A 113,251-nucleotide genomic window follows, 5' to 3' on the forward strand; every position below is an offset into this window, starting at 1 on the left:
GCCATCGCGTTCTGCGGCCGGTTGTCCTTGGGGTAGACGCTCGCGTCGGCCCGGACCGGAGTGAAGATCTCCTTGTTGAAGCCGAACTTCTCGGTCTGCTCGATCATCTTCTCGTTGCCGAGATCGTCGCTCATCTTGCCGAAGACCGTGTTGCACGACCAGCGGAGCGCTTCCCGCAGGGAGGCGTTCTCACACGGGATGCTGCCCTCGTTCTTCAACGGGACGACCGTCTGCGGCAGCTTCCAGGGAAGGGGGGACTCGGTCTTCGCGTCGATGTCGTCGTAGAGGCCGTTCTCCAGCGCCGCGGCGGCGGTGACGACCTTGAACGTCGAGCCGGGCGGGTAGGTCTCCCGCAGGGCCCGGTTGAGCATCGGCTTGTCCTTGTCCTCAAGGAGCTTCTGACGGGCGTCGGAGTCCTTGAGGGAGTTGCCCGCGAAGACCGAGGGGTCGTACGAAGGCGTGCTGGCCAGAGCCAGGATGGCGCCGGTCTGCGGGTCGATCGCGGCGACGGCGCCCTTCTTGTCACCGAGGCCCTTGAAGGCGGCCCTCTGGGCGGCGCCATTCAGCGTCGTCACGACGTTGCCGCCGGTCTTCTTCTCGCCGGTGAACATCGTCAGGGTCCGGTCGAAGAAGAGCTGGTCGTCGTTGCCGGTGAGGATGCCGTCCTCGATGCTCTCCAGCTGGGAGGCGTCGAACGCCTGGGAGGAGTAACCGGTGACGGGCGCCCACATGGGCCCGTCCTGCCAGACCCTCTTGTACGTGAAGTCGCTTCCGGACGTCTTGACGGAGCCGGTGACCGGGCTGCCGTCCACGATGATGTCGCCGCGCTCGTGTGCGTACCGCTCGATCTGGACGCGGCGGTTGTGCTTGTGGTTGTTCAGCTCGTCGGCGCGGACGTACTGCAGCCAGTTGTCCCGGATCAGCAGGGCGAGGACGAGCACCCCGCAGAAGATCGCGATCCGGCGCAGAGGCTTGTTCACGGCCGGACCACCTGGGTCATCTCGGCATCAGGGGAGGGCGCGGGCGCGGGCGCCGGGCGCCGGGCGGTGTCGCTGATCCTGATCAGGATGCCGATCAGCGCCCAGTTGGCGATCACGGACGAACCGCCGGCCGCGAGGAACGGCATGGTCATACCGGTCAGCGGGATGAGTCCCATGACGCCGCCGGCGACGACGAAGACCTGGATGGCGAACGAGCCGGAGAGGCCGACGGCGAGGAGCTTGCCGAAGGGGTCGCGGGCGGCGAGGGCGGTACGGACACCGCGCTCGACGATCAGACCGTAGACGAGCAGGACGGCCATCATTCCGGCGAGGCCGAGTTCCTCACCGACGGTGGCGAGGATGAAGTCGGAGTTGGCGGCGAAGCCGATCAGGTCCGAGTTGCCCTGGCCGAGCCCCGTGCCGAGGGTTCCGCCCGAGCCGAACGCCATCAGGGACTTGGCCATCTGCTCACTCGCGGCCAGCGTGCCCCAGCCTGCGAACGGGTCGAGCCATGCCTCGACGCGCCCCTGGACGTGGGGTTCGAACGAGGCGACGCTGACCGCACCGGCCGCCGACATCAGCAGGCCGAAGACGATCCAGCTGGTGCGCTCGGTCGCGACGTACAGCATGACGACGAACATGCCGAAGAACAGCAGGGAGGAACCGAGGTCGGTCTCGAAGACGAGGATCAGGATCGAGAACGCCCAGACCATCAGGATCGGTCCGAGGTCACGGCCTCGTGGCAGGTAGAGCCCCATGAAGCGGCGGCTGGCCAGCGCGAGGGCGTCCCTCTTGACCATCAGGTAGCCGGCGAAGAAGACGGTGATGATGATCTTGGCGAACTCGCCCGGCTGGATGGTTCCGACGCCGGGGATCTTGATCCAGATCTTGGCGCCGTTCACGGCGGGGAAGAACATCGGCAGGATCAGCAGGAACAGCGCCACGACCATGGAGATGTACGTGTAGCGCTGGAGGAGCCGGTGGTCCTTCAGCGCCACCAGGACGACGACCAGCAGCCCCACGCCGACCGCCGAGAAAAGCAGCTGCTTGGAGGCGGCGGGGACGAAGGTGCTCTCGGCCTGGAAGCGTACGGACTGGTCGAGGCGCCAGATGAGCGCCAGACCCAGACCGTTCAGCAACGTGGCCAGCGGCAGGAGCAGCGGGTCCGAGTACGGGGCGAACTTGCGGACCGCCAAGTGGGCCACGCCGCCGAGCAGGGCGAGCCCGATCCCGTACCCGAGCATTCCGGAAGGCAGCTCGCCGTTGATCGCGAGGCCCACGTTGGCGTAGGCGAACACCGAGATGAAGACGGCGAAGACGACAAGCGCCAGCTCGGTGTTGCGGCGGCTCGGCGCGTCGATCGCGCCGATGGTGGTCGTGTTGGTGACAACGCTCATGTGCTGGGGCCCCCTACGGCTTACTGCTTACCGCACTGCGGGACCAGCTTTTTCTCTTCCTCCGAGAGGCTGGGGCCGGGAGTGGGAGTCGCTGCGGTCGGCTTGGTCCCCTTGGCGGAGGCCGTTGCGGAAGTCTTGTCTGCGGGAGCACCGGCGGTGCCCCCTGCCTGGCCCTCGCCGGTGCGTGCGTCGGCCTCGGCCTCGGCTGCGCGGCGCTGGGCGTCCTTCTTGCAGGCGGATGCCTGGGCGGCGAGTTCGCCGACCTTCTTGCGGGCGTCGGCGAGGCTGCCCTCGGCGATGGTCGCCTCGACCTGCTTGCGCTGGTAGGGCGGGAGGTACTTGAGTTCGATCTCGGGGTGGTCCTTCTCGACCTTCGAGAGCGAGATCCAGGCGAGGTCCTGGCTGATGCCGCGGTACAGCGCGACGTTCTCGTCCTTCGCGCCCACGAAGTACTGCGTCTGCGTCCAGCGGTAGCCGCCGTACAGACCGCCGCCGATGACGGCGAGCGCGAGGATGAGGTACAGGGAGCGCTTCAGCCACCTGCGGCCGCTGCGCGGCTTGGTGAAGTCGTCGTCGGAGTACGAGCCGAAGGCGCCGTCGGGCGACCCGCCGTAGCCGTTGTCGTCTCCGCTGCCGGGAGGGCCGAAGCCGCCCGCGGGCGGCGGGACAGGGCGGCCGAGTCCGGCCGCGCGTCCCGCCGGGGTCTGCATGGCCCCGCCGTCGTTGTGCTGGGCGGCCTGGTTCTCGGCGACCGCTCCGACGATGACCGGGGTGTCGTTGAGCTGACCGGCCAGGGTGTCGTTGCTGTCGACGTCCAGGACGTCGGCCACGATGCAGGTGATGTTGTCGGGGCCGCCGCCGCGCAGAGCCAGCTGGATGAGGTCCTGGATGGTCTCCTGGGGACCCTGGTAGCTGGCCAGGGTCTCTTCCATCGTCTGGTGGGAGACGACGCCGGAGAGTCCGTCGGAACAGATCAGGTAGCGGTCGCCGGCCCGGACCTCACGGATGGAGAGGTCGGGTTCGACGTGGTCACCGCTGCCCAGGGCCCGCATCAGCAGGGAGCGCTGCGGGTGGGTGGTGGCCTCTTCCTCGGTGATCCGGCCCTCGTCGACGAGACGCTGCACCCAGGTGTGGTCCTGGGTGATCTGCGTCAGCACGCCGTCGCGCAGAAGATAGGCGCGGGAGTCGCCGACGTGGACGAGGCCCAGGCGCTGTCCCGTCCAGAGCAGGGCGGTGAGCGTGGTGCCCATGCCCTCCAGCTGGGGGTCCTCCTCGACCATCAGGCGGAGCTGGTCGTTGGCCCGCTGGACCGCCGTACCGAGCGAGGTCAGGATGTCGGAGCCCGGCACGTCGTCGTCGAGCTGGACGAGCGTGGAGATCACCTCTGAGCTGGCGACCTCTCCGGCCGCCTGGCCGCCCATGCCGTCGGCGATGGCGAGAAGGCGGGGGCCGGCGTAGCCGGAGTCCTCGTTGCCTTCCCGGATCATGCCCTTGTGCGATCCGGCGGCGAAGCGCAGGGACAAGCTCATGCGCACCTCGCCCGTCGGTTCGGGGTACAGCCGGTCTCGAGCCACACTGCCCACCCTCCGGTCGGGAGCCGGGCCGGGTCCGTCGTAAGGACCGCCGCGGCTCGCTCGCTCCGCTCGCTCATTGTCGTACTACTTCCGCAGCTCGATGACGGTCTTGCCGATGCGGATCGGCGCGCCCAGCGGAACTGGCGTCGGGGTGGTGAGCCGGGTCCGGTCGAGATACGTGCCATTGGTGGACCCGAGATCCTCGACGATCCACTGGCCGTCACGGTCCGGGTAGATCCTGGCATGGCGGCTGGACGCGTAGTCGTCGTCCAGCACGATGGTTGAGTCGTGCGCCCGGCCAAGCGTGATGGTCTGGCCCTGGAGCGCCACCGTAGTACCGGTGAGGGTGCCTTCGGAGACGACCAGTTTGGTGGGTGCCCCGCGGCGCTGGCGCCCGGGCTGCTGGCGCTGCTGCGGTGGAGCCGCGGCAGCTGATGGTTGGCGCGCCTGTTGAGGGCGCGTGTCAGCGGCAGTGCGGCGTGAGCCGCGCTGCGTGACGCGCGTTCCGAACAGGTCGCTTCTGATGACCTGGACGGCCACGATCACGAACAGCCACAGAACGGCTAGGAAACCTAGCCGCATGACCGTCAGGGTCAGCTCTGACATTGCCCCCGCTTCACCCTTCGGCTTGCCGGTAAACGATGGTGGTGCTGCCCACGACGATCCGCGAGCCGTCGCGGAGCGTAGCGCGGGTGGTGTGCTGCCCGTCTACCACGATGCCGTTGGTAGACCCGAGATCCTGGATCGTCGAGGGCGTTCCGGTCCGGATCTCACAGTGCCGGCGCGATACGCCGGGATCGTCGATCCGCACGTCGGCGTCGGTGCTTCGTCCCATCACCAACGTCGGGCGGGAGATCTGATGGCGGGTGCCATTGATCTCGATCCAGCGCCGTACCTGTGCGTCCGGCAGGGGGCCGGGCGTGCTCGGAGGGCGCCGGTCGGTCGAGGGACCACCGGGGCGCCCCGCGCCCGGCGGCGGGGCCGCGGGCATGGGCGGAGCGGCGGTCGGGGGGTAGCCGTAACCGCCGGGCGCCTGCGGGGCGGCGGGCCGCCCGGGGCCGGGCCGGTTCGGCTGTGCGTGCGGGGAATGGCCGGCCTGGGGTGCGGGCGGGCCCTGCTGTGAGGAACTCGACGCGAGCGTCCGGCTGCGGACACGGTAGAGCCCGGTGTCGAGGTCGTCGGCCTTCTCCAGGTGGACCTTGATCGGGCCCATGAAGGTGTAGCGCTGCTGCTTGGCGTAGTCCCGTACGAGACCGGACAGCTCGTCGCCGAGCTGGCCGGAGTACGGGCTGAGCCGCTCGAAGTCGGGTGTGCTCAGCTCGACGATGAAGTCGTTGGGGACGACGGTGCGCTCGCGGTTCCAGATCGTGGCGTTGTTGTCGCACTCGCGCTGGAGCGCGCCGGCGATCTCGACCGGCTGCACCTCGGACTTGAAGACCTTGGCGAAGGTGCCATTGACCAGACCTTCGAGACGCTGCTCGAAACGCTTCATGACTCCCATGGGGCACCTCCTCCGGTGTCGTCGTCCCTGTACTGCTTACTGATCGTATCCACGCGTCGGGAAATCGGCTGGTTCCCCTTGTCTGCCCAGTGGATGAGTGTCACCCCTCACACGGATCGTAGAGGTGGCCTCCTCACAGTGTCCCGCACGCGGGGTGCGTTCAGGAGGAGTGGGGGGCGGGGCTCCGCGTTCCCGCTTCCCCCCATGTGTTCGCCAAAACAACGGATGTGAATCCACCCAGTCCATCGTGCTAATCTTCCGGATGTCGCCAGGCGCTCACACCGAACGGTGAGAGAGTCTCAAAACAACACTCATGCGCGAGTGGCGGAACGGCAGACGCGCTGGCTTCAGGTGCCAGTGTCCTTAGGGACGTGGGGGTTCAAATCCCCCCTCGCGCACAACGGAGCACCGATGGTTGGTGCTCGGTAGTAACGCAAGAACGGTCGTCATCGGAATTCCGATGGCGGCCGTTTCGCGTTGTGCGGGCGTTTCGCGTTGTGCGGGAGTGGCCCGTCCCGGTGGTTCGGGGGAGCGGTGTCTCGCGGCGGTTCGCGTCAGTTCTCTCGTCAGTTCCTTGCGTCAGTGGTGTGCGACAGCGGTGGGGATCACCCGTCTGCTGGCCAGCTGGCTGGACCAGCTGTTCGGGCAGTGGCGTGTTTCACGTGAAACGACCGTTTTGGTCCTGGTCCTACTCGGACGCTGCCTCGCCGGCGGAGTTGTAGCGCAACAGGTACTGCGCGAACCGGGAGAGGTCGTCCTCCGTCCAGTCGCCGAGTCGTTTCCGGTAGGCCGCCCGACGGCTGGCCTTCGTCGCCGCGAGTGCCTGGGTTCCGGCCTCGGTGGGGCGCAGCACCTGGATGCGGTGATCGTCGGGGTCCGCGTGGCGCTCGACCAGGCCCAGTTTCTCCAGGGATCCCACCTGCCTGCTGACGGTCGACTTGTCGAGCATGTAGTGCGCGGCCAGATCGGCGGCGCGACAGCCGTGCTGTTCGTCGATATGGGCCAGCAGTGTGTACGAGACCAGTGGTAGTTCCGGATGTAGGCGCGCGGCCGCCGACCGTGCGCGGCGTGCGAAGGCGGTCAGTTCGCGCTGGATGACGTCCAGCGACTCTTCGCGTTCCCCGGGCGTGCTGGCCACCGGTCCACCTCTCTCGGATCTTCGCTGCCGATTCATCTCTTCGAATTCAGTTGTATAGTACAACGGAACTTGAGTTGTAAAAGCCAACCATTGGAGCTGCCCGATGTCCGCAGGCCCCGCCAACGCCTCCGGCTCCCCCGCCGCCGTACTGCGCCATGTCCTCAGCCACCTCCTCACGCCCCTGCTGATGTGTGTGGGCATGGGCTTCGCCTATCTGGGGGCCTTCCACGCGCCGGCACCGCATGACATGAGGGTGGATGTCGTCGGCTCCGGACCGAGCGCCCAGGTGCTCGCGCAGACGCTTCAGGACAAGGGCGACGGTGCGCTGAGCGTGCGTACGGTGGCTGACCGGGCGACCGCGGTCGACCACCTGAGCACCCAGGCGAGTTACGGGGCGTACCTGCCGGGGAAGAGCCCCGAACTTCTCGTGGCCTCCGCCTCGTCGGACACCAGTGCCATGGTGGTGGAGAAGGTCTTCACCGAGGTGGCCGCCGAGCAGGGTGCGCCGCTCACGGTGACGGACACGGCGCCGTCGGCGGAGGGGGATCCGACAGGGCAGGGCATCTTCTTCCTGCTGGTCGTGCTGAGCATCGGCTCGTACGCGTCGGTCGCGGTGATCGGGGGCGCGGGAGCGGCGCTGGCGCTGTGGATCAGGGCCGCGCTGGCGGTCGGCGCCTCGCTCGTGGTGAGCGTGGTCGGCATGGCGTTCGCCGGGCCGGTCTTCGGCCTCGTGGAGCACGGACTGGCCGGGCTCTGGGCCATGGCATGGCTCTACTCGGCGGGCATCCTGCTCATCGGCGTCGGACTGCACACCTTCCTCAAGCGCTGGACGACGCTCGGCCTGATGGTGCTGTTCGTCATGCTCAACTTCACCACCTCCGGCGGCATCTTCCGGCCCGAGGTCCAGCCCGGGTTCTTCGGCGCCCTGCACTCGTTCTGGAACGGCGCGGGCTTCGTCGAGGGCGTGCGCAGCCACGTGTACTTCGGTGGCCACGCGCTGGGCGGTCACCTGCTGGTGCTCGCGCTGTGGTTCGTGGCGGGTCTGGTGCTGGTGGGTGTGGCCGGGTGGGCCGAGGTGCGGCGGCGCCAGGTCGCGACAGCGGCGGAGCCCACCGGCTGCGCGGCCGGAACCGGTGCCGGGGCCGAGGAGGAGATGGAGGAAGCCGTCGGCGTCTGATCAGATTCCGACCGTCGACGACCGGCGACTGACCAGCTCCGACCGGCGCCATGCCGACGGTGTCCGAGGCTCTTGTGGCCGTTGTCCACAGGGTGATCGAATGTCTGTCCACAGGTCCGGACGGCTGCCGGTGGACGGCGGTACCGTCATCGAGAATTGATGACAGACGGCCGGCAGGCGGGGGAGGCGGCATTCCATGGGTGAGATCGACAGGACTGCACCGGAGCAGCGGACCGGGACGGACGGCGTGCGCATTCCGGTCGTACCCGGATTCGCGCGGCGAGCGGCGCTGGGCTCGTCGGCCGGGGCGGGTGCCAACGGTTCGCCGAAGGCGGCAGGCAAGGCGCTGAGGGCCGAGGTGGCGCGGTCCGCGCACAGCTCACTGACCCTGCCCCCCGGCCGCCCCGACGCCGTCCAGGCGGTCGAGGAGTCGAACCGGGGCCGGGTGCCGGGGCTGACGCCGATGCGGGTGGGGCGGATGGCGGCCACGCCGTTCGCGTTCATGCGAGGCTCGGCGGGTCTGATGGCACACGACCTCATGGGTACGCCGGTCACCGGGGTGGGCGCGCAGATCTGCGGGGACGCCCACGCCGCCAACTTCGGTCTGTACGGCGATGCGCGCGGCAACCTCGTCATCGATCTCAACGACTTCGACGAGACGGTCTTCGGCCCGTGGGAGTGGGACCTCAAGCGGCTCGCCACCTCGCTGGTGCTCGCCGGCCGCGAAGTCGGTGCCGGCGAGGACACCTGCCGCAAGGGTGCGTACGACGCCGTGGGCGCGTACCGGCGGACCATGCGGCTGCTGGCCGGGCTGCCGGCGCTCGACGCGTGGAACGCGATCGCGGACGAGGAGCTCGTCTCGCACGCGGACGCGCGGGACCTCGTCGGAACGCTCGAGAAGGTCTCGGAGAAGGCGCGCAACAACACGAGCGCCCGGTTCGCGGCCAGGTCCACGGAGGACTCGGCGGACGGCGGGCGCCGCTTCATCGACGCTCCGCCGGTGCTTCGCCGGGTACCGGACGGGGAGGCGGCGGCGGTCGCCGCGGGTCTCGGCGGCTACCTGGGCACGGTCTCGGAGGACCGGGTGCCGCTGCTGGCCCGGTACGCCATCCACGACGTGGCGTTCCGCGTGGTGGGCACGGGAAGCGTAGGGACGCGGTCCTACGTGGTGCTGCTGCTGGACCACCGGGGCGAGCCGCTGGTCCTCCAGGTGAAGGAGGCCAGGCCCTCCGCGCTGGCGCCCTACCTTCCGCAGGCCGGTTTCGAGGTGGCCGAGGTCGCGCACGAGGGCCGCCGTGTGGTGCTCGGGCAGAAGCGGATGCAGGTCGTCAGCGACATGCTGCTCGGCTGGGCCGAGGTCGACGGGCGGCCGTTCCAGGTGCGCCAGTTCCGGAACCGCAAGGGCAGCGTGGACCCGGCGGCGCTCACGGCCGACCAGGTGGACGACTACGGCCGGATGACCGGTGCGCTGCTGGCCCGCGCCCACGCGCACAGCGCGGACCCCCGTCTGCTGGCGGCCTACTGCGGCAAGAACACCGAGCTGGACGAGGCGATCGCCTCCTTCGCCGTGACGTATGCCGACCGGACGGAAGCGGATCACGCCGAGCTGGTGCGGGCGGTCGCATCGGGACGAATAGCCGCCGAGCTCGGCGTCTGACCGGGAGATCGGCGGCCTGGCGTCCTCGGGGTGCCGGTCCTGGCCATACGCTGGACGGGTGACCGACGAAGCCGCCGGGGTGCCGACCACCCGGAACGACGATGACCGGCAGGACCACGACCGGCAGGACGCACCGTCCGCTGCCCCGGCAGAGCCGCAGGGTGAGCGGCCCGACGTCGCGGCACCGCGTCCCGAGGAGCGGCTCGCCAAAGCCGTGCGGGTGGCCGAGCAGGCCTTGATCGAGTTCGAGATCGCGGTGGAGACCTTCCGGGTCGAGGTCGAGAACTTCTCCCGGCTGCACCACCAGAAGCTCGGCCCGATGTACACCCGGCTCGACGAGCTGGACGCGCTGATCGCCGAAGCACGTGCGGCCCGTACCGGAGACCCGGAGGACGTGCGCAAGGCCGAGGAGGCGCGGGCGATCGTCATGCCGATGCCCGGGGTCGAGGAGCTGTTCCACGACTGGATGGACTCCGACGGACTGTCCCCCGAGGCTGCCGCGATGCTCACCGAGCAGCCCGTCAGGCCCCCCAAGCGGGTCCGCCCGAGCGAGGAGGCCCGCAAGCTCTACCGCGAGCTGGCACGCAAGGCTCACCCGGACCTGGCACCTGACGAGAACGAGCGGCAGCGCCGCGACGAGTTCATCACCCGGGTCAACGCCGCCTACGGGCGCGGGGACGAGGCTCTGCTGCGGGAGCTGGTCCGGGAATGGGAGGCCGGGCCGGTCGCGCCCGAGGCCCGTTTCAGTGAGAGTGAGGAGCTCTACGCGCGGCTGGAGTGGCTCAGCCGGCGCAAGGAACTGCTGACGGTGCTGGCCCAGGAGCTGGAGCAGGGCGCGATCGGGTCGATGCTGCGCATGGCGCCGGACGATCCGGACCGTCTGCTTGAGGACATCGGCGAGAAGCTGCTGGCCGAGGTGTCGCAGCGAGAGGCTGAGCTGGCGGACCTGGTGCAGTAGCGTTCCAGGTGTCCCCGCCGCGTTCGTACGAGAGAAGGCATGACCCATGAATTTCGCCCCGCTGCCCTCGGTCGATGTCGCGGCGGTTCCGTCGGACGGCTTCGTTCTTGACGTCCGGGAGGACGACGAGTGGGCGGCCGGGCACGTCGAGGGCGCCCTGCACATTCCCATGAGTGACTTCGTGGGCCGCTTCGGTGAGCTGACCGAGGCGGCGGAGGACGGACGGCGTGTCCACGTGATGTGCCGGGTCGGCGGCCGGTCGGCCCAGGTGACGCAGTACCTGGTCCAGCAGGGCATCGACGCGGTGAACATCGACGGCGGTATGCAGGCCTGGGACGGTGCCGGGCGGCCGATGGTCGCGGAGGGCCAGAGCCCGGCCTTCGTCCTCTGAGGGAGACCGGCCGGGGCCGGGATCAGCCGAGGGGGTGGGCGGCCAGCAGGTCGCCCAGTGCCTCCTCGTGGGCCGCTGCCGGTCCGAGCGAGAGCTCGATCTGCTTGGCCCAGGCGTGGAAGCGGTGCAGGGGGTAGTCGGTGTCGGCGCCCATGCCTCCGTGCAGGTGCTGCGCCGTCTGCACGACGCGGCGTACTCCCTCCGATGCCCAGATCTTCGCCACGGCGATGTCCCCGGCCACGGGCAGGGCTCCGTCGGCCCCGGTGGTGAGCCGCCACGCCGCCTGCCAGAGGGTCACTTCCATGGCGCGCAGATCGATGTACCGGTCGGCGGTCTGTACGGCGACGGCCTGGAACGTGGCGACGGGAAAGCCGAACTGTTCCCGCTTGCCCGTGTACGCGCTCGTCATGGCCAGCACGCTCTCGCCCAGGCCGAGTGCCAGGGCGCAGGTCCCGGTGGTGAGCAGGTCGCGCAGCCACTCCCAGGCGCCTTCGGCTTCGATCAGCTCATGGTCCTCGACGCGGACCGCGTCGAGGACGACCTCGGCGAGACGCTCGCCGCTGGTGGACACCTGCTCGGCGAGACGGACGCCTTCGTGCGTGCGGGGGACCAGGGCGAGGACGGCCCGGCCGTCGGGTGTGTGGGCGGGTACCGCGATCCGGTCAGCGCACTGGGCCCATGGCACCGCCGACTGCACCCCGTCGAGCACCCAGCCGGCCCCGGACGCGGACCGGGACGCTGCGGCTGTGCTGCCGTCCGTGCCGTGCGACGGGACCTGGAGGGCCGTGACGGAGAGCTCGGCCGGGTCATGGCCGGTACGGCCGTTGGCGCCGACGGTGAGGACCAGTTCGCCCCGGCCGAAGCTCGGCAGCAGCTCCGCCGCCAGAGTGGCATGGCCGAACCGCTGTACGGCCATGGCGACCGCGCAGGCCTCCAGCAGGGGTACCCGGGCCAGCACCCTGGCCGACTCGCGCAGCACCAGGCAGAGGGCGACCAGGTCGAGCCCCGCCCCGCCGTGCTCCGGGGCCAGGGTGAGGCTCAGCAGGTCGGCGCGGGCGAGCTCGGCCCAGAGCGGCCGGTCCATGTCCTCGGCCACCGCTCCTGGCGTCAGGGCCGGGCTGGGGACGGCGTCCGGGGCGACGCCGGAGAAGACCGACGTCGCCGCCTCGACGGCTGCCTGCTGCTCCTCGGTGAAGGTGAAGTCCACTGTCCCGGCCTCCCGCGAACACTGTGTCCCTGAACCCCGGGTCCGCACCTGAACCCCGGGGCCGCACACGGACCTGACGAGCCGTCAAGATAGAACAGGTTCTAGGAGAAGGGAACAGTGCGGTGCTCACCCGCGGCCGGCACTCAGCGGTCGAAGTCGAGCTCCACCTCCGGGGTGACCGGATGCGACTGGCAGGCCAGGACGAAACCGGCGTCGGTCTCCTCGGGCTCCAGCGCGAAGTTGCGGTCCATCCGAACCTCACCCGATACGAGGAACGCACGGCACGTGCCGCACACACCGCCCTTGCACGCGTACGGGGCGTCGGACCGGCTGCGGAGCACCGTTTCCAGAAGCGATTCCGCGCCTTGCACGGGCCAGCTCCCGGAGCGGCCGTGAAGGGTCGCGGTGAGGGTGCTGTCGGCAGGTGCGTCTATGCGCGCGGCGGGTGCGGGGCCGTCCTCGACGTGGAAGATCTCCTGGTGGATGCGGGCGCGGTCGACGTCCAGCTCCCGCAGCGCCTTGTCCGCCCCCTGCACCAGGCCGAGCGGCCCGCAGAGGAACCAGCCGTCCACGTCCGTGACGGAGAGCAGCGCCGGAAGCAGGCCGGTGAGCCGCTCCTTGTCCAGGCGGCCCGAAGGCAGACCGGCCGCCTGCTCCTCCCGGGAGAGGGCGGTGACCAGCTGGAAGCGGCCCGGGAAACGGTCCTTGAGGTCGGCCACCTCGTCGAGGAACATCGTCGAGGCCGCCGTCCGGTCGCTGCGGATCAGGCAGAACCGGGCAGCGGGTTCGCGGGCCAGCAGCGTCGCCGCGATCGACAGCACCGGCGTGATGCCGCTGCCGCCGACGATCGCGGCGAAGAAGCCGGGCCGCGGGCGGAGCACGAAGCGGCCCATCGGGGGCATGGCCTCCACCTGGTCACCGACGGCCAGTTCCTTGAGGGCGTACGTGGAGAACGCCCCGCCGTCGACCATGCGGATGCCCACGCGCAGCACCGGGTCGGCCGGTGCCTCGACGGCGGGCGCGCAGATCGAGTACGACCGGCGGATCTCCTGGCCGTCGAGGGTGTAGCGCACGTTGAGGTGCTGGCCCGGCAGGTGGCGGAAGGTCTCGCGCAGCTCGTCCGGCACGGCGAAGGTGACGGCCACCGCATCGTCCGTGATCCGTTCGATCGCGCTGACCCGGAGCGGATGGAACATCTACAACTCCTTGAAGTGGTCGAACGGCTCGCGGCAGGCCACGCAGCGGCGCAGCGCCTTGCACGCGGTGGAGGAGAAGCGGCTCAGAAGCTCGGTGTCGGTCGACCCGCAGTGCGGGCAGCGCACCGCCAGGGTCAGCGGCACCGGCCCGTCCGTGCCGCTGCCCTGGTGGCGCGGGGGCGCGATACCGAACTCCGAGAGCTTGCGCCGCCCCTCGTCGCTGATGTCGTCCGTCGACCAGGCGGGGGCGAGGACGGTCACCACGGAGACGTCCTTCATCCCGTGGTCGTGCAGAACCCGCTCGATGTCCGCGGACATGGCCTCGATCGCCGGGCAGCCCGTGTACGTCGGGGTGAGCTCCACCGTGACGCTGTCCGGGCCGTCCACGCGGACTCCGCGGAGCACGCCGAGCTCCTGCAGGGTCAGCACGGGAAGCTCCGGATCCGGAACGGAGCCCGCCAGCCTGTGCAGTTCCGCCTCCAGCAGGGTCTCGGTCACCATGACGCCCCCGGGTGACTGCGGTGCAGGTGCTGCATCTCGGCGATCATCCTGCCGAAGGACTCGGTGTGCAGTCCCTGTCGGCCGGCCCCGGCCTGCCAGGCTCCCGACTGCGGTCCTGCCGGCACGGTGAGGGTGGCCCGGACCAGCACGTCCGTCACCGCCGCTAGCCAGTCGGCCCGCAGCGCCTGCCATTCGACCCCGACGCCCTCGACGGGCTGGAAGAGCTCGCCGGTGAAGCGCCACAGGGCGTCGAGTCCGCTCTGCATCCGCTCGTGGCTCTCCGCCGTCCCGTCACCGAGGCGCAGGGTCCACTGCTCGGCGTGGTCGCGGTGGTAGGCGACCTCCTTGACGGCCTTCGCCGCGAGGTCGGCGAACTCGCCGCCGCCGGACGCCAGACGCTCGTACAGCAGGTGCTGGTAGACGGAGAAGTAGAGCTGTCTGGCGATGGTGTGCGCGAAGTCGCCGTTCGGCTGCTCGACCAGCTGGAGGTTGCGGAAGGCACGCTCCTCGCGGAGATAGGCCAGTTCGTCCTCGTCGCCGACGAGGGAGAGCAGCACCCGCGCCTGTCCCAGCAGGTCCAGGGCGATGTTGGCGAGCGCCACCTCCTCCTCCAGGACGGGGGCGTGGCCTGCCCACTCGCCCAGCCGGTGCGAGAGCACCAGCGCGTCGTCGCCGAGGGCGAGGGCCGCGGTCACAGGTGCTTCACCCCTTCCGGGATCTCGTAGAACGTGGGGTGGCGGTAGGGCTTGTCGCCGGAAGGCTCGAAGAACGAGTCCTTCTCGTCCGGGGAGGAGGCCGTGATCGCCGTCGACGGCACCACCCAGAGGGAGACGCCTTCGGAGCGGCGGGTGTAGAGGTCGCGTGCGTTCCGCAGGGCCATTTCGGCGTCCGGGGCGTGCAGGCTGCCTGCGTGGGTGTGGGACAGTCCGCGCCGTGAGCGCACGAACACCTCCCACAGCGGCCAGTCGGTGGAACTGCTCATGCCGTCGCCTCCCCGGGCTGTGTGGTCGTTCCGGTGGGCCCGGGCCGTCCAGTGGTGTGTTTCGCGGCGTAGGCCGCCGCCGCGTCGCGGACCCAGGCGCCCATCTCGTGGGCTGTGCGGCGCTGGGTGATGCGCTGCTCGTTGCAGGGCCCGTTGCCCTTGAGGACCTCCTGGAACTCCGTCCAGTCGATGGCCCCGAAGTCATGCCGGCCCAGCTCCTCGTTCCACCGGATGTCCGGGTCCGGGAGCGTGAGCCCGAGCGCCTCGGCCTGGGGGACGCAGATGTCCACGAAGCGGCGGCGCAGCTCGTCGTTGGAATGCCGCTTGATCTTCCAGGCCATCGACTGCTCGGAGTGCGCCGACGCGTCGTCCGGCGGGCCGAACATCATCAGGGACGGCCACCACCAGCGGTTCACCGCGTCCTGTGCCATCTCGTGCTGGGCGTCCGTCCCGCGGCTGAGGGCGAGCAGCAGCTCGTACCCCTGTCGCTGGTGGAAGGACTCCTCCTTGCAGATCCGGACCATCGCGCGGGCGTACGGACCGTAGGAGCAGCGGCAGAGCGGCACCTGGTTGGTGATCGCGGCGCCGTCCACCAGCCAGCCGATCGCGCCGACGTCCGCCCAGGTCAGCGTCGGATAGTTGAAGATCGAGGAATACCGCTGACGTCCGGCGTGGAGCTTGTCGAGCAGCTCCTCGCGGCTCGTGCCCAGGGTCTCGGCGGCGCTGTAGAGGTACAGCCCGTGTCCCGCCTCGTCCTGGACCTTGGCCATCAGGATCGCCTTGCGGCGCAGCGAGGGCGCGCGCGTGATCCAGTTCGCCTCGGGCTGCATGCCGATGATCTCCGAGTGGGCGTGCTGGGCCATCTGACGGACCAGCGAGGCCCGGTACGCCTCCGGCATCCAGTCGCGCGGCTCGATTCGGTCGTCCGCCGCCACCGTCGCGTCGAACACCGCGGTGCGGGTCGCGTCCTCTGCCGTGCCCTGCGCCGTCCGCGCCGTGCCTGCCGCGCTGTGCTTCTGCTGGTCCGCAGTCACTGCCGCCATCCCGGACTCCCTACCGACCGATCGTTCGGTTCAATGACTTCAATGGTGAGTCGGCGGCCCGTAGGGTGTCAACCCTGTGGATAACTGAGTGGTGATCGACGGCGATCGGGGCGGGATGGATGCGGACCACGGCGGGGGCGCCGAGAGGGAGCGGAAGGCCGCCTGGCCGGAAGCGGTGAGTCACCGGGCCGAGGGGTCTGCCGACGGTCCGGACGCGGGTCGTGGCGTGGGTAGGGACGCCGGTGCGAACGCCGGTACGGGCCGGATTCCCCGGCAGGACACAGGGCAGGACGCAGATCGCGGTACAGGGCAGGGCGCGGGGCAGGAGGACGCAGACCGCGACGAGTCGGCCTACGCCCGTACGGACGGTGAGGACGACGTCCTCCCCGAAGCGGTACCGGCCCGCCCGGGCGGGATAGCAGGGCTCTCGCTCCCGTACCAGGTGGTCGCCGCACTGGCTCTGGCCGTGATCGGGGCGCTCGGCGCCGTACACCTGGCCATGGTCTTTCTGCACGTCGCGCCGTCCAACACCCTGACGAAGCAGCACGGCGAGTCGATAGACGACTGGATCTACCCGGAGTTCGAGCAGAACTGGAAGCTCTTCGCTCCCAACCCGCTGCAACAGAACATCGCCGTACACGTGCGCGCCGAGGTCGCAGGCGCCGACGGCCGTCGCACCACCCCCTGGATGAGCCTGTCCGGTGAGGACGGCGAGGCCATTCGCGGCAACCTCCTCCCGAGCCACGTCGATCAGAACGAACTGCGTCGCGGCTGGGACTTCTACCTGAACTCCCACGACAGCGAGAACCGTTCCAACGGCCTGCGCGGAGACCTCTCCGAGCGCTACATCCGCCGCATCGTGATGCTGCGCCTCGACGCGCACGACTACGGCGGCACGGTCGAGCGCATCCAGGTGCGCTCCGCCGTACGGTCCGTCCCGGCACCGTCGTGGAGCGAGGAAAAGATCAACACCAGGCCCACCTACCGGGTGCTCCCGTGGTGGACCGTGGATCCCACCGATCTTCCCGGGGACGGCGCGGCGGCGCGGGCGTCGCAGGGTGAGGAGACGGACAAGTGAGCACTCCCACCGATATGCGGGACGGCGGCCGGGTTCCCGCCAGCGGTCCTGCCGGCAAGCTCGCCCGCGGAATCCAGCGCGTGACCTCGACGGCCCTGGGGCCCTATCAGAGCGCTGTCATCCGGATCGGCTTCTCCGCCACGTACCTGCTGTTCCTGCTGCGCGAATATCCGCACCGTCACGAGATGTACGGGCCCGACGGCCCGTGGCAGTGGGGGATGGCGGAGCAGCTCATAGGCAACAACGGCGCTTTCACGGTGCTCATGTGGTCGGACAGCACGGTGTGGTTCGAGTGCGTGTACGCGCTCGCCGTACTGTCAGCAGCCCTCCTGATGGTCGGCTGGCGCAGCCGGACCATGTCCGTCCTCTTCATGGTCGGCGTGCTGTCCATGCAGAACCGCAGCATCTTCATGGGGGACGGCGGCGACAACGTCATCCACCTGATGGCGATCTACCTCGTGCTGACCCGCTGCGCACAGGTGTGGTCGCTGGACGCGCGGCGTGCGGCGCGCAACGCCGCACGGGCGGCGGACGGGCCCCGTGCGGTCCGTGACGTCGTGGGGCCGGTCCTGTGGGCCGTGCTCGGCTCCGTACTGCTGGTGGCCACCTTCATGGACGGCCTCGGCGGAACGTGGTGGATGCCGATCCTCCTCTGGTCGGTGTGGGCGGGCACCGGTGCGTGGTGGGCCGCGAACCGCTTCAGGCCGGACGGGGAGCCGCGCACGCTGCTCGACGTGCTGGCCAACCTCGCCCACAACGCCACGCTCGTCGTGATCATGGCCGAGGTCTGTCTGATCTACGCGACGGCCGGCTGGTACAAGATCCAGGGCTCGCGATGGCAGGACGGCACGGCGCTCTACTACCCGCTCAAGCTGGACTACTTCACCCCGTGGCCGGGACTCTCGGGCCTCTTCGCGTCCAGCGCCCTGGTGGTGATGGTGCTGACGTACGGCACGGTTCTCGTGCAGGTCGCCTTCCCGTTCACGTTGTTCAACCGGCGCGTCAAGAACGTGCTGCTGGTCGCCATGATCGGGGAGCACGCCGGGATCGCCCTGCTGCTCGGGCTGCCGTTCTTCTCCATGGCGATGATCGCCGCTGACGCGGTGTTCCTGCCCACGGTCTTCCTGGTGTGGCTGGGCGGCCGGGTCACGCTCGCCCGGCAGCGGCTCTTCTCCCGCAGTGCGCCCGAGGCCCCGGTGGCCGGCCGGGAGCCGGCCGGGGAGGACGAGGGGGAGGCCCCGAAGCACCACGACGGCGCGGGCCATACGCTCGTCGGGTGAGCAGCGAGAACGGCAGTACAGAGTCCCCTTCGACCGGGGCACCCGATCCGGCGGCGGAACCGGTCCAGTACGACGAGGGATACGGGCCGGAGATCGGTGTCGGTCCGCACCCCCTGCCGTGGCCCGAGGGTGAGCGGTACGACCCCGAGCTGCTCGCCCACGGGGACCGGCGCAACGTCGGCGACGCGTACCGGTACTGGACGCGGGAGGCGATCGTCGCCGACCTGGACCTGCGTCGGCACGATTTCCACGTGGCGGTGGAGAACTGGGGCCACGACTTCAACATCGGGTCGGTGGTGCGCACCGCGAACGCGTTCCTCGCGAAGGAGATCCACATCGTGGGGCGCCGGCGGTGGAACCGCCGGGGGGCGATGGTCACCGACCGCTACCAGCACGTACGGCACCACCCCGACACGGCGGACCTGACCGCATGGGCGGCGGCCGAAGGGCTGCCGATCATCGGGATCGACAACCTTCCCGGTGCGGTGCCGCTGGAGCGGACCGAGCTGCCGCGGCGCTGTGTGCTGCTCTTCGGGCAGGAGGGGCCGGGGCTCACGGAGGAGGCGCGCGAACACGCGTCGATGGTGTGCTCGATCGCGCAGTTCGGGTCGACGCGGTCGATCAATGCGGGGGCCGCGGCGGCGATCGCGATGCACGCGTGGGTGCAGCGGTACGCGGACGTTCCCGCGCCGGAGGGTCCGGCAGCCGGCCCGTAGCCGTGGTTCCGTCCCCGGATCCCGCTCCTGGAACGCCGGAGGGCCGGACGGGTCGGGGACGGGGACGGGGCTGAGCGTGCGGTCCGGCGGGACGGGGGAGCCGGCGGTGTCCGTCGGCTCCCCCGGCTCCGGCTATGCCTGGCGGCGGACCTCCACGACCCGGAAGCGGTTGGAGACGAACGCGCCGTCGCACAGGGCCGCGTTCGCCGCCGGGTTGCCGCCGGAACCGTGGAAGTCGGAGAACGCAGCCGTCTGGTTGACGTACACCCCGCCGGTCAGGTTCAGCGAGAGCTGGGCCGACTCCTCGAAGCAGACGGACTCCACCTCGCGCTCGACCTCCGGTGACGTGGTGTACGCGCCGACCGTCATCGCTCCCTTTTCGCGGATCGTGCGCCGCAGGAGCGCCAGAGCGTCCGCCGTCGAGTCGACCGCGACCGCGAACGAGACCGGGCCGAAGCACTCCGACAGATAGGCCGCGCCGTCATCCGGCTTCGCGCCGTCGAACTTGACGATGACCGGCGTACGGACCACCGCGTCGGGGAAGTCGGGGTTGGACACCGAGCGGGACGGCAGAGCCACCTCGCCGAGCTCCGCGGCGCCTTCCACCCTGGCCTTCACGTCCGGGTTGACCAGGGCGCCGAGCAGGGCCCCGGCCCGGGCGTCGTCGCCGAGGAGGCCGGTGACCGCGGCGGCGATGTCGGCGACCACGTCGTCGTACGACTTGTCGCCCGCGTCCGTCGCGATGCCCCCGCGCGGGATCACCAGGTTCTGCGGGGTGGTGCACATCTGGCCGCTGTAGAGCGAGAGCGAGAAGGCCAGGTTGGCGAGCATCCCGCGGTAGTCGTCGGTGGAGTCGATGACGATCGTGTTGACCCCCGCCTTCTCCGTGTAGACCTGTGCCTGGCGGGCGTTCGCCTCCAGCCAGTCACCGAAGGCGGTCGACCCCGTGTAGTCGATGATCTTGATCTCGGGGCGCAGGGCCAGGGTCTTGGCGATGCCCTCGCCCGGCCGCTCGGCCGCCAGGGCGATCAGGTTCGGGTCGAAGCCGGCCTCGGTGAGGACCTCGCGCGCCAGCTGCACCGTGAGCGCCAGCGGAAGCACCGCGCGCGGGTGCGGCTTGACCAGCACCGGGTTGCCGGTGGCCAGGGAGGCGAAGAGGCCCGGGTAGCTGTTCCAGGTGGGGAAGGTGTTGCAGCCGATGAGCAGCGAGATACCGCGGCCCACCGCGGTGAAGGTCTTGGTCAGCTGGAGCGGGTCGCGCTTGCCCTGGGGCTTGGACCAGTCGGCGGTCTCGGGCGTGCGGATCTGCTCCGCGTACGCGTACGCCACCGCTTCCATGCCGCGGTCCTGGGCGTGCGGTCCGCCTGCCTGGAACGCCATCATGAACGCCTGCCCGCTGGTGTGCATCACAGCGAGGGCGAGCTCGTGGGTGCGGGCGCTGATCCGGGACAGGATCTCCAGGCACACCAGGGCCCTGGTCTCCGGTCCGGCCTCGCGCCAGGCGCCCACGCCCGCGCTCATGGCGGGCAGCAGGACGTCCAGGTCGGCGTGGGGGTACTCGACGCCGAGCTCCAGCCCGTACGGCGAGGTCTCGCCGCCCGTCCAGCCGTCGGTACCGGGCTGGCCGAGGTCGAGCCGGGTGTTCAGAACGGCGTCGAACGCGGCCTTGCCCTCGGCCGGGCCCAGGCTGCCGGGGGCGCCGCCCTCGCCGTACGCCTTGGGGTGCTCGGGGTGCGGGGACCAGTAGGCGCGCGTACGCATGGCGTCGAGAGCCTGGTCGAGCGTCGGTCGGTGGGTCTCGGACAGCTGCTGGGGGGAGAGCTCGGCGGCCATGACGGACCAACTCCTCATCGAGCTGGGCAGGGACGGGCGGACGGAGTTAGAGTAACCGAACGATCGGTCGGGGCAAGGGCCCCCGAGAAACCTGTGGACAACTCATGGGGGAGGATCGCGGGCATGACTACGGCCAAGCGGGACACGTACACGCCTGAGACGCTCCTCACCGTGGCCGTTCGTGTCTTCAACGAGCGCGGCTACGACGGCACCTCCATGGAGCACCTCTCCAAGGCGGCCGGCATCTCCAAGTCGTCCATCTACCACCATGTGAGTGGCAAGGAAGAGCTGCTGAGGCGTGCCGTCAGCCGGGCGCTCGACGGGCTCTTCGCCGTGCTCGACGAGCCCGGCGCGACGCGCGGGCGCACCATCGAGCGGGTCGAGTACGTGACGCGCCGCACCGTCGAGGTGCTGATGACCGAGCTTCCCTACGTCACGCTGCTGCTGCGCGTACGGGGCAACACGAAGGCCGAGCGCTGGGCCCTGGAGCGTCGGCGCGAGTTCGACCAGCGGGTGTCGGAGCTGCTCAAGGCGGCGGTGGCGGACGGCGATCTGCGCGCCGACGTGGACATACGCCTGGCCACTCGGCTGCTCTTCGGGATGGTGAACTCCCTGGTCGAGTGGTACCGCCCGCAGCCCGGTGGCTCCGCGGAGGCGGAGCAGCTGGCGGACACGGTGGTGCAGCTGGCCTTCGAGGGAATGCGGGTCACTCGCTGACGAAGCCCTGGGCGGTGTCCGCGAGGCGCTCCTGGCCCGGGCCCAGGTCCGTCTCCTCGAACACCAGCAGGGTGCGGGTGGAGAGCACCTCGGGGATGGACTGGATCCTGGTCAGGACCAGTTCGCGCAGCGCCCGGTTGTCCGGCGTGTGCACCAGGAGCAGTACGTCGAAGTCTCCGCTGACCAGCGCGATGTGAGTGGCTCCCGGGAGTGCCTGGAGCTGTTCGCGCACCGTCCGCCAAGAGTTCTGCACGATCTTGAGCGTGATGTAGGCGGAGGCGCCCTGCCCCGCCCGCTCGTGGTCCACCCGCGCGCTGAAGCCGCGGATCACGCCGTCCTCCACGAGCCGGTTGATGCGCGCGTACGCGTTGGCACGCGAGACGTGGACGCGGTCCGCGACCGAACGTATCGAGGCGCGGCCGTCCGAACGCAGGATGCGGAGGATGTCGCGGTCGATGGCATCGAGCGGCCTGGCAGGGGGAACGGGGGCCGGGTCCTCGCCCCTCTCGGCCATTTGTTCAGACGCCATCTCTCCGTGCCTCCCTGTTGTGGACGACCTGCACCTATCCCAGGCTGTGAAGAACCGTTTGTCCACAGGCTGGCGGTGCCTGTAGCCAAACTGCCGCCGCGACCGAACAATCGGTAGGTGAGGCACACCACACCCGTGTCTCGTCTCCCCCGCGACATCTCGACATATTTCGACACCCCTCGATCTACCTCGATGCCAGGAGGTGCTTGTCATGACGGTCCAAGAGCTGCCCGGCGCGGCTGCCTACCGGCCCACGCCGCCCCCGGCCTGGAAGCCGCTCACCGACCCGGCGCCGCTGCTCCCGGATCCCGAGCCGTACCGCGTGCTCGGTACGGACGCGGCGGCCGACGCGGACCCCGGCCTGCTGCTGCGGCTCTACACCGAGCTGGTGCGCGGCCGTCGCTACAACGCGCAGGCCACGGCCCTCACCAAGCAGGGCCGGCTCGCCGTCTACCCGTCGAGCACCGGGCAGGAGGCATGCGAGGTCGCTGCCGCGCTCGTGCTGGAGGAGCAGGACTGGCTCTTCCCCAGCTACCGCGACACCCTCGCGGCCGTGGCACGCGGACTCGACCCGGTCGAGGCACTGACTCTCCTGCGCGGCGACCGGCACACCGGGTACGACCCGCGAGAGCACCGCATCGCCCCGCTCTGCACCCCGCTCGCCACCCAGCTGCCGCACGCCGTGGGCCTGGCCCACGCCGCGCGCCTCAAGGGCGACGACGTGGTGGCACTCGCCATGGTCGGCGACGGCGGGACCAGCGAGGGCGACTTCCACGAGGCGCTGAACTTCGCGGCCGTCTGGCGGGCCCCGGTCGTCTTCTTCGTGCAGAACAACGGCTTCGCGATCTCCGTCCCGCTGGCCAAGCAGACCGCGGCACCCTCCCTGGCCCACAAGGCCATCGGGTACGGGATGCCCGGCCGCCTGGTCGACGGCAACGACGCGGCGGCCGTGCACCAGGTGCTCGGCGAGGCGGTGGCCCGTGCCCGGCGCGGTGAGGGACCGACGCTCGTCGAGGCCGTCACCTACCGGATGGAAGCCCACACGAACGCCGACGACGCCACGCGGTACCGCGTGGACAGTGAGGTCGAGGCATGGCGGGCGCACGACCCCATCCGGCTCCTGGAGCGGGAGCTGACCGGGCGCGGACTGCTGGACGAGGATGGCATCGTGGCGGCGAAGGAAGCGGCGGACGTGATGGCTGCCGGACTGCGTGAGCGGATGAACGCCGACCCGGTGCTCGACCCGATGAGCCTGTTCACCCACGTCTACGCGGAGCAGACGGAGCAGCTGCGTGAGCAGGCTGCCCGCCTGCGTGTCGAGCTGGATGCCGAGCAGGACCAGCACGACGACGCGGAGGAACGGCGATGACGACCGCAGCGGCGGTTCCCGGCACACAGGCGGGGAAGCCCAAGCCGGCCACCATGGCGCAGGCCCTCGGGCGTGCGCTGCGCGACTCGATGGCGCAGGACCCTTCGGTACACGTCCTCGGTGAGGACGTCGGCACGCTCGGCGGGGTCTTCCGGATCACCGACGGACTGGCCAAGGAGTTCGGCGACGACCGGTGCACGGACACGCCGCTCGCCGAGGCGGGAATCCTGGGCGCTGCCGTGGGCATGGCGATGTACGGGCTGCGGCCCGTCGTCGAGATGCAGTTCGACGCCTTCGCCTATCCGGCGTTCGAGCAGCTGATCAGCCATGTCGCGAAGATGCGCAACAGGACCCGGGGCGCGATGCCGCTGCCGATCACGGTGCGGGTGCCGTACGGCGGGGGGATCGGCGGGGTCGAGCACCACAGCGACTCCTCCGAGGCCTACTACATGGCCACACCCGGTCTGCACGTCGTCACCCCGGCCACGGTCGACGACGCGTACGGACTGCTGAGGGCCTCGATCGCCTCGGACGATCCGGTCATCTTCCTGGAGCCGAAGCGGCTGTACTGGTCGAAGGCGGCCTGGTCGCCGGAGGCACCGGCCCCGGTCGAGCCGATCGGGCGGGCTGTCGTACGCCGTCCCGGGCGCAGCGCGACGCTCATCACGTACGGGCCTTCCCTGCCGGTGTGCCTGGAGGCGGCGGAGGCCGCGGTGGCCGAGGGCTGGGACCTCGAAGTCGTGGACCTGCGCTCGCTGGTGCCGTTCGACGACGAGACCGTCGCCGCGTCCGTGCGGCGTACTGGGCGGGCCGTTGTCGTCCACGAGTCCTCCGGCTTCGGTGGCCCCGGTGGGGAGATCGCCGCGCGGGTCACCGAGCGGTGCTTCCACCATCTGGAGGCTCCGGTGCTGAGAGTCGCCGGATTCGACATCCCGTATCCGGCTCCGATGCTGGAACGGCACCATTTGCCGGGAGTGGACCGGGTGCTCGACGCGGTGGCCCGTCTGCAGTGGGAGGCGGACAGCTGATGGCTCAGGTGCTGGAATTCAAGCTGCCGGACCTCGGTGAAGGACTGACCGAGGCGGAGATCGTGCGCTGGCTGGTGGAGGTCGGCGATGTCGTCGCCATCGACCAGCCGGTCGTCGAGGTCGAGACGGCCAAGGCGATGGTGGAGGTGCCGTGTCCCTACGGGGGCGTGGTGACGGCGCGGTACGGCGAGGAGGGTACGGAACTCCCGGTCGGCGCACCGCTGCTGACCGTGGCGGTCGGATCCTCGGAGTCCGGGGCGGGGGCAGAAACGAGGCCCGGAACCGGGCCTTCGGCGAACGGTTCCGGACCTGCCGAGGCCGAGTCGTCCGGCAACGTGCTGGTGGGATACGGCACGGGGGCGCCGGCGGCGCGGCGTCGGCGGGTCCGGCCCGAGTCGGTGGCTGCCCGGCCCGTGGCGCCCGAGCGGAAGCCCGAACCGGCGCCCGCCGTCGCCGTCGAAGAGGCGCGGGGGCCGGTGGCCGTCGTCTCGCCCCTCGTCCGGAAGCTGGCCCGGCAGCACGAGGTCGATCTGCTTCAGCTGACGGGGTCGGGCCGTGACGGGCTGATTCTGCGCGCAGACGTCGAGGCCGCGATCAAGGCCGCGACGGAGCGGACGGCCGCGGCTGCCGCCCCGGCGGTCGTTCCGGTGGCTGTCGGCGCACCCGGCGCCGCTCCGGCGCCACGGGCTGCCATCGGCACCGCCGATGAGCGGATTCCGTTGCGCGGCGTACGCGGCGCGGTGGCCGACAAGTTGTCGCGCAGCCGGCACGAGATCCCGGACGCCACGTGCTGGGTCGACGCCGACGCCACCGAACTGATGGCGGCGCGTGCGGCGATGAACGCTGCCGGTGGTCCGTCCGGGGGCCCCAAGGTGTCGGTGCTCGCCCTGCTGGCCCGTATCTGCACGGCGGCGCTGGCGAAGTTCCCTGAGCTCAACTCGACCGTGGACCCGGCCGCGCGGGAGATCGTGCGGCTGCGGGACATCCACCTGGGCTTCGCCGCCCAGACGGAACGCGGGCTGGTCGTACCTGTCGTCCGGGACGCGCAGTCCCGGAACGTGGAGTCGATCGGCGCCGAGATCGCCCGGCTGACGGAGTCGGCCCGTACGGGCAAGCTGACGCCGGCCGAGCTGACCGGGGGCACGTTCACGCTGAACAACTACGGGGTGTTCGGAGTCGACGGTTCGACGCCGATCATCAATCACCCCGAGGCGGCCATGCTCGGCGTCGGCCGGATCATGCCCAAGCCCTGGGTGCACGGGGGTGAACTGGCCGTGCGCCAGGTGGTCCAGCTCTCGCTCACCTTCGACCACCGGGTCTGTGACGGGGGTACGGCGGGCGGGTTCCTCCGGTACGTGGCCGACTGCGTGGAGCAGCCGGCAGTGCTGTTGCGCACCCTGTAACGGCGGAGAGCGGGCTGTGCGGGGCCGGACCGCCGACTGCGTCCGGTCCCTGCGGGATCAGCGGGTGCGAGGTGCACGCATACTCGGGGCATGACCGCCTATGACGCCATCGTCCTTGCCGGAGGGGCCGCCAAACGCCTCGGCGGTGCCGATAAGCCGGGGATCCGGGTCGGCGGCCGGTCGCTGCTGGACCGGGTTCTCGCGGCGTGCGCGGGAGCCGGCACCACCGTGGTGGTGGGCGGCCGGCGGCCGACCGGGCGCCCGGTGACCTGGACGCGGGAAGTTCCGGTCGGCGGTGGCCCGTTGGCGGCGCTCGGGGCGGGAGTGCGGCACACGACGGCGGAGCACCTGCTCGTACTCTCCGCCGACCTGCCGTTCCTCGGGACGTCCACCGTCGGGGCGCTTCTGGCCGCAGCCGGGGAAGAGAACCGGGAGGGCGCCCTGTGCACCGATCCCAGCGGCCGTGACCAGCCTCTGGTGGCGGTGTACCGGGCCGAACCGCTGCGTCGTGAACTCGCGCTCGTGGCCACCGAGCACGGCAGCCTCGCGGGGCTGCCGCTGCGGTTGCTGACGGCCGAACTGGACCTCGCCCGGGTCGAGGCCGGTCCGCTGGACTCCTTCGACTGCGACACCTGGGAAGACATCGCCACAGCCAGGGCCCGCATCAGGGAGCATGGGTCCGTGCTGGACGAATGGATCACCGCAGTCAAGAACGAACTCGGCATCGACCTCGACGTCGACACCGGCCTCCTGCTCGACCTCGCCCGTGACGCCGCCCACGGTGTCGCGCGGCCGGCCGCGCCTCTGACGACCTTCCTGGTCGGTTACGCGGCGGCGAAGGCGAGCAGCGGTGACGGCCCGGAAGCGGCGGCGGACGCGGTGGCCGAGGCCGTCCGCAAGGCCACCGCGCTCGCCCTCCGGTGGGAGGAGGAGGCGGGGGCCACGAAGAACGAGGCCGATCCGCAGTGACGGGGCATCCCGAGCCCGGTGCCGTCCGTGCGTCCGGACCGGCCAGTGGTGACACGGCCTCCGTCACGGCCGGTGATGGGGAGACGTCCTCCGTCACGGCCGCCGAGTCCCAGCACGCGCGTCCGCCCGGTCCGGCCTCGCCCGGTTCCTCCTCGATCCCCGCGATGGCGGCGGAGGACGAGCGTGCCGTGGAGGAGGCGCTGGCCCTCGTGGCGTCGAACCGCGCCGAGCGTCCGGATCGCGCGGACCGTCCGGATCGCGCGGACCGTCAGGACCGCGGGGACCGTCAGGACCGCGGGGACCGTCAGGACCGCGGGGACCGTCCGGACCGCGGGATTCGTCCGGGTGAGCAGGGGTCCTCGATCCCGCAAGCCTCACCTCCACGCGCCTCACCTTCACGCGCCTCGACACCACCCTCCTCGACCCCGCCCTCCTCTGCCCCGCACTCCCCGGTCGCGAGCTCGCAGGTCCCGCACTCCCCCGCAGCCCCCGCGCAGCCCTCGCGCCCCGGGCGATCACGGGCACGAGCCACCTCCTGGGCGGACGCTCGCGCCCTCGCCGCGCGGGCCGGGCGGGACTTCCCCGTGGCCGCGCACCGCCTCCCCCTGGACCGGGCCCTCGGCCATGTCCTCGCCGAGGCGCTCCACGCGCTCACCGATCTGCCGTCCTTCGACACCTCCGCCATGGACGGCTGGGTCGTCGCGGGGCCGGGTCCGTGGACGGTCCGTGAGGGCGAAGGCCTCCTCGCCGGGCACGGGGCGCCCGAGGCGTTGCCGGACGGTGAGGCCGTACGGATCGCCACGGGTGCCCGTATCCCGGCAGACGCCACCGCCGTCATCCGCAGCGAGCACGCGCACACCGACGAGGCCAAGGGGCTGCTCTACGGGCAGCGCGAGGTCGTTCCCGGGCAGGACATCCGGCCGCGCGGCCAGGAGTGCCGGACCGGGGACGAGCTGCTGCCCGCCGGAACCCTGGTGACACCGGCCGTCCTCGGGCTGGCCGCCGCTGCCGGGTACGACGCCCTGGCCGCCGTGCCCCGCCCCCGCGTCGACGTCCTCGTACTCGGCGATGAACTCCTCACCTCCGGGCTGCCGCACGACGGGCTGATCCGGGACGCACTCGGCCCCATGCTCGGCCCCTGGCTGCGCGCCCTGGGCGCCGAGGTCGGCGAGCCCCAGCGACTCGGCGACGATGCCGCGGCTCTCCGGCACGCCCTCACCGCCTCGGACGCCGACCTCGTCGTGACCACCGGTGGCACGGCTGCGGGCCCGGTCGACCATGTGCACCCGGTCCTCGCCGAAATCGGCGCGGAGCTGCTGATCGACGGCGTCGACGTGCGTCCCGGCCATCCCATGCTGCTGGCCCGGCTCGCCTCTCAAGGCCCGTACGTCGTGGGCCTTCCCGGCAATCCCCTGGCAGCCGTCTCCGGCCTGCTCACGCTTGCCGAGCCCCTGCTGCGCGGCATCGCGGGGCGTACGGGCCAGGACCCGTACCGGGCGCTCGTCCACGACGAGGTGCAGGGACATCCGCACGACACCCGGCTCGTGCCCGTCGTCCATCGCGCCGCGCGCGGGGGCGGGTTGGACCACGTCGTACCCCTGCACTACAACGGTCCCGCCATGCTCCGGGGGATCGCCGCTGCTGACGGACTGGCAGTCGTGCCACCGGGCGGGGTACGGTCCGGCACCGAGGTGGAGATCCTCGATCTGCCGTGGGCCTCGGCGACGCCGTGGACGGAAGGGTGTTTCACGTGAAACTTCCCGGCCAGGATGCGATGGCCAGGCGCGCCGACGAGCATGTCGTCCCCACCCGGGTGATGCTGCCCCGTCGCGTCATGGACCGGCCGCTTCGGCAGGTCGCCAAGCGGCTCGCGATGGCGCTCATGGTGCTGGCCACCACGGTTCTGATCGTCTATCTGGACCGCAGCGAGTACCACGACAACGCCGACGGCCAGGTCGACTTCCTCGACGCGGTCTACTACGCGACGGTGACGCTGTCGACCACCGGCTACGGAGATATCGTTCCGTACGGGGACGGCGCCCGGCTCATGAACGTGCTCCTGGTGACGCCCCTGCGCGTGCTCTTCCTGATCATCCTGGTCGGCACCACTCTCGAGGTCCTGACGGAGCGGACCCGGGAGGACTTCCGGCTGAACCGTTGGAGAAGCAACTTGCGTGAACACACCGTGGTCGTCGGCTTCGGCACGAAGGGCCGCTCCGCGATCCAGACGCTGTGCAGCACGGGCCTGAAGAAGGAACAGATCGTCGTCGTCGATCCGGCCTCGAAAGTCATCGAGGCGGCCAACGCCGAGGGCTTCGTGGGTGTGCTGGGCGACGCGACACGCAGTGATGTACTGCTGCGGGCCGAGCTCCAGAAAGCGCGTCAGATCATTATCGCCACCCAGCGCGACGACACCGCCGTCCTGGTGGCGCTGACGGCGCGCCAGCTCAACCGCGGGGCGAAGATCGTCGCTGCCGTGCGCGAGGAGGAGAACGCCCCGCTGCTGCGACAGTCCGGCGCCGACGCGGTGATCACCAGCGCCAGCGCGGCCGGGCGCCTGCTCGGTCTTTCCGTGCTCAGCCCGAGCGCGGGCACGGTCATGGAGGACCTGATCCAGCAGGGCAGCGGGCTCGACCTCATCGAGCGGCCGGTGATAAAGGCCGAGGTGGGCAAGACGGTGCGGGAGGTCGAGGACCTGGTGGTCAGCGTGCTCCGGGGCCACCGGCTGCTCGGTTACGACGATCCGGCGGCCAGCCCCCTGCAACTGACGGACCGCCTCATCACGATCGTGCGCGCTTCCCCGTCCCACACCCCGACCAGTGGTCCCCCGCAGGGCAGCGGACTGCGGTAGCGCGGGGCTGTGCGGGGACGCGGCTGATCGGCCTGATGCCGGTGCGCGTCGCACGGAGTAGCCTCGCCGCCATGTATGCGATCACGATCCCCGAACCCGGTGGCCCCGAGGCGCTCGTATGGGCAGAGGTGCCCGATCCCGTACCAGGCGAGGGAGAGGTCCTCGTCGAGGTCGTGTCCAGCGCGGTCAACCGCGCGGATGTGCTGCAGCGGCAGGGCTCCTACAACCCGCCGCCCGGCGCCTCGCCGTACCCCGGCCTGGAGTGCGCCGGCCGCGTCGCGGAACTCGGCCCCGGCGTCACGGGCTGGTCGGTGGGTGACGAGGTCTGCGGGCTGCTCGCGGGCGGCGGTTACGCGGAGAAGGTCGTCGTGCCGGCCGGGCAGCTCCTGCCCGTTCCCGACGGTGTGGATCTGACGACGGCCGCGGCTCTGCCCGAGGTGACGGCGACCGTCTGGTCCAACGTCTTCATGGTGGCCCACCTGCGCCCTGGCGAGACCCTGCTCGTGCACGGCGGATCCAGCGGCATCGGCACGATGGCCATCCAGCTCGCCAAGGCCGTCGGCGCGCGCGTCGCGGTGACGGCGGGCGGACCGGAGAAGCTGGCGCGCTGCGCCGAGCTCGGTGCGGACATCCTCATCGACTACCGCGAGCAGGACTTCGTCGAGGAGATCCACAAGGCGACGGACGGCGCGGGCGCCGACGCCATCCTCGACATCGTCGGTGCGAAGTACCTGGACCGGAACGTGCGGGCACTGGCCGTGAACGGCCGCCTCGCGATCATCGGCCTCCAGGGCGGCGTCAAGGGCGAACTGAACCTGGGCGCGCTCCTGACCAAGCGGGCCGCGGTCATGGCCACCTCCCTGCGCGGGCGTCCGCTCGCCGAGAAGGCGGCGATCGTCGCCGCCGTGCGCGAGCACGTGTGGCCGCTGATCGCCGGTGGTGTGGTCCGGCCCGTCGTGGACCGCACGCTGCCGATGGCGGACGCCGCGGAAGCGCACCGGGTGCTCGAATCCAGCACGCACGTCGGCAAGGTGCTGCTGCTCGCGCCGACAGCCGCGTAACCACCGCGAAAACGCGGGGGACCCGCAAGCCGACCACATCCAGGTGCCCCGCACACCGACCACACGCAGGGGCCGGCACACCACACCAGCAAACCGCAGGGGCCCGGCACACCAACGTTCGACGTTGCGTGCCGGGCCCCTGCGGTGCTGCCCGCCTGTTCGGGTGCGGTGCTCGTTACAGGTACGGGCCGGACCGGATCGGCCCGTGGGGGTCCGAGCCGCCTTCCTCGTCCTCGTGGCCCGTGCCGGGCGGCAGAGCGCGCCGCATCTGTTCCAACTGGGCGCGGGCGGCCATCTGCTGGGCGAACAGGGCCGTCTGGATTCCGTGGAAGAGCCCTTCGAGCCAGCCGACCAACTGAGCCTGCGCGATCCTCAGTTCCGCTTCCGAAGGCACCGACTCCTCGGTGAACGGCAGGGAGAGACGCTCCAGCTCCTCCACCAGTTCCGGCGCCAGCCCGTCCTCCAGTTCCTTCACGGAGCTGGAGTGGATCTCCTTGAGCCTGACGCGGCTCGCCTCGTCGAGAGGAGCTGCCCTGACCTCCTCCAAGAGCTGCTTGATCATGCTGCCGATGCGCATGACCTTCGCGGGCTGTTCGACCATTTCCGTCACCGGGACCTCGCGGGATTCGTTGCCACTGTCACCGCCGCCGACAGCCATTCCGTCCTGTCCCACTACGAGGACTTGGGGGTGCTCCTGCGACCGGTCATTCCTCGGCATCTCCATGCCGCCATTCTCTCGCACACGTGCCGTACACAACGGTGGTGCCCCCGGTAACGAGTGATCCACCCTTTCCGGGGGCACGGGAACTGCCGGTCAGCCGCGGGCCCTCACCCCGCCCGCCGGGCCAGCACCGTCCGTGACCCGGAGAACGCGGCAGCCAGGAGACCCGCCAGGACCGGCACCACCAGGGCGAGCAGTCCGATGGTCTCCCAGGGCAGCACGATCGGCGTGTAAGCGGAGTCCATCGGCTCGGCGCGCATGGACTCCATCGCCTCCCGCAGGTCGATCAGACGCAGCGCCACCGCGGGTACGACGCCGGCGACGGTCCCCAGCAGCACCCCGGTGAGCGCGACCACCAGGCACTGGAAGCCGGAGAGCCTGCGCCGTACACCCGGCGGTGCCCCCACAGCGCTGAGGGTCGTGAGGTCGGCCTGCGCGTCGGCCTTGGCCAGACCGGTCGTGATGGCCGCGGCGCCCAGGGTCACCACACCCGCGAACAGGGCGAGGATCAGCAGGACGAGGTCCTCGTCCTGCGGCCCGTACTCCGACTGGAAGTAGGCGGTGTTGCCGCTCTGCGCGAACGCACCGTGCAGCGCCTGCTGCTCGGCCTCCGTCGGAGGGTGCCCGACGGTGTAGAAGCTCCCGTAGTCCTGCGTGCGTAGTCCGAGCCGCTCCGCGGTCTTCCGCGGCATGATCACGCGGATTCCGGGGGTGGCGGCGTACTTCGCGGGAGCGACGTACACCTTCAGCCGGTCCGTGGTGGTCCTGGTCCCGCCCGGGTGCAGCCTCCGGTTCTCCTTGTCGCGCTCGTTGTACCTGTGAACGGCCTTCAGAGTGATCCGGCCGTTCTCCGCGTACGCCGGATTGAGCAGCACAGGAGTGCCGTCGGCCAGGGCCCGGACGGCTGCGGGGTCGTCGAGCTTCGCGTACGAGGTGAGCACGGCCGCGCCCCCCACGACGATCCTGGCCTCGCCCGAATCGAACGGGTGCGCCTGGATGTACTCGTCGACGCAGGCGGGTGAGTTCATCAGCTTCTTGTGCGCGCCGGAGGAAAGCCCTTCCGCGAGTTTCCGGGCCCCTGCTCCCTGAAGTGGGCAGCTGTGGCCCTTGCCGGTCGGCTTGACCAGCTCCAGCGTGCCGCAGCCGTTCTCCTCCTCGTAGTAGACGGTGCAGTCGGATCCGGCCCACACCCGTCCGAAGTCCGCACGGCCGCCGCGGACGGCGAGATTCTGTTCGACGGCGGTACGGGCGAGGGGAAGCTGCTTCACGTTCGTCGACTGGGAGCTCACGAGCACCGCCGTGCCGGGGGTGAGCATGGGCACGTGGTCGTACTCGTGCTCCGCCATCACACCGGCCGTATACGTGGCGATGGCCACCGTGCCCGCGACCGCCGCCATGACGGCGGCCACCGCCGGCGCCGTGCGGCCCCGGTTGCGAGCCGCGTCGCGCAGCGCCATCCGAGGGGAGAGCGGCAGCCGGGAGCCGAGCCGGCCGAGGAAGCCGACGATCACCGGGATGCAGCCGAGCAGTCCGAGCTCGGCGACGACCGATCCGCCGGCGACCAGCTGCCTGTCACCCCTCGTACCGCCGATGACGGCGACCGCGACCCCGCCCGCCAGGGCCACACAGCCCACGACGGGAAGGACACGGGAACTCCCGCGCGTGCCGCGGCGGCCGGTGAGCGCTTCCAGCACGGACTGGCGGCCCGCAACGACGGCGGGCGCAAGGGACGCCAGCACTCCGGTGACGAGGCCGGTCAGCGCGATCCCCAGCACCTCCCAGGGACGGATCTCCAGGGCGCCGAAACGGCTCTCGGCCCAGCCCTCGATCATCGGACGGAACAGGAAGGTCAGTCCGAGACCGGCGGTGACACCGGCCACGGCGCCGAGTCCACCGAGCACCACACCGCCGGCCAGCACCACCGCCCGTACCTGGCTCCGGTCGCCGCCGCAGGTGCCGAGGAGTCCGAGCTGCCTGCGCGAACGACGCGCACCGACTGCGAACGCCGGGCCTGCCAGCAGGACGACCTCCAGCACCGCCATCGAGGCGACGGTCACGACGGCGGCGCTCAGCTCCGCCGAGGTGCCGGGGAAGTCGTCGCCCGCGTGTGCGGCCATCGGCACCTCGGAGTCCGGCGGCGGATCCAGAGCGACCTGACGGGACAGGACCAGGACCCCCTTCTCGTTGGCCGCGAGCACGTCCTGCCATGTGACACCGACCCCGGCCGGGCCCTGGACCAGCCACTTCCGGTCTCCGGGGCTGGGCGGAACGATCTTCTCGTCACGGGCTGCCGCTGCCTTCCAGGGAGCGATGACCGCACCCGGATCGGCGTACAGGGTGTTCGCGTCGAGTTCGTCGTGCAGCTCGACGCTGCCGGTGATCGTGTAGGTCTGTCCGGGACCGCGCAGCGTGGTGCGGGATCCGATGCCCAGGCCGGCCGACTCCAGGAAGTGCTCGGTCGCGACGGCCTCGTCCCCGCTTCTCGGGTACGCCCCGTCGACCAGGTCGAGCTTGCCGCGTACCGCCGGGTCGGAGGTGCGCAGCTCGACGATCTCGACGTTGGCGATGCCGTGCCGGGTGGTGACGCTTGCGGGCACGGCCTGCTCCGTGAGGTACCGCGAGCCCTTCGGGAAGGCACTCGGTACGTCGACCGGCTCCGGCGTGCCGTCGGCGGCCGGGTCGGGCCCGTCGGGCGGAGTGCCCCACGTCCGGAGGTCGGGCAGCTGCTCAAGGGGTACCGGCCCGACGCCCGCCGAACTGAACACGGCGTCCGCCGAACCCATGGCGGCCGTCAGTTCCTCGGCAGGGGTCGCGACGGAGCTGCGGTACGTGACGTCGGCGGCTGTCACCCCGAGGACCGGGAGCGCGATCATCGCGACGACGAGGGCACTGCGGCCCTTGGCCCGCATGGCATCCCGTCGGGCTATCCGGAAGGCGGCGCGCCACCCCGGCAGGAGGCTCACTTGGAGGCCTCCGCGGTGAGCAGCGATTCGGCACCGGACACGAGTGTCTGGTCGACGATCGAACCGTCCCGGAGGAACACGACCCGGTCCGCCCAGGCCGCGTACCGCGGTTCGTGCGTCACCATCACCCCGGCAGCGCCCTGGTCGCAGTGGCTGCGCAGGAGGGCGAGGACGGACTCGCCGGTCTCCGAGTCGAGGGCGCCGGTCGGCTCGTCGGCGAGCACGAGGCGACGGTCCCCGACCAGGGCACGGGCGATGGCGACGCGCTGCTGCTGGCCGCCGGACATCTCGTCGGGGAAGCGGTCGGCGATCTCGGCGAGGTTCATCTCCTCCAGGGCGGCGAGGGCTTCCTTGCGCGCCTTGCGGAGGGATACGCCATCGAGCTCGCGGGGGAGCGCGATGTTCTCGGCGGCGGTGAGGGCGGGGATGAGGTTGTAGTCCTGGAAGACGTAGCCGACGCTGCGGCGGCGGAGGGCGGCGACGCCCTTGCGGCCGAGCGTGGCGATGTCCTTGCCCTCGATCACGACCTGCCCGCTGCTCGCGGTGTCGAGGCCGCCGGCCAGCGTCAGCAGGGTGGACTTCCCGGAGCCGGACGGTCCCATCACGGCGACGAGCTCACCCGCGTGGACGGACAGATCGATCCCGCGGAGCGCGTGGACCTGGGCGACTCCGGAGCCGTGGGTGCGCGTCAGCGCGCGCAGCTCCAGGACGGGTGCGTCCACGGACAGGCCGGTGGACGGCGGTGTGGACGGGGACGGGACGGACGAGGACATGGTGGGCGTTCCCCCTGGGACGTACTGCTCAGTTCTGGATGGTCGGTACCGGGCGCCGGGTGCCGGTGCCGGCAGTCGGGCGCTGGGCGCTGGGCGCCGGCCGCTGGTTTCCGGGTCCGCGGGCGCGGTCTGCCGGCGTGATCCGAACGACGTGGTCAGCCGATGTGGTCAGCGGTCGGCGCGGGGCCGTGCCGTCGAGGCACGGCCGGAGCCGCGCTGTGCGGACCTGCCCGGCTGGGGCTCGGGGTCGGTGGCCGCGGCCTCGGCCAGGCGTACGAGACGTGATTCGCAGTGGTCGAGCCACCGGGCCTCCGCCTCGGCCTGGAAGATCAGCTGCTCCACCACGAGGAGCCAGGCGACCTCGTCCCGGTTGGCGGGGACCGCGGTGAGGGCCCGGGCCTTCAGCCGCGTGTACTCCTGCATCGCCTTCAGGGTGTGGTGGCGCTGGGCCTGGATCACCGCTCGGATGTCGACGCCCGGTGCACCGACCGCCATGGCGAGCTTGATGGCCAGCTCGTCGCGGGGCGGGTTGTCGCGGTCGACGGGCGTCCCGAACCAGCTGTGCAGTTCGGCGCGGCCGTCGTCGGTGATCGAGTAGAGCGCGTGCCCCGCGTCGTCCTCACCGTCCTGGACGACCATGCCGTCGCGCTCCAGACGGCTGAGGGTGGTGTACACCTGGCCGACGTTCAGCGGCCAGGTGGAACCGGTGCGCGACTCGAATTCGGTACGGAGCTGGGAGCCGTAACGAGGCCCGCGCTCCAGGAGGGCCAGAAGCCCGTGGCGAATCGACATACTCAGTATGTATACCGAGTATGCTCCACATGGCAAGGGCCGACCGGGTGTCGGGCCAGGGCATTACCGGGGTGCGCGCCGCCCCCCGTGCGGCGTCAGCGGGCGCGGCGCATCCGCAGGGCGAGGAAGCCCAGCCCCATCCCGACCAGCGCGATACCGGCGCCGAGCGACACCTCCTGGACCTGCCGCACGGCGGGACCGCTCATCGCTTGGGGAGCCGACTGCCCCGAACGCCCCGGAGGGCTGGGCGTCACCTCGACGGGAGCGACCTCGCCGATGTCCGGCTCCGGCTCCTCCTCCTCTTCAAGCAGGGCATCGGCGCGGGCGATCTCCAGCGGCGTCAGTGAACGCCCCGGCCGGACCCTTCCCTCGCCGGCCGGCCGCCCGGCGAGGGGCGACCGCTCGGGGGAGGCGGAGGGGCTCGCCGACGACCCGGCGGGCGGCGGCGCGGCGCTCCCGGAGGGCGGCCCGGCCGAGCCGGAGGCCCCTGATGCACCTGAGGGGAGTGCGGACGGGGAGCCGGAGGGGAGTGCGGACGGGGAGCCGGAGGGGGCGGCGGACGGCGACGCGGAGGCCGAGGGCGAGGGGCCCGTGGACGGCCCGGAGGTGGCCACTGGGGGCGTCGGCGCCGGTGACGTGTGGCCGGGCGAGGCTGTGGCCGTGGGAGCGGCCGCAGGGGCGGCCGAGGGGCTGCCTGTGGCCGCACCCGGAAGTTCCGCCGAACGGGCGGCGAGCGGGAGAGGCGCATGCGCGTCCGTCTCCGTCGACGGGAGGACCGCCGACCGGTGCGCAACCCCGCCGGACGCCCGCTCTGCCGCGTACGTCCAGCTCGCGGGTCCCAGCACCGCCGCCGCGCTCACCGCCAGGCAGAGCACACAACGCGACGACCGGGACCGCCGAGACGGGAGGAGTCCTGGAGCCATGGGCTCAGAGTCACACGAGCGGAAATATCCGGCATCCGGGACTCAGTCGGGACGGCATCCGGACCGCCCGACCTGATCGCCTCCGCCGCGGAGCACCAGGGGCGCGACGCATCACGCCACGCATCGCGCCCCCGCATCGCGCCCCGTGGGTCGGCCGTCGGCCGTCGGACAGCCAGTGCCCGGGCGGGCTGCGTCAGGCCGGGTCGCCCGTGGAGATCCTCAGCTCGAAGTGGGCGTCACGCTCGGGAATCGCCGTACCGGAGGACGGGAACTGGTCGACGACCTGGTCCTCGGCGTACGTGTTGCCCTCCACGTCGATGACCTTGACCGTCCAGCCGGCCGCCGCGGCGCACGCCTTGGCAGAAAGGATGTCCTTGTAGATGAAGTTCGGCGCCTGCACCTTCTGCGGGTCGTCCGAGTCCTCGCTGGCGTCCGTGCAGTCCTCTTCGTCCATCGTCCGGTTGCGCTCCGGCGGCTTGTGCTCGCCGGCCACCGTGGTCTCCCCGGTACCCGGATCGCCGTCCTTGCCGTTCTCCGGGTCGCCGCCGTTCATGGTCAGGACCGTGACCAGGCCACCGATCGCGAGCAGTGCGACGACGATCGAGCCGACGATCACCGGCATGTTCCGCTTGGGTCCACCGCCGCCGTGACCACCGATCGTTCCCTGCGGGGACATCGCGTACGGCGGAGGCGTTCCGTGCGCCGGGGGGACCGGGGACTGGTACGCCTGCGGGTAGCCGTAGCTCGGCGCGGGCGTCGGCGCGTACGGGCCCGGCTGCTGGTACGGCTGGTGCGTCTGGTGGGGCTGCGGCTGGTACGGCGTCTGCACGCTCTGCGGCGCGGGCGTGCCCTGGTCGACCGGCGGGAAGACGGCGGAGCCCACACCGGCGCCGCTGTTACCCGGACCGCTGCCGCTGATGATCACCGGGGCACCGGCCTGGCCGCCCGCGTTCAGCACGCGGGTGACCTCGTCCTGCATCGCCGCGGCGCTCGGAAAGCGCTCGTTCGGGTTCTTCTTCAGCGCGCGGGCGACGAGCGCGTCCATCGCCGGAGTGATCGAGCGGTTGATGGTCGACGGAGCGACCGGCTCCTCCTGCACGTGCGCGTACGCGATGGCCAGCGGCGAGTCCGCGTCGAACGGAATCCGCCCGGTGAGCAGCTGGAACAGCATGATGCCGACCGAGTAGAGGTCGGACCGCGCGTCCACACCGCGGCCCAGGGCCTGCTCGGGGGAGAGGTACTGCGGGGTGCCGACGACCATGCCGGTCTGGGTCATCGACGTCACGCCGGACTGCATGGCCCGCGCGATGCCGAAGTCCATGACCTTGACGATGCCGCGCTTCGTCATCATCACGTTGCCGGGCTTGATGTCCCGGTGGACCAGGCCCATCTCGTGGCTGGTCTCCAGCGCGGCCAGCACGTCGGCCGTCACCTTGAGCGCCTTGTCGGCCGGCATCGCGCCGTACTGCTGGATGTCCGACTGGAGGACGGAGCCGAGCGGCTGCCCCTCGACGTACTCCATGACGATGTACGGCATCAGCGCGCCGCCGAGCTCGTCCTCGCCGGTGTCGAAGACCGAGACGATGTTGGTGTGCTGGAGCTTCGCGACCGCCTGCGCCTCGCGCCGGAAGCGCTCACGGAAGGACTGTTCGCGCCCCAGCTCCGTGTGCAGCGTCTTGATCGCGACCTGACGGTCGAGCGCCGAGTCGTACGCGAGATACACGGAAGCCATCCCGCCCTCGCCGAGCAGGTCGCGCAGCTGGTAGCGGCCGCCGGCGACCGAACCCCCCGCGTAGCGACCCTGAGCGCCGTGTGCGCCGTCCTGGCTCATGACTAGCTTCCCCCTCGGCGCGCAACTGATGACGTGACGCGAAGATCCCGTTTCCGGCCAAGTCTGCCCGAGGGGTACGACACGTCAAGCCAGGTGCCCGTTCCGTGACCCTACGCACAAGAAGCGTCTCGGAAGCGTTACAGGAACCGCATGGAATTTGCGTGTGCGGCACGCCGACCGGTTGGATGACCCGTCTCTCTCGAACCGGGGTGCCGGACAGAGCCTGTAGCGTGACGTGGCAATGCAGCAAGGCACCCGTGGCACCCGCGGACGCGCGGACAGAAACGACGGCGAGGACTGATGGCACCCGAATCCGAAGCAAACGGCGGCGGAGTTTCGGATGGCACCGACTCCTGGGGCCTCGGGGGTGTGGTCGGCGACGGGCGCTACCGGATGACCCACCGGCTCGGCCGCGGCGGCATGGCCGAGGTCTATGCCGCGGAGGACGTGCGTCTGGGACGCACCGTGGCGGTGAAGCTGCTCCGGTCCGACCTCGCGGAGGACCCGGTCTCCAAGGCGCGGTTCACCCGTGAGGCACAGTCGGTCGCAGGCCTCAACCACCATGCGATCGTCGCCGTGTACGACTCCGGCGAGGACGTCGTGGGCGGCCGGACCGTTCCGTACATCGTGATGGAGCTCGTCGAGGGCAACACCATCCGCGACCTGCTGCTCAACGCCGAGTCGCCGCCGCCCGAGCAGGCGCTGATCATCGTCTCGGGCGTGCTGGAAGCTCTCGCGTACTCCCACCAGCACGGCATCGTGCACCGTGACATCAAGCCCGCCAACGTGATCATCACGCAGTCCGGCGCGGTCAAGGTCATGGACTTCGGCATCGCCCGCGCGCTGCACGGCGCCCAGTCGACGATGACCCAGACCGGCATGGTCATGGGCACGCCCCAGTACCTCTCCCCCGAACAGGCGCTCGGCAAGGCGGTCGACCACCGCTCCGACCTGTACGCCACCGGCTGCCTGCTCTACGAGCTGCTTGCCCTGCGGCCCCCGTTCACCGGCGAGACCCCGCTCTCCGTCGTCTACCAGCACGTCCAGGACATCCCCGTCCCGCCGTCCGAGGTCTCGGACGGGGTGCCGCCGGAGCTGGACGGGATGGTGATGCGCTCGCTCGCGAAGGATCCGGACGACCGGTTCCAGAGCGCCGAGGAGATGCGCGGCCTGGTCCAGTACAGCCTGCAGATGCTCCAGGTGCAGGGCGGTCACACCGGTACGTGGAACACCGGCCCGGTCGTGGCGCACGAGGGCGGTCACACCTCGCCGATGGGCTCGGTGGGCGGTACGGCGGCGATGGGCTACCCGGCCCACGGGGACACCTCCCAGGGCCCGATCCTGCCTCCCATGAACCCGGACGACGGCGGCTACGTCGGCGGCCAGCACAACGGCGGCAGCGGCCGCGGCAAGATGTGGCTGTTCGTCCTGCTCGCCCTGATCGCGATCGGCGCCGGGGTCGCCTTCGCAGTGAACGCGGCGAACGACGGCGGCACCAAGAAGTCTCCGACCCCCGCCACCACCCCGGCCTCACCCACCCCGTCGAAGTCGTCGGAGACGCCGTCCGAGGAGCCGTCGGAGGAGACCGAGGCGCCGGACACGTCCACGGGCGGTCAGTGGGAGCCCACCGAGCAGCCCACCTGGAAGCCCACCCCGACGCCCACCGAGCCCACCGACACGCCGTCCACCACGCCGCCCACCACCGACCCCGGCACCACCGACGGCGGCTCGGGCACGGACGAGGGCACGGGCGACGAAGGCGGCACCGGGGACGACGCCGGCACGGGCGACGACGAGGGCACGACGGAGGGCGCGGCCGAAGGCACCACCGAGGGCACGGCCGAGGGCGCCTCGACCGGTGCGGGCGAGGCTGCCGGCACCGTCGCGGGCACCACGCCGTAAGGCTCCGGACCTCGCACGGTGCCCGCGAGGCCCTCACCCCGTGAAGGCCTCGCAGACCGCCTCGTACTCACGCGTCCACCACACCGCCAGGGCCGACACCGCAGGGAACTGCGGGTCGGCCCTGCGGTCGTGCAGGCGGTAACGCCAGCGCAGTATCCAGAAGTCGTTGAGCCGCTCCCACCACACCCGGTGCACCGCCGCCGCCAGCTCCGCCGCTCCCGCACCCGCCGCCCGCCGGTAGGCCCGCGCGTACGCCCGCACCTTCTCCAGGTCCAGTTCCCCGGCCGGCCTCACGAAGAAGATCGCCGCCGCCCGTACCGCCTCCTCCGCACGCGGCTGCACCCCCAGCCGGTCCCAGTCGACGATCGCGACCGGGTCGGCGCCCCGGTAGAGCAGGTTCAGCGGATGGAAGTCGCCGTGCACCCAACCCGTGGCCGGTCCGTCCGGGGTGGGCGGCTTGCGGTGGGCGTGCCGTTCGAGCAGGGCGCGGCGCTCGACGAGCCGGTGCACGGCCAGCTCGTCGAAGGCGTCGCGGGGGCGCAGCCCGCGGGCCGCGGCCAGCAGGTCGTCGATCAGCTCGAAGGTGTCCGCGGGCTCCGGACTCCCGTAGCCGGGCCTGGGCGGCGGACCGCTGCCCGGACCCATCACCTGCTCCAGACCCGTGTGTACGGCCCCGAGCAGGGCCCCGAGCCGGCGTGACTGGGCGGTGGTCAGCTCGGCGCCGCCGCGGTGGAGGCCCTCGACCCAGGGGTGGAGGGCGTAGCAATTGCCGTCGATCACCGTGACCGTGTCACCCTCCGTGTCCGTGAGGGGCGGGGCGACGGGGACGCCGAGTGAGTGGAGCCGCTGGGTGGCCCGGTGCTGGCGGACGATCGTGGCGCGGTCGCCGGTGGCGTCGCCGAGGTGGTGTTTGTCCAGATGGTGCTTGAGGAAATACGCGCCGTGCGTGGTCGAGACGCGGTAGCCGTGGTTGAGCAGCCCCTTGGTCAGGGGCTCGCACGCGAGTGGTTCACCGGCATCCGGATAGCGGCGCAGCACCTCGCCGACCGGGGGAACAGGTGGACGGGTTACATATGAGCGCGGCACTTACCAAATGCTAGATCACGCTACGTGGCCGATCTGCGGACTTGCGTCGAAGCCCAGAGTGTGCGTAGTGACGAAGTGGGGTTCGAGCCGCAGATAGACCGGGTCGAAGGGTTCGCCGTTCGCCGTGAGTGGGACGGGGCCGAAGAGTTTCTGCTGGTCAAGGCAGGGATGGACGATCTCGGCGGGTCCGGTGAACTGCACGGACCAGGGATCGTCGCCGCCGCCGGCCGCGGTGTTGAAGTTGTCCGCCCCGTACGCGATGACGCTGCCGTCGCACCTTTCGTGGTGGCCGAGCCCGCGGTGCAGCCGCAGCAGCACCCGGCCCTCGGCCACGATGTGGCGGGCCACGGCCAGAATGGGGAGCGCTCGCATACTCGTCGCCAGGCGGCCGTACGGCACCCGGCCGAGCAGCTCGATCGCACGGAGTTCCTCAGAGGCCATGCGTCCACTGTCCGCTGCCTGTAGGAGCCGGGTAAGGGTCCGCGGCCCCGGTTGGTGCGGGACCAAAGTCCCTGAGTCACCCGGAGCCGCGCCGTCGCGGAGGCGTACTCAGCGCCGTTCGGCCTGGAGGCGGGCCACGTACGCGGCGGCCTGCGAGCGGCGCTCCATGCCCAGCTTGGACAGCAGGCTGGACACGTAGTTCTTGATCGTCTTCTCGGCGAGATGGAGCCGCTCGCCGATCACCCGGTTCGTGAGCCCCTCACCGATCAGGTCGAGGATCTTGCGCTCCTGTTCCGTCAGGCCGGCCAGCTTGTCGTCGCCCTTGCCCTTCGGCCCGTCACGCAGCCGTTCCAGCACCCGCGCGGTCGCCGCCGGGTCCAGCAGGGACTTCCCCGCCGCCACGTCCCGTACCGCGCTCAGCAGCTCGTTGCCGCGGATCGCCTTCAGTACGTAACCGGACGCACCGGCCATGATCGCGTCGAAAAGAGCCTCGTCGTCGGCGTACGAGGTGAGCATCAGGCATTTGATGTTCTCGTCCAGGGAACGGACCTCGCGGCAGACCTCCACCCCGCTGCCGTCGGGCAGCCGTACGTCCAGGACCGCCACATCGGGCCGGGTGGCGGGGATGCGGACCAGTGCGTCCGCCGCCGTGCCCGCCTCTCCGACCACCTCGATATCGGCTTCGGAGGAGAGCAATTCATGCACTCCACGGCGGACCACTTCGTGGTCGTCCAACAGAAATACGGTGATTTTTCCATCTTCGCGCACAAACGCAGTCTCACACACTCACCCCTTCCCTGCCGCTGCCGGCCGGGATAACGTGCCGTTGTTCCGGCGGCCTGCAAGGCTGTTACCAGTGCTGTGACCAGCGAGAGTTCCCGATTTTCTGGATTTACTTGGAAATCCAAGCAAAAACGCAGGTCAGGGAGTGTTTCGCAGTTATGCGATGCACTGGGTAACGTGCCTTTGACAGGGCGCTCGCCGGGGCACCTGTCACGCCTGTTCCCGGCCGAGTTGCACCCACCCCGTGCACGGGTCCGGACACAGGCGAGCCGCACTGGTTCCCGGCAGACCCCGGGGGCCGGACCGACGGAGGAGCACGCACGTGACCGTGGAGAGCACTGCCGCGCGCAAACCGCGACGCAGCAGCAAGCGGACCAGCGCCGCGAAGACGCCACAGAGTTCCGAGCCCCAACTCGTACAGTTGCTGACCCCCGAGGGTCAGCGCGTCGAGCACCCGGACTACGAGATCGACCTGACCGCGGACGAGCTCCGCGGGCTGTACCGGGACATGGTCCTGACCCGGCGCTTCGACGCCGAGGCCACCGCGCTCCAGCGTCAGGGCGAGCTGGGCCTGTGGGCCTCGCTGCTGGGCCAGGAAGCCGCGCAGATCGGCTCCGGCCGGGCGCTGCGCGACGACGACTACGTCTTCCCGACCTACCGGGAGCACGGCGTCGCCTGGTGCCGCGGGGTCGACCCGACCAATCTGCTCGGGATGTTCCGCGGTGTGAACCACGGTGGCTGGGACCCCAGCACCAACAACTTCCACCTGTACACGATCGTCATCGGTTCGCAGACCCTGCACGCCACGGGCTACGCCATGGGCGTCGCCAAGGACGGCGCGGACTCGGCCGTGATCGCGTACTTCGGTGACGGAGCCTCCAGCCAGGGCGACGTCGCGGAGGCGTTCACCTTCTCCGCCGTCTACAACGCGCCCGTGGTGTTCTTCTGCCAGAACAACCAGTGGGCGATCTCGGAGCCGACCGAGAGGCAGATGCGGGTGCCGCTGTACCAGCGCGCCCAGGGCTTCGGCTTCCCCGGCGTCCGCGTCGACGGCAACGACGTCCTCGCGTGCCTGGCCGTCACCAGGTCGGCACTGGAGCGGGCCCGCCGCGGCGAGGGCCCCACCCTCGTGGAGGCGTTCACCTACCGCATGGGCGCCCACACCACCTCCGACGACCCGACGAAGTACCGGGCGGACGAGGAGCGGGTGGCCTGGGAGGCCAAGGACCCGATCCTGCGCCTGCGGACGTACCTGGAGAACGAGAAGGTCGCCGACGAGGCGTTCTTCACCGCGCTGGACGAGGAGAGCGAGACCCTCGGCAAGCGCGTGCGGGAAGCGGTACGGGCCATGCCCGACCCGGACCCGATGTCGCTCTTCGAGCACGGCTACGCGGACGGGAGCAGCCTCGTCGACGAGGAGCGCGCCCAGTTCGCCGCCTACCAGGCATCGTTCGCAGACTCTGCCGAGGAGGGCAACTAGCCATGGCCGTGGAAAAGATGTCCATCGCGAAGGCGCTCAACGAGTCGCTGCGCCTCGCCCTCGACACGGACCCGAAGGTCCTCATCATGGGTGAGGACGTCGGCAAGCTGGGCGGCGTCTTCCGGATCACCGACGGGCTCCAGAAGGACTTCGGCGAGGGACGGGTCATCGACACCCCGCTCGCCGAGTCGGGGATCGTCGGTACGGCGATCGGTATGGCCCTGCGGGGCTACCGGCCGATCGTGGAGATCCAGTTCGACGGGTTCGTCTTCCCCGCGTACGACCAGATCGTCACGCAGCTGGCGAAGATGCACGCCCGTGCGCTCGGCAAGATCAAGCTCCCGGTCGTCGTGCGGATTCCGTACGGCGGCGGCATCGGTGCCGTCGAGCACCACAGCGAGTCGCCCGAGGCCCTGTTCGCGCACGTCGCGGGGCTGAAGGTCGTCTCGCCGTCCAACGCGTCCGACGCGTACTGGATGATGCAGCAGGCCGTGCAGAGCGATGACCCGATCATCTTCTTCGAGCCGAAGCGGCGTTACTGGGACAAGGGCGAGGTGGACACGGAGTCCATCCCCGGGCCGCTGCACAAGGCGACCGTGGCGCGTACGGGCACCGACCTCACGCTCGTCGCCTACGGGCCGATGGTGAAGGTCTGCCTGGAGGCCGCCGCGGCCGCGCAGGAGGAGGGCAAGTCGGTCGAGGTCCTGGACCTGCGGTCGATGTCCCCGATCGACTTCGACTCGATCCAGACCTCGGTGGAGAAGACCGGCCGGCTGGTCGTGGTCCACGAGGCCCCGGTGTTCTACGGCTCGGGCGCGGAGATCGCCGCCCGCATCACGGAGCGCTGCTTCTACCATCTCGAGGCACCGGTGCTGCGTGTCGGCGGCTACCACGTCCCGTATCCGCCGGCCCGGCTCGAGGACGAGTACCTGCCGGGGCTCGACCGGGTGCTCGACGCCGTCGACCGCTCGCTGGCGTACTGAGGAGAGGGTTCGTGACGACGATGACCGAAACGTCTGCTCGCTTCCGTGAGTTCAAGATGCCCGACGTGGGCGAAGGACTGACCGAGGCGGAAATCCTCAAGTGGTACGTCCAGCCGGGCGACACCGTCACCGACGGACAGGTCGTGTGCGAGGTCGAGACGGCGAAGGCGGCCGTGGAGCTGCCGATCCCGTTCGACGGGGTGGTGCACGAGCTGCGCTTCCCCGAGGGCACGACCGTCGATGTCGGCCAGGTGATCATCACGGTGGACGTGGCGCCGGGTGAGGTTCTTCCCGCCGCGGAGCCCGTGGCGGCTCCGGCACCTGCCGCGGAGCCCGAGGCCGAGGCGCCGAAGGGCCGTCAGCCGGTCCTGGTGGGCTACGGCGTGGCGGAGTCCTCCACGAAGCGGCGCCCGCGCAAGGGGGCCGAGGTCCCGAAGCAGGCCGCCGCCGCGGTACAGAGCGAGCTCAACGGGCACGGCGGGGTGACGCCGGAGGCCCGGCCGCTCGCCAAGCCGCCGGTCCGCAAGCTTGCCAAGGACCTGGGCATCGACCTGGCCACGGTCACGCCGACCGGCAAGGACGGGATCATCACCCGCGAGGACGTCCACGCGGCGGCCGCGCCGGTGGCGGAGCCCGCCCCCGTCGCCGCTCCCGCCGCACCGGCGGAGCCCGTTGCCGCCCCGGTGGCCGCCGCCGCGGCCGTCGTCCCGGGTGCCCGGGAGACGCGTATCCCGGTCAAGGGCGTACGCAAGGCCATCGCGCAGGCGATGGTGGGCAGCGCCTTCACGGCTCCGCACGTCACCGAGTTCGTGACCGTCGACGTGACGCGCACGATGAAGCTGGTGGCGGAGCTCAAGGAGGACAAGGACATGGCGGGGGTGCGGGTCAACCCGCTCCTGATCATCGCCAAGGCCCTCCTGGTCGCGATCAAGCGGAACCCGGACGTCAACGCCGCCTGGGACGAGGCCAACCAGGAGATCGTCCGGAAGCACTACGTGAACCTGGGCATCGCCGCGGCCACGCCGCGCGGTCTGATCGTGCCGAACATCAAGGACGCGCACGAGCAGACCCTGCCCCAGCTCGCCGCCTCGCTGGGCGAACTGGTCTCCACAGCGCGTGACGGCAAGACGTCTCCCGCGGCGATGGCGGGCGGCACGGTGACGATCACCAACGTCGGCGTCTTCGGCGTCGACACGGGAACGCCGATCCTCAACCCGGGTGAGTCCGCGATCCTCGCGGTCGGTGCGATCAAGCTCCAGCCGTGGGTGCACAAGGGCAAGGTGAAGCCCCGCCAGGTCACGACGCTGGCGCTGTCGTTCGACCACCGCCTGGTCGACGGCGAGCTCGGCTCCAAGGTCCTCGCGGATGTCGCGGCGATCCTGGAGCAGCCGAAGCGGCTGATCACCTGGGCGTGACGACAAAGGGTGCGGCTACCGTCGGTAGCCGCACCCTTCTGTTCGTCCGGCTGGTCGCAGCCCGGCGCCTGATCAGTCGCGCTGCGCGCCCTGGGGCAGCGTACGCAGTTGCATGGTCGTCGCGGTGGAGGAACCGAAGCCGTAGTCCAGCAGCTTGGCCGCGTCGTTGTAGCGGTCGGTGCCGTTCAGGATGACGCCGACGTACGTCTTGTCGCCCCGGGTGGCGGCGAAGATGAGGCAGGGACCTGCCGCCGTGCCGGAGCCGGTCTTGATGCCGACGGCGCCGCTGTAGGAGCCGAGCAGCTTGTTGGTGTTGTACCAGGTGTACGTGCGAGAGGCGCCGGTGCTGGTCGTCACGGGGGTGACGTACTTGGCGGTGCTCATGATGCCGCGCAGCGTGGAGCCCCGCATCGCGTAACTGGCGAGCTGCGCGAGGTCACGCGGGGTCGAGAGGTTGTTCCCGGTCGACGAAATGCCGTCGAACGAGTCGAACGTGGTGTTGGTCATCCCGAGCGAGACGGCCTTCTTGTTCATCTGGCCGATGAACTGCTTGGTGCGGGCAGCCCGGGTGGTGCCCACGCCGAAGGCGTCGGCGAGCGCGTACGCCGCGTCACAGCCGGACGGAAGCATCAAAGCGTGCAGCAGCTGACGGACCGTGGCCTTGTCGCCGGTCCTCAGGTCCGCCGTGCTGGCGCCCTTGGCCGTGACGTAGTCGCGGTACGTCTGCGAGATGGTGACCTTGCGGCTCAGATCGACGCCGGGGGTGTTGAGCACCACGGCGGCGGTCATGACCTTCGTGGTGCTGGCCATCTGCCGCTTGATGTCGGCGGCCTTGCCGTACTTCTTGGCGCCCGTGACCCTGTCCTGCAGGAACGCACCCTTGGCGCTGAGTGTCGGCAGGGGGACAGCGGCCTGGGCCGACGTCAGGAGAGGCGAGACGCCGAGCATCACGCCACCGGACACGACGGCTGCGACGACAACGTTGCGCAGGCGCTTGCTGCGGGCCTTGTGACCGGCCTTGGGGCGGGCCTTGTGGCTCGATATCAATGAACGCTCCGAGTTCGCGAATGCGTTGGGGGGACCGGAAACACGAGGGGTCCCGATGCGAGACTCGTGAGCGGCACGAAGGGATGTACGCGAACGGGGTAAAGAATCCGTCAACCTCGCCCCGGCGGTCGGCCACCACTTGGGCGGGCGGTCACCGTTGTGACCGCCCGCCCTCGTCCGCGGACCCGCGAGGCCCGGATCCGTAGGGGTCCTACAGCTTGAAGCCGTAGTCCATGAGCTTCTTCGCGTCCGCGGTCCTGTTCGCCTCGGACGAGGAGGTGAGGACCGTGCCGATGACCGTCTTGCCGTTACGGGTCGCGGCGAAGACCAGGCAGTACTTGGCGGTCGGGCCGGAGCCGGTCTTCACGCCGATGGCACCGCTGTACGTGCTGAGCATCTTGTTGGTGTTGCTCCACGCCATGTAGCGGTATCCGCCGCTCTTCGTGGTCACCTTCTGCTTCGTCGACTTGGTCTTGACGATCGCGCGGAAGGTGGAACTCTTCATCGCGCTGCTGGCGATCTTCGTCAGGTCACGCGGGGTGGAGTAGTTGTTCCCACTCCCTATGCCGTCGAACGAGTCGAACTTGGTGTTCTTCAGGCCGAGGGACTTGGCGGTGGCGTTCATCTTGCCGATGAACGACTTCACGCGGGCCGCGCGCGTGGTGCCCGTCCCGAACTTGTCGGCGAGGGCGTACGCGGCGTCGCAGCCGGACGGCAGCATGAGCCCGTACAGCAGCTGTCGGACGGTGACCTTGTCGCCGACGATCAGTCGGGCCGAGGAGGCGCCCTTGGAGACGATGTAGTCGCTGTACGCCTTCTGGATCGTCACCTTCGAATCCAGGTTCAGATTCTTCTGCGACAGCACCACCTTGGCGGTCATGATCTTGGTGGTGGAGCCGGTGGAACGGCGCGTGTCCGCAGACTTGGTGAAGAGGGTCTTGCCGGTGCCGTTGTTCATCACGAAGCCGCCCTTGGCGACGATCGTGGGCTTCGGCGGTGCTGCGGCCTGGGCCTGCGTGGCGAAGGCGCTGCCCGCGAGAACGGCGCCGGCGGTGAGGGCCACGGTGGCAGTGGCGGTTGCGCGGTATCTGCGCTTCATGCCGATATTCAACTGAACGCTCCAAATGCCCCTGATATGCGGCTACATAAGGGTGCCGCTCGGTGGTGAGACTCTCGGTGCGGGGGAATGGATGTACCGCAACGGGAGTGAATTCAGGGGTAATTCCGAAGTTACGCCGACCGGGTGTCGGAATTTCATATCGTGGACCGGTCATCACATGCGTCCATGTTGTATCTATGCTGTGTCCATGCCTGCCGCGCCCTCGGTCCCAGCCAAGCCTCCCGTCAAGACGTCGCTCAAGCGGCCCCCCGCCGCCGACCGCGTCTACACCCACATCAAGGACGCCGTCCTCGACCGCCGTTACCAGGGCGGGACGCTCCTCACCGAAGGCGATCTGGCGGAGGCCGTCGGTGTATCCCGTACGCCCGTGCGCGAGGCGCTGCTGCGTCTTGAGGTCGAGGGGCTGATCAAGCTCTACCCGAAGAAGGGCGCCCTCGTGCTCGCCGTCTCCGCGCAGGAGATCGCGGACGTGGTGGAGACCCGTCTGCTCGTCGAGGAGTTCGCGGCCCGCAAGGCGGTCCCCGCGTCGGCGCAGCTGATCCGACGGCTGGAGGAACTGCTGGAGGAGCAGCGGCAGCGGTCCGAGGCCGGTGACCTCGCGGCCGTCGCCGTCAGCGACCGCTGCTTCCACGCCGAGATCGTGCGGAACGCGGGCAACGAGATCCTCTCGCGCCTCTACGACCAGCTGCGCGACAGGCAGCTGCGGATGGGCGTCGCCGTGCTGGAGGCGCACCCCGGACGGATCGCCGCCAACATCACCGAGCACGGCGAACTGCTGGACGCCATCAGGGCCGGGGACGCGGAGGGTGCCGCCCAGGTCGTGCGTCGCCACGTCAGCCGGGTCAAGGTCCTGGTCCGGGGTGAGGACCGGTGAGCTCCGGGGCCGCGCCCAGTCTCTCCCTGCCCGGTGACCCGCCCGGCGGCCGGCGTGCCGCCCGGATCTGGGGCATCGGCGTCGCCGTCTACTTCGTCGCCATCATCTTCCGTACGAGCCTGGGAGTCGCCGGACTCGACGCCGCGGACCGCTTCGACGTCAACGCCTCGGCGCTGTCCACGTTCTCCATCCTTCAGCTGCTCGTCTACGCCGGTATGCAGATACCGGTCGGGCTGATGGTCGACCGGCTCGGCACGAAGAAGGTCCTGACCATCGGGGCCGTGCTGTTCACCCTCGGGCAGCTGGGCTTCGCGCTCTCCCCCTCGTACGGCATGGCGCTGGCCTCCCGCGCGCTGCTCGGGTGCGGTGACGCGATGACCTTCATCAGCGTGCTGCGGCTCGGCAGCAGGTGGTTCCCGGCGCGGCGCGGGCCGATGATCGGGCAGGTCGCCGCGCTGTTCGGGATGGCGGGCAACCTCGTCTCGACCCTGTTCATCGCCCGGGCGCTGCACGGCTTCGGCTGGACGACGACGTTCGTCGGCAGTGCGGGCGCGGGCGTGGTGGTGCTGGTGTTGCTGCTGCTGTTCCTCAAGGACCACCCGGAGGGGCACGAGCCGCCGCCCGCCGAGCACGCCGGCGCGGCGTACGTGCGCAAGCAGATCGCCGCGGCCTGGCGCGAGCCGGGCACCCGGCTCGGGATGTGGGTTCACTTCACGACCCAGTTTCCCGCGATGGTCTTCCTGCTGCTCTGGGGGATGCCGTTCCTGGTCGAGGCGCAGGGGCTGAGCCGGGGAACGGCCGGTGAGCTGCTGACGCTGGTGGTGCTCTCCAACATGGCGGTGGGGCTCGTCTACGGGCAGATCATCGCCCGCCACCACGCGGCCCGGGTCCCCCTGGCGCTCGGCACGGTCGCGATGACGGCCTTGCTGTGGGCCGCGACGATCTTTCACCCGGCCGACCACGCGCCGATGTGGCTGCTCGTCACCCTGTGCCTGGTGCTCGGCGCCTGCGGCCCGGCGTCGATGATCGGCTTCGACTTCGCACGCCCCGCCAACCCGCCGGAGCGTCAGGGCACCGCGTCGGGCATCGTCAACATGGGTGGCTTCGTCGCCTCGATGACCACGCTGTTCGCGGTCGGTGTCCTGCTGGACGCGACCGGCGACAACTACCGCATCGCGTTCGCCTCCGTTTTCGTCCTGGAGGCGCTCGGTATCGCCCAGATCCTGCGGCTGCGGGCCAGGGCGGCACTCAGGGAGCGCGACCATCACATCGTCAGCAGGGTCGAGGCCGTGCACGTGCCCGCGTGACACGCCGGCCGGCGGCGCGCCCGCCTCGCCGGAGGAGGACGGGCGTCGCCGACGGGGAACTACGGCGTCACGGCGAAGTGGTGCAGGATCGCGGCGCCGAGATCCTGGTCGCCCTCGACCTTGATCCGGTCCGCGACCGCGGTCGCCCGGACCCTGCCGCAGGCGAGGCGGTAGTACGTCTCCCAGTCCATGGATAGCGTCACGGCGGGACCCAGGGAGGGCGACCCGTCGATCGAGCCGCGGCCCTCCGCGTCCACGCGGACCGTGCGCAGGAACTCCATCGGCCCGTGCACATCCAGCACGACCGCCGAATTGGCGGGCGCGCCCGCGTTCTTGGCGACGACCTTCGGCAGGGCCGCGAGCAGGGTGTCGCGCGCGACGAAGGCACCGGGGGAATCCAGGTTGCCCGGCTGGCCCAGCGTCGTCCGCAGGTCCTGCTCGTGCACCCAGACGTCGAAGGCCCGCATGTGCAGTGCCAGTTCCAGCGTCTGTTCCGTCCCGAGGGGCGCCCGGACCATGGTCTCGGGGGCACGCGACTCGTTGCGCAGCTGACGGGCGCGGCGGATGACGGTGTACTCCAGCTCGGAGGTCATCTCCGGTGCGGTGTGGTGGCGCCGCACATCGACCTGCATCTCCATGTACCGCGTGAAGTCGTTCTGCACGTGGTACAGATCGCGCGGCAGCGTGTGGATGGGGCGGGGGTCGCCGAGCATCTCGCACTCCATGCCGATGATGTGCGACACGATGTCGCGCAGCGACCAGCCGGGGCACGGCGTACGGCGATTCCACTCTCCTTCGACGAGCGGCTTCACCAGCTCGGCTATCGACTCGATGGATTGGGTCCAGGCGTCGGCGTAGGTCTGGAGGCTGGGATGGACGGTCACGGGACCCCTCGTGCGGTTCTGCGGTGCATGGGCTGGAGAGCAGGGAGTGCCGGCGTGTTGTGCCGGCACCGACGGCGCTGTCTGCGGGCTACGGCTCTGCGTCTGAGGTTCGCTCGCTAAGTTACGCTGCGAGCAGGCACCCCGGCAGTGCTTTCGTGTGACGATCGTAGGCCCGTGTTGACGGCTCGAATGCCAGGACGGTGGTAGTGTGCGCGCCTCCCTCATCCAGATCGCAGTAGATCCGGACGAATCCGTCAATGCCCGCAGAGAACGCGCGGCTTCACTGGTGGTGGGTCAGCGGGGCGCGGACCTGGTGGTGCTCCCCGAGCTCTGGCCGGTCGGCGCCTTCTCCTACACCACCTTCGCGGACGAGGCCGAACCCTTCGAGGGTCCCACGTACCGGACGATGGCGAAGGCCGCGGCCGAGGCCGGGGTCTGGCTCCATGCCGGCTCCTTCGTCGAGCGGGCGGCGGACGGCACCCTCTACAACACCTCGCTGGTCTTCTCGCCCGGCGGCGCGTGTGTGGCCTCGTACCGCAAGATCCATCGCTTCGGCTTCGACAAGGGCGAGGCGGTGATGATGGGCGCGGGCGAGGAACTGGTCACGGTCGGCCTGCCGCAGACCACGCTGGGCCTTGCCACCTGTTACGACCTGCGCTTCCCCGAACTGTTCCGTGGGCTGGTAGACGCGGGAGCCGAGACCCTCGTCGTCGCCGCCGGATGGCCCGAACGCCGCCGCGCCCACTGGACGCTGCTGGCGCAGGCCCGCGCCGTCGAGAACCAGGCGTACGTCCTGGCCGTCGGCACCGCGGGTACCCACGCCGACATCCAGCAGGCCGGGCACAGCATGGTCGTCGACCCCTGGGGCGAGGTGCTGGCCGAGGCCGGTGCGGACGAGGAGATCCTGACCGTGGAGTTCGACCCGGCCAGGACCGCCACCACCCGCGACCAGTTCCCGGCCCTGAAGGACCGTCGTCTGGGCCTCGCGCCGCCGCGCTGACGAGCAGCAGGGGTCCGCTTCTGTTTCACGTGAAACAGAAGCGGCTTCACCCCTCCTTGTCGGCGAGCACGATCACGCACATCGATACGGCGATCATCAGCGCCGCGTCCGCGTCCTCGCGGACGACATCGATCCCGTACGTGTCGCGGACGGTGAGCCGGCGCCTGGAGATCTGGGCGAGCAGTTCACCGTCGTAGTCGATGGCGAACTCGCGGTCCAGGATCCGCCCGCTGACGTCGAGTTCGGTGCCCTCGACGAGCGTCACGCGGTAGTGGTTGCGCAGCAGGGACAGCCGCTTCCGCCTGACCTCGGCGAGCTGCCTGCCGTCGCGCTCGATGACCATCGTGTCGCGCAGGCTGATCAGCTTCTGCCGCAGTTCGATGAGGATCCGGCCCTGAGCGTCCTTCAGCTCGAAGGTGTCCCGCAGCCGCATGGCCTTCCCGTCGACCAGGAAGACCTTGCGCCCCTCCGTGTCCTCGATCCAGTAGTCGTCACCGACGGCGAACAGTCGCTCACGTACGAGAAGTCTCATGACTCACAGGGTCCCCGAGCCCCCTCCGGAATGCGTGCAGGGCGCGGTGATGTTGACTGTCGGTATGGCTACACGTGCGCGCGTCCGGGCCCCTGAGCTGATCGGCAAGGGCGGCTGGCTGAATACAGGCGATAAGCAGTACACCCTCGCTGACCTGCGAGGGCGCATTGTGATCTTGGACTTCTGGACATTCTGCTGTGTGAACTGTCTGCATGTCCTCGATGAGCTGCGCGAGCTGGAGGAGAAGCACCGCGACACGGTGGTGATCATCGGTGTGCACTCGCCGAAGTTCGTGCACGAGGCCGAGCACCAGGCCGTCGTCGACGCCGTCGAGCGGTACGAGGTGCACCACCCCGTCCTCGACGATCCCGAGCTCGCCACCTGGAAGCAGTACGCCGTACGGGCCTGGCCGACGCTCGTCGTCATCGACCCCGAGGGGTACGTCGTCGCCCAGCACGCCGGTGAGGGACACGCCCACGCCATCGGGAAGCTGGTCGAGGAGCTGGAGGCCGAGCACGGGGCCAAGGGAACGCTGCGGAGGGGCGACGGCCCCTACGTCGCCCCGGAGCCGGTAGCCACGTATCTGCGCTTCCCCGGAAAGGCGCTGGTCCTCCCCGACGGTGGCTTCCTGGTCTCGGACACCACCAGGCACCGCCTCGTCGAGCTGGACGGGGACGGTGAGACCGTCCGCCGGTACTTCGGGACGGGTGAGCGGGGCCTGGTGGACGGCGGGCCGGACGAGGCCAGGTTCAGTGAGCCGCAGGGACTCGCTGTGCTGCCCGACGGGCGTGTCGCCGTCGCGGACACGGTCAACCACGCGATCCGGGCCCTCGACCTGGGCACCGGCCTGACGGCCACGCTCGCGGGGACGGGCCGCCAGTGGTGGCAGGGGGCGCCGAACCACGGCCCCGCCAAGGACATCGATCTTTCCTCCCCGTGGGACATCGCCTGGTTCGACGACCGCCTGTGGATCGCGATGGCGGGCGTGCACCAGCTGTGGTCGTACGACCCCGGGACCCGGAGCGTGCGGGTCGAGGCGGGCACGACCAACGAGGGGCTGGTCGACGGGCCGGCCGGCGAGGCGTGGTTCGCGCAGCCGTCCGGTCTCGCGACGTCCGTCGACGGGGAGCGGCTGTGGGTCGCCGACCCGGAGACCTCCGCCCTGCGGTATGTCGAGCGGGACGGTTCCGTCCACACCGCCGTCGGCACCGGGCTCTTCGACTTCGGCCACCGTGACGGCGCCGCCGGACAGGCGCTGTTCCAGCACCCGCTGGGCGTCACCGCGCTGCCGGACGGGTCCGTCGCCGTCAGCGACACGTACAACCACGCGCTGCGGCGGTACGACCCCGAGAGCGGCGAGGTCACCACCCTGGCCACGGACGTGCGCGAGCCCAGCGACGCGGTGCTGGTCGACGGTGACCTGGTCGTCGTCGAGTCGGCCCGGCACCGGCTGACCCGGCTGCGGCTGCCCGAAGAGGCCGTACGCGTGGCGGGCGAGGCCCACCGGACCCAGCGGTCCGCCACCGAGGTGGCGCCGGGAGCGCTCCGTCTCGACGTGGTCTTCCAGGCTCCGGCGGGCCAGAAGCTGGACACCCGGTACGGTCCCTCGACCCGCCTGCTGGTCTCGTCCACCCCGCCCGAGCTGCTCGCGGAGGGCACGGGCCCGGGTACGGACCTGTTCCGCGATCTCGTCCTGGCGGACGGGGTCACCGAAGGCGTGCTGCACGTCTCTGCGATGGCGGCGTCCTGCGACGACGACCCGGAGAACGAGTACCCGGCCTGCCACGTCCACCAGCAGGACTGGGGCGTACCCCTGCGGGTGACTCCCGAAGGTGTGTCCCGGCTGCCCTTGGTGCTCGCGGGTATGGACGACGCCTGACCCTGCGGCACATCCGAGTACGCGGACGGGCCCGTCCCTGTGGGAATCCACCGGGACGGGCCCGCGGGCCGTTCAGGGGCCGGCCCGCGCCCCGTTCGGGGTGGTGGGCGCCCGCGCTCCGCTCAGGGAGCCGTCGCTCAGAAGTCGTCGGCGCCGTTGCGAAGTTCGGGGGTCCAGTAGCCCGTCGCCCAGACGGCCGGGTCCACGGCGATGCCGCCGGAGCCCGGCGCCTGCACGGTGGCCATGCCGTCGCCGCCCTCCAGCCAGACGGAGAAGGCCGACACCGGCTCGTTCTCCTCGTCGACGCCACCGTCGGACAGCTTCACCAGGGCGTACGCGGGAGCGCCGGCCTGGAGCACGACCGGGGCGGCCGGCGCGCTCTTGGCGACGGCGGGCACGTCCTCCTTGTGGCTCTCCAGGAACTGGACCTTCGGGAAGCCCTTGATCGTGCAGCTGTGGCCGGAGGTGTTCTTCGCCGTGAGGACGATGTGCGTGTAGGGCGGGCCGTCCTGGCGGGCGGCACTGATGGCGACGTCATCGGTGGTGCAGGTCGGGGCGTTCGCCCCGGCGTCGGAGCCGGCGGACCCGTCGGCGGTGCCGGAACCGGTGGTCTGCTCGGCGGCGGTGTCCTTCGCGGAGTCGGCCTGCTCGGAGCCGGTGTCCTGCGAGGAGCCTTCGGCGGCGTTCTGCGAGGAGCTGGTGTCCGCGGGGCCGGCGGACTTGGTGCCGGAGTCGTCCCCGTTGCAGGCGGTGAGGGCGAGGGCGAGGGCGGCGGTGGTCGCGGCGGCGAGCAGGGCGGAGCGGTGACGGTACGTACGCATGAGAGTCCCCCGGGTCGGGTGGTGTGGTGTCCGACGCGTCCGGTGGTCCGGCCCGACGGTCGACTGGCTGAGTGGGCAGTGATCCGGAGCTGATTCCCGTCTTTGCGGTGAATCGCCCCTGACCTGCTGACATCCATGAGTCTGCCGCCCGGCGGTGACGTTTCGCTGTCGTGCCGCTAACGTCCCGCCGATGCCCGGCACCTGCCCCGACCGTCCGCCCGCCTCAGGCCGCCGCCGGAGAGGCCTCAGCCGTCGTCGGAGAGCCTGAGGAGCGCCCGCTCGTACCGCCTCTTGTGGTCCGGATCAGCGGTGACCTGGAACAACGCGCCCAAGGCCCGTACCGCGCCCTCGCTGAAGCCGGTGTCCTCCGCCTCCTGGGCGGCACGCTCCAGCAGCCGCAGGCCCTCGCTCTTCGTGCCCAGCGCCAGACGGGCCTCGCCGCAGATGGTCGTCAGCAGCACCCGGCGGGCCGCCTCCTCGTGCTCGGGACCGAGGTCGAGGGCGGCGCGGGCGGCGTCGAGTGCCTCCTCCGGCCGGCCGGCGGCGAGCTGCATCCCGGCGATGTGCTGCAGGGCGAGCATCTCGGTGTGGGCGTCCCGCTCCGCGCGGCCCAGCTCGATGGCGCGCTCGCAGCCTTCCAGCGCCGGTTCCAGGTCGCCCTGTTCGGCCTGCACGATGGCCAGGTTGATCAGCGCGGTCGCCTCACCGAGCAGGTCGCCGGCCTGCCGGGCGAGGCCCGGGGAACGCTCCAGCAGGGTCACGGCCTCGGCGGTCCTGCCCTCCTCGGTCAGCACCCAGCCCAGCAGCGTCGTCACCCGGGACTCGGCGTACGGATCGCCGAGGTCGCGCGCCGCGGCGAGCGCCGTCTCCAGCATCGGCGTCCAGTTGTCCCGCACCCGCCACACCACCTGGGGCCACTGGAGCAGGATGATCCGCCAGGACCGGTCGTCGAGTCCGGCGGTACGGGCCGCGGCGGCGGCCAGGGTGAGGTCCTCACGTTCGGTGGCCAGCCACGTCATCGCCTCGGCCCGTCCGGAGAAGTCCCGTACGGCGGCGGGGCGCCGGAAACCGTCCGGCAGGACGAAGCACGGCTCGCCTCCGGGTTCGGCCGTGTCGGCGGCGGCGAGCGCGGTCGCGATGTAGTGGTCGAGGACGCCGACGAGCGCCTCGTGCGCCGCGTCCGGGTCGAGCCCGCGCGCGTACAGGCGTACGAGGTCGTGCAGGACCCAGCGGCCGGGCGCCGACTCCGTGACGAGGTGGGCTGCTCCCAGGCGTTCCAGCGCGGTCGCCGCGGTGACCGGGTCGCTCCCGGCGAGCGCGGCGGCCGTGTACGGGTCGAAGTGGCCGCCGGGGTGGTGACCGAGGCGGGCGAAATGGTGCACCGCCTCGGGCGGGAGCTGCTGCACGGTCAGCCGCAGCGCGGCCGAGACACCGGTGTCCTCGCCTTCGAGGTAGGCCAGCCGGCTCTGTTCGTCGGCGAGTTCGGCGGCCGTACCGGCCAGGGTGCGCCCGGGACGGCCCGCCAGACGCGCTGCCGTGACCCGCAGGGCGAGCGGCAGTCCGCCGCACAGGTCGGCGAGACGGCGGGCCGCCACCGGTTCGGCGAGTACGCGCTCCTCACCGAGCACACCGGCCAGCAGGGCCACCCCGTCCTGCGGACCGAGGATGTCGAGCGGGACGGGCCGGGCCGCGTCCGAGGCGATGATGCCTTCGAGCCGGTGTCGGCTGGTGACCACGGTGACGCAGTCGGTGCCGCCCGGCAGGAGGGGCCTGAGCTGGGCGGAGTCGCGTGCGTTGTCGAGTACGACGAGGAGACGGCGCCGGGCGGTCATCGAGCGGAAGAGCGCGGACGCGGCCGGGACGGATTCGGGTACGCGGCGCGGTGCGACGCCCAGCGCGAGCAGGAACTCGCGCAGGATCTCCAGCGGTTCGGGCTCACCGGTGTCGCTGAATCCGCGCAGATCGGCGAAGAGCCGTCCGTCGGGGAACGCGGCGACGTTGCGGTGCGCCCACTGGACGGCGAGCGCGGTCTTGCCGATGCCCGTCGGCCCGGTGACCAGGCAGATGGGAGCCTCGCCCGCCGCGGCCCGGGAGAGCGAGGCCAGTTCGGGGAGCCGCCCGTGGAAGCCGCGGGGTGCGCGGGGCAGCAGGTCGGCGGTGTGCGGATCGACACCCGGGTGTGCGGGTGCGCGGGCCGGGGCGAGGGGGGCCGGCACGGCGGCCACGACGGGAGCCGGCACGTCGGCGGCGACGCGGGCCGGACGGAGCTGTACGGGCCCCGGGGCCTCGTCCGCCCGCGGGCCGTCCCCTGGATCGCCCCGCAGGATCAGGGCGTACGCGTCGGCGAGCTCCCGCCCGGGGTCGACCCCCAGCTCGTCCGCGAGCAGCCGGCGGGTGTGGTGGAACCTGTCCAGGGCCTCCGACTGCCGCCCGGACCGGTACAGCGCCGTCATCAGCGCCGCCGCCAGGGACTCACGCATCGGATGCGCCACGGCCTCCGCCCGCAGCACCGCGGCGGCCCGGTTGTGTTCGCCCAGGCGGACGTAGGCGGAGGCCAGCTGCTCGACCGTGGCCAGCCGCGACTCCTCCAGGGAGTGCGCCGCCGCCTGGAGCGGCGGACCGGCGAACACGCCCGTGAGCGCGGGTCCCTGCCACAGGGCGAGCGCCTCCCTGAGCATCAGGACCGTGTCGGTGGCGCTGCGTTGTTCGCGCGCCAGCATGAGGAGTTCCTCGAAGCGCTGCGAGTCGAGCAGCGATTCCGGAACCCGCAGCAGGTAGGCGTCACCGAGTGTCGTCAGTTCGACCTCGTACGCCTCGGCGTCCGCTCCCGTCAACAGGGCCCGCAGCCGGGACACATGGCCCTGGATGACGGTCCGGGCGTGCAGCGGAGGTTCGTCGTCCCACAGCGCGTCCGTCAGCTGGGAGATGGAAACCGGGGTGTTGGCACGCAGCAGCAGAGCGGCGAGCAGGCTCCGTCGTTTGGCCGGCCCGAGCGGCAGCGGGCCCGAGAGCGTGTCGATGGAGACGGTGCCGAGCAGCCGGAACTCCACGAGTACCTCTCGGTGGGGGGAGGGACGTACCCGGGTCGGGGCACGCGTACACCCCAGAATATCGGGGCGCCGGTGCCTCCGGTTGCCAGGTCGTCCCAGGTGGGACCGACGGTCCCACGCACCCTCACGGGTAGTTGCGCTCGTCCTCCCGTACCACCGTGGTGGGCGGCACGACCATGCGGCGGCGGCGCGCGATGCTCGCGTAGGCGAAGACGCCGACGAGGCCGACGAGCATCATGATCCAGCCGACCAGGTCGACGTTGACGGTGTCCATTTGCCAGTCGGTGGCGAAGGCGAGAATTGCCCCTGCACCGATGAGGATGATGCACCCTCCGAGTCCCATGAGTTCCGCCTCCTCGATGGCCCGGAGGATCCGGGCCGGTTGTACCGGTCGCGTACCCGGCAAGTGAACGACCATGCGCCGGGCGGCAGTCGGGCACGCGGAAGGGCACCCCGGCCGCGGAGGCGGGGGTGCCCGTCGGGTCCTGCGTCAGAGGGCCGGCAGGGGTGCCGTCAGCCCGCCAGGAACGCGGCCAGCGCGTTCGCCAGCAGGTACGGGTCGTCGGCACCGCACAGCTCTCGGGCGCTGTGCATCGACAGGATCGCGACGCCGACGTCGACGGTCTGGATGCCGTGGCGGGCCGCCGTGATCGGACCGATCGTCGTACCGCACGGCATGGCGTTGTTGGAGACGAACGTCTGCCACTTCACACCGGCCTTCTCGCACGCCGCCGCGAACACGGCGCGGCCGCTGCCGTCGGTCGCGTACCGCATGTTGACGTTGACCTTGAGGATCGGCCCGCCGTTGGCCACCGGGTGGTGCGTCGGGTCGTGGCGCTCCGCGTAGTTCGGGTGCACCGCGTGCCCGGTGTCGGAGGAGAGGCAGACGGTGCCGGCGAAGGCGCGGGCACGGTCTTCGAGACTGCCGCCGCGGGCGAAGACGGAGCGCTCCAGGACGGTGCCGAGCAGCGGGCCGTCGGCGCCGGTGTCGGACTGCGAGCCGTTCTCCTCGTGGTCGAACGCGGCGAGCACCGGGATGTACGGGATCTCGTCGTCCGGCCGGCCGGCGACGGCGGCGAGCGCGGCGGTCGCCGCGTGCACCGAGAGCAGGTTGTCCATCCGTGGACCGGCAAGCAGCTCGCGGTCCCGCCCGAGATAGGACGGCGGCTCGATGGCGTGCGGCATGAGGTCCCAGCCGGTCACGTCCTCGGCGTCGACGCCCGCCTCCTCGGCGACGAAGCGGATGAGGTCGCCCTCCGCGACGTCACCGAGGCCCCAGATGGGCTGCATGTGCTTCTGGCGGTCGAGCTTGAGGCCGTCGGTGTTGGACGACCGGTCCAGGTGCACGGCCAGCTGCGGTACGCGCAGGAGGGCCCGGTCGATGTTGACCAGCCGGTGCGTGCCGTCGCGCAGCGAGATCCGGCCGGCGAGACCGAGGTCGCGGTCGAGCCAGGTGTTCAGGAGCGTCCCGCCGTAGATCTCCACGGCGACCTGGCGCCAGCCGTGGGAACCGGTGTCGGGCAGCGGCTTCACCCGGAGGTTCGGCGAGTCGGTGTGCGCTCCGGCGATCCGGAACGGGGTGTGCGCCTCGGCGCCCTCCGGCACGTACCAGGCGATGATCGCCCCGCCGCGCAGCACGTACTTCCCACCCGTGGACGCGTCCCAGGCCGCGGTCTCCTCGACCTGCCGGAAGCCGGCCTTCTCCAGCCGCGCCGCGGCGGACGCCACCGCGTGGTACGGGGAGGGGCTGGCCATCAGAAAGGTCATCAGGTCGTCGGTGTGCCCGCGATCGAAGCGGAGGGGAGAACTCATGTTCTTCACTGTAACGACGGTGGGCAGCGAGGATTCACGGCTGTCGCGTGAGGAAACGGGCAGGTTGTGTGTGGCGTGGTGGTTCGGCCGGTTCCCGGCCGGTTCCTCGCCCGGCACCGGTCAGAGCCCGGCGGTCGGCTCGTCGCCGTTCTGGGCCTGCCGCGCGCGCTCGGAGAACAGTGCCGCGAGGCCCTCGGTGAGCTCCTGGTCGGGCTTCTCCTCGCTCCGGGCGTCCGAACCCATCCAGAGCACCGCGGTGCCGACCCGTATCTGGCCGGTGACGCTGAGCCCCTGGCCGTACTGCGCCCCCAGCCGGGCGTCGCGCTGCTCGCCGACCTGCCCGAGGTCGGCCTCGTCCTTGCCGGTGGTGCGCGCGGTGCGCTTCCACAGGACGTCGTACGCGGCCTCGGCGGCCTCCTCGTCCTCGTACGCGATCATCCAGAAGCGGGCCCCGGCCTTCTCGTTCTCGTTCACGAAGGAGACCGACCCCATGAACAGGGATTTCTCGCACCCCTCGTGGCCCCGGCTCGGGCAGAGGCTGCCGCGGGCGAGGTCGTTCATCGGCGAGGTGGACGCCTTCTCGGAGCGCTCCCAGCCCGGCATCGCGTCCTCGTCCGGCAGCACGGAGGCGACCTGTGCCTCGTCCAGCGCCGCCGCCTCGTCCCCGGTGCCGCCACCGCAGCCCGCGAGCAGGAGCAGCCCCGCAGCTGCCGCCGAAACGCCTCGCGCCGTCCGGTGTACGGCAGTTACCCGCTTCGAGCTCATGAGCATGTCTCCTTGTCGGGCCGGATCCCGATCATAGAGAAGGCCCGCCCCGGTGGGGGCGGGCCTTCTCACATGGTGCGACGGGGAGGGACGCGGACTAGAACGCGGCCTCGTCCAGCTCCATCAGCGAGTTGTCGACAGTCTCCGCGAGCGCGCGCTCGGCGCCCACGCCCGGCAGGATGTTCGCGGCGAAGAACTTCGCGGCGGCGATCTTGCCCTGGTAGAAGGCGACGTCCTTCGGGGATGCGGTCGGCAGCTTCTCGGCCGCCACGGCCGCGCCCCTGAGCAGCAGGTAACCGACGACGACGTCGCCGGAGGCCATCAGCAGGCGGGTCGAGTTGAGACCGACCTTGTAGATGTTCCTGACGTCCTCACCGGTGGCGGTGAGGTCGGTGATCATCGTGCCGACGATCGCCTCAAGGTCCACGGCCGCCTTGGCGAGCGAGTCGACCGCGGTGCTGAGCTCCTCGTTGCCCTGGTGCTCGGCGAGGAACTTCTTGATCTCCTCGGAGAGCGTGTTCAGCGAGGCGCCCTGGTCGCGGACGATCTTCCGGAAGAAGAAGTCCTGACCCTGGATCGCCGTCGTGCCCTCGTACAGGGTGTCGATCTTGGCGTCGCGGATGTACTGCTCGACCGGGTACTCCTGGAGGTAACCGGAACCACCGAAGGTCTGGAGCGACTGCGCGAGCTGCTCGTACGACTTCTCGGAGCCGTAGCCCTTCACGATCGGGAGCAGCAGGTCGTTGAGGCCGTTCAGCGCCTTCGCGTCCTCGCCCGCGGCCTCCTTCTCCTGGATCGCGTCCTGGACGGTGGCGGTGTACAGGACGAGGGAGCGCATGCCCTCCGCGTACGCCTTCTGCGTCATGAGCGAGCGGCGCACGTCGGGGTGGTGCGTGATGGTGACCTTGGGCGCCGTCTTGTCCATGAACTGCGAGAGGTCCGTGCCCTGGACGCGCTCCTTGGCGTACTCCAGCGCGTTCAGGTAACCCGTCGACAGCGTCGCGATGGCCTTCGTGCCGACCATCATGCGGGCGAACTCGATGATGCGGAACATCTGGCGGATGCCGTCGTGCTTGTCTCCGACCAGCCAGCCCTTGGCGGGGTGCTGGTCGCCGAAGGTCATCTCGCACGTGTTGGAGGCCTTGAGGCCCATCTTGTGCTCGACGTTCGTCGCGTACACGCCGTTGCGCTCACCGAGCTCGCCGGTGGTCCAGTCGAAGTGGAACTTCGGGACCATGTAGAGCGAGAGGCCCTTGGTGCCCGGGCCTGCGCCCTCGGGACGCGCCAGCACGTAGTGGAGGATGTTCTCGGACATGTCGTGCTCGCCCGAGGTGATGAAGCGCTTCACACCCTCGATGTGCCAGGAGCCGTCCTCCTGCTCGACGGCCTTCGTGCGGCCTGCGCCGACGTCCGAACCCGCGTCGGGCTCGGTCAGCACCATCGTCGAGCCCCACTGCTTCTCGACGGCGATCTCCGCGATCTTCTTCTGCGCCTCGTTGCCCTCGTCGAAGAGGATGCCGGCGAAGGCCGGGCCGGAGGAGTACATCCACACGGCCGGGTTCGAACCGAGCAGCAGCTCCGCGTAACCCCAGATCAGGGAGCGCGGCGAGGTGGTGCCGCCGATCTCCTCGGGCAGGCCGAGGCGCCAGTACTCGGAGTCCATGAACGCCTGGTACGACTTCTTGAAGGTGGCCGGCACCGGAGCGGTGTTGGTCTCCGGGTCGAACACCGGCGGGTTGCGGTCGGCGTCCGCGAAGGAGTCGGCGAGCTCGTTCTCCGCGAGGCGGTTGATCTCGTCGAGGATGGTCTTCGCGGTGTCGACGTCCATCTCGGCGAATGTGCCGGTGCCGTACACCTTGTCGCGCCCGAGGACCTCGAAGAGGTTGAACTCGATGTCGCGGAGATTCGACTTGTAGTGCCCCATGGGAAGGCTCCGTAATCAATAGCAGTGGCGCGCAGCGCCCCGGGGAGGGGTGAGGGTCGGGCGACGAGCTGGCGTGGGTATATCAGCTGACCTCTACGATGATGCTACCCGTCAGTAATAAGACGCAACCCCCCGAGGGGTTGATGTGTCCGATTACTCTTTGCGGCATGTACGGCTATGACCAGAACCCGGGCGCGCAGCAGCAGATGGGCGGCGGCTACGGCGAGCAGCCGCTGTATCCCGAACCTTCGCCCCCGTCCCTGGCGGACGCGGTCCGGGCCTTCACCACGGGCTCCCTGTCCGCGGAGGACTTCCAGCAGATCTTCGCGACCTCGAAGGTCTACTGCCCGCGCGGGGACAACCCTGGCTTCCTGGCCCTGCACAACACCCAGCAGCCGGTGATCCCCATGTTCACCACGCTCAAGGAGCTGCGGCTGTACGCGGGCAAGGAGTCCAAGTACTTCGTGATCACCGGCGCCGAGGTGATCGACCTGCTGCCCACCGGCTACGGCTTCGTCCTGGACATGGAGGGAGACCACCGCATGGTCTTCGACGCCAAGGCCGTGGAGCAGATGGTCGACTTCGCGATGCGCCGCATGTACGGCTAGGGCCCCTGGTTCGGCGGCCGGCGAACGGCGGTGCCGAAGGGCCCGTACCCCTGTGGTGCGGGCCCTTCGTGCTGCCCGGGCGGGGCGGGAATGGATCCGCCCTTGCGAGATGTTCACCATTCAACTAAATTGGAACCAGGACAATCCAGGAGGTGGCTTCGATGCCCGCAGTGACCGTCGAAAACCCGTTGAGCCTGCCCAAGGTGGCGGCCCAGGGTGACGCCGTGGCCCGTCCCGTGCTCGCGGTCACGACCGCGCCGACCGGGTTCGAGGGGGAGGGCTTCCCGGTGCGCCGCGCCTTCGCGGGCATCAACTACAAGCACCTCGACCCGTTCATCATGATGGACCAGATGGGTGAGGTGGAGTACGCCGCGGGCGAGCCGAAGGGCACGCCCTGGCACCCGCACCGCGGCTTCGAGACCGTGACCTACCTGATCGACGGCACCTTCGTCCACCAGGACAGCAACGGTGGCGGCGGCACCATCGAGAACGGCGACACCCAGTGGATGACAGCCGGCTCGGGCCTGCTGCACATCGAGGCGCCGCCGGAGTCCCTCGTCATGTCCGGTGGCCTCTTCCACGGCCTCCAGCTCTGGGTGAACCTGCCCAAGGCGGACAAGATGATGGCCCCCCGCTATCAGGACATCCGCGGCGGCCAGGTCCAGCTCCTCGCCTCCCCGGACGGCGGCGCGCTGCTGCGCGTCATCGCCGGTGAGCTCGACGGGCACGAGGGTCCCGGGATCACCCACACCCCGATCACGATGATCCACGCCACCGTCCGTCCCGGCGCCGAGGTGACCCTGCCGTGGCGCGAGGACTTCAACGCGCTCGCCTACGTCCTCGCCGGACGCGGCACCGCCGGTGCGGAGCGCAGGCCGCTCCACAAGGGGCAGACCGCCGTCTTCGGCAGCGGCTCCTCGCTGACGTTCCGCGCGGACGAGGCCCAGGACGGCAACAGCCCCGACCTGGAGATCGTCCTGCTCGGCGGCCGTCCGATCCGTGAGCCCATGGCGCACTACGGGCCGTTCGTCATGAACAGCCAGGCCGAGCTCAAGCAGGCCTTCGAGGACTTCCAGGCCGGCCGCCTCGGCACCGTGCCCGCCGTCCACGGAATGTGACGCCCCGTCCGCCCGCCGCGGCGCCGGGTGACGGACAGTCACCCGTACGCCCCGGCGGGCGGGCCGCGCTACCGGCGCCGTGATCGGGTGGGAGGGTGCAGACCCCCAAGCCTCTCCTGCCCGATGCTGCGCGACGGACAGCCGCGTGGTGCGGCGTCCTGCTCCTCGTCACCGGGGTCGTCGCGGTCGCCGTGTGGCTGTGCATCGTGCTCAAGACGGCGGTCACGCCGGTCCTGCTCGCGCTGCTCGGCACGGCGCTGCTCGGTCCGGTCCACCGATGGCTGACCGCCCGCAAGGTGAACCGGTCGGTGGCCGCCGGACTCACCTGCTGCGTGCTCGTCGCCGTGGTCGGAGGCGCCGGGTACATCGTCGTGACGGCCCTCATCGACACCGGCGGCCAGATCGTGGACTCGCTCAAGGACGCGGGCCAGTGGATCATCGACCACTTCGGCATCGCCGACGGCGCGAACGTGAACGACCTCACCGACAACGCCAAGAACCTCTTCGAGAAGTTCGGTGCCAGCGCGGCCGGCGGCCTGCTCAGCGGGATCAGCCTGCTCGGCTCCCTCGCGGCGACCGGCATCCTGACCCTGCTGCTCACCTTCTTCTTCCTGCGCGACTCCGACCGGGCCGCGAACCTCGCCCACACCCTCGCCCCGCGCGGTACCGGCGACCTGGTGGAGGCCATGGGGCGGCGGGCCTTCGAGGCCGTCGAGGGCTTCATGCGGGGCACCACGTTCATCGCGCTGATCGACGCCGTGTGCATCACGGTGGGTCTGCTGATCCTGGGCGTCCCCGGGGCGGTGGGTCTGGGGGCGCTGGTCCTCGTCGGGGCGTACATCCCTTATCTCGGCGCGGTCATTTCCGGCGCCGTCGCCGTCCTGGTCGCGCTCGTCGACCGGGGGTTCGTCATCGCCCTCTGGGTCCTGGGGGTGGTGCTGGCGGTCCAGGTGCTGGAGGGACACGTCCTCCAGCCGATGATCCAGAGCCGTACGGTCCAGATGCACCCGGCCATGATCATGATCGCCCTGACCGCAGGTGCGAGTGTGGCGGGCGTCCTGGGCATGTTGCTGGCCGTGCCGTTGTGCGCGGCGGTGTTCGGGGTCATCGGGGAGCTCCGGAAGGATTACGAGGCCTCGGAGCCCGGCGACCCGCCGCACCCCGGTGAGGGCCCCCCGGCGAGCCCGGCCGGCGCCTGAGACCCAGGGGACCCGGCCGGGGCGCCGGCGCCGGCACCGGGCGCCCACCGCCCCGGTCAGAGAGCCGGCAGCTGCGCCTCCGACAGTTCGAACCAGATCGACTTCCCCTCACCACGAGGGTCCACGCCCCATGCGTCGGCCAGCATCTCCATCAGGACGAGACCCCGCCCGCTGGACGCCATCTCGCCGGGCCGCCGCTTGTGCGGCAGCTCGTCGCTCCCGTCGGCGACCTCCACGCGCAGCCGCCGCTCGCCCCGTTCGCCGCTCACCTCCGCGACCATCAGCGCGTCGCCGTCCGTGTGGACGAGCACGTTGGTGGCCATCTCGGAGAGCATCAGCACCGCCGAGTCGACCTGCTCCGGGTCGGCCCAGTCGTGCAGCAGCTCGCGCAGCTGCTGGCGGGCCGCCGCGATGCGCTCGGGTTCGGCCTGGGCGATGGTCATCGCGGTGCGGCGCGGCGGCGCCTGCCGGGTCGTGGGGCCCTCGCGGCGGAGCACCAGGACGGCGATGTCGTCCTCGCGCCGGTCAGCCAGCGGGCCGGTCGTGTAGTGGGACGTCGGGCCGTGCACGGCCTGGACGAGGGCGTCGGCGAGCTTCTCCAGGTCCTCGGTCGGCTCCTCCAGGACCGGCCTCAGCCGGCTCCAGCCGGTCGCCATGTCGTGCCCGCCGGTCTCGATGAGCCCGTCCGTGCACAACATGATCGTTTCGCCCGGTTCCAGGACGACCCTGGTCGTCGGATAGTCCGAGTCGGCCTCGATGCCCAGCGGCAGTCCGCCCGCCGTCTGACGGATCACCGCGGTGCCGTCGGCACTGATCACGACGGGGTCCGGATGGCCCGCCCGGGCGATGTCCAGGGTGCCGCTCTCCGGGTCGGCCTCCGCGTACAGACAGGTCGCGAAGCGGGGGGCCGCGCTCTCGTCCCCGCCCCCCTGCTCCTCGGCGAGACCGGCGAGGAAGCGCGAGGCCCGGGAGAGCACCGCGTCGGGGCGGTGGCCCTCGGAGGCGTAGGCGCGCAGGGCGATCCGCAGCTGCCCCATGAGGCCCGCGGCACGTACGTCGTGGCCCTGGACGTCACCGATGACGAGGGCGATACGGCCGTTCGGGAGCGGGATCATGTCGTACCAGTCACCGCCGACCTGCAGCCCACCACCGGTCGGGATGTAGCGCGCCGCCACGGACATCCCGGGGATGTCGGGCCCCAGGGAGGGCATCATCGAGCGCTGGAGGCCGAGTGACAGCTCGCGTTCGGTCTCGGCGGCCCCGGCGCGGTCCAGCGCCTGGGCGAGCATCCGGGCGACCGTCGTCAGCACGGCGCGCTCGTCCGGCGAGAAGGTCACGGGGTGCCGGAACCCGGCCATCCAGGCGCCCATCACGTGGCCCGAGGCGATCAGCGGCAGAAAGGCCCAGGAGCGGCGCCCGAAGCGGCGGGCGAGGGGCCAGGTGGCGGAGAAGCGCCGCCGGTACTCGTCCGGCGACGGCAGATAGATCGCCCGCCCCGTCCGTACGACCTCGGCGGCCGGATAGTCCGTGTCCAGGGGCATGTCGGCGAACGGGTCCTCGTCACCCACGTTGTGCCCGTGGTGCCCGATGATCGTCAGCCGCTCTCCCGCTACGCCGAACACGGCGAGGCCGTCCGGCGAGAACCCGGGCATGGAGAGCGACGCGGCGACCCGCAGCACCTCCTCGGTGGAGCGTGCCTCGGCAAGCGCCCGGCCCGCGTCCAGCAGGAACGCCTCGCGGGAGCGGCGCCAGTCCCCGGTGATGGCCGTCTGTGTGGCGGTGGCGTCCGGCTGCGGCTCCGCGACCTCCTGGAGGGTCCCCAACAGTACGTAGCTCTGCGGGCCTCCCCCGGCCTGCAGGACCGGCTTCGACCGGCTTCGGACGATACGGAGCACGTACCCCTGGTCGTCCACGATCCGCAGCCGGGCCTCGGCGAGCGTGCCCTCGGCGACCGCGAGGTTCACGACCGCGTAGATCTCGTTCCAGTCGACCGGGTGGAACCGGGAGCGCACCACGGACTCGCTGTAGTTGCCGGACTCGCCGGGCAGGCCGAGGAGCCGGGCCGCCTCCGCGTCGAGTGTGACCTGCCCGGCCTCGTGGTCCCAGCGCCACAGGCCGGTCGCGATCGCGGCCAGGACTTCCTCGGTGCGCATTGCCCCACTTTAAGAAGATGTGTGCGCCGGACGCCACCGAGGGGACGGGCCGGGCGCCCGGGGCCTGACGGCTGCGGACCGCCGTCCGATGTGTCCCGGAAGACCTTGAAACGGCAATGGCAATGCTGGGGTGCGGACGCGGGCGGTAGCCTGGGGTGGCTGAGACCGCCCTCCCGTTCCCCGTCGGTCTCAATCCGCCTCGAATCGCTAAGACTGGATGAACGACGATGCATCGGTACAGGTCCCACACCTGCGGCGAGCTCCGCGCCTCTGACGTCGGCACCGACGTCCGGCTGAGCGGCTGGCTGCACAATCGCCGAGACCTGGGTGGCATCCTCTTCATCGATCTGCGCGACCACTACGGTCTGGTGCAGCTCGTCGCCCGCCCCGGCACTCCCGGTAACGACGCCCTGTCGAAGCTGACCAAGGAGACCGTCGTCCGGATCGACGGCAAGGTCTCCGCCCGCGGCGCCGACAACGTCAACCCGGAGCTCCCGACCGGTGACATCGAGATCGAGGTCACCGAGGTCGAGGTCCTGGGCGAGGCCGCCCCGCTGCCCTTCACGATCAACGCCGAGGACGGCGTCAACGAGGAGCGGCGCCTGGAGTACCGCTTCCTCGACCTGCGCCGCGAGCGGATGCACCGCAACATCATGCTGCGCTCGTCGGTCATCGCCTCCATCCGCTCCAAGATGGTGGCCCTCGGCTTCAACGAGATGGCGACCCCGATCCTCGCGGCGACGTCCCCCGAGGGCGCCCGCGACTTCGTGGTCCCCTCCCGGCTGAACCCGGGTAAGTTCTACGCGCTGCCGCAGGCCCCCCAGCAGTTCAAGCAGCTGCTGATGATCTCCGGCTTCGACCGCTACTTCCAGATCGCGCCGTGTTTCCGCGACGAGGACGCCCGCGCGGACCGCTCGCCCGGCGAGTTCTACCAGCTCGACGTCGAGATGTCCTTCGTCGAGCAGGAGGACGTCTTCCAGCCGATCGAGAAGCTCATGACCGAGCTCTTCGAGGAGTACGGGAACGGTCGCCACGTCACCTCGCCGTTCCCGCGCATCCCGTTCCGTGAGTCGATGCTGAAGTACGGCAACGACAAGCCGGACCTGCGTGCGCAGCTGGAGCTCGTCGACATCTCCGACGTCTTCGCGGACTCGGAGTTCAAGGCGTTCGCCGGCAAGCACGTCCGCGCGCTGCCGGTCCCGGACACCGCGGGCCAGTCCCGGAAGTTCTTCGACGGCCTCGGCGCGTACGCGGTCGAGCACGGCGCCAAGGGTCTCGCCTGGGTCCGGGTCGGCGAGGACGGCACCCTGGCGGGTCCGATCGCCAAGTTCCTCACCGAGGCGGACATCAAGACGCTCACCGAGCGCCTGTCCCTGGTCCCCGGCCACGCCGTGTTCTTCGGCGCGGGCGAGTTCCACGAGGTCTCCAAGATCATGTCTGTCGTCCGCGTCGAGGCCGCCAAGCGCTCCGGCCACTTCGAGGAGGGTGTGTTCCGGTTCTGCTGGATCGTCGACTTCCCGATGTACGAGAAGGACGAGGACACCGGCAAGATCGACTTCTCCCACAACCCGTTCTCCATGCCCCAGGGCGGCATGAAGGACCTGGAGGAGAAGGACCCGCTGGACATCCTGGCGTGGCAGTACGACATCGTCTGCAACGGCATCGAGCTGTCCTCCGGCGCCATCCGTAACCACGAGCCCGACGTCATGCTCAAGGCGTTCGAGATCGCCGGTTACGAGGCCGAGACCGTCGAGCGTGAGTTCGCGGGCATGTTGCGCGCCTTCCGTCTCGGCGCACCGCCGCACGGCGGAATCGCCCCGGGCGTCGACCGCATCGTGATGCTGCTCGCCGACGAGCCCAACATCCGCGAGACGATCGCCTTCCCGCTCAACGGCAACGCCCAGGACCTGATGATGGGCGCACCGTCCGAGCTGGACGAGACCCGTCTGCGTGAGCTGAACATCCAGCTCCGCAAGCCGGTCGCGTCGGTGAAGGAGAAGGCGGACGCCAAGGACTCCGTGGCGAGGGACACCGGCGCGAAGTAAGCGTCAGCGGTTCCGCTTCGGTTCCACGTGAAACAGCCCTCGGTCGCCAGGCCGGGGGCTGTTCCGCGTCCGGTGGTACGGGGTCGGCGCACAGGAACACACAGCGCGCGCTCATGTCCTTGCCAGCTCGGCTGCCTAGCCTCACGCCCATGACAGAAAATCAGGGACCCGCACACAAGAAAGACCTGACTCGCCGGCGGGTCATACTCGCCGGTGGTGCGGCCGTGGCCGCGGCCGGGATCGGAGCCGCAGTCGTCGCGAACGCCTCGGCCGACGAGGCCGGCGCCACGTCGAAGGAGACGGCCGGGCAGAAGGAGACGTGCTATCGGCTGACCTCGGAGACCACCGAGGGGCCGTACTACATCGACGCAGACAAGATCCGCCGGGACATCACGGAGGACAGGGAGGGCATCCTCATGACCCTCCGCCTGAAGGTCATCGACTCCGACACCTGCAAACCGGTCAAGCAGGCAGCCGTCGACATCTGGCACTGCGACGCCCTCGGGCTCTACTCCGGTTACGAGGGCATGAGCGGCGGCGGTCCCGGAGGCCCCGGTGGCGGCGGCACCCCACCGAGCGGCACCCCCACCGACGCCCCCACCGGCACGCCGACCGGCACGCCCCCGACCGGGGAGCCCGGTGGCGGCGGACCCGGCGGTGGCGGCGGCCACAGCGAGCCCACCGACGACAAGCGCTACCTGCGGGGCACACAACTCACCGACAAGCACGGCTACGTGGAGTTCAGGACGGTCTTCCCCGGCTGGTACCAGGGCCGCGCCGTCCACATCCACACCAAGGTGCACGTCGGCGGGAAGATGACCGACGCCGGGTACGAGGGCGGACACACCTGCCACACCGGGCAGTTCTTCTTCTCGGAGCGTTCCGTGCTCGACTCGGCGAAGGTGGCTCCGTACTCGACGAGCACCACCACCCGCACCACCCTCACCGAGGACACCATCTACGACCAGAGCGGGGTCACGGGCGGCCTGCTGAAGCTCACCTACGGCAAGGGGCGCATCGCGCGCGGCGTCATCGGTTCGATCACCATGGGCGTCGACCCGGACGAGACGAACGACGGCACCGGAGTCTGACATGCGGGTGACATGTGCAGCTGGATGGCCCGGCTGAGGGTGCGTCAGGGTCGGGCCGGGCGAAGACTGCGACCTGAGACTGCGTCAGCCGACCTACTCAGGAGCCCTCGCCGTGTCCGCTTCCCGCCGTCCGTACGCCACCCTCGTCGCCCTGGTCCTCCTCGTGCTCACCGGCTGCTCCACGGAGGCCTCCGCACCGCCGGCATCCCCCGCACCCAGCGGCGCGGCGGGCCCCCAGTCCATGCCCGCTGTCGTGCGCACGAAGGCACCCCGGCCCGCGGAGATCCCGGCACTCGGCCCCCGCACCAGGGCGGCGGTCCCGGCCACCGCGCGGCAGGCGGTCGTCGTCACAGGCGATGCCGCCGACTCCAACCAGTCCACCGTCGTCCTCTACACCCGTGACCCCGTCAAGGGCTGGCGGCCGGCGGCCGGACCGTGGCCCGCGCACAACGGCCTGAAGGGCTGGACCGACAACCACGTGGCGGGCGATCTCAAGTCGCCGACCGGCGTCTACACCCTCTCCGACGCGGGCGGGCGGCTCCCGGATCCGGGAGCCCTGCTCCCGTACGACGAGCACCCCCGTTTCGCGATGAGCGGGGAGGGCTTCTTCGGGGAGTCGCTCGAAGGGTCCTTCGACTACGTCGTCGCCATCGACTACAACCGCACGCCCGGCGTCACCCCCCTGGACCGGGAGCGTCCGCTCGGCGAGGAGCGGGGCGGCGGAATCTGGCTGCACGTGGACCACGGCGGCCCGACCCAGGGGTGCGTCTCGCTCCCCCAGGCCCGGATGAGGGAACTGCTGCTCGCACTCGACCCGGTGAGCAAGCCGGTGATCGTGATGGGGGACGGGGAGGCGCTGCGGCAGTGAGGCGTACGGCGTCGAACGAGAGGGCCGGGACCGCGTCGCGCGGTCCCGGCCCTCTGTCGTCACGTGGCGTCGGCTACGCGGGCTTCTCCTCCAGGCGCGGGAACAGCACCGCACCCTTCGTCACCGTCGCACCGGCGGACAGCAGGCCCCAGGTGCCCGCGTCCTGCACCCGCTGGCCGGCCAGCGCGCCCAGGGACTCCTCGGCGCCCAGGGACTCCCACAGCTTCTGCGAGGTCTCAGGCATCACCGGGTTCAGCAGGACGGCCACACCGCGCAGCGCCTCGGCGGCGGTGTAGAGGATCGTCGCGAGGCGGGCCTGGCCCTCCGGAGACGTGTCCTTGGCGACCTTCCAGGGCTCCTGCTCCGTGATGTAGCCGTTGACCTGCTTCACGAAGTCGAAGATCGCCAGGATGCCGGCCTGGAAGTCGAGCTCCTCGCCGATCTTCCGGTCGGCGGCGGCGACGGCCTTCGCCAGGCCCTCCCGCACCGCCTGCTCGGCGTCACCGGCGGCCGTGGCCTCCGGGAGCGCCCCGCCGAAGTACTTGCCGACCATGGCGGCGAGGCGCGAGGCCAGGTTGCCGTAGTCGTTGGCGAGCTCGGAGGTGTAACGGGCGGCGAAGTCCTCCCACGAGAACGAGCCGTCGTTGCCGTACGCGATCGCCCTCAGGAAGTACCAGCGGTACGCGTCCACGCCGAAGTGCGAGGTCAGGTCCTGCGGCTTGATGCCGGTCAGGTTCGACTTGGACATCTTCTCGCCGCCGACCATCAGCCAGCCGTTGGCGACGACCTTGCCGGGCAGCGGCAGCCCCTGCGCCATCAGCATCGCGGGCCAGATCACCGAGTGGAAGCGCAGGATGTCCTTGCCGATCAGGTGCACGTCGGCAGGGAAGGTGGTGTCGAACTTCTCCTGGTTCGCGCCGTAGCCGACGGCCGTCGCGTAGTTGAGCAGCGCGTCGACCCAGACGTAGATCACGTGCTTCTCGTCCCACGGCACCGGGACGCCCCAGTCGAAGGTCGAGCGCGAGATCGAGAGGTCCTGGAGCCCCTGCTTGACGAAGTTCAGCACCTCGTTGCGGGCTGACTCGGGCTGGATGAACCCGGGGTTGGCCGCGTAGAACTCCAGCAGCTTGGGGCCGTACTCGCTGAGCTTGAAGAAGTAGTTCTCCTCCTTGAGGAGCTCCACCGGCTTCTTGTGGACGGGGCACAGCTTGGTGCCGTCCTCGGCCTCGATGAGGTCGCCCGGGAGCTTGTACTCCTCGCAGCCCACGCAGTACGGGCCTTCGTACCCGCCCTTGTAGATCTGGTCCTTGTCGTACAGGTCCTGCACGAACTCCTGCACACGGTCGGTGTGCCGCTTCTCCGTCGTACGGATGAAGTCGTCGTTCGTGATGTTCAGGTGCTCCCAGAGGGGCTTCCAGGCCTCCTCGACGAGCTTGTCGCACCATGCCTGCGGGGTGACGTTGTTCGCCTCGGCCGTGCGCATGATCTTCTGACCGTGCTCGTCCGTGCCGGTGAGGAACCACACCTTCTCGCCGCGCTGACGGTGCCAGCGCGCGAGCACGTCGCCTGCGACGGTCGTGTAGGCGTGGCCCAGGTGAGGAGCGTCGTTGACGTAGTAAATGGGGGTCGATACGTAAAAGGCCTTCACGCCTTCGCTCGACTCCTGCTTCTCGGTTCCAGTGGCCGCCATGGTCGAAATCCTAACGGCCCTCGGCTGCTCCCCTCGCACGGATAAACGCGGCGGGGTACGACAAAGGCGGCACCCGCCGCTGGGGCGGGCACCGCCGTGCCGGTGATGACGCGTGGATCAGCCGCTGGTGACGTCCTCGCGGGAGGCGGTCCAGGCGGGGAGCGCGGACAGGATCTCCCGGTAGAACGTGGCGTCCGGGACCTCGCGCGGCGCCGGGCCCGCGTGGAAGAACGCGGCGTTCCCGACGTCGAGCCTGCGCAGGAAGTCGAAGCCCTTGGCTTCCTCGTCACCGAAGGCCACGAACTGGAAGAACAGCGGCAGCCGCGCCGCGTCGGCCAGCGCCTGGCGGGCGGCCTGCTTGGCGTCCGGCGGGCCGTCCGTCTGGAAGATCACGAGGGCGGGACCGGTGGCCTGCGACTTCTCGTAGTGCGCGACGATCTCTTCGACGGCGCGGTGGTAGTTGGTACGTCCCAGACGGCCGAGCCCGGCGTGCAGCTCGTCGATACGGCCCTCGTGGGCGGTGAGGTCGACGGCTCCGGTGCCGTCGATGTCGGTCGAGAAGAAGACGACGGGCACCGTGGCGTTCTCGTCGAGGTGCGCGGCGAGTGCCAGGGTGCGGTCGCCCAGGTGCTGGGCGCTGCCGTCCTTGTAGAAGGGCCGCATGGACCCGGAGCGGTCGAGCACCAGGTAGACGGTGGCGCGGAGCCCGGTGAGCCCGTGCTCCTTGAGCCCTGCCTGGGCGGCCTTGTAGGAGTCGACGAGCTGGGGCGCGCGGGCCTTGACCCGGGCGAGCGTCACGGCGGGCTGCGCGGCGGCTGCGTCGGCGGGCTCCACGGCAGCGGGCTCGTCGACGAGGGGCTCCGCGACCTCTGCCTCGGCAGCGGGCTCCGCGGTGACGGGCTCGTCGGCGACGGGCTCCGCGGTGACGGGCTTGTCGTCAGCGGGCGGGATGATGGCGCAGACGAACTCGGCGTCCGGCTCGACGTCGGCCTCGACGTCGGCCTCGACGTCGGCCTCTGCCGGGACGGGGTCGGCTTCGGTCACATCTGCCGGGACGGTGCCGGCTTCGGCTGTCGGTTCCGGGAGGGCTTCGACGGCGGCGGCCGGTTCGGCCTCCACGTCGTCGTCGACGTCCGTGTGGTCCTGGACTGCGGCCCCGGCCTCGGGGGCTGCCTCCGGGGTGGGCTCGGGGGTGGGCTCGGGGGTGGGCTCGGCCTCAGCCTCTGCCACGATCTCAGCTTCGGCCACGGAGGTCTCGGCGGCTTCCGGCTCCGCTTCCGGCTCCGGGTCCAGGTCGAGCGTGATCGGCTCCGGCTTCGCCTCGGGCTCGGTCGCGGCGGCGACCGGCTCGGCCTCTACCTCGGCCTCTACCTCGGCCTCTACCTCGGCCTCTACCTCGGCCTCCGCCGCCACCTCCGGCGCCGCGTCAGCTTCGGCGATCGGCTCGGTGATGGCAGCCGGCTCGGCGGCCGGTTCCGTGATGGTGACCGGTTCCGTGATGGCGGCCGGTTCCGTGATGGTGACCGGTTCCGTGACGGCGGCCGGTTCCGTGACGGCGGCCGGTTCCGTGACGGCGGCCGGCTCCTCGACGGCCGTCGGCTTCGTGTCGGGGGCCGAGCCCTGGGCCGGGACCGTGGGCGTGGCGGCGGGGGCCGACGACGAAGCGGCGGCCGCCTTGTCGAAGGCAGCAGCCACCAGGTCCGAGGCCAGTCCGCTGTCCTGCTCACCGGACCGCGCGGCCGGCGTGGTCGCCGAGCCGGCAGCCGAGGAGGAAGAGGCGGAGGAAGCGGAGGTGGAAGCGGAGGCGGAGACCGCGGAGGAAGTGGAGGGGGAGGAAGATGCCGGGGCAGGCACCGACGCCTTCACGGCCGGTGCGGGCTCGGCCGCCGAAGTCGTCTCCGACTCAGTGGGCTGGGTGCGTTCGGCCTGGGGCGGGACAGTGGCCGTGGCCGACTCGTCCTGCTCCGTGCGGCCGAACACCTTGCGCAGCAAGCTCCGAATGCCCATGGGCCAAGCCTTTCGCATGAGTTGGGTGCGTGATATGTCCATCCTGCGGGAATTGATCCCCTGGCCAGGGCGGATACGTAAGGTTAGCGGCCGGATCCGGCCGTTCGGCGGCACGGCCCGCCCCGGGGACAACTGAGCCTCAACCGAGCCCCAACCGAGGCATTACCGATTTCCGGCCACCTGTGGAGAGCAGCGGTGGCCCGGACTTCACCCCGCGTTCACCGGGAGTCCCTCGTACCGCGTGACTGCGCACCTACCGTCACGCAGGACACACAGATGGAGGGAATCCACGTGCGCAATCTGCTGCCGCTCATCAGCTCGCATCCGGGCGGGCGCTCTGGGCTGACCTGCCGCTACCGCTGCGGCGACGCCTGCTTCCAGGAGATACCGAACACCAGCGACAACGAGTACGCCGGCGATGTCATCGCCGGTGCGCTGTCGCGCCGGTCGATGATGCGCGCCGCTGCCGTGGTGACCGTTGCCGCTGCTGCCGGGACCGCCGCCCTCGCCGGTCCGGCCGCCCCGCAGGCCGAGGCCGCCGCCCTCGCCGGCGCCGGTCGTACCCCGAAGTACCCGCACAAGCCGGGCGTCCCGGGCGCCCGTGGTCTGCGCTTCGCGCCCGTGGCCCCCAACAAGGACGACAAGGTCACCGTCCCGGACGGCTACGGCCAGAACCTCGTGATCGGCTGGGGCGAACCGATTCTGCGCGGTGCCCCCGCCTTCGACCCGGAACGTCAGACGGCGAAGGCGCAGGCGGGCCAGTTCGGTTACAACGTCGACTTCCTGTCGCTGCTCCCGCTCCCGGGTGAGCGCGGCCGGCAGGTCCTGGTCGCCAACCATGAGTACACGGACGAGAACCTCATGTTCCGTGGTTATGATTCGGCCAATCCGACCCGTGAGCAGGTCGAGATCGCCTGGGCGGCGCACGGACTCTCCGTGGTCGTGGTCCAGGAGGAGCACCGCACCGGCAGGCTCGGCGCGATCAGCCGCCACCCGCTGAACCGCCGCCTCACCGCGACCAGCGAGTTCCGGGTCACCGGCCCGGCCGCGGGCAGCCCCCTGCTGCGTACGTCCGCCGACCCGTCCGGCCGCAAGGTCCTCGGCACGCTGAACAACTGCGCGGGTGGCACCACACCGTGGGGCACCACGCTGCACGGCGAGGAGAACTTCAACCAGTACTTCGCCAACGGTTCGAGTGCCACCGACAAGCGGTACGGACTCGGCTCGGCCGCCACCGAGCGCAAGTGGGAGCGCTTCGACAAGCGTTTCGACGTCGCGCAGGAGCCCAACGAGCCGCACCGTCACGGCTGGGTCGTCGAACTCGACCCGTTCGACCCGGAGTCCACCCCGCGCAAGCGGACCGCGCTTGGCCGCTTCAAGCACGAGGCGGCGCAGCCCCGGCTGACCTCCGACGGACGCCCGGTCGTCTACATGGGCGATGACGAACGCTTCGACTACTTCTACAAGTTCGTGTCCAGCAAGCGGATGAAGAAGGGGAACTCGCGGGCCGCCCGCGAGCACAACCTGACCCTGCTGGACGAGGGCACGCTGTACGTTGCCAAGCTGACCGGTGACTCCCCGGCCGCCGAGTTCGACGGCACCGGAAAGCTTCCGTCCGACGGCGAGTTCGACGGCAGCGGCGTGTGGATCCCGCTGGCGACCGGCAACGTCTCGCACGTGCCCGGCATGACGGCCGAAGAGGTGTACGTCTTCACCCGTCTGGCCGGTGACAAGGTCGGTGCCACGAAGATGGACCGCCCCGAGGACGTCGAGCCGTCGCCGCGCACCGGCCGCGTCTACATCGCGCTCACCAACAACACCGACCGCGGCAAGGCCGGGAAGGCCGGCGCGGACGAGGCGAACCCGCGCAACCTCAACAAGCACGGCCAGATCCTTGAGCTGGCGGAGCACTGGGACGACCCGGCCGGAGACGGTTTCGCCTGGCGTCTCTTCCTCGTCGCGGGCGACCCGAACGACCCTTCGACGTACTTCGCGGGCTTCCCCAAGGAGAAGGTCAGCCCCATCTCCTGCCCGGACAACGTGGCGTTCGACGACCACGGGAACCTGTGGATCTCCACGGACGGCAACCAGCTCGGCTCCCACGACGGCCTGTTCGGCGTCGCGACGCAGGGGGAACGGCGCGGGGAGCTCAAGCAGTTCCTCACGGTCCCCACCGGTGCGGAGACCTGCGGCCCCGTGATCCAGGACCGTCGCGTCCTGGTCGCGGTGCAGCACCCGGGCGAGGTCGACGGCGCGAGCGTCGAGAAGCCGGCGAGCAGTTGGCCGGACGGGCCGGGGAAGATCGTCCGTCCGTCCGTCGTCGCCGTCTGGCGCAAGGACGGCCAGGACATCGGCGTCTGATCGCGCCCGGCTCCACCGCCGATCCAGGCGGAGCCCTGTAGAACGTCAGCCCTGTGCCCATGCGGTGCGGGGCTGACGTGCGTCGTGGAGAAGTGCGCGGGTGCCCCGGGATTCCTTGTTAGCGTGACCCGGCCCGGGGGGTGATGGTCAGTCAGCCCTCCGTGTCCCGTACCTCTCACGAAGGGCCCCCCACATGCGAATACCGTCCCGCAGAACGCGTCTCGCGGCCTGTGCCGTGCTGGCGGGCGCGATGCTGACGGCAATCGTCCCCGCCACCGGCGCCACCGCCGGTCCCGCCGCCCCCTACGCGGCGGCCGTCGCGGCGGACGATCCCGTCCCGGGTAACGAGGGAATGCCGGACGACGGCTTCGAGAACGAACACGAGGGCGAGCAGAACGACCTCGCCCCCGCCGAGCCGTCGGCCCAGCTCGACGCCGGGGTGCAGGCTGCCGCTCTCCCCGGCCGGGCCGGGGACTTCCACCTGGCGGCGGGTTCCAGCCTCACGGGCCTCGTCGACCGGCTGGACGCCGCACTGCCCAAGCAGAGCCTCACCGATCTCATGGAGCAGGCGAACCGGCCCGCGGGCTGGGAGGGGGCCTGCGGTACGACGGGCATCTACGGTCCCGATCTGGCGGTCAACCACCGCGTCTGCTGGAAGTCCGACGACGCGACCTCCACGGAGTGGGTGCCCCAGGCCATCACGGGTGTCTCGGACGCCCAGGAGGACGAGGACTGGGGTACGTCCAACGCCGAGCCGATCGCCGTCGCGGGGTACGACGCGCAGAATCCCGGCCGCAGCGACATGGTGGCGGGCGCCGACAACTGCGTCCAGGACGCCGCTTCCGACGCCTGCAACGAGAAGGGCGTGCGGGTCAGTTTCTTCAACCAGGCGACGGGGATGTACCGGCACGCGCTGCTGGTCTGGCCCTACGTCAACTCCAAGAGCAACATCTCCTTCGACGCGCTGCACGCGCGTGAGGGCAAGTGCACCAGCAGCGTGACGGCCTCCTGCAAGGCGCAGAACGGCATCCACGCCGGTGGAATGGTCTGGTACGGCGACTACCTGTACGTCGCCGACACGGCCAACGGAATGCGTGTCTTCGACATGCGCAGGATCATGGACCTCAACCCGGACGACAACGCCGACGTCAACGACCCGACGCCGGACGGGCTGGTCAGCGACGTGCTGGACAAGAAGCGGGTCGGCCGCCAGAGCAATGTCTGGTACGGCTACGGCTACCGCTACGTCATGCCGCAGGTCGCCTCGCTGAAGTTCACCGCGGCCAAGCCCAGCGGGAGCACCGCCAACAACCAGTGCTACGCCACCGGCCGCCCGAAGGCCTCGTACATCTCGCTGGACCGCACAGGTACGGACCACATGGTCCTGGGTGAGTACTGCAACACGAACAGCGGCGGCACCAGCCCCGGCCGCGTCGGCACCTACCCGATGACCGCGCTCACGGCAGCGGTCGAGGGCGCCGCCGGCACGGGAGCCGGTGCCGACCTCGCGTTCGGCCTGCCGGCCGGGGCCACCTTCAACGGTGAGGACCTGTGGCACAAGATGCAGGGCGTCACGCGGTACGAGGGCAAGTGGTACTTCCACCGCAGCAACGCCTACGACAACGGAAGGCTGCTGCAGGCCACCCCGCAGACCGTCGACGGCACGACCCAGCTCGTGGGGAACCCGAAGGTTCTCGAGTCCTCCTTCGGTCCGGAGGACTTCTATCTCGCACACGGACGGGGTGACGGCTTCGCCCCACAGCTGTGGTCCCTGAGCGAGCACGCCCCGAGCTCCACGTGCTCCACGTGCAAGCGTGAGATATACAGCTACAACATGTCCGAGGTCATCGGCGACTTCGGTTCCTGATCCACCACGATTCCGGAGGGCGCCGTACGGGCGGACGAGAGGTCCGCTGTACGGCGCCCTCGCGCGTGCGTCGCACTAGAGTCGGTCCCATGGTTTCCGGTGAGGCACCGCAGGCGGCGGGCAGCGTCCGTGTCGACGTCTGGATCTGGTCGGTACGGCTGACGAAGACCCGTTCGCAGGCCGCGGCCGCCTGCCGGGCAGGACATGTGCGGGTCAACGGTGACCGGGCGAAGCCCGCCCAGGCACTGCACACGGGCGACGAGGTACGGCTCCGGCACGAGGGCCGGGACCGGATCGTGGTCGTGTCGAAGCTCGTGAAGAAGCGGGTCGGCCCTCCGGTGGCGGCCGAGTGCTTCGTCGACAACAGCCCGCCTCCGCCGCCGCGCGAGATCGCACTCCAGGTCCCGGTCCGGGACCGCGGCACAGGCCGTCCCACCAAGCGCGACCGGCGCGAGATGGAGCGCCTGCAGGAACGGGGCTCCGGGCCCGACCACTGAGCCGGTCACTCTCCGTGTTTCACGTGAAACACCGGGTTCGGCAGGAGTCCTCCTACGGCTGCGGCGAGGCGATCGCCCTGGCCGCAGCGACTTCCTGACGCAGTGGCTCCAGGACACTGTCCTCGTCACCCGTCAGTTCGGCCCGCACCTCCACCAGCTGCTCGCTCGACCGCAACCCCTGCGACAGCTCCCGCAGGTGCTGCTCGATCGCGGCCACCTCGGCGGGGAGCGGAGCCTCGGCCCCGTGGTTGACGCGGACCCGGGCCGCCGTCGTCGCGTCCACGATCCGCTCGACGGCGACGACGAGTGGCCACCATGCGGCGGCGTACGTCCCGACCGGTGGCGGTTCCGTGAGGGCACGCTGGAATTCGGAGCGCACGGCCGACAGGTCGCGGTAGAGCCGGCGCCGGGCCCGCACCCGTTCCGCGTGGTCGGTGGCGAGACCGTCGAAGGCGCACGCCACGTAGTCGGCGATGTCCGTCACCGCGTCCGCGAGGCGGGAGCCGATCCGCGTGTGCCAGCTCTCCGGCCAGAGCAGATAGCCGGCCACGAGCACGATGGCGCAGCCGATCAGACTGTCGAGGAGCCGGGGCTGCACCAGTGCGATGCCCTGGTGGTTCAGCAGGTCGGAGAGCAGCAGGATGACCGGCGTGATGGCCGCGGTCTGGAAGGCGTACCCCTTCGCCGTGAATGCGGGGATGAGCGCGGCGAGCACCACCATGACCGGCACGTCCCACCACCCGATGGGTACCTCGGCGAGCACCGGTGCGGCGACGACCAGTCCGGCCGCCGTGCCCACCGCGCGCAGCACCGCCCGGGAGAAGACCGAGCCGTAGTCCGGCTTGAGGACGAAGGTGACGGTCAGCGCGACCCAGTAGGACCGTTCCACGTCGATCAGCGAGGTGAACGCCTGGGCCAGACCGATGCAGAGGGCCAGGCGCAGCCCGTACCGCCAGGACGTCTCGGAGAACAGCACGTTGCGGGCAGCCCGCCGGATGCGTACGCCGAGGGCGGCGGGCCGTCCGAGACGGTCGTCGACGTTGTACGGATCGGGCTCGTCCTTGTGGACGACGGACGCGGCATGGCGCAGGGCACTGTCCACCGCGCGGGTGGCGGGCGATTCGGGGTCCGGGAGGTCGAGCACCGGCGCGCCGCCTCGGCCCTGCTCGACGTCGTCCGCCAGTGCGCGTACGGCCGCCGGAATCAGTTCGGGCAGCGGGCGGCGTGCCAGATGGACGGCGGGCGCGGCCTCGACGAGCGGGATGACGACGTTGAGCTGGGACAGCAGCCGCACCAGGGAGGTGCTGCGCCCGTGGTACCGCGCCCGCCGCGCGAGCACCAGGTCGTAGGAGGCGTTCAGCGACTGGGTGACGGCCTGGCGCCGCTCCTCGTACGCGGGTGTGCCGGCGGCGGCCAGCAGATCGGCGACGGTCCGGTAGGTGTCGGCCACAGCGGCGCGTTCGGGGAGCTTTCCGCGCAACGGCCAGGCCAGCAGCGTCAGGACGAGCACCACGAGGCCGCCGAGCGTCAGCAGCAGCGGGGCGGCCCACCAGGGGTCGGGCATGGGCAGTCCTGCGCCGACCACCGAGTTGAGCAGGAGCAGCAGTCCGGAGACCGAGGCCACGGCGCCGATCGTCGACATCATCCCCGAGACCAGTGCGATGGCGGTGAGCACGCCGACGGCCGCCCAGCCGGTGTCGAAGACGAGGATGCCGAGCATCATGCCCAGCGCGCCGAACAGCTGCGGTACGGCGATGTTGAGGACGCGCATCCGGTAGGCGTCGGCGGTGTCGCCGATGACACCGGACAGTGCGCCCATCGAGACGAGCGCGCCGTACTCGGGCCGGTCGACGGCGAAGCCGACGGCGAGCGGGGCGGCCATGGCCACGGATGCGCGGGCGACGGCGGCCCAGGGGATGGGGGCGGTCTGCGGGCGCAGCCCGGTCAGCAGCCAGGGCGGCGGTGCCGCGCGCTTCCGTCCGGCGTCGGCCCCGGCCACTGCGTGCCCCCTCCGTACAGCTCGTGCAGATCAGCTCTTGTAGTTCTCGACCTCTTCCGCCGGGCGCACCTTCGCGGTTGACGGGTCCTCACCGAACTCGCTGAGGGCGCGGCGGCGGCGCAGGAGGTCCCAGCACTGGTCGAGCCGTACCTCCACCGTACGCAGCTGTGCCCTCTCCTCGGCGGAGAGGCCCATTTTCCCGGTGGAACGGTCGCGCAGGGCGCGTTCCTCGGTGATCAGTTCGTCGATGGTGTCGAAGATGTCCTGGTCGGCCATGACGCCTCCCTCGGTTGCGGGACGTGGGGTGCGGCGGGTGCGGGAACGTGGTCAGAGCACGAAGAGCGTTTTGCCGCGCGCACCGCCCGCGCGGTTCTCGGCGAGTGCCTGCGGTGCCTTCTCCAGCGGGAGTTCGACGTCGATCGGCACGCTCAGCGTTCCGCTCGCGGTCGCCTTCGCGAGGGTGGCGAGCAGGACGGCCGTCGGTGCCAGCCGGAAGTCGGCGGCCCTGCTGCCCGCGGGTGCGGTCGCAGGTCCCGCGGCGCCCCGGGTGCTGAGGGCGACGCCGCCCGTGCGGACCAGCGCCGCGTGCGGGGCGAAGGAGGCCGGGTCGGTGGAGACGAGGTCGACGAGCGCGTCCACGCCGTCCGGGCACACCTCACGCACCGCCGCTTCGAGGGCTCCGGGCCCGGTGGTCGTGTCGATGGTGAGGGCGGCCCCCAGCGCCCCCATCCGGGTCCGCTCGTCGCCGCGTACCGCCGCGATGACGCGCACGTCACGGGCGGTGGCGAGCTGGGTGAGACAGCTGCCGACGCCACCCGCCGCACCGATGACGAGCAGCCGCCCGCCGGGACGTACGGACGCGGCCTCCAGGATCTGCGAGGCGGCCATCCCCGCCGAGGGGAGTGCGGCGGCGGTACGGAGCGGCAGTTCGCCCGGGGCCAGGACGATCGGGGAGTCATGGGGCACGGAGACGTACTCGCAGTACGTTCCCGTCCCGGGTGCCGGCCCCGGAGCAGACCCGGGAGCCCTCCCCGGAGCCGTCGTCGTGACCCGGCCGAGGACGGCGTCACCGACCCGGAAGGGGTTGTCGCCGCTCCCGATCATGTCGACCCTGCCCGCGAAGTCGACACCGATGACCAGGGGGAACACCCGCCGGGCCGGACCGGTGACATCGCCGTCGAGGGTCTGCCAGTCGTACGGGTTGAGGGAGGCGTACTCGATCTTCACCCGGACCTCGCCGGCCGCGGGTTCGGGCTTGGGGACCTCGACGAGAGCCGGCTCCGCGCGGAACGCGCTGACGACGATGGCTCGCATGACGGAAGACCTCTCAGTCGCCCCCGACACTCACGAGTCCCACTCTCGCCCGGCCCACCCGTGAGCGCACGTCGGACCCGGCCGCTCTCCCGGCCCTCCGAAAGCCGGTGCAAAGGCCTACCCCCGCCGGGGCGCACGGCGCGTCAGCACCACGCGCGCCACCACCGCACCGACCGCCAGCACCGCTCCGACCAGCAGCAGCACCCACACCGTCGTCCGCAGGGAGTCGGTCAGCGCGTCGAACACCGCCGTGGCCGCGGCCCGGTCGCCGACCGGCACCTCGTCCAAAACGCGGTCGCGGCCGACCGAGATCAGGATCCGCAGCACGATCGCGCCGAGCACCAGCCCCGCCCCCGCCACCGACGCCGCGAACAGCGCGCCCCGCAGCCGATGCCGTACCGCCGCCATGCCCACCACGAGGACCAGCAGCACCAGCGTGCCGATCGCGGGCCAGACACTGCCGTACCGCAGCCATCCGATGTTGCTGCGCAGTTGGTCCGCGCGGTCGGCCGACAGCAGGGTGATGGCCGTGCGCTGGACGGGGATCTGTTCCGCGAAGGGCACTCCGTCGTTGACGAGCTGCCCCTTGACCTGCTGGATCACGGGTGCCAGGTCGATGACCACGGCCTGCCCGCTGTCCCCGTCCAGCGCCTCCGTCACCGTCTCGTGGGAGGTCCGGTTGGCGAGGTCCCAGGCGTTCTGGAACGCCTCCGTCGTCGTGAACGACTGCACGGCGCCGCGCAGCAGCTCCTCGACGGCCTCCTGGAGCGGCCCCACATCCAGCTGCCTCATCGCCTCGTCCGTGATCAGGCCGGCGACGGTGCTCTGGACGGCCGGGTCCGAGGCGAGCGGGGAGAGCGCGCTGACATACCGGTCGGTGTCGTCGATCTCCAGATCCACCCAGGCCGCGACGGCGCTCAGGGGCACCAGCACGGCGAGCAGGACGAGCAGGACTGCCGACAGGGTCACGGAGAGGTAGGTGCGCACAGGCTCAGGGAATCCCGTCAGGGCCGGGAGCGCCCCGGGCCGTAGGCCGTTCGAGTTGCCGGGCGGCGCGGTCGGGTGTGCTCTGGAGGAACGGGGACGAAGGAAGGAGCCTTCCGCCATGGCCTCACACGCAGCCATGCCGTCCCGCGGGTCCCATGGGTCTCCCGCGCGCACGACGACGCACCACGGTCCGCTCGGCTGGGCGCTGCCCGTGGCCCTGGGCGTGATCTTCGGTTTCTACGCGGCGTTCATCGAGCGGGACGGCGGCGCCGTCACCGGAGGGCAGGTCGTGCTCGGGGTGGTCTCCGGGGTGGTCTTCGCCGCGCTCTGCTTCGTCCTGGGCCGCTACCGCGACGCGCTGCCGCGAGAACTGCGGGCGGCGGCGTTCGGTGCGCTGACGGCGTGTGCGATCGGATTCCTGACGAGTCTCACCGGTACCAGCGTGCTGCGGTCCGCCGTCATGGGAGCGGTGGTCGGGGCCGGTGTGTTCTGCGTCGCCTTCTACGTCTTCTACACGCGGGAGGACTGAGCGGACCACGTACGACCGTAGGCGCGACCGCCGGAGCTCTGGCGGTCGCCCTTCGCCGCGCCACCGCCTCCGTAGCGACGAAGTGCCCCGTACAAGCGGATGCCCCGTACGAACGGATGCCCCGTACCTGACGAGTGCCCCGTACCGACAAGGGATGGAACATGACGACGGAACTGGCCATCGAGACCAGCGGGCTGGTGAAGGTCTTCGGAGAGAACCGCGCGGTCGACGGCGTGGATCTCGCCGTGGCGACCGGCACGGTCTACGGGGTCCTCGGGCCCAACGGCGCCGGGAAGACCACCACCGTACGGATGCTGGCGACGCTGCTGCGCCCGGACGGCGGCGAGGCGCGGGTGTTCGGCAAGGACGTGGTGAAGGACGCCGACGCCGTACGCGGCCTGGTCAGTCTCACCGGGCAGTACGCCTCCGTCGACGAGGACCTGACGGGCACCGAGAACCTCGTCCTGCTCGCCCGGCTCCTCGGGCATTCGAAGCCCGCGGCGCGTACGCGCTCCGCGCAGTTGCTGGAGGCGTTCGGGCTGAGCCAGGCGGCCGGCAAGCAGGTGAAGAACTACTCCGGCGGTATGCGCCGCCGCATCGACATCGCCGCGTCCATCCTGAACACCCCGGACCTGCTCTTCCTCGACGAGCCGACGACCGGGCTGGACCCGCGCAGCCGCAACCAGGTGTGGGACATCGTGCGGGCCGTCGTCGCCCAGGGCACGACGGTCATGCTGACCACCCAGTACCTGGACGAGGCCGACCAACTGGCGTCCCGGATCGCGGTCATCGACCACGGCAAGGTCATCGCCGAGGGGACGAAGGGCGAGCTGAAGGCCTCGGTCGGTGCGGGCTCCGTCCATCTGCGGCTGCGCGATGCCGAGCAGCGCCCCGAGGCCGGACGGGTACTGTCCGCCGCCCTCGACGCGACCGTGCAACTGGACCCGGACCCGGTCGCGCTCACCGCCCGCGTCAACGGTCACGGCACCGAGCAGGGCGCCGCCGAGCAGGCCGCACGCGCCCTCGCGGAGCTGGCCCGCTGCGGGATCACCGTGGACAACTTCTCGCTGGGACAGCCCAGCCTCGACGAGGTCTTCCTCGCGCTCACGGACAGGAAAGGAGTGGCGGCATGACCACCACGACCGACAGGACCGGGCTGCCCGAGGACGCCGCGCTCGCCGCGCCCGACGCGAAGAGCCTGGCGGCCCTGCTGGTCGGCCGGGAGCGGCCGCCGAGACCGAGCGCGCTGTCGGCGTCCCTCACCTTCGGGTGGCGGGCGATGCTGAAGATCAAGCACGTGCCGGAGCAGCTGTTCGACGTGACGGCGTTCCCGATCATGATGGTGCTGATGTACACGTACCTCTTCGGCGGCGCGCTGGCCGGCTCCACCCAGGAGTACATCCAGTTCCTGCTGCCGGGCATCCTGGTGATGAGCGTCGTGATGATCACGATGTACACGGGCGTGGCGGTCAACACCGACATCGAGAAGGGCGTCTTCGACCGCTTCCGCACGCTGCCGGTCTGGCGGCCCGCTGCGATGGTCGGCTATCTGCTCGGTGACGTCCTGCGCTACGTCATGGCCTCGGCGGTCATGCTGACGGTCGGCATTCTCATCGGCTACCGGCCGGCCGGCGGACCGGTCGGCGTACTGGCGGGTGTGGCCCTGCTGGTGGTGTTCTCGTTCGCGTTCTCGTGGATCTGGACCATGTTCGGACTGATGCTGCGCACGGAGAAGTCCGTGATGGGCGTCAGCATGATGGTGATCTTCCCGCTGACGTTCCTGAGCAACGTCTTCGTGAACCCGAGCACCATGCCGGGCTGGCTCCAGGCGTTCGTGAACAACAGCCCGGTGACGCATCTCGCCTCCGCAGTACGGGAGCTGATGGCCGGCAACTGGCCCGCGACGGAGATCGCCTGGTCGCTGGGATGGTCGGCGCTCTTCGTCGTGGTGTTCGGCTCGGTGACGATGCGGCTCTACAACCGCAAGTGAGGACGCCGCCCCACGCCGCCCCGTGCTTCACCCCCCTCCACGCCAACGCCGCTCCATCCCCCGCCACCCGCCCGGTCGCACCCCGTCCGGGCCGGGCACAGACTGGAAGAGGACGGAGTTCTCGGGTGCGGTACGGCCGATCGGCTCTGGAGGAGTCATGACGGCAACCACGCGGACGGATACGCCCGTTGCCATGGAGGGCGACGGTGTGGAACTGCGTATGCGGGACGTCGGGGGAGACATGACCGTCGCCTTCGTGCGGTTCCCGAAGGGCACGGACATGTCCCCCGCGCTCAAGGGGCAGCCCGACGACATGTGCCAGTGCCCCCACTGGGGCTACCTGCTCAAGGGCCGGCTGAAGATGCGGACCAAGGCGGGGGACGAGGTGTACGAGGCGGGCCAGGCGTTCTACTGGCCGCCGGGACACGTCCCGGAGGCGCTGGAGGACTGCGAGTACGTGGACTTCTCGCCCACCAGGGAGTTCAACGAGGTGGTCGACCACGTGAAGGCGCAGTCGGCCTGACGTGTGGCCGCACCGGAAGGGGCGGCCCGTGTGATCCGGGCCGCCCCTTCCGTGCGTGTCGTCGTCAGTCGCGTACGACCGTCACCGGGCACGGTGCGTGCTGGGCGACGTGGAGACTGACCGAGCCGAGCAGCGTCGCCTTGAAGCCGGTGTGGCCGCGGGCGCCGACGACCAGCAGGTTCGCGCCCTTGGCCCGGTCCAGGAGAGCCTGTGCCGGGCTGCCGATCACGATGACCATGCTCACGGCCGCGGCGCCCTCGACGCCGAGGGCCTCCTCCAGCACCTCCGTGAGCGCGATGGTGGCCACGGCCTGGGGGTCGAAGTCCTCCGGCACGCCCGGCATCATGGACGCCCAGCTGGTCGCGGGGTACTCCCAGCTGTTCACGGCCTCGACCGTGTCGCCGGTCAGCTCGGCCTGGCGTACGGCCCAGTGCAGTGCCTTGATCGACGGTTCGGAGCCGTCCACGCCCACGACGATCCTGCCCATGTATGCCTCCAGCTCGATCATGCCCGGTTCGACTTTCGGTCCAACTCTAATCAAACCGGACATTCCGCTCTCCGTTGGGTCAGTCCAGCCGGAGGTCGGCGAGCTGTTGCTCGAACGGCACGACCGCGTCGTCCAGACCGGGCGCCCTCGACGCACCGGAGACCGTCCGGCCCAGCACCGCCGAGGCGAGCTCACCGCCGGCCCGCCGGATGCGGGACGGCAGGCCCTCGGTGTACTCGTCGCCGGAGGAACCCCAGTCCTCCGACGCCGCGTACACGGACGTCGGCAGGGTCACGGCCCGCAGGTAGGCGAACAGCGGGCGCAGCGCGTGTTCCAGGACCAGCGAGTGCCGGGCGGTGCCGCCCGTCGCCGCGACCACGACGGGCTTGCCGGTCAGCGCGGTGTGGTCGATCAGGTCGAAGAACGACTTGAACAGTCCGCTGTACGAGGCGGTGAAGACCGGCGTCACGGCGATCAGGCCGTCCGCCTCCGTCACCGCGTCGATCGCGTCCTTCAGGGCGCGCGGCGGGAAGCCGGTGACCAGGTTGTTCGCGATGTCTACGGCCAGGTCGCGCAGCTCGATGACCTGTACGTCGACCCTGCGGTCCTGGTCTGCCTCCAGCCGCTCGCGGGCGGCCCCGGCCAGCCGGTCGGCCAGCAGGCGGGTGGAGGAGGGGCTGCTCAGCCCGGCCGAGACGGCGACGATCCTCAGGGGAGCGGTGGCGAACACGGTACTCAGACCTCCTTGGCGGCAGCGGCGGCGGCGACCGCCGGGTGGACCGGGCTGCTCTCCGGCACACCGGCCGGCCTCAGCCTGGCGAACTCCTTGCGCAGCACCGGCACGACCTCTTCGCCGAGGATGTCGAGCTGCTCCAGGACCGTCTTGAGCGGGAGTCCCGCGTGGTCCATCAGGAACAGCTGGCGCTGGTAGTCGCCGACGGAGTCACGGAAGGACAGGGTCCTCTCGATGACCTCCTGCGGGGACCCGACGGTCAGCGGGGTCTGCTCGGTGAACTCCTCCAGCGAGGGGCCGTGGCCGTATACCGGTGCGTTGTCGAAGTACGGGCGGAACTCCCGGACCGCGTCCTGCGAGTTCTTCCGCATGAACACCTGGCCGCCGAGACCCACGATGGCCTGCTCCTCGGTGCCGTGCCCGTAGTGGGCGTAACGCCGGCGGTAGAGCTTGACCATCTTCTCGGTGTGCTCCATGGGCCAGAAGATGTTGTTGTGGAAGAAGCCGTCGCCGTAGTACGCGGCCTGCTCGGCGATCTCCGGGGAGCGGATGGAGCCGTGCCAGACGAACGGCGGGATGCCGTCCAGCGGGCGCGGGGTGGCGGTGAAGGACTGGAGCGGCGTACGGAACTTGCCTTCCCAGTCGACGACCTCCTCGCGCCACAGCTTGTGCAGCAGGGCGTAGTTCTCGATCGCCATCGGGATGCCCTGGCGGATGTCCTTGCCGAACCACGGGTAGACGGGCCCGGTGTTGCCGCGTCCCATCATGAGGTCGATGCGGCCCTCCGCGAGGTGCTGGAGGGTGGCGTAGTCCTCGGCGATCTTCACCGGGTCGTTGGTGGTGATCAGCGTGGTGGATGTGGAGAGGATCAGCTTCTCTGTGCGGGCGGCGATGTAGCCGAGCGTGGTCGTCGGCGAGGACGGGACGAAGGGCGGGTTGTGGTGCTCGCCGGTCGCGAAGACGTCCAGGCCCACTTCCTCGGCCTTGAGCGCGATCTCGATGGTGGCCTTGATGCGCTCGTGCTCGCTCGGTGTCCGGCCGGTCGTGGGGTCGGTGGTGACGTCTCCGACGGTGAAGATCCCGAACTGCATGACGCCCGCCTCCAAAGAGGTTTGGTTGAATGTTGAACTATGTGAACACACCCTACAACGGGGTACCCCCACGGCCTATTCCGGGTCCGCGGGACGGGTCCTGTCCCGCTGCTCGGAGATCCACCGTTCGGCCCGCGTGACCGCTTCCCGCCGCGCGCCGTGGATCCCGCCCGGGCCGGGGCCACCCGGTCGCCCGGGCCGGGGCCACCCGGTCGTCCCCCGGCTCCCGGCCTCGCCGGCGACCGCGCCCGACGCCCTCTCGGCGGGCGGGAGTCGGCGCCGGCCCGGCCGCGTCCTCCTGCTGCGCGAGGAGGCGCCTTCCCCACGGGCGGGGGGACGGGGCTAAGGAGTCACGATCGGGAAGGACGTGTCGGGTTCCGCGAGCAGCGAGAACAGGGTCCCGAGCACGGCGGGATCGCCGTCCTGCTCGACCCCGTCGAGGCCCTGGCCGGCGAGGATGCCCAGCAGCTGGGGACGGGTGAGGGTGAGGGTCAGCGCCGCCGGGCTCCGGAGCGGGGCGGTGCCGGTGGTGGCGCGGTGGGTGAGGGCCCCGTTGTGGAGGGTGAGGCGGTGCCGGGTGCCCTCGTCGGTCATGTTCAGGTCGATGACCAGGTCCAGGTCCCAGGCGCGGGGCCCGTCTACCCGTACGGCGATCGAGTCGAGGAGCTGCTCGACGGAGAGCGCCATGGCCATCCCGGGGTTGTCCGTGTCCAGCAGCGCGCGGCTCGCGCCCTCGTCGAGTTCCTTGGCACCCATCAGGTAGAAGTTGCGCCAGGGACCGTTCTCGCAACCGTGCCCCAGCGTCCGGTACACGGCCGCCAGGTCCGCACGCGCACCGGCGTGGGTGTCGTCGGCGAAGACGACGTGGTTGAGGAGCGTCGCGGCGAACCGCAGGTCGCCCTGGTCGACGTACTCGCGCGCCATGGCGACCACGGCGTCCGCGCCGCCCATGCAGTCGACGTACCGCTTCGCGGATTCGACCGGGGGGTGCTCCCAGAGATGGGCGGGGTTGCCGTCGAACCAGCCCATGTAGCGCTGGTAGACCGCCTTCACGTTGTGGCTGAGCGAGCCGTAGTAGCCGCGGGCGTGCCAGGAGTTCTCCAGCGCGGGGGGAAGCTGGATCTCCTCGGCGATCTCCAGGCCGGTCAGCCCGGCGTTCAGGAGCCGCAGGGTCTGGTCGTGCATGTAGGCGTACAGGTCACGCTGGACCGCGAGGAAGTCCGTGACGTTCTCCCGGCCCCAGGTGGGCCAGTGGTGTGACGCGAAGGCGACGTCGATCTTGTCGGCGAACAGCTCGATGGCCTCGTCGATGTAGCGCGACCAGATGCGGGGGTCACGTACCAGGGCGCCGCGCAGGGTCAGGACGTTGTGCATGTTGTGCGTGGCGTTCTCTGCCAGGCACAGGGCGCGGCGGTCCGGGAAGAGGAAGTTCATCTCGGACGGGGCCTCGGTGCCGGGTGTCATCTGGAAGACCATCCGCACGCCGTCGACCGTCTCCTCCTGCCCCGTGCGCTCGATGTCCACGGTCGGAGGGATGAGAGTGATCGTGCCGGTGGAGGTGGTCATACCGAGGCCGGCGCCGATCTGTCCGTCGGGGGCCTTCGGGATGCGGTCTCCGTACATGTACGTGGCGCGACGGGTCATCGCGTTGCCCGCGTACACGTTCTCGCTGACCGAGTGCTCCATGAAACCGGCCGGGGCGAGGATCGGCACCGGGGCGTGGCCCTCGGGGAGGATCCCGCGAGCGCCGCCGAAGTGGTCGCCGTGCGAGTGGGTGTAGATCATCCCGGTCACGGGCCGGTCGCCGCGCTCGCTCCGGTACAGCGCGAGTGCGGCCGCGGCGGTCTCGGCCGAGATCAGGGGGTCGATGACGACGACTCCCTTGTCCCCTTCGACCAGTGTCATGTTCGAGAGGTCGAGCCCGCGGACCTGGTAGATCCCGTCCGTCACCTCGTAGAGCCCCTGCCGGGCGCAGAGCTGGGCCTGGCGCCACAGGCTCGGATGCGCGGTCCCGGGGCAGTCGGCGTCGAGGAACGCGTACGCGTCGTTGTCCCAGACGACGCGGCCCTCGTCCCCCTTGACCACGGCGGGCTCCAGGGCGGCGACGAAACCGCGGTCGGCGTTCTCGAAATCGGTCGTGTCGTGGAACGGAAGAGCGCTCATGCCCCTCAGTAGAACCGAGTGGGGCTTTATGTGCATTTCAACCTTTTCGGGCAGCCGCCCGGGCGAGGCCGGGCGGCTGCCCCGGGGCCGGCCCTACTTCAGCGCGGCAAGACCCTTCTGCATGTCCTCGACGTTCATCACCGGCTGGATCTCGATCTTCGCGCCGAGCTCCTCCAGCAGCGGCTCCGCGATGCTGGGCAGCCGCCAGCTGTCCTGCATGTCGAAGACGAACGTGCAGGACCGCCCGCCGTCGCTGGGGCCGAAGTAGGCCGCCTCGGGCTTGAGGTCCTGGAGCATCTTCTCCATGACCTTCTGCAGCTCGCCGCTCTTGATGAGCTTGTTCGACATCTGGGTGTCCATACGCGCCCTCAGCATGACTCTCATTGCAGTGCCGCTCCTTACGCCCACCACGACCGGCGCGGTGTGGTCCGCGCTCGCTGAGACCTGGTGAAGTCCCGCTCAGGTTCTCCTCGGGTGTCGGGGGCGGCAACATCTCGTCCGCCGTCCGGGCCTGTCCGGTGCGTACTGTGAACACGCCGTACGACCACGGCGACGGGTGAGATGAGGCGGGCCATGGCCGAGAGCGAACGCTGGAAGGAGCGCGGCGTCGCGCTGCGCGTCTTCGTCTACGTCTTCGCCACGCACCTCTTCGCCGGCTTCGTCTGGATCCTGTTCTACGTGGGCGAGCACGCCCCTAAGTGACGCCCGGCTTCGCCCAGTCCGACGCGGACGGGACGGCGCGGCTGGTCAAGGGTGTGAAGACGGACGCCGGCACCTCACGTACGCCCGGGAGAGCGGGCCCCGGGGTGCCGAGCCGGCCTGCGGCGGTCGGCATCCCCTGGGTTCAGCGGCGCGTCATCGACCGCTGCGCGCGGAGGAGTTCCGCCAGACCTCGCCGGGTCGCGGCGATCACCACACGGTCCTCGGGGCGCAGTACGTACCCGGGGTGCAGGTCCCAGACCAGGCCCTGCGGCAGGCCCGTCGTCCCGGCGGCCGCCAGGTCCGGCTGCCGGTCGGCGGGCGGCGTGGCGTCCAGGGCCAGGACCCGCCAGGCACCCGCGCGGAACGCCTGCTCCACCGTGCGGCCCTCCAGCTGGGGGTGGCCCGCCACGCCCAGCGCGGCGAACAGCATGACCTTCCGCTCGACCGGGATCGCACCCAGGATCTGGCGGCCCATCATGGCGCCCGCGAACGACGGGGCGGCCAGGTGGGAGACCGAACGGGAGCGGGTCAGGGCCTGCGGGTGGGCGGTGCGCAGGGTGCGGTAGACGGCGGTGGCGAACTCGTCGTCGTACAGCCGCAGCGCCACGCGCAGGTCCGGCTTGACCGAGCGGGCGTACAGCGCTGCCTCCAGATTCGTGGTGTCCACGCTGGTCAGAGCCAGCAGGGAGCCGGCGCGATGGATCTTCGCCGCCTCCAGCACGCCTTCCTGGGTGACATCGCCTATGACGGTCGGGACGTGCATGCTCCGGGCCAGCGGGATCCCGCGAGCCTCCGGGTCCTCCTCGACGACGACCACGGGGATGTTCAGTTCCCGCAGCCGCACCAGCACCCGCGTACCGATCTTGCCGAGGCCCAGCAGCACCACGTGCCCGGACAGTCCGCGCGGCGGGCGGCGCAGCGACGACGTGGTGCGCAGCGAACCGAACGTCTCCAGGACGGCGGCGACCAGCAGGGGCAGCAGCATCAGCCCGGCCAGGCCGGAGAGCAGCTGGATGATCTGCCGGCCCGGCGGGTCGTCGAGCGCCGGATCACCCATCGCGAACAGGTCGAGCAGCGTCAGGTAGGCGGCGTGCAGGGGGTGATAGCCCGTGGACAGCACCGAGGCCACGGCCAGACCGACCACGGCTGTCGCCACACCCGCCGCCGACCAGCGCAGCCGCCGCGAGAACACCTGGCTCAGGGGCGCGCCCCGTCCGCCCATCCGCCGCGCCGGGCGGGCCGGGTCCGCCTGGCTCATGTTCTCCAGGACGATGGTTCCGCGTCCCACGGCCGACGCCACCGAGGCGTCGTCGGGGAGGAGTTGGGGCCCCTCGTCGCCGCTGCTGTCGGAACCTTCGGCTCCCGCCGGGTCGTACGTGGTGGAGGAGAGCAGCGCGAGCGTACACAGTCCCGGGTCGGCCACCTCGCCGTGGCGCGGCGGCGGCCGTTCGGCGGCCCGCAGGATCAGGCCCTCGGCCTGGACGACCCTGCTGCTGCCGGTGAGGGCGGTGGCGGCGAGGGCGGGGGCCGCCGTGTCCGCGTCCGAGAGCACGGTGGTGGAGGCGTCGAGTGCCGCCTGGTCGAGTCCGGGCATGGCCAGCACCGCCGCCTGGTCGAGCAGCGTCTCCAGGTGCTGGCCGAGCTTGCGGTTGTAGAGCCGGATGACCAGGCGCAGGCGCGGGTTGAGGCGGCGGGCGGTCAGCGCGGCACGGATGTTGCGCTCGTCGTCGTCGTAGACGAGTGCGAGCGCCGCGGCCCGGTCGATGCCCGCCTCCTCGAGTACGTCGTCGGATGGCTCCGGTGCCTCCAGGATGCGTACGGCCTCCACCCCGGCGTTCGTGTCGCTGTCCGTGGTGCCGGCCGCCGCGCCGTTGCGGCTCATCGCCGCCGACATCCGCCCGAACAGGGCTGCCGCACGGCCGCGCTGGGTCAGCGGCTGTTCGGGATGGGTGGGGTCGCGGCCCGGCGGCAGGACCAGGGTGACCCGCTCGCCGTAGACGTATCGGAGCTCCACGGCGAGGCGCCTGGCCAGGGTGTCGTCACCGCACACGACCATGTGTCCGCCTGCGGAGGGGCGTTGGGGCTGCTGAGGAAGTGGGGGCACGAAACCCAGCATGCCGTGCTCCTTCCGGTCGCGTCCGGCAGGTCGGTGATCTTCGCATGACAGGTCTGTGGTGCCCTTCGGGGGACGCGGCCCGGGTCTGTCGCCCGGCCGGTCAGGACACTCCACCGCGGGAAGGAGCGCCGGAGGCGGCGCGCGTGCGACCGGACCGTGCGTCCTGCCGCCGCGAGGGAGGTGCCCGGCTGCCGTGTCACCACGAACGGCTGCGCGGCAGCCGGGCCGTCCCCCGTGTGTTCCCCCGTATGTTGCTGACCGGATGGTGTCAGCCGCGACCGCGCCTCCGCACTGCCTGGATCCGGCAGTCTTGGCCCTTCACCGATGCCGGGCATCGGCAGGCCCCCGGGGGAGTTGAAGAAGCGTCGGGGGAGCGTCACAGCCGTATCAGGGCCGAAATACAGAGAGGGAGGGGTGCACGTGCAGGAGCCGGAGATTCCAGGAGAGTTCCTCGGGGACTACGCCCGCATATTGGGCGAAGTCTCCGCGACGGGGCGCCGGTTGACCCGGGAGGAGCTGGAGGTTCACCGTGCTCTGGGCCGTGAGGCAGCCGAGGCCGGCCATCAGCTGCGCGCCCTGGTGGGGATGCATCTGGCCGAGACCCGCACCGCCTGGCCGCAGGCCGCGAACGCGGGTCCGGCGACGGCCGATTCCGTGCTGGCCGCCGTGGAGCAGACGGTGGACGCCTTCGCCGAGGGTTTCGAGCGCGCCCAGCGCCTCACCGTGCGGCGGGAGGAGGCGGCGCGGCGCGAGTTCATCGACGACCTGCTGTACGGGCGCAGTGACCTGGGCCGCCTCGCGGAGCGGGCCACCCGTTTCGGGCTGCGGCTCTCGCGCGCCCACGCGGTGGCCGTGGCGGCGGGCACGGAGGGGTACACGGAGACGGACGCCGTGCCGCGGAAGGTGGAGGCGGCGCTGCTGGCCCGCTTCGGCGGCCGGAAGATCCTGCTGACGACGAAGGACGGGCGGCTGGTCTGTATCGCCCCCGGCAGTCAGCCGGACGTCCTGCGGTACTTCGCCAAGCAGGCGCACGCGGCGACGGACGGCGGGCAGGTCGCGGTGGGCCGCCCGCACCAGGGTCCCGGAGGCGTCGTCCACTCGTACGACGAGGCGCTCGACGCCCTCGACCTGGCGCGGCGGATGGGGCTCGACGAGCCGGTGCTGTACGCGTCCGACCTGCTGGTCTACCCCGTGCTGACCCGGGACAGGGAGGCGATGGCCGATCTCGTACGCAGCGAACTCGGACCGCTGCGGAAGGCCAGGGGCGGCGCGGAGCCGCTGCTGAAGACACTGACGGTGTACTTCGAGGCGGGCTGCGTCTCCGCCGAGACGGCCCGCCGACTGGATCTCAGCGTGCGCGCCCTGACGTACCGGCTGGAGCGCATCCGCGAGCTGACCGGCTCGGACCCCTCCGACCCGATGCACCGCTACGCGCTCCAGACCGCGGTGATCGGTGCCCGGCTCCTGGACTGGCCGGCCAAGGAGCTGTGAGAGGAAGGCGGCCGGTGCGTCCACGGCCGCGAACGCGTCGCGGGTTCACGTGCCGTCACCCGACCGGGGCCGTGCTCGCCGGGCCTGTGCGCCCCCGGCCCGGCTCCGCACACACCCGTGCCCGGCCGAGGGACTCTCGGCCGGGCACGGGTGTGTCGGGTGCGTGACCGGTCAGCCGGTGATCTCGATCTTGCCGTTGTTCGCGGCGGTCTCCGTTTGCGCGGGGACCTCGGCGGCCGGCGCCGTGCGGTTCTTCAGGTTCTCCAGCAGGGCTCCCAGGTCCACGCCCGTCGTGGAGTTGAGGAGTTCGATCCCCTGCGTCACGTTGTCCGTGACCGTGCGGGCCAGCTGGCTGGCGCCGTCCGTGGAGATCACCGTCAGCTTGTCGATCGCGCTCAGCGGCTCGGACGCCTTCGCGACGACCGTCGGCAGGACCTCGACCAGCATCTGGAGTACCGCCGCGTCCCCGTACCGGGCGAACGCGTCGGCCTTCTTCTGCATGGCCTCGGCCTCGGCCGCGCCCTTGGCCGCGATCGCCGCGGCCTCCGCCTCGCCCTCGATGCGGACCGCGTCGGCCAGGGCCGAGCGGTGCAGCTTCTCGCCCTGGCCGGTCAGCCGCGAGCGCTCCGCGTCCGCTTCGGCTTCCTTGACCTGGGCGATGCGGCGGGCCTCCGCCTCCTGCTCGGCCTGGTAGCGGGCGGCGTCGGCGGGCTTACGGACCTTCGTGTCCAGCTCACGGTCCGTCAGGGCCGCCTGGCGCTCGGCGACCTTCTCCTGCTCCTGGAGTACTTCCTGCTGGCGGGCGGCCTCGGCGAGGGGGCCGGCCGCGTTGGCCTTGGCTGCCGCCGCTTCCGTCTCGGCCTTGATCTCGGCCTGCTTCAGGTAGAACGTCCGCTCGGCGATCGCGATCTCCTCGGCGGCCTTCAGCCGGGCCTGCTCCGACGCACGGCGGGCGATGGCCTCCGCGATGTCGGCCTCCTGCTTGGCGCGCGCCGCCTCGGGCCGGCCGAGGTCCTCGAGGTACGAACCCTCGGTGGTGATGTCCTGGATCTGGAACGCGTCCAGGATCAGGCCCTGCCCGGAGAGGCTCGCCTCGGCCTCCTCGGCGACCTGGCTCGCGAACGCGGCACGGTCGCGGATGATGTCCTCGACCGACATCCGGCCCACGATGGCGCGCAGGGCGCCGGACAGGACTTCCTGGGTGAAGCCGACGATGCCGTCCTGCTGCTGGAGGAAGCGCTGGGCCGCGGCCCGGATCGCGTCCTCGTTGCCGCCGACCTTGACGATCGCGACGCCCTCCAGGTTCGCCTTCACGCCGCGCAGGGTTACCGCGCCGCGCACCGAGATCGGGATGTGGCGGCTGGAGAGGTCCAGGGTGAACTTCTGCTGGACGAACGGCACGACGAAGACGCCGCCACCGACGACGACCTTCTGGCCGCTGTTGTCGATGCTGGTGCGGCCGGTGACCGGGTCGGTCGACTTCTTGCCGCGCCGGCCGGTGATGATGAACGCCTCGCTGGGCCCGGCCACCTTGTAGCGGGTGACCACTACGAGGCCGAGGAGTACGACGAGTACGACGATGCCGATGACGGCGGTCAGAACTGGGCTCATGAGAAGGGTCCCCCCTGCCTCCCGACGAGGGGGACGGCAGATCGTTTTCAGTCAGGAAGTCGGTGTCGAACGTCAGGTGGTGGTCATCGCTCCACGGGGCGGACCTGGACCGAGGTGGTCGACAGTGCGGCCTCCACCCAGATCTCGGCCCCGCGCTCGACGGGCTCCTGGCTCTTCGCGGCGAACTTCACGGTCTGGCCCGCGAGTCGCAGCAGCACCTCGCCGTAACCACCGGCGGGGATGGGCGTGACGACAGACCCGGAGGTGCCGATGAGATCGTCCCCGCGCGGCGTCGCCGTCGTCTGGTCCCGCATGAGTGCCCGGCTGAACCTCCAGGTCATCCACGCGGCGACGAGACCGGCGACGACGCCGACAGCCGTGGCGGCGACCGTGCCGACGCCGGTCGTGCCCAGGACGATCGCGCCGCCGAAGCCGAGCATCGCCAGGAAGCCCGCGATCACCGGCAGCGAGAGAAGGCCGTCGAACAGGCCGTCCAGTACGCCGCCGAAAAGCCCTTCGAGGATTCCGTCGAAGATCAGGGAGAAGAGGAGAAGAGCGATTCCCGCGATGCCGAGACCAAGAAAGAAGGTCACGTGATCATTCCCCCGGTGTTTCGATGTCCCCCGACATTTCCGTCGAACTGGCTGGATGATCCCATACGGCGGAGGCTTGCGGTACTGCCGGATCCCGGCAGTCTTTACGCGACTTCTATGCCGGACAGCCGGTCCGCGAGCGTGTCCAGCGACTGGAACGTCGCCCCGAACAGGGACACGTGCTTCCACCGCAGGACCCCGTCGGGACCGACCAGGAAGATCGCCCGGCGTACGCCGATTCCGGGCGCGGACACCCCGTACGCCTTGGCGATCTCGCGTCCCTCGTCGGCGAGCAGCGGCATCCGCAGGCCGTGCGTCCGGGCGAAGTCCTCATGGCTGTCCACACCCTGTGGACTGATTCCCCAGACCTCGGCATCCAGCCCTTCGAACGTCTCGAACCCGGAAGAGTAGGAGCAGAGCTGCTTCGTGCAGACCGGAGTGTTGTCCCCCGGGTAGAAAGCGAGGACGACGGACCGTCCGCGCGCGGTGGAGAGCGTGTAGTCGCTGCGCTCGAAAGCGTCGTCGGTGAGAATTCCCCCGGGCAGGGTGAAGTCCTCCACGGACTGACCGAGTTGAGGTCCCGATGCCATCATGACTCCCTTGGCCGGCGTACGAGGGCGCGTGTGCGCCCCGTACGGTGAACGTATGGCAAACCCTCCTCCCTCGGCTGCGGTGCTCCTCCTGCACGGCGGCCGTGAGGCGGGGACCGGGGCGCCGCCGCTCGGTCCGCTCAACCTTCCGGCGGTCCGGATGCGCCCCTTCCGGCAGGCCGTCACGAAGGCCACGCGGCCGGCCGGTGTGCTGGTTCGCGGCGTCACCTACACCTGCCGCGGCTGGAACGGTCCCCGCGAGGACCCCCTCCACGACGCCGTACGGGCCCTCGACGCGCTCCGGCGCGAGGCCGGTGAGATCCCCGTGGTCCTGGTCGGCCACTCCATGGGCGCCCGGGCCTCCCTCCGCGCCGCCGGCCATCCCCTCGTACGCGCTGTGGTCGGCCTCGCCCCGTGGTGCCCGCCCGAGGATCCGGTGGCCCAGCTCGCGGACCGCGATGTCGTCCTGGTCCACAGCACCGACGACCGCGTCACGAGCCCCCGCGCCAGCCGCGTCCTGGCCGGCAGGGCACGCGGTGCGGGCGCCAGGACCTGCCTGATCACGGTCGGGGGAAGCGACCACGCGATGCTGCGCCGAGCCCCTCTCTGGCACGAGTTGACGACCGCCCTGGTCACCGGCCTGCTCGGACGGACCGCCCTGCCGGACGCGGTGTCCGAGGCGCTCCGGCTGCCCCCGGACGCCGACCCCGCACTGGGTACGCTCGGCGTCGACGCGCTGCCGCGCCCGTGGAGTTCCTGATCGCGGTGGGGCCGGCCACGCCGGGCACATGACCCACGCGGATCACGAGAGGCCCGTCACGCGCCATGGGGCCGGCCGGAGCCTCCCGAGGCCGACGCGGCGCGGGGCCGCGGTGTGGTCCGTTCGGAAGGTGCGGAGATGCGGGGCGGGGCCCGGCGGACCAGGATGAGGAGCCGGGCCGCAGACGTGCACCCACCCCGTCTGCCGCCCGGCCCGAGCGCCCGCCCCGTGTCTGTTCCCGTGCCCGCCCCAGGAGGCTCCTGTGCCGTCCGAAGAGCACGCAGCCCAGCCGACGCCCTTCGATCTGGCGGCAGTGGCCTCGCTGCTCGGCGGCGCGATGGCGGGCGTGGCCGTCCTCGACACCGGACTGCGCTACCTCTACGTCAACCCGGCACTCGAACGGATCAACGGCGTTTCGGCCGCAGGCCACCTGGGCCGCTCCGTTTTCGAGGTCCTGCCGGAGATCGAGGCGCGCGAGGACGTCCTGCGCGAGGTACTGGCCGACGGGCAGTCACGCGAGCTCACCTACACGGGCCAGACGTGGGCGGTCTCCGACCTGGAGGTGCGCCACCTGCACGCGGCGTACCACCGCCTGGAGGACGGGAACCGGAAGGCCGTCGGGCTGGTCGCCATCGTTCTGGACGTCAGTGAGTCCGAGATCAGGCACGACGAGCTGAAGCGGGCCAGGCGTCATCTGGCACTGCTGGAAACGGCGGCGGTGAGCATCGGCACGACGCTCGACATGGACACCACCTGTCAGGAGCTGGCCGATTTCGTCGTACCGGCGCTGGCGGACGTCGCGGCCGTGGAGGTCTTCCCGCCGGATGTGGGGCACGAGGTGCGGCACGCCCCGCCGGGCGTGCTGCGTATGCGGCGCGCCGCACTGGCGGCGGTGCCCGCGCTCAGCGACAAGGGGGACCAGTTCAGCGGACCGGGGGATTACATCGACTACCAGGAGGACGCTGCCGTCCCGCGCTGCCTGGCGGCGAACGTGCCGGTGTGTCTGAGCTTCGACAGCGAAGAGGAACTGGACGCCTGGGGGCCCGTGCGGGAAGGGGCCGCCCCTTACCAGGCCTTCGGCATCCACTCGGCGCTCGTCGTACCGCTCACGGTGCGAGGACTCCCGCAGGGCGCCATGAGCCTCGTACGGGCGGACGGGTCGCCCCCGTTCACGGACGAGGACGTGGTCGTCGCGCGGGAGCTGGCGGGCCGCGCCGCCGTGGACCTGGAGCACGCCCGCCGGTACGCCCACGAGCACGCCATCGCCCGCGAGCTCCAGCGGTCCCTGCTCTCGGAACCGCGCGGATCGCACCCGCACGTGGAGATCGCCAGCCGGTATCTGCCCTCCGAGGAGGGGGTGCTGGTGGGCGGTGACTGGTTCGACGTCATCCCGCTGCGCGACGGGCGCCATCTCAAGGCGATGGGCGATGTGATGGGGCACGGCGTGGAGGCGTCCGTCGCCATGAGCCACTACCGCTCGCTGCTTCGGCTCCTGGCCTACGACGACCTTCCGCCGCACGAGATCCTGGAGCGGCTGGACCGGATGGTCGAGCGTTCCGGGATCGACCGTGCCGCGACCTGTCTGGTCGCGATGGTCGACCGGGCCGTCGGGGTCTGCGAAGTGGCCAGCGCGGGCCATCTGCCGCCGGTGTTCATCGACCCGGGGTCGGGCGGGCGGGTGGCGGAGGTGTCCGTGGGGCCGCCCCTCGGTACGGGGTTCGGCGGCTACCGCTCGACGACGGTGGCGTGCGGGCCGGGGACGGTGCTGTTCATGTACACCGACGGTCTGGTGGAGCGCAGGGGCGAGGACATCGACGTGTCGGTGGGACGGCTCTCGGGACTCGCGCTGCCGGTGAGCGGCAAGCTGGAGGACCTGCTGGACGAGGTGCTGGAGCGGTTCGGGCAGGACGCGGAGGACGACATCGCCGTCATGGCCTCGCGCACGTCGCGCTGAGCGGCTCCGGCTCGCGGGCGGGCATTGTCGGTGGGCGGTGGGAGGATCAGGGCATGGAACCCCTCCTCCTCGCCGATCTCGAAGCTGCCATCAGAAGCAGCTGGGACGCCGACACGACCACCCCCGTCCACCGCCCGCACTGGAACCCGGACAATCCGGCCCGCGACCAGTGCGGAGTGACGGCCATGGTGGTCAACGATCTGCTCGGCGGCGAGCTGATCCGGGGCGAGGTCCGGGTCGACGGCGTACAGACGGACTTCCACTGGTGGAACCGGCTGGGGATGGGCATCGAGATCGACCTCACCCGCGAGCAGTTCGGTCCGGAGGAGATCGTGACGGGCGGCACGGTGGTGCCCCGCCCGGCGGAGATCGTGAGGCTCCGCGAGGAGTACGAGCTGCTGCGCGGGCGGGTGCTGGAGCGACTGCGGGGACAGGTGCGGGTCCGGCTGTGACGGCGGGCGAAGCTCACCAGCCCGTCCACAGAAGGTGGTTGATCACCAGGGCCACCACCGCCTGAGCGCTCAGCCAGCCGCGCCGGGTCGCGTCAGGGAGCAGCGCGGCGGCGGGCAGCAGCCAGAGAACGAAGGGCTGCCAGATACGTTCCGTCTCCGCCTTGCTCATCCCGGAGAGGTCCGCGACGAGCAGCGCGAGGAGCGCCGCCACGGCGAGCAGCGCGAGTCGCTGACCGGGATCCGACGCTTCGCGGCCGGCTGCGTCGCCCGGGCGCAGGGTGCGTACGGCGCCGGGGGCGGCGGCAAGGGCGCGGCGCAGGCCCGCGACGGTGGCGAGACCGGCGGCGAGGGTGGTGCAGGCGAGGTTCGCCCAGACCCAGTAGCCGTACGGGCGGACGCCGCCCGCGCCTTGGTAGTACCGCTCGACGAGCAGGTGGTAGGCGTCCCACCAGTTGAAGCCCGCCAGGGTGAAGGCGAGCGGGACGACCACCGTGCCCAGTAGGAACGGGACGAGCGGGCGGGCCGTCCGGGCGAGCAGGAGGACGGTGACCAGGAGCGCCGCGATCAGCGTCAGCCCGTACGACAGGTAGCAGGTCAGGCCGAACAGCAGCCCTGAGGCGAACGCCAGGGCCCAGGTGCCCGTCGCCCGGCCGGCACTCGCCCCGCGGCGCCGCGTCGCAGCCGGCGCGAGCAGGGCCACCGACCAGGCGGCGACCGCCGCGAAGTAGCCGTCGGCCGATACACCCGCCCACACCGCGACGGGGGCGAGCACGAGGAATGGGGCGGCCCGGCGCGCGAGGTGTTCGTCGCCCAGGGCGCGGAGGGTGATCAGGACGGCCACAGAGGCGGACGCGGCGAGCACCAGGCACCACACGGCGGCCCAGGCGCCGCCGCCGAGCCCGACGCGGTCCAGACCGACGAACGTCAGCGTGGCGCCCGGCGGGTGCCCGGCGACGTGTGCGGGCCAGTTGTCCGGGGGGCCGATCAGGATGTGGTCGTCGAAGCCGCGCAACGCGGCGCCGATGTCGTCGAAACGGTCGATGACCCGCAGGTACTCGTGCTTCGTGGTGAGGCGCCGCGCGACGCCGCGGTGCCAGCCGTCGACGAGCGCCAGCGACAGCGTCCAGGTCAGGGACGCCGCCCACGCGGTGAGGAGCAGGCCCCGCCACGGCAGCCGTGCGGCGAGGACCGGCCCGTACGCGACGACGGCGACGGCGGACACGACGGCGGCCGGGGTGCCGGGGCCGACGTGCGGATCCCACGAGGCCAGCAGCGGCGGCCACTGCACCCTGAGGCTTCCGTCGGCGTTCTGGATCGCGCGTCCGACGAGCACGGTGGCAGTGACGAGCACGACTCCGGCCCCGGCGGCGATGAGGTCGCGGCGGCGCCCTCGACGGTCCTTGGAGTGCGGCGGGTTCTCGGTCTTCACGCTCGCACGGTATGCAGGCCGGAGCGGCTTGCGGCGGTGCCACGGGAGTGACGTCAGACTTCCGTCAGGAGTCGCGGCCGCCTCGACTCCCCGTACCGGACATAGCGTCGGCGCATGGACGTCAGACGCCGGATCCGTACGCTGCCGAGCTCCCTGCCCACCCCCGACGAACCCGGGTTCTGGCGCAGCCCGGTGCGCGGCGTCCGCTTCACCGCGGTGCTCGGAGTCGTCCTGCTCGTCGGGCTCACGCTGCTGTTCGTGACCGGGCTGCTGTCGTACGCCGCCTACAACCCGGACCTCACGGCGGTCAACGACAAGACGCCGGACAAGGGGTGGCTCGGGTTCTACCTCTTCGCCTGGCCGACCGGTCCCGTGTGGCTGTACCGCCTGAACCAGGGCCTGCACGTCACCGTCGGCATCGCGCTCGTCCCCGTCCTGCTGGCGAAGCTCTGGTCGGTCGTCCCGAAACTCTTCGGACTGCCGCCCGTCCGTTCGGTGGCCCATGCGCTGGAGCGGATCTCCCTCCTCCTGCTCGTGGGCGGCGCGTTGTTCGAGTTCATCACCGGGCTGCTCAACATCCAGCTGGAGTACCTGTTCCCGGGGTCCTTCTATCCGCTGCACTTCTACGGGGGATGGGTGTTCTTCGCCGCGTTCCTCGCCCATACCGCGCTGAAACTGCCGAAGGCGGTACGGGCCCTGCGCGGTGGCGTCCTGCGCGCCGACCAGGATGAACTGGCCTCCCCGGCCCCCGATCCCGCGACCATCACCCGGCGAGGGGCCCTCGCCGTGGTGGGAGCCGGTTCGCTGCTGATGCTCGCCACTTCGGCGGGCCGGAACTTCGACGGACCGCTCCGCGCCACCGCGCTCCTCACGCCGAGGGGCGGCGCCGAACCCGGCCCGGGACCCAACGGCTTCCAGATCAACAAGACGGCCGCGTACGCCGGTGTCACCCGGGCGGACACGGGCGAGGGATGGTCGCTCACCGTCAGGGGACCTGCCGGTGAGATCCGGCTGTCCCGGGACCAGTTGCTCGCGATGGACCAGTACGGCGCGGCGCTGCCGATCGCCTGTGTGGAGGGCTGGTCGACCTCGGACCAGTGGTGGCGCGGAGTACGGCTGCGGGACCTCGCCGTGCTCGCAGGACATCCGGCGGACCGGCCGCCGGACGTCCTGGTGGAGTCCGTGCAGCGGCGCGGCTCCTTCCGCGAGGTGGCACTCCGCGACAACCAGGTGCGCGACCCGCGCTCGCTGCTGGCCGTCAGGGTCAACGGCGCGGACCTGTCGCCGGATCACGGCTATCCGGCGCGGATCATCGTGCCGGCGGCGCCGGGCGTGATGAACACCAAATGGGTGGGCCGGCTGACCTTCGGAGAGCAGCGATGAGTACACGTGCGGTACTCCCGCCGGTGCCCCGGAAGGGCCTTCTGGAGCGCTGGTACGGGGAGGGGCCGCTGCATCTCCTGCTGCTGGCCGCCACGTTCTGCCTCGCGGGGTACGCGGGCGTGAGGCTGCTGGCCGGCGACGCGTTCGGCATCGCGTTGTGGTTCGTCGGCGCCGCGCTCGTGCACGACCTCGTGTTCGTACCGGCGTACTCCCTGCTCGACCGGGCGGTACGCCGCTCCCTGGGGCCGTGGTCCGGGCGGATCAACTTCGTACGCGTCCCCGCCCTTCTCTCCGGCCTGCTCCTGCTGACGTGGTTTCCGCTGATCACCCGGCGGACGGAGCGTTACGAGCCCGCGAGCGGGCTGTCCCCGGACTCCTTCCTCGGGAACTGGCTGCTGATCACGGCCGCGCTGTTCGCGGCCTCCGCGCTCTGGTTCGTGGTCCGCGCCCTGTGGCTGAGGCGCAGGGCCACGAAGGGGCGGCTGTCCGACTCCCACCGATCGACGGGCCGCCAGTCGGGCGGCCGGGCGTAGCGGAGCAGGGCGGGCGTGGAGAGGCGGGCCCACGGGAAGAGTGCTTCGGCCGGAGGGCCCGGCCGCGTACCGTCCACTGCCGTGCCCGTACCCGTGCCCGTCCCCGGCGCCCCGCGGCCGTCGTCCAGCCGGACCTGGACCCGTTCGTCGATGTCCTGGGCGGTCGTCTCGGCGATGAGCAGCCCGCCGGGGGCGAGGAGTTCGGCGGCCCGGCGCAGCAGGGCATGCGGGTCGCCGCCGATGCCGATGTTTCCGTCGATGAGCAGGACCGTTCCCCAGCGTCCCTCGCCGGGCAGCGGGTCGAAGACGCTGCGGTGCAGCGCCGAGCCGCCGAGCCGCCGGGTGTGGGCGACGGCCGCCTCGCTCACGTCGATGCCGAGCGCGCGGTGGCCGTGCGCGGCGAGTTCGGCGACGAGGCGGCCGGGCCCGCAGCCGACGTCCAGGACAGGGCCCTCGCAGCGACGCAGCGCCGACAGGTCCGCGGTGTCGGCGCCCGCGCACCAGCGCTCGACGTCCAGGGGCAGCAGCCAGCCGTCCGTGCGCCGCAGGAACAGCGGACCGTGGCCGTTGCGCAGGGCGTTCGCGTACGGGTCGGTGGTCCAGGGGCTCACGGGCACCGTACGTGCCGTGGGATTCACCGGGCCGCTGCCCGGGTCAGGCGGGTGAAGGCGGCCGCGAACGCGCCGTCCGGCGCGGCGGCGGCCACATGGGCGGCGTCCTGCGCCGTGTCCACGTCGCGCAGTCGCGGCAGGTCCCGCACGGTGAGGCCGGCGTCCAGGAGACGGCGGCGCTGGACCGCGCCGGTCTCCGGGACGGACATCGGCACGCCGCGCAGGAGTGCCGGGTCGGGCGCGGCGAGGCCCAGCGCCCAGAAGCCGCCGTCGTCGGCCGGTCCGAACCAGGCGTCGCAGTGCTCCCAGCCGCCCGGGGAGAGGACGTCGGCCAGGTGGGTTGCGCCGGCCTGGGGGGTGTCCATGCCGATGAGGAGTGCGGGACCGTCGCAGGCACCGAACGCGGCGGCGAGCCGTTCGTCGAGGCCGCCCGAGCTCTGGGGGACCACGTCGATGCCGGGCGGCAGCCACGGTCCCGGCTGCCCGTCGAGGACGAGGACGCGGCGCCGGGCGGGGAGGGTGAGGACGGTGCGCAGGGTGTCGGCGAGGGCGGCCTCGGCGAGCTGGGCGGCCTCGGCGGGGCTGAAGGGCGGACAGAGACGGGTCTTGACGCGCCCGGGGACCGGCTCCTTGGCGATGACGAGGAGGGTGGTGGGGCCGAGGGGGCCGATGGCGCCATGCGTGGCGGGGCTCATCGGGCCGCCTCCGTGGGTACGGTCGCCGATCGGCCCGATGGCGGCTGCCGCAGTACCGACCGCATGTCGCGCACCGCGTGCCAGGTGCCCCGCCACGTCCCGGTGACCTTCGACCTTCCGGTACGGGGGAGGTAGGGCACGTCCGTCTCCGCGACGCGCAGTCCGGCGTCGGACGCCCGGACCACCATCTGGAGCGGGTAGCCGCTGCGGCGGTCGGTGAGTCCGAGCGCGAGCAGGTCGGTGCGGCGGGCGGCCCGCATCGGGCCCAGGTCGTGCAGGCGCAGGCCCGTGCGGCGGCGCAGCATCCGGGCCAGCACGACGTTCCCGGCCCGCGCGTGCGAGGGCCAGGCTCCCCGGCCCTCGGGGCGTCGGCGGCCCAGCATCAGATCGGTCTCCCCCTCGGCGATGCTCCGGACGAAGGAGGGGAGCAGGGCGGGGTCGAGGGAGCCGTCGCAGTCGCAGAAGCAGACGTACTCCGCGGTGGCGGCGAGCAGCCCGGCGTGGCAGGCCGCGCCGAAGCCGCGCCGCGGCTCGTGGACGACCGTCGCGCCGAGCGAGCGCGCCAGCTCGGCGGAGCCGTCGGCGGAACCGTTGTCGACGACGATCGCCCGCCAGCCCGGCGGGACGCGTTCCAGTACGCCGGGCAGGGCGGCCGCCTCGTCGAGGCAGGGCAGGACGACGTCGGCGTGAGCGGCGGCACGGTCGCGCGGCGCCGTGGAGCCGAGGCCGGGCGGTATGTCGGGCGGTGAGGAGTCGGTCACGCTGTTCACCTTACGGAGAAGAATCCGGCATTTCGGGCGCCAGGATCTTACGAAACGTGGACGTCGGCCAACCGGCGCCCCGTGACGGCCCGCGCCGTGTCACCGGGGTGCCAAGGTGGGAGCCATGCTGACCACCCAACCGACCGCCCGTCCCGAAGCCCCGGCCGGCCGGGTGCTCGTCGTGGACGACGACCCGACCGTGGCCGAGGTCGTCGCCGGCTACCTGGACCGGGCGGGTTACGGCGTCGCGCGGGCGGACGACGGGCCCTCCGCGCTGGAACGGTTCGCCGCGCGGCGGCCCGATCTGGTCGTTCTCGATCTGATGCTGCCCGGCATGGACGGCTTCGAGGTCTGCCGCCGGATGCGCGCGCGGGGGCCGGTGCCGGTCATCATGCTCACGGCGCGGGGCGACGAGGACGACCGCATCCTCGGCCTGGAGACCGGGGCGGACGACTACGTCACCAAGCCGTTCAGCCCGCGTGAGCTCGTCCTGCGCGTCGACTCCGTACTGCGCAGGGCCCGGGCCGCGGGCGGCTCCGCGGCTGGTGGGCCGGCGGCGCCGTTCGGCGGAGCGGGACTCGTACTCGACCCGGCGGCGCGCAGCGCGACCCGCGACGGCGCCGTGCTCGCCCTCACCCTCCGCGAGTTCGACCTGCTCGCGTTCCTCCTGCGCCACCCGGGGCAGGTGTTCACCCGCGAGGAGCTGATGCGGGAGGTGTGGGGCTGGGACTTCGGCGACCTGTCGACAGTGACCGTCCACGTGCGGCGCCTGCGCGGCAAGGTCGAGGCGGACCCGGCCCGGCCGGGTCTGATCCGCACGGTGTGGGGCGTGGGCTACCGCCTGGACCTGGGGAGCGGTAACGCCGCCCGCGCCGGGAGCCCGGCGCGGTGAACGACATCCTGCTCATCGCGCTCTTCGCCTTCCTGGGCGCCGCCGCCGCAGGGCTGCTGGGCGCACTCGTCCTGCGGATCTTCCGCCACCGCTCCCTCGTCGTCTCGCTGACGGTCGTCGCGGCGGTCGCCGTGACGGCGATGCTCGCGGGGACGCTCGCGGTGGCCTGGGCGATGTTCCTGTCGCCGCACGACCTCACGGTCGTCACGACCGTCGTGGCGATGGCGGCCGTGGTCTCCCTCGCGACTGCCATGCTGCTGGGCCGCTGGGTGGCCGCGCGGAGCCGCGACCTGACGCTGGCGGCCCGCTCCTTCGGCGACGGCGGTACGTTCGCGGCGCCCGTGGGTGAGGTGACGGCCGAACTCGCCGCGCTCACGCGGGAGTTGGCCGCCACCAGCGCGAAGCTGGACAGTTCGCGCGAGCGGGAGCGCGCCCTGGAGACCTCGCGGCGCGAACTGGTGGCGTGGATCTCGCACGACCTGCGGACGCCACTGGCCGGGCTGCGGGCGATGTCGGAGGCGCTGGAGGACGGGATGGCACCGGACTCGGGGCGCTACCTGCGGCAGATCCGTACGGAGGTGGAGCGCATGAACGACATGGTCGGCGACCTCTTCGAGCTGTCCCGTATCCACGCCGGATCCCTGCCCCTCACCCCTGCCCGGATATCCGTCTACGACCTGGTCGGGGACGCCCTCGCCGGGGCCCACCCGCTGGCGCGCGAGCACGGTGTACGGCTGGTGGGCGACCGGATCGAAGCGGTACCGGTCGAGGTGGACAGCAAGGAGATGAGCCGGGTCCTGGGCAACCTCCTGATCAACGCGATCCGCCGCACCCCGGCCGACGGCACGGTGGCCGTGGCTGCGCAGCGGTGCGAGGGCGGGGTGATGCTCTCGGTGACCGACGGGTGCGGAGGTATTCCGGAGGAGGACCTGCCCCGGGTGTTCGACACGGGCTGGCGCGGTACGCACGCCCGCACCCCACCCGCGGGCGCGGGCCTCGGACTGGCGATCGTGCGCGGCATCGTGGAGGCGCACGAGGGGCGGGCGGCGGTCCGGAACGTGGCCGGCGGCTGCCGCTTCGAGGTGACGCTGCCGGTGTGCCCGGGCTGAGGGCGAGTCGGCCCACGGTCAGACACCTGGCTCCGTACCGCGCAACCCGGCCGTGGCGAACTCCTTCATGCCTGTCGCGAAGCTCACCGCCGGGCGCCAGCCCAGTTCGTCCCGCAGCCGTGCCGAGTCCGCCGTGATGTGCCGTACGTCCCCGAGGCGGTACTCACCGGTGACCACCGGGGACGGCCCGCCATGGGCCGACGCGAGCGCGGCGGCCATCTCGCCGATCGTGTGCGGCTCCCCGCTCCCCGTGTTGTACGCCGTGAACGACCCCGGCGCCCTCTCGGGCAGTGCCTCCAGAGCCGCCACGTCCGCCGCCGCCACGTCCCGGACGTGGACGAAGTCCCGCCGTTGTCCGCCGTCCTCGAAGACCCGGGGCGCCTCTCCCCGCGCCAGGGCCGAGCGGAAGAAGGAGGCGACACCGGCGTACGGGGTGTCCCGCGGCATCCCAGGCCCGTACACGTTGTGGTAGCGCAGCGACACCGCCCGGCCGCCCGTCGACCGCGCCCACGCCGCCGCGAGATGCTCCTGGGCGAGCTTGGTCGTCGCGTACACGTTCCTCGGATCGGCGGGAGCGCCCTCCTGGACGAGCCCGGGCACCAGGTCCGCGCCGCAGGACGGGCAGAGGGGTTCGAAGCGCCCGGCCGCCAGATCGGCCTCGGCCCGGGGCCCCGGCCGCACCACCCCGTGCCGAGGGCAGTCGTACCGCCCCTCGCCGTAGACCACCATCGACCCGGCGAGCACCAGGCCCCTCACCCCCGCAGCCGCCATCTCCGCGAGCAGCACCGCCGTGCCGAGGTCGTTGCTCCCCACGTACGCGGGCGCGTCCGCGAAGTCCTTGCCCAGCCCGACCATCGCCGCCTGGTGGCACACCGCGTCGACCCCGGCCAGCGCCCCGGCGACCGCCTCCCGGTCCCGGACGTCGGCGACGACCGAGCGGACGCCGTCAGGAACAGCGGCAGCGGAACCCCCCATGTGCGCGGACGGCAGCAAGGCGTCCAGCACGACCGCCTCGTGCCCGGACAGGACGAGGGTCCGGACGATCTCCGACCCGATGAACCCGGCTCCGCCGGTGACCAGTACACGCATGACCGCCACGCTAGGGCCGGGCGGGGCGCGGGACCCGGGCCGGCGCACCCGCGTCACCGGACCGTAAGACCCCGGCGACCACCGCCGCAGGACCCCGCGCCCGGAGCCGGGTCCGGACAGAGGTGTAGCCCTTCACGACGGGGGATGCGTGAAGGGCTACACCTGCATTATGGCCCCGGGCCAGGCGCGGATCCAACTGACCGGCCGGTCAGCCCGGGACTGTGTCATGGCCACCCCCCGTGCCCGCGCACACCAGAATCTGTGATGGTCGCGATAGACATGAAGTTCTTGCCCGCATAGGCTTTCTCATGCAGGCGCGTCAAACAGCGGTACGCCTGGACGCGTGACAGAAGAAGGTGCAGATGCCGGCGGAACCCCCTTCGCCCGCCAGCGGCCGGCTAGACGACGACGACTACCCCGCGTACACGATGGGCCGGGCCGCCGAGATGATCGGTGCGACGCCGGGCTTCCTCCGTGCGGTCGGCGAGGCCCGTCTGATCACGCCCCTGCGTTCCGAGGGCGGTCACCGTCGTTACTCCCGCTATCAGCTGCGCATCGCCGCCCGCGTGCGCGAGCTGGTCGACAGCGGTACGCCCATCGAGGCCGCGTGCCGCATCGTCATCCTGGAGGACCAGCTCGAAGAAGCCCTCCGTCTCAACGAGGAGCTGCGGGGTCCTGCGGCCGGCCGGTGAATATCTGTATTGGCCAGCACAGAATATTGCGCAATGAGCAACTGCGGTTTTATGCCTGCGACCCGAGTGATATGGCGTACAGCCCGCTGACCGGCGAATCGTGCTACGGTTGATCTCAGTTGCAGTTGTGGTTCCCAAAAACTTCAAGTGCTCTCGCCGGTTGTACATCGGTGAGCGCGCTTTTGTGTATTTCCGGTTTTTTCCGGAAGGGGCAATCATTAGCGGCGACGTAGGGCTCGCACAGTGTGAGCCCACGGGCTCTGCCCCGAAGGAGATATGACATGGCTACTGGCACCGTGAAGTGGTTCAACGCGGAAAAGGGTTTCGGCTTCATCGAGCAGGAGGGTGGCGGCGCTGACGTCTTCGCCCACTACTCGAACATCGCCTCTTCCGGCTTCCGCGAGCTGCAGGAAGGCCAGAAGGTGAACTTCGACGTCACGCAGGGCCAGAAGGGCCCGCAGGCGGAGAACATCACCCCCGCCTGATCACCTCAGGCGTATGGCGCAGCTGGGGCCCGCACCTTGGGGTGCGGGTCCCAGCTCGTTGTTGTTTTCGGGGGCCGGCGACGAGCCCCCTCGCAGGACCGCGCCACGTACGACCGCATCACCCACGTACCACATCTTGACCGATCCATGACCGACACCTGAGCGACTCCCCCGGAGATTTGTTCCGGATGTATGTCGGTCATGTCGAAGCAGTCAATCTGAAGCGCCGGATACGGCTTATTCCCAGCGGCCGCGCTTTATTTCGTATTTCATCGGCTCGTTCTTGCGATTCTTGGCGCCGCTCAGGCTGCTGCTGCCCGATAAAGAATCCCTCGATAC

100 protein-coding genes and 1 tRNA gene (1 of these 101 running past the window's edge) are annotated in these 113,251 nt (G+C 70.9%); 47 read left to right on the forward strand and 54 right to left on the reverse strand.

Annotated features, from left to right (window positions below):
• The 5 genes from AB0C82_RS22590 to AB0C82_RS22610 all read right to left on the reverse strand — a co-directional run.
• On the reverse strand, nt 1-980 hold the 5' portion of the coding sequence (locus tag AB0C82_RS22590) for a penicillin-binding transpeptidase domain-containing protein (protein WP_362844838.1). 475 nt of this gene lie to the left of the window's left edge; 980 of the gene's 1,455 nt are visible here — the first part of the coding sequence; it begins with the start codon at nt 978-980; the stop codon falls past the left edge of the window.
• Entirely contained in the window at nt 977-2,377 is a 1,401-nt protein-coding gene (locus AB0C82_RS22595) for an FtsW/RodA/SpoVE family cell cycle protein (RefSeq protein ID WP_362844840.1), read from the reverse strand. The genes AB0C82_RS22590 and AB0C82_RS22595 overlap by 4 nt, the downstream gene beginning before the upstream one ends.
• 20 nt (nt 2,378-2,397) lie before the next feature.
• On the reverse strand, nt 2,398-3,906 hold the full coding sequence (locus tag AB0C82_RS22600) for a PP2C family serine/threonine-protein phosphatase (RefSeq protein WP_362844843.1): 1,509 nt from the start codon (nt 3,904-3,906) through the stop codon (nt 2,398-2,400).
• Nucleotides 3,907-4,035: 129 nt separating this feature from the next.
• Nucleotides 4,036-4,557 carry an FHA domain-containing protein gene (locus tag AB0C82_RS22605; RefSeq protein WP_362844846.1) on the reverse strand — a complete coding sequence of 174 codons (522 nt, stop codon included), beginning with the start codon at nt 4,555-4,557 and terminating at the stop codon, nt 4,036-4,038.
• 10 nt (nt 4,558-4,567) lie between these two features.
• Nucleotides 4,568-5,452, reverse strand: a complete 885-nt coding sequence (locus tag AB0C82_RS22610) for a DUF3662 and FHA domain-containing protein (RefSeq protein ID WP_362844849.1) — start codon at nt 5,450-5,452, stop codon at nt 4,568-4,570.
• 315 nt (nt 5,453-5,767) lie between these two features.
• Here AB0C82_RS22610 and AB0C82_RS22615 point away from each other — a divergent pair.
• Nucleotides 5,768-5,850: transfer RNA gene (locus AB0C82_RS22615), tRNA-Leu, on the forward strand.
• A gap of 290 nt (nt 5,851-6,140) precedes the next feature.
• Here the strand turns inward: AB0C82_RS22615 and AB0C82_RS22620 are convergent.
• Nucleotides 6,141-6,590 carry a MarR family winged helix-turn-helix transcriptional regulator gene (locus AB0C82_RS22620; RefSeq protein ID WP_362844852.1) on the reverse strand — a complete coding sequence of 150 codons (450 nt, stop codon included), beginning with the start codon at nt 6,588-6,590 and terminating at the stop codon, nt 6,141-6,143.
• Nucleotides 6,591-6,693: 103 nt separating this feature from the next.
• On the opposite strand from AB0C82_RS22620, the gene AB0C82_RS22625 reads away from it, so the two are divergent.
• The 4 genes from AB0C82_RS22625 (at nt 6,694) to AB0C82_RS22640 (ending at nt 10,773) form a co-directional block, all read left to right on the forward strand.
• Entirely contained in the window at nt 6,694-7,767 is a 1,074-nt protein-coding gene (locus tag AB0C82_RS22625) for a hypothetical protein (protein ID WP_362844855.1), read from the forward strand.
• Between the two features lie 196 nt (nt 7,768-7,963).
• Nucleotides 7,964-9,424, forward strand: a complete 1,461-nt coding sequence (locus AB0C82_RS22630) for a DUF2252 domain-containing protein (RefSeq protein WP_362844858.1) — start codon at nt 7,964-7,966, stop codon at nt 9,422-9,424.
• Nucleotides 9,425-9,482: 58 nt separating this feature from the next.
• Nucleotides 9,483-10,382: a hypothetical protein gene (locus AB0C82_RS22635; RefSeq protein WP_362844860.1), complete on the forward strand. Its 900-nt coding sequence runs from the start codon at nt 9,483-9,485 to the stop codon at nt 10,380-10,382.
• Nucleotides 10,383-10,428: 46 nt separating this feature from the next.
• Entirely contained in the window at nt 10,429-10,773 is a 345-nt protein-coding gene (locus AB0C82_RS22640; RefSeq protein WP_362844863.1) for a rhodanese-like domain-containing protein, read from the forward strand.
• Between the two features lie 22 nt (nt 10,774-10,795).
• On the opposite strand, the gene AB0C82_RS22645 is transcribed toward AB0C82_RS22640, so the two are convergent.
• From AB0C82_RS22645 to paaA, 6 genes are all read right to left on the reverse strand, one after another.
• Nucleotides 10,796-11,980, reverse strand: a complete 1,185-nt coding sequence (locus AB0C82_RS22645) for an acyl-CoA dehydrogenase family protein (RefSeq protein ID WP_362844866.1) — start codon at nt 11,978-11,980, stop codon at nt 10,796-10,798.
• Nucleotides 11,981-12,123: 143 nt separating this feature from the next.
• Nucleotides 12,124-13,176, reverse strand: a complete 1,053-nt coding sequence (locus tag AB0C82_RS22650; RefSeq protein ID WP_362844869.1) for a 2Fe-2S iron-sulfur cluster-binding protein — start codon at nt 13,174-13,176, stop codon at nt 12,124-12,126.
• Nucleotides 13,177-13,677: a 1,2-phenylacetyl-CoA epoxidase subunit PaaD gene (gene paaD, locus AB0C82_RS22655; RefSeq protein ID WP_362844872.1), complete on the reverse strand. Its 501-nt coding sequence runs from the start codon at nt 13,675-13,677 to the stop codon at nt 13,177-13,179. It lies immediately after the preceding gene.
• The gene (gene paaC, locus AB0C82_RS22660) at nt 13,671-14,372 is read right to left on the reverse strand and encodes a 1,2-phenylacetyl-CoA epoxidase subunit PaaC (RefSeq protein WP_362844875.1); all 702 of its coding nucleotides are present in this window, start codon (nt 14,370-14,372) and stop codon (nt 13,671-13,673) included. The genes paaD and paaC overlap by 7 nt, the downstream gene beginning before the upstream one ends.
• Nucleotides 14,369-14,659 carry a 1,2-phenylacetyl-CoA epoxidase subunit PaaB gene (gene paaB / locus AB0C82_RS22665; protein WP_185299765.1) on the reverse strand — a complete coding sequence of 97 codons (291 nt, stop codon included), beginning with the start codon at nt 14,657-14,659 and terminating at the stop codon, nt 14,369-14,371. Before paaB ends, paaC begins: the two co-directional genes overlap by 4 nt.
• Nucleotides 14,656-15,702 (reverse strand): 1,2-phenylacetyl-CoA epoxidase subunit PaaA, encoded by a 1,047-nt coding sequence (gene paaA, locus AB0C82_RS22670; protein WP_362844877.1) that lies wholly within the window; start codon nt 15,700-15,702, stop codon nt 14,656-14,658. Before paaA ends, paaB begins: the two co-directional genes overlap by 4 nt.
• 115 nt (nt 15,703-15,817) lie before the next feature.
• On the opposite strand from paaA, the gene AB0C82_RS22675 reads away from it, so the two are divergent.
• Genes AB0C82_RS22675 through AB0C82_RS22685 form a run of 3 tightly spaced genes read left to right on the forward strand, consistent with a single transcriptional unit; the run spans nt 15,818 to nt 18,776 of the window.
• Nucleotides 15,818-16,780: a DUF5819 family protein gene (locus AB0C82_RS22675; RefSeq protein ID WP_362844879.1), complete on the forward strand. Its 963-nt coding sequence runs from the start codon at nt 15,818-15,820 to the stop codon at nt 16,778-16,780.
• A gap of 14 nt (nt 16,781-16,794) precedes the next feature.
• On the forward strand, nt 16,795-18,060 hold the full coding sequence (locus AB0C82_RS22680; RefSeq protein WP_362845192.1) for an HTTM domain-containing protein: 1,266 nt from the start codon (nt 16,795-16,797) through the stop codon (nt 18,058-18,060).
• Complete coding sequence (locus AB0C82_RS22685; protein ID WP_362844882.1) at nt 18,057-18,776, forward strand: TrmH family RNA methyltransferase; 720 nt, start codon at nt 18,057-18,059, stop codon at nt 18,774-18,776. The genes AB0C82_RS22680 and AB0C82_RS22685 overlap by 4 nt, the downstream gene beginning before the upstream one ends.
• A gap of 132 nt (nt 18,777-18,908) precedes the next feature.
• On the opposite strand, the gene paaN is transcribed toward AB0C82_RS22685, so the two are convergent.
• Nucleotides 18,909-20,609: a phenylacetic acid degradation protein PaaN gene (gene paaN, locus AB0C82_RS22690; protein WP_362844885.1), complete on the reverse strand. Its 1,701-nt coding sequence runs from the start codon at nt 20,607-20,609 to the stop codon at nt 18,909-18,911.
• Nucleotides 20,610-20,732: 123 nt separating this feature from the next.
• On the opposite strand from paaN, the gene AB0C82_RS22695 reads away from it, so the two are divergent.
• Complete coding sequence (locus AB0C82_RS22695; protein WP_362844888.1) at nt 20,733-21,326, forward strand: TetR/AcrR family transcriptional regulator; 594 nt, start codon at nt 20,733-20,735, stop codon at nt 21,324-21,326.
• Here AB0C82_RS22695 and AB0C82_RS22700 read toward each other — a convergent pair.
• The gene (locus AB0C82_RS22700) at nt 21,316-21,855 is read right to left on the reverse strand and encodes an Lrp/AsnC family transcriptional regulator (RefSeq protein ID WP_362844891.1); all 540 of its coding nucleotides are present in this window, start codon (nt 21,853-21,855) and stop codon (nt 21,316-21,318) included. The two genes, AB0C82_RS22695 and AB0C82_RS22700, sit on opposite strands and share 11 nt — an antisense overlap.
• A 211-nt stretch (nt 21,856-22,066) precedes the next feature.
• Between AB0C82_RS22700 and pdhA (AB0C82_RS22705) the strand changes: the two genes are divergently transcribed.
• The 7 genes from pdhA (AB0C82_RS22705) (at nt 22,067) to AB0C82_RS22735 (ending at nt 30,536) form a co-directional block, all read left to right on the forward strand.
• Nucleotides 22,067-23,224, forward strand: a complete 1,158-nt coding sequence (gene pdhA, locus AB0C82_RS22705) for a pyruvate dehydrogenase (acetyl-transferring) E1 component subunit alpha (protein ID WP_362844893.1) — start codon at nt 22,067-22,069, stop codon at nt 23,222-23,224.
• Complete coding sequence (locus AB0C82_RS22710) at nt 23,221-24,252, forward strand: alpha-ketoacid dehydrogenase subunit beta (RefSeq protein WP_362844896.1); 1,032 nt, start codon at nt 23,221-23,223, stop codon at nt 24,250-24,252. The genes pdhA (AB0C82_RS22705) and AB0C82_RS22710 overlap by 4 nt, the downstream gene beginning before the upstream one ends.
• The gene (locus AB0C82_RS22715) at nt 24,252-25,655 is read left to right on the forward strand and encodes a dihydrolipoamide acetyltransferase family protein (protein ID WP_362844899.1); all 1,404 of its coding nucleotides are present in this window, start codon (nt 24,252-24,254) and stop codon (nt 25,653-25,655) included. Before AB0C82_RS22710 ends, AB0C82_RS22715 begins: the two co-directional genes overlap by 1 nt.
• 90 nt (nt 25,656-25,745) lie before the next feature.
• Complete coding sequence (locus AB0C82_RS22720) at nt 25,746-26,624, forward strand: DUF6457 domain-containing protein (RefSeq protein WP_362844902.1); 879 nt, start codon at nt 25,746-25,748, stop codon at nt 26,622-26,624.
• 164 nt (nt 26,625-26,788) lie between these two features.
• On the forward strand, nt 26,789-28,378 hold the full coding sequence (locus AB0C82_RS22725; RefSeq protein WP_362845194.1) for a molybdopterin-binding protein: 1,590 nt from the start codon (nt 26,789-26,791) through the stop codon (nt 28,376-28,378).
• Entirely contained in the window at nt 28,336-29,475 is a 1,140-nt protein-coding gene (locus AB0C82_RS22730) for a potassium channel family protein (RefSeq protein WP_362844904.1), read from the forward strand. The genes AB0C82_RS22725 and AB0C82_RS22730 overlap by 43 nt, the downstream gene beginning before the upstream one ends.
• A gap of 71 nt (nt 29,476-29,546) precedes the next feature.
• Nucleotides 29,547-30,536 carry an NAD(P)H-quinone oxidoreductase gene (locus tag AB0C82_RS22735; protein WP_362844907.1) on the forward strand — a complete coding sequence of 330 codons (990 nt, stop codon included), beginning with the start codon at nt 29,547-29,549 and terminating at the stop codon, nt 30,534-30,536.
• A gap of 175 nt (nt 30,537-30,711) precedes the next feature.
• Here the strand turns inward: AB0C82_RS22735 and AB0C82_RS22740 are convergent, their stop codons facing one another.
• From AB0C82_RS22740 to AB0C82_RS22765, 6 genes are all read right to left on the reverse strand, one after another.
• Entirely contained in the window at nt 30,712-31,260 is a 549-nt protein-coding gene (locus AB0C82_RS22740; RefSeq protein ID WP_362844909.1) for a bacterial proteasome activator family protein, read from the reverse strand.
• A gap of 104 nt (nt 31,261-31,364) precedes the next feature.
• Nucleotides 31,365-34,220, reverse strand: a complete 2,856-nt coding sequence (locus tag AB0C82_RS22745; protein WP_362844912.1) for an FtsX-like permease family protein — start codon at nt 34,218-34,220, stop codon at nt 31,365-31,367.
• Entirely contained in the window at nt 34,217-34,993 is a 777-nt protein-coding gene (locus tag AB0C82_RS22750; protein ID WP_362844914.1) for an ABC transporter ATP-binding protein, read from the reverse strand. Before AB0C82_RS22750 ends, AB0C82_RS22745 begins: the two co-directional genes overlap by 4 nt.
• 168 nt (nt 34,994-35,161) lie before the next feature.
• Nucleotides 35,162-35,785: a PadR family transcriptional regulator gene (locus tag AB0C82_RS22755; RefSeq protein WP_362844916.1), complete on the reverse strand. Its 624-nt coding sequence runs from the start codon at nt 35,783-35,785 to the stop codon at nt 35,162-35,164.
• Nucleotides 35,786-35,880: 95 nt separating this feature from the next.
• Nucleotides 35,881-36,399 (reverse strand): hypothetical protein, encoded by a 519-nt coding sequence (locus AB0C82_RS22760; protein ID WP_362844919.1) that lies wholly within the window; start codon nt 36,397-36,399, stop codon nt 35,881-35,883.
• Between the two features lie 502 nt (nt 36,400-36,901).
• Nucleotides 36,902-38,539 (reverse strand): protein kinase, encoded by a 1,638-nt coding sequence (locus AB0C82_RS22765; RefSeq protein ID WP_362844922.1) that lies wholly within the window; start codon nt 38,537-38,539, stop codon nt 36,902-36,904.
• Between the two features lie 300 nt (nt 38,540-38,839).
• Here AB0C82_RS22765 and AB0C82_RS22770 point away from each other — a divergent pair, with 300 nt between their 5' ends.
• Complete coding sequence (locus tag AB0C82_RS22770) at nt 38,840-40,441, forward strand: protein kinase (protein WP_362844925.1); 1,602 nt, start codon at nt 38,840-38,842, stop codon at nt 40,439-40,441.
• Between the two features lie 33 nt (nt 40,442-40,474).
• On the opposite strand, the gene AB0C82_RS22775 is transcribed toward AB0C82_RS22770, so the two are convergent.
• The 3 genes from AB0C82_RS22775 to AB0C82_RS22785 all read right to left on the reverse strand — a co-directional run bounded on the left by AB0C82_RS22775 (nt 40,475) and on the right by AB0C82_RS22785 (nt 42,736).
• Complete coding sequence (locus tag AB0C82_RS22775; RefSeq protein ID WP_362845197.1) at nt 40,475-41,479, reverse strand: phosphotransferase; 1,005 nt, start codon at nt 41,477-41,479, stop codon at nt 40,475-40,477.
• 63 nt (nt 41,480-41,542) lie between these two features.
• On the reverse strand, nt 41,543-41,968 hold the full coding sequence (locus AB0C82_RS22780; protein WP_362844928.1) for a pyridoxamine 5'-phosphate oxidase family protein: 426 nt from the start codon (nt 41,966-41,968) through the stop codon (nt 41,543-41,545).
• Nucleotides 41,969-42,076: 108 nt separating this feature from the next.
• Complete coding sequence (locus tag AB0C82_RS22785) at nt 42,077-42,736, reverse strand: response regulator transcription factor (RefSeq protein WP_362844931.1); 660 nt, start codon at nt 42,734-42,736, stop codon at nt 42,077-42,079.
• Nucleotides 42,737-43,073: 337 nt separating this feature from the next.
• Between AB0C82_RS22785 and pdhA (AB0C82_RS22790) the strand changes: the two genes are divergently transcribed.
• The 3 genes from pdhA (AB0C82_RS22790) to AB0C82_RS22800 are packed head-to-tail and all read left to right on the forward strand — an operon-like array spanning nt 43,074 to nt 46,629.
• Nucleotides 43,074-44,231, forward strand: a complete 1,158-nt coding sequence (gene pdhA, locus AB0C82_RS22790) for a pyruvate dehydrogenase (acetyl-transferring) E1 component subunit alpha (RefSeq protein ID WP_362844933.1) — start codon at nt 43,074-43,076, stop codon at nt 44,229-44,231.
• Nucleotides 44,232-44,233: 2 nt separating this feature from the next.
• Nucleotides 44,234-45,214 (forward strand): alpha-ketoacid dehydrogenase subunit beta, encoded by a 981-nt coding sequence (locus AB0C82_RS22795; RefSeq protein WP_362844935.1) that lies wholly within the window; start codon nt 44,234-44,236, stop codon nt 45,212-45,214.
• A gap of 11 nt (nt 45,215-45,225) precedes the next feature.
• Nucleotides 45,226-46,629 carry a dihydrolipoamide acetyltransferase family protein gene (locus AB0C82_RS22800; RefSeq protein WP_362844938.1) on the forward strand — a complete coding sequence of 468 codons (1,404 nt, stop codon included), beginning with the start codon at nt 45,226-45,228 and terminating at the stop codon, nt 46,627-46,629.
• Between the two features lie 72 nt (nt 46,630-46,701).
• Here the strand turns inward: AB0C82_RS22800 and AB0C82_RS22805 are convergent, their stop codons facing one another.
• Together AB0C82_RS22805 and AB0C82_RS22810 are read right to left on the reverse strand one after the other, a co-directional pair.
• A complete protein-coding gene (locus AB0C82_RS22805) occupies nt 46,702-47,577 on the reverse strand; it encodes a D-alanyl-D-alanine carboxypeptidase (RefSeq protein ID WP_362845200.1) in 876 nt (291 codons plus the stop codon).
• A gap of 310 nt (nt 47,578-47,887) precedes the next feature.
• A complete protein-coding gene (locus tag AB0C82_RS22810) occupies nt 47,888-48,787 on the reverse strand; it encodes a serine hydrolase (RefSeq protein ID WP_362844941.1) in 900 nt (299 codons plus the stop codon).
• A 196-nt stretch (nt 48,788-48,983) separates the two neighbouring features.
• Here AB0C82_RS22810 and AB0C82_RS22815 point away from each other — a divergent pair, with 196 nt between their 5' ends.
• The gene (locus AB0C82_RS22815) at nt 48,984-49,670 is read left to right on the forward strand and encodes a GntR family transcriptional regulator (protein ID WP_362844943.1); all 687 of its coding nucleotides are present in this window, start codon (nt 48,984-48,986) and stop codon (nt 49,668-49,670) included.
• Nucleotides 49,667-50,977: an MFS transporter gene (locus tag AB0C82_RS22820; RefSeq protein WP_362844946.1), complete on the forward strand. Its 1,311-nt coding sequence runs from the start codon at nt 49,667-49,669 to the stop codon at nt 50,975-50,977. Before AB0C82_RS22815 ends, AB0C82_RS22820 begins: the two co-directional genes overlap by 4 nt.
• A 59-nt stretch (nt 50,978-51,036) precedes the next feature.
• Here AB0C82_RS22820 and AB0C82_RS22825 read toward each other — a convergent pair whose 3' ends face one another.
• The gene (locus AB0C82_RS22825; RefSeq protein ID WP_362844949.1) at nt 51,037-51,861 is read right to left on the reverse strand and encodes a maleylpyruvate isomerase family mycothiol-dependent enzyme; all 825 of its coding nucleotides are present in this window, start codon (nt 51,859-51,861) and stop codon (nt 51,037-51,039) included.
• A 208-nt stretch (nt 51,862-52,069) separates the two neighbouring features.
• Here AB0C82_RS22825 and AB0C82_RS22830 point away from each other — a divergent pair, with 208 nt between their 5' ends.
• Nucleotides 52,070-52,861, forward strand: a complete 792-nt coding sequence (locus AB0C82_RS22830) for a carbon-nitrogen family hydrolase (protein WP_362844952.1) — start codon at nt 52,070-52,072, stop codon at nt 52,859-52,861.
• Nucleotides 52,862-52,907: 46 nt separating this feature from the next.
• Here the strand turns inward: AB0C82_RS22830 and AB0C82_RS22835 are convergent, their stop codons facing one another.
• Nucleotides 52,908-53,393: an LURP-one-related family protein gene (locus tag AB0C82_RS22835; protein ID WP_362844954.1), complete on the reverse strand. Its 486-nt coding sequence runs from the start codon at nt 53,391-53,393 to the stop codon at nt 52,908-52,910.
• A 64-nt stretch (nt 53,394-53,457) separates the two neighbouring features.
• On the opposite strand from AB0C82_RS22835, the gene AB0C82_RS22840 reads away from it, so the two are divergent.
• A complete protein-coding gene (locus AB0C82_RS22840) occupies nt 53,458-55,272 on the forward strand; it encodes an NHL domain-containing thioredoxin family protein (RefSeq protein WP_362844957.1) in 1,815 nt (604 codons plus the stop codon).
• 137 nt (nt 55,273-55,409) lie between these two features.
• Here the strand turns inward: AB0C82_RS22840 and AB0C82_RS22845 are convergent, their stop codons facing one another.
• The 6 genes from AB0C82_RS22845 to AB0C82_RS22870 all read right to left on the reverse strand — a co-directional run bounded on the left by AB0C82_RS22845 (nt 55,410) and on the right by AB0C82_RS22870 (nt 63,644).
• Nucleotides 55,410-56,093: a DUF4232 domain-containing protein gene (locus AB0C82_RS22845; RefSeq protein WP_362844960.1), complete on the reverse strand. Its 684-nt coding sequence runs from the start codon at nt 56,091-56,093 to the stop codon at nt 55,410-55,412.
• Between the two features lie 245 nt (nt 56,094-56,338).
• Nucleotides 56,339-59,143, reverse strand: coding sequence for a BTAD domain-containing putative transcriptional regulator (locus tag AB0C82_RS22850; RefSeq protein ID WP_362844963.1), 2,805 nt, complete (start codon nt 59,141-59,143; stop codon nt 56,339-56,341).
• Between the two features lie 124 nt (nt 59,144-59,267).
• Complete coding sequence (locus AB0C82_RS22855; protein WP_362844966.1) at nt 59,268-59,486, reverse strand: DUF6458 family protein; 219 nt, start codon at nt 59,484-59,486, stop codon at nt 59,268-59,270.
• A gap of 170 nt (nt 59,487-59,656) precedes the next feature.
• Nucleotides 59,657-60,955 (reverse strand): M18 family aminopeptidase, encoded by a 1,299-nt coding sequence (locus tag AB0C82_RS22860; protein WP_362844969.1) that lies wholly within the window; start codon nt 60,953-60,955, stop codon nt 59,657-59,659.
• A 120-nt stretch (nt 60,956-61,075) separates the two neighbouring features.
• Nucleotides 61,076-61,720 carry a hypothetical protein gene (locus tag AB0C82_RS22865; protein WP_362844972.1) on the reverse strand — a complete coding sequence of 215 codons (645 nt, stop codon included), beginning with the start codon at nt 61,718-61,720 and terminating at the stop codon, nt 61,076-61,078.
• Nucleotides 61,721-61,817: 97 nt separating this feature from the next.
• Entirely contained in the window at nt 61,818-63,644 is a 1,827-nt protein-coding gene (locus AB0C82_RS22870; RefSeq protein WP_362844975.1) for an acyl-CoA dehydrogenase, read from the reverse strand.
• A gap of 167 nt (nt 63,645-63,811) precedes the next feature.
• On the opposite strand from AB0C82_RS22870, the gene AB0C82_RS22875 reads away from it, so the two are divergent.
• From AB0C82_RS22875 to AB0C82_RS22885, 3 genes are all read left to right on the forward strand, one after another.
• Nucleotides 63,812-64,252: an SseB family protein gene (locus AB0C82_RS22875; RefSeq protein WP_185299800.1), complete on the forward strand. Its 441-nt coding sequence runs from the start codon at nt 63,812-63,814 to the stop codon at nt 64,250-64,252.
• 161 nt (nt 64,253-64,413) lie between these two features.
• Nucleotides 64,414-65,370, forward strand: coding sequence for a pirin family protein (locus tag AB0C82_RS22880; protein ID WP_362844978.1), 957 nt, complete (start codon nt 64,414-64,416; stop codon nt 65,368-65,370).
• A gap of 95 nt (nt 65,371-65,465) precedes the next feature.
• Entirely contained in the window at nt 65,466-66,569 is a 1,104-nt protein-coding gene (locus AB0C82_RS22885) for an AI-2E family transporter (RefSeq protein WP_362844981.1), read from the forward strand.
• Nucleotides 66,570-66,625: 56 nt separating this feature from the next.
• Here AB0C82_RS22885 and AB0C82_RS22890 read toward each other — a convergent pair whose 3' ends face one another.
• Entirely contained in the window at nt 66,626-68,722 is a 2,097-nt protein-coding gene (locus tag AB0C82_RS22890) for a SpoIIE family protein phosphatase (protein WP_362844984.1), read from the reverse strand.
• Nucleotides 68,723-68,949: 227 nt separating this feature from the next.
• Between AB0C82_RS22890 and aspS the strand changes: the two genes are divergently transcribed.
• The 3 genes from aspS (at nt 68,950) to AB0C82_RS22905 (ending at nt 72,726) form a co-directional block, all read left to right on the forward strand.
• Nucleotides 68,950-70,767: an aspartate--tRNA ligase gene (aspS, locus tag AB0C82_RS22895; protein WP_362844986.1), complete on the forward strand. Its 1,818-nt coding sequence runs from the start codon at nt 68,950-68,952 to the stop codon at nt 70,765-70,767.
• 149 nt (nt 70,768-70,916) lie between these two features.
• Nucleotides 70,917-71,858, forward strand: coding sequence for an intradiol ring-cleavage dioxygenase (locus tag AB0C82_RS22900; protein ID WP_362844988.1), 942 nt, complete (start codon nt 70,917-70,919; stop codon nt 71,856-71,858).
• A gap of 112 nt (nt 71,859-71,970) precedes the next feature.
• A complete protein-coding gene (locus AB0C82_RS22905) occupies nt 71,971-72,726 on the forward strand; it encodes a L,D-transpeptidase family protein (RefSeq protein WP_362844990.1) in 756 nt (251 codons plus the stop codon).
• Nucleotides 72,727-72,799: 73 nt separating this feature from the next.
• Here the strand turns inward: AB0C82_RS22905 and metG are convergent, their stop codons facing one another.
• Together metG and AB0C82_RS22915 are read right to left on the reverse strand one after the other, a co-directional pair.
• Nucleotides 72,800-74,416, reverse strand: coding sequence for a methionine--tRNA ligase (gene metG / locus AB0C82_RS22910; RefSeq protein WP_362844992.1), 1,617 nt, complete (start codon nt 74,414-74,416; stop codon nt 72,800-72,802).
• 117 nt (nt 74,417-74,533) lie between these two features.
• Nucleotides 74,534-76,423, reverse strand: a complete 1,890-nt coding sequence (locus AB0C82_RS22915) for a VWA domain-containing protein (protein ID WP_362844995.1) — start codon at nt 76,421-76,423, stop codon at nt 74,534-74,536.
• A gap of 291 nt (nt 76,424-76,714) precedes the next feature.
• On the opposite strand from AB0C82_RS22915, the gene AB0C82_RS22920 reads away from it, so the two are divergent.
• The 3 genes from AB0C82_RS22920 to AB0C82_RS22930 all read left to right on the forward strand — a co-directional run bounded on the left by AB0C82_RS22920 (nt 76,715) and on the right by AB0C82_RS22930 (nt 81,148).
• Nucleotides 76,715-78,784, forward strand: coding sequence for a PhoX family protein (locus AB0C82_RS22920; protein WP_362845203.1), 2,070 nt, complete (start codon nt 76,715-76,717; stop codon nt 78,782-78,784).
• A 193-nt stretch (nt 78,785-78,977) separates the two neighbouring features.
• Nucleotides 78,978-80,651, forward strand: coding sequence for a hypothetical protein (locus AB0C82_RS22925; RefSeq protein WP_362844997.1), 1,674 nt, complete (start codon nt 78,978-78,980; stop codon nt 80,649-80,651).
• 89 nt (nt 80,652-80,740) lie between these two features.
• Nucleotides 80,741-81,148, forward strand: coding sequence for an RNA-binding S4 domain-containing protein (locus AB0C82_RS22930; RefSeq protein ID WP_362844999.1), 408 nt, complete (start codon nt 80,741-80,743; stop codon nt 81,146-81,148).
• Nucleotides 81,149-81,200: 52 nt separating this feature from the next.
• On the opposite strand, the gene AB0C82_RS22935 is transcribed toward AB0C82_RS22930, so the two are convergent.
• The 4 genes from AB0C82_RS22935 to AB0C82_RS22950 form a co-directional block, all read right to left on the reverse strand.
• A complete protein-coding gene (locus tag AB0C82_RS22935; RefSeq protein ID WP_362845206.1) occupies nt 81,201-83,096 on the reverse strand; it encodes an FUSC family protein in 1,896 nt (631 codons plus the stop codon).
• Between the two features lie 81 nt (nt 83,097-83,177).
• Nucleotides 83,178-83,423 (reverse strand): DUF2630 family protein, encoded by a 246-nt coding sequence (locus AB0C82_RS22940; protein ID WP_362845002.1) that lies wholly within the window; start codon nt 83,421-83,423, stop codon nt 83,178-83,180.
• 51 nt (nt 83,424-83,474) lie between these two features.
• The gene (locus AB0C82_RS22945) at nt 83,475-84,461 is read right to left on the reverse strand and encodes an NADP-dependent oxidoreductase (protein WP_362845004.1); all 987 of its coding nucleotides are present in this window, start codon (nt 84,459-84,461) and stop codon (nt 83,475-83,477) included.
• A 117-nt stretch (nt 84,462-84,578) separates the two neighbouring features.
• On the reverse strand, nt 84,579-85,448 hold the full coding sequence (locus AB0C82_RS22950; RefSeq protein ID WP_362845007.1) for a hypothetical protein: 870 nt from the start codon (nt 85,446-85,448) through the stop codon (nt 84,579-84,581).
• A gap of 118 nt (nt 85,449-85,566) precedes the next feature.
• Here AB0C82_RS22950 and AB0C82_RS22955 point away from each other — a divergent pair, with 118 nt between their 5' ends.
• The 4 genes from AB0C82_RS22955 to AB0C82_RS22970 all read left to right on the forward strand — a co-directional run bounded on the left by AB0C82_RS22955 (nt 85,567) and on the right by AB0C82_RS22970 (nt 88,490).
• Nucleotides 85,567-85,977: a hypothetical protein gene (locus AB0C82_RS22955; protein WP_362845009.1), complete on the forward strand. Its 411-nt coding sequence runs from the start codon at nt 85,567-85,569 to the stop codon at nt 85,975-85,977.
• Nucleotides 85,978-86,138: 161 nt separating this feature from the next.
• The gene (locus tag AB0C82_RS22960; RefSeq protein WP_362845012.1) at nt 86,139-87,110 is read left to right on the forward strand and encodes an ATP-binding cassette domain-containing protein; all 972 of its coding nucleotides are present in this window, start codon (nt 86,139-86,141) and stop codon (nt 87,108-87,110) included.
• Nucleotides 87,107-87,967, forward strand: a complete 861-nt coding sequence (locus tag AB0C82_RS22965) for an ABC transporter permease (RefSeq protein WP_362845015.1) — start codon at nt 87,107-87,109, stop codon at nt 87,965-87,967. The genes AB0C82_RS22960 and AB0C82_RS22965 overlap by 4 nt, the downstream gene beginning before the upstream one ends.
• Nucleotides 87,968-88,124: 157 nt before the next feature.
• The gene (locus tag AB0C82_RS22970; RefSeq protein ID WP_362845018.1) at nt 88,125-88,490 is read left to right on the forward strand and encodes a hypothetical protein; all 366 of its coding nucleotides are present in this window, start codon (nt 88,125-88,127) and stop codon (nt 88,488-88,490) included.
• A 64-nt stretch (nt 88,491-88,554) separates the two neighbouring features.
• Here the strand turns inward: AB0C82_RS22970 and AB0C82_RS22975 are convergent, their stop codons facing one another.
• The 5 genes from AB0C82_RS22975 to AB0C82_RS22995 form a co-directional block, all read right to left on the reverse strand.
• Nucleotides 88,555-88,977: a universal stress protein gene (locus AB0C82_RS22975; RefSeq protein WP_362845209.1), complete on the reverse strand. Its 423-nt coding sequence runs from the start codon at nt 88,975-88,977 to the stop codon at nt 88,555-88,557.
• Between the two features lie 79 nt (nt 88,978-89,056).
• Nucleotides 89,057-89,707, reverse strand: coding sequence for an FMN reductase (locus AB0C82_RS22980; RefSeq protein ID WP_362845021.1), 651 nt, complete (start codon nt 89,705-89,707; stop codon nt 89,057-89,059).
• A gap of 5 nt (nt 89,708-89,712) precedes the next feature.
• Complete coding sequence (locus tag AB0C82_RS22985) at nt 89,713-90,801, reverse strand: LLM class flavin-dependent oxidoreductase (RefSeq protein ID WP_362845024.1); 1,089 nt, start codon at nt 90,799-90,801, stop codon at nt 89,713-89,715.
• Between the two features lie 342 nt (nt 90,802-91,143).
• Nucleotides 91,144-92,964, reverse strand: a complete 1,821-nt coding sequence (locus AB0C82_RS22990) for an alkyl sulfatase dimerization domain-containing protein (protein ID WP_362845027.1) — start codon at nt 92,962-92,964, stop codon at nt 91,144-91,146.
• Between the two features lie 93 nt (nt 92,965-93,057).
• On the reverse strand, nt 93,058-93,348 hold the full coding sequence (locus AB0C82_RS22995) for a hypothetical protein (protein ID WP_362845030.1): 291 nt from the start codon (nt 93,346-93,348) through the stop codon (nt 93,058-93,060).
• A 189-nt stretch (nt 93,349-93,537) separates the two neighbouring features.
• Here AB0C82_RS22995 and AB0C82_RS23000 point away from each other — a divergent pair, with 189 nt between their 5' ends.
• Complete coding sequence (locus tag AB0C82_RS23000) at nt 93,538-93,666, forward strand: DUF6126 family protein (RefSeq protein WP_362845033.1); 129 nt, start codon at nt 93,538-93,540, stop codon at nt 93,664-93,666.
• A gap of 142 nt (nt 93,667-93,808) precedes the next feature.
• On the opposite strand, the gene AB0C82_RS23005 is transcribed toward AB0C82_RS23000, so the two are convergent.
• Nucleotides 93,809-95,782, reverse strand: coding sequence for an NAD-binding protein (locus AB0C82_RS23005; protein ID WP_362845036.1), 1,974 nt, complete (start codon nt 95,780-95,782; stop codon nt 93,809-93,811).
• A 420-nt stretch (nt 95,783-96,202) separates the two neighbouring features.
• On the opposite strand from AB0C82_RS23005, the gene AB0C82_RS23010 reads away from it, so the two are divergent.
• Nucleotides 96,203-97,273 carry a helix-turn-helix domain-containing protein gene (locus AB0C82_RS23010; RefSeq protein WP_362845038.1) on the forward strand — a complete coding sequence of 357 codons (1,071 nt, stop codon included), beginning with the start codon at nt 96,203-96,205 and terminating at the stop codon, nt 97,271-97,273.
• A gap of 171 nt (nt 97,274-97,444) precedes the next feature.
• On the opposite strand, the gene AB0C82_RS23015 is transcribed toward AB0C82_RS23010, so the two are convergent.
• The 3 genes from AB0C82_RS23015 to AB0C82_RS23025 form a co-directional block, all read right to left on the reverse strand.
• Entirely contained in the window at nt 97,445-98,884 is a 1,440-nt protein-coding gene (locus AB0C82_RS23015; RefSeq protein WP_362845040.1) for an SPFH domain-containing protein, read from the reverse strand.
• A gap of 83 nt (nt 98,885-98,967) precedes the next feature.
• Nucleotides 98,968-99,477 (reverse strand): NfeD family protein, encoded by a 510-nt coding sequence (locus tag AB0C82_RS23020; protein WP_362845043.1) that lies wholly within the window; start codon nt 99,475-99,477, stop codon nt 98,968-98,970.
• Between the two features lie 104 nt (nt 99,478-99,581).
• The gene (locus AB0C82_RS23025; protein ID WP_362845045.1) at nt 99,582-100,067 is read right to left on the reverse strand and encodes a peroxiredoxin; all 486 of its coding nucleotides are present in this window, start codon (nt 100,065-100,067) and stop codon (nt 99,582-99,584) included.
• 55 nt (nt 100,068-100,122) lie between these two features.
• Here AB0C82_RS23025 and AB0C82_RS23030 point away from each other — a divergent pair, with 55 nt between their 5' ends.
• The 3 genes from AB0C82_RS23030 (at nt 100,123) to AB0C82_RS23040 (ending at nt 103,233) form a co-directional block, all read left to right on the forward strand.
• The gene (locus AB0C82_RS23030; protein ID WP_362845048.1) at nt 100,123-100,827 is read left to right on the forward strand and encodes an alpha/beta hydrolase; all 705 of its coding nucleotides are present in this window, start codon (nt 100,123-100,125) and stop codon (nt 100,825-100,827) included.
• 262 nt (nt 100,828-101,089) lie between these two features.
• Nucleotides 101,090-102,781 carry a SpoIIE family protein phosphatase gene (locus AB0C82_RS23035; RefSeq protein WP_362845051.1) on the forward strand — a complete coding sequence of 564 codons (1,692 nt, stop codon included), beginning with the start codon at nt 101,090-101,092 and terminating at the stop codon, nt 102,779-102,781.
• Nucleotides 102,782-102,834: 53 nt separating this feature from the next.
• Nucleotides 102,835-103,233 (forward strand): hypothetical protein, encoded by a 399-nt coding sequence (locus tag AB0C82_RS23040; RefSeq protein WP_362845054.1) that lies wholly within the window; start codon nt 102,835-102,837, stop codon nt 103,231-103,233.
• A gap of 13 nt (nt 103,234-103,246) precedes the next feature.
• On the opposite strand, the gene AB0C82_RS23045 is transcribed toward AB0C82_RS23040, so the two are convergent.
• Complete coding sequence (locus AB0C82_RS23045) at nt 103,247-104,662, reverse strand: hypothetical protein (RefSeq protein WP_362845057.1); 1,416 nt, start codon at nt 104,660-104,662, stop codon at nt 103,247-103,249.
• Between the two features lie 114 nt (nt 104,663-104,776).
• Between AB0C82_RS23045 and AB0C82_RS23050 the strand changes: the two genes are divergently transcribed.
• A complete protein-coding gene (locus AB0C82_RS23050; RefSeq protein ID WP_362845060.1) occupies nt 104,777-106,045 on the forward strand; it encodes a molybdopterin-dependent oxidoreductase in 1,269 nt (422 codons plus the stop codon).
• A 343-nt stretch (nt 106,046-106,388) separates the two neighbouring features.
• On the opposite strand, the gene AB0C82_RS23055 is transcribed toward AB0C82_RS23050, so the two are convergent.
• The 3 genes from AB0C82_RS23055 to AB0C82_RS23065 are packed head-to-tail and all read right to left on the reverse strand — an operon-like array spanning nt 106,389 to nt 108,621.
• The gene (locus tag AB0C82_RS23055; protein ID WP_362845063.1) at nt 106,389-107,216 is read right to left on the reverse strand and encodes a class I SAM-dependent methyltransferase; all 828 of its coding nucleotides are present in this window, start codon (nt 107,214-107,216) and stop codon (nt 106,389-106,391) included.
• A complete protein-coding gene (locus AB0C82_RS23060; RefSeq protein WP_362845066.1) occupies nt 107,213-107,884 on the reverse strand; it encodes a DUF2064 domain-containing protein in 672 nt (223 codons plus the stop codon). The genes AB0C82_RS23055 and AB0C82_RS23060 overlap by 4 nt, the downstream gene beginning before the upstream one ends.
• Entirely contained in the window at nt 107,881-108,621 is a 741-nt protein-coding gene (locus AB0C82_RS23065) for a glycosyltransferase family 2 protein (RefSeq protein ID WP_362845212.1), read from the reverse strand. Before AB0C82_RS23065 ends, AB0C82_RS23060 begins: the two co-directional genes overlap by 4 nt.
• 148 nt (nt 108,622-108,769) lie before the next feature.
• Here AB0C82_RS23065 and AB0C82_RS23070 point away from each other — a divergent pair, with 148 nt between their 5' ends.
• Nucleotides 108,770-109,537, forward strand: a complete 768-nt coding sequence (locus AB0C82_RS23070) for a response regulator transcription factor (protein ID WP_362845069.1) — start codon at nt 108,770-108,772, stop codon at nt 109,535-109,537.
• The gene (locus tag AB0C82_RS23075; RefSeq protein WP_362845072.1) at nt 109,534-110,646 is read left to right on the forward strand and encodes a HAMP domain-containing sensor histidine kinase; all 1,113 of its coding nucleotides are present in this window, start codon (nt 109,534-109,536) and stop codon (nt 110,644-110,646) included. The genes AB0C82_RS23070 and AB0C82_RS23075 overlap by 4 nt, the downstream gene beginning before the upstream one ends.
• Nucleotides 110,647-110,664: 18 nt before the next feature.
• On the opposite strand, the gene AB0C82_RS23080 is transcribed toward AB0C82_RS23075, so the two are convergent.
• Nucleotides 110,665-111,735, reverse strand: a complete 1,071-nt coding sequence (locus AB0C82_RS23080; RefSeq protein ID WP_362845075.1) for an NAD-dependent epimerase/dehydratase family protein — start codon at nt 111,733-111,735, stop codon at nt 110,665-110,667.
• 362 nt (nt 111,736-112,097) lie between these two features.
• Between AB0C82_RS23080 and AB0C82_RS23085 the strand changes: the two genes are divergently transcribed.
• Complete coding sequence (locus tag AB0C82_RS23085) at nt 112,098-112,427, forward strand: MerR family transcriptional regulator (RefSeq protein ID WP_362845078.1); 330 nt, start codon at nt 112,098-112,100, stop codon at nt 112,425-112,427.
• Nucleotides 112,428-112,708: 281 nt separating this feature from the next.
• Nucleotides 112,709-112,912 (forward strand): cold-shock protein, encoded by a 204-nt coding sequence (locus AB0C82_RS23090; RefSeq protein WP_151476148.1) that lies wholly within the window; start codon nt 112,709-112,711, stop codon nt 112,910-112,912.
• Nucleotides 112,913-113,251: the final 339 nt, after the last annotated feature.

Source organism: Streptomyces sp. NPDC048560, assembly GCF_040650955.1.
Classification (GTDB): Bacteria; Actinomycetota; Actinomycetes; order Streptomycetales; family Streptomycetaceae; genus Streptomyces.

Excerpts from the sequence above, each read along its gene's own strand:
- AB0C82_RS22900 (WP_362844988.1), top strand. The coding sequence starts at position 70,917 with ATGACAGAAAATCAGGGACCCGCACACAAGAAAGACCTGACTCGCCGG.
- AB0C82_RS22915 (WP_362844995.1), bottom strand. The coding sequence starts at position 76,423 with ATGGGCATTCGGAGCTTGCTGCGCAAGGTGTTCGGCCGCACGGAGCAG.
- AB0C82_RS22875 (WP_185299800.1), top strand. The coding sequence starts at position 63,812 with ATGTACGGCTATGACCAGAACCCGGGCGCGCAGCAGCAGATGGGCGGC.
- AB0C82_RS22605 (WP_362844846.1), bottom strand. The coding sequence starts at position 4,557 with ATGTCAGAGCTGACCCTGACGGTCATGCGGCTAGGTTTCCTAGCCGTT.
- AB0C82_RS23005 (WP_362845036.1), bottom strand. The coding sequence starts at position 95,782 with ATGCTGGGTTTCGTGCCCCCACTTCCTCAGCAGCCCCAACGCCCCTCC.
- AB0C82_RS23085 (WP_362845078.1), top strand. The coding sequence starts at position 112,098 with ATGCCGGCGGAACCCCCTTCGCCCGCCAGCGGCCGGCTAGACGACGAC.
- AB0C82_RS23050 (WP_362845060.1), top strand. The coding sequence starts at position 104,777 with ATGGACGTCAGACGCCGGATCCGTACGCTGCCGAGCTCCCTGCCCACC.
- AB0C82_RS22710 (WP_362844896.1), top strand. The coding sequence starts at position 23,221 with ATGACGACCGCAGCGGCGGTTCCCGGCACACAGGCGGGGAAGCCCAAG.
- AB0C82_RS22925 (WP_362844997.1), top strand. The coding sequence starts at position 78,978 with ATGCGAATACCGTCCCGCAGAACGCGTCTCGCGGCCTGTGCCGTGCTG.
- AB0C82_RS22680 (WP_362845192.1), top strand. The coding sequence starts at position 16,795 with ATGCGGGACGGCGGCCGGGTTCCCGCCAGCGGTCCTGCCGGCAAGCTC.
- AB0C82_RS22940 (WP_362845002.1), bottom strand. The coding sequence starts at position 83,423 with ATGGCCGACCAGGACATCTTCGACACCATCGACGAACTGATCACCGAG.
- AB0C82_RS22945 (WP_362845004.1), bottom strand. The coding sequence starts at position 84,461 with ATGCGAGCCATCGTCGTCAGCGCGTTCCGCGCGGAGCCGGCTCTCGTC.
- AB0C82_RS22880 (WP_362844978.1), top strand. The coding sequence starts at position 64,414 with ATGCCCGCAGTGACCGTCGAAAACCCGTTGAGCCTGCCCAAGGTGGCG.
- paaD (WP_362844872.1), bottom strand. The coding sequence starts at position 13,677 with ATGGTGACCGAGACCCTGCTGGAGGCGGAACTGCACAGGCTGGCGGGC.
- metG (WP_362844992.1), bottom strand. The coding sequence starts at position 74,416 with ATGGCGGCCACTGGAACCGAGAAGCAGGAGTCGAGCGAAGGCGTGAAG.
- AB0C82_RS22795 (WP_362844935.1), top strand. The coding sequence starts at position 44,234 with ATGGCCGTGGAAAAGATGTCCATCGCGAAGGCGCTCAACGAGTCGCTG.
- AB0C82_RS22975 (WP_362845209.1), bottom strand. The coding sequence starts at position 88,977 with ATGGGCAGGATCGTCGTGGGCGTGGACGGCTCCGAACCGTCGATCAAG.
- AB0C82_RS22890 (WP_362844984.1), bottom strand. The coding sequence starts at position 68,722 with ATGCGCACCGAGGAAGTCCTGGCCGCGATCGCGACCGGCCTGTGGCGC.
- AB0C82_RS22805 (WP_362845200.1), bottom strand. The coding sequence starts at position 47,577 with ATGCTCGGCGTCTCGCCTCTCCTGACGTCGGCCCAGGCCGCTGTCCCC.
- paaA (WP_362844877.1), bottom strand. The coding sequence starts at position 15,702 with ATGGCGGCAGTGACTGCGGACCAGCAGAAGCACAGCGCGGCAGGCACG.
- AB0C82_RS22715 (WP_362844899.1), top strand. The coding sequence starts at position 24,252 with ATGGCTCAGGTGCTGGAATTCAAGCTGCCGGACCTCGGTGAAGGACTG.
- pdhA (WP_362844893.1), top strand. The coding sequence starts at position 22,067 with ATGACGGTCCAAGAGCTGCCCGGCGCGGCTGCCTACCGGCCCACGCCG.
- AB0C82_RS22695 (WP_362844888.1), top strand. The coding sequence starts at position 20,733 with ATGACTACGGCCAAGCGGGACACGTACACGCCTGAGACGCTCCTCACC.
- AB0C82_RS23030 (WP_362845048.1), top strand. The coding sequence starts at position 100,123 with ATGGCAAACCCTCCTCCCTCGGCTGCGGTGCTCCTCCTGCACGGCGGC.
- AB0C82_RS22770 (WP_362844925.1), top strand. The coding sequence starts at position 38,840 with ATGGCACCCGAATCCGAAGCAAACGGCGGCGGAGTTTCGGATGGCACC.
- AB0C82_RS22725 (WP_362845194.1), top strand. The coding sequence starts at position 26,789 with ATGGCGGCGGAGGACGAGCGTGCCGTGGAGGAGGCGCTGGCCCTCGTG.
- AB0C82_RS22735 (WP_362844907.1), top strand. The coding sequence starts at position 29,547 with ATGTATGCGATCACGATCCCCGAACCCGGTGGCCCCGAGGCGCTCGTA.
- AB0C82_RS22600 (WP_362844843.1), bottom strand. The coding sequence starts at position 3,906 with ATGAGCTTGTCCCTGCGCTTCGCCGCCGGATCGCACAAGGGCATGATC.
- AB0C82_RS22610 (WP_362844849.1), bottom strand. The coding sequence starts at position 5,452 with ATGGGAGTCATGAAGCGTTTCGAGCAGCGTCTCGAAGGTCTGGTCAAT.
- AB0C82_RS22990 (WP_362845027.1), bottom strand. The coding sequence starts at position 92,964 with ATGAGCGCTCTTCCGTTCCACGACACGACCGATTTCGAGAACGCCGAC.
- AB0C82_RS22755 (WP_362844916.1), bottom strand. The coding sequence starts at position 35,785 with ATGTCGATTCGCCACGGGCTTCTGGCCCTCCTGGAGCGCGGGCCTCGT.
- AB0C82_RS22930 (WP_362844999.1), top strand. The coding sequence starts at position 80,741 with ATGGTTTCCGGTGAGGCACCGCAGGCGGCGGGCAGCGTCCGTGTCGAC.
- AB0C82_RS22870 (WP_362844975.1), bottom strand. The coding sequence starts at position 63,644 with ATGGGGCACTACAAGTCGAATCTCCGCGACATCGAGTTCAACCTCTTC.
- AB0C82_RS22860 (WP_362844969.1), bottom strand. The coding sequence starts at position 60,955 with ATGAGTTCTCCCCTCCGCTTCGATCGCGGGCACACCGACGACCTGATG.
- AB0C82_RS23040 (WP_362845054.1), top strand. The coding sequence starts at position 102,835 with ATGGAACCCCTCCTCCTCGCCGATCTCGAAGCTGCCATCAGAAGCAGC.
- AB0C82_RS22765 (WP_362844922.1), bottom strand. The coding sequence starts at position 38,539 with ATGAGCCAGGACGGCGCACACGGCGCTCAGGGTCGCTACGCGGGGGGT.
- AB0C82_RS22740 (WP_362844909.1), bottom strand. The coding sequence starts at position 31,260 with ATGGAGATGCCGAGGAATGACCGGTCGCAGGAGCACCCCCAAGTCCTC.
- AB0C82_RS23090 (WP_151476148.1), top strand. The coding sequence starts at position 112,709 with ATGGCTACTGGCACCGTGAAGTGGTTCAACGCGGAAAAGGGTTTCGGC.
- AB0C82_RS22965 (WP_362845015.1), top strand. The coding sequence starts at position 87,107 with ATGACCACCACGACCGACAGGACCGGGCTGCCCGAGGACGCCGCGCTC.
- AB0C82_RS23060 (WP_362845066.1), bottom strand. The coding sequence starts at position 107,884 with ATGAGCCCCGCCACGCATGGCGCCATCGGCCCCCTCGGCCCCACCACC.
- AB0C82_RS22835 (WP_362844954.1), bottom strand. The coding sequence starts at position 53,393 with ATGAGACTTCTCGTACGTGAGCGACTGTTCGCCGTCGGTGACGACTAC.
- AB0C82_RS22675 (WP_362844879.1), top strand. The coding sequence starts at position 15,818 with ATGGATGCGGACCACGGCGGGGGCGCCGAGAGGGAGCGGAAGGCCGCC.
- AB0C82_RS22955 (WP_362845009.1), top strand. The coding sequence starts at position 85,567 with ATGGCCTCACACGCAGCCATGCCGTCCCGCGGGTCCCATGGGTCTCCC.
- AB0C82_RS22700 (WP_362844891.1), bottom strand. The coding sequence starts at position 21,855 with ATGGCGTCTGAACAAATGGCCGAGAGGGGCGAGGACCCGGCCCCCGTT.
- AB0C82_RS22995 (WP_362845030.1), bottom strand. The coding sequence starts at position 93,348 with ATGAGAGTCATGCTGAGGGCGCGTATGGACACCCAGATGTCGAACAAG.
- AB0C82_RS22845 (WP_362844960.1), bottom strand. The coding sequence starts at position 56,093 with ATGCGTACGTACCGTCACCGCTCCGCCCTGCTCGCCGCCGCGACCACC.
- AB0C82_RS22840 (WP_362844957.1), top strand. The coding sequence starts at position 53,458 with ATGGCTACACGTGCGCGCGTCCGGGCCCCTGAGCTGATCGGCAAGGGC.
- AB0C82_RS22640 (WP_362844863.1), top strand. The coding sequence starts at position 10,429 with ATGAATTTCGCCCCGCTGCCCTCGGTCGATGTCGCGGCGGTTCCGTCG.
- AB0C82_RS22815 (WP_362844943.1), top strand. The coding sequence starts at position 48,984 with ATGCCTGCCGCGCCCTCGGTCCCAGCCAAGCCTCCCGTCAAGACGTCG.
- AB0C82_RS22625 (WP_362844855.1), top strand. The coding sequence starts at position 6,694 with ATGTCCGCAGGCCCCGCCAACGCCTCCGGCTCCCCCGCCGCCGTACTG.
- AB0C82_RS23025 (WP_362845045.1), bottom strand. The coding sequence starts at position 100,067 with ATGGCATCGGGACCTCAACTCGGTCAGTCCGTGGAGGACTTCACCCTG.
- AB0C82_RS22865 (WP_362844972.1), bottom strand. The coding sequence starts at position 61,720 with ATGAGCTCGAAGCGGGTAACTGCCGTACACCGGACGGCGCGAGGCGTT.
- AB0C82_RS22630 (WP_362844858.1), top strand. The coding sequence starts at position 7,964 with ATGGGTGAGATCGACAGGACTGCACCGGAGCAGCGGACCGGGACGGAC.
- AB0C82_RS22595 (WP_362844840.1), bottom strand. The coding sequence starts at position 2,377 with ATGAGCGTTGTCACCAACACGACCACCATCGGCGCGATCGACGCGCCG.
- AB0C82_RS22985 (WP_362845024.1), bottom strand. The coding sequence starts at position 90,801 with ATGCAGTTCGGGATCTTCACCGTCGGAGACGTCACCACCGACCCCACG.
- AB0C82_RS22960 (WP_362845012.1), top strand. The coding sequence starts at position 86,139 with ATGACGACGGAACTGGCCATCGAGACCAGCGGGCTGGTGAAGGTCTTC.
- paaB (WP_185299765.1), bottom strand. The coding sequence starts at position 14,659 with ATGAGCAGTTCCACCGACTGGCCGCTGTGGGAGGTGTTCGTGCGCTCA.
- AB0C82_RS23080 (WP_362845075.1), bottom strand. The coding sequence starts at position 111,735 with ATGCGTGTACTGGTCACCGGCGGAGCCGGGTTCATCGGGTCGGAGATC.
- paaN (WP_362844885.1), bottom strand. The coding sequence starts at position 20,609 with ATGGCCGCCGAGCTCTCCCCCCAGCAGCTGTCCGAGACCCACCGACCG.
- AB0C82_RS22720 (WP_362844902.1), top strand. The coding sequence starts at position 25,746 with ATGACCGCCTATGACGCCATCGTCCTTGCCGGAGGGGCCGCCAAACGC.
- AB0C82_RS23070 (WP_362845069.1), top strand. The coding sequence starts at position 108,770 with ATGCTGACCACCCAACCGACCGCCCGTCCCGAAGCCCCGGCCGGCCGG.
- AB0C82_RS22970 (WP_362845018.1), top strand. The coding sequence starts at position 88,125 with ATGACGGCAACCACGCGGACGGATACGCCCGTTGCCATGGAGGGCGAC.
- AB0C82_RS23000 (WP_362845033.1), top strand. The coding sequence starts at position 93,538 with ATGGCCGAGAGCGAACGCTGGAAGGAGCGCGGCGTCGCGCTGCGCGTC.
- AB0C82_RS22750 (WP_362844914.1), bottom strand. The coding sequence starts at position 34,993 with ATGTCCTCGTCCGTCCCGTCCCCGTCCACACCGCCGTCCACCGGCCTG.
- AB0C82_RS23015 (WP_362845040.1), bottom strand. The coding sequence starts at position 98,884 with ATGAGCCCAGTTCTGACCGCCGTCATCGGCATCGTCGTACTCGTCGTA.
- AB0C82_RS22855 (WP_362844966.1), bottom strand. The coding sequence starts at position 59,486 with ATGGGACTCGGAGGGTGCATCATCCTCATCGGTGCAGGGGCAATTCTC.
- AB0C82_RS22650 (WP_362844869.1), bottom strand. The coding sequence starts at position 13,176 with ATGTTCCATCCGCTCCGGGTCAGCGCGATCGAACGGATCACGGACGAT.
- AB0C82_RS22780 (WP_362844928.1), bottom strand. The coding sequence starts at position 41,968 with ATGGCCTCTGAGGAACTCCGTGCGATCGAGCTGCTCGGCCGGGTGCCG.
- aspS (WP_362844986.1), top strand. The coding sequence starts at position 68,950 with ATGCATCGGTACAGGTCCCACACCTGCGGCGAGCTCCGCGCCTCTGAC.